At 42.4% G+C, this 115,343-nt stretch carries 110 protein-coding genes and 1 pseudogene (1 of these 111 running past the window's edge); 83 read left to right on the forward strand and 28 right to left on the reverse strand.

Going from position 1 to position 115,343, the window contains the following annotated elements:
• The first annotated feature begins 68 nt into the window (after positions 1-68).
• The 3 genes from parE to CA598_RS04130 all read left to right on the forward strand — a co-directional run bounded on the left by parE (position 69) and on the right by CA598_RS04130 (position 5,349).
• Entirely contained in the window at positions 69-2,051 is a 1,983-nt protein-coding gene (gene parE, locus CA598_RS04120; protein ID WP_042190046.1) for a DNA topoisomerase IV subunit B, read from the forward strand.
• A gap of 253 nt (positions 2,052-2,304) precedes the next feature.
• Positions 2,305-4,746 (forward strand): DNA gyrase subunit A, encoded by a 2,442-nt coding sequence (gene gyrA, locus CA598_RS04125; protein ID WP_094870246.1) that lies wholly within the window; start codon positions 2,305-2,307, stop codon positions 4,744-4,746.
• Between the two features lie 171 nt (positions 4,747-4,917).
• Complete coding sequence (locus CA598_RS04130) at positions 4,918-5,349, forward strand: MarR family winged helix-turn-helix transcriptional regulator (RefSeq protein ID WP_094870245.1); 432 nt, start codon at positions 4,918-4,920, stop codon at positions 5,347-5,349.
• 107 nt (positions 5,350-5,456) lie between these two features.
• Here the strand turns inward: CA598_RS04130 and CA598_RS04135 are convergent, their stop codons facing one another.
• Entirely contained in the window at positions 5,457-6,203 is a 747-nt protein-coding gene (locus tag CA598_RS04135) for an RluA family pseudouridine synthase (RefSeq protein WP_094875506.1), read from the reverse strand.
• A gap of 3 nt (positions 6,204-6,206) precedes the next feature.
• The gene (locus CA598_RS04140) at positions 6,207-7,070 is read right to left on the reverse strand and encodes a class I SAM-dependent methyltransferase (RefSeq protein WP_042190039.1); all 864 of its coding nucleotides are present in this window, start codon (positions 7,068-7,070) and stop codon (positions 6,207-6,209) included.
• Between the two features lie 228 nt (positions 7,071-7,298).
• On the opposite strand from CA598_RS04140, the gene CA598_RS04145 reads away from it, so the two are divergent.
• The 4 genes from CA598_RS04145 to CA598_RS04160 all read left to right on the forward strand — a co-directional run bounded on the left by CA598_RS04145 (position 7,299) and on the right by CA598_RS04160 (position 10,020).
• Complete coding sequence (locus CA598_RS04145; protein WP_094875507.1) at positions 7,299-8,159, forward strand: helix-turn-helix domain-containing protein; 861 nt, start codon at positions 7,299-7,301, stop codon at positions 8,157-8,159.
• A 92-nt stretch (positions 8,160-8,251) separates the two neighbouring features.
• Positions 8,252-8,617 (forward strand): VOC family protein, encoded by a 366-nt coding sequence (locus CA598_RS04150; protein ID WP_076299603.1) that lies wholly within the window; start codon positions 8,252-8,254, stop codon positions 8,615-8,617.
• Between the two features lie 169 nt (positions 8,618-8,786).
• Positions 8,787-9,239 (forward strand): flavodoxin, encoded by a 453-nt coding sequence (locus CA598_RS04155; protein ID WP_094870242.1) that lies wholly within the window; start codon positions 8,787-8,789, stop codon positions 9,237-9,239.
• Between the two features lie 25 nt (positions 9,240-9,264).
• Positions 9,265-10,020 carry a hypothetical protein gene (locus tag CA598_RS04160; RefSeq protein WP_143812133.1) on the forward strand — a complete coding sequence of 252 codons (756 nt, stop codon included), beginning with the start codon at positions 9,265-9,267 and terminating at the stop codon, positions 10,018-10,020.
• 78 nt (positions 10,021-10,098) lie between these two features.
• Here the strand turns inward: CA598_RS04160 and CA598_RS04165 are convergent, their stop codons facing one another.
• Both CA598_RS04165 and CA598_RS04170 read right to left on the reverse strand, forming a co-directional pair.
• The gene (locus CA598_RS04165) at positions 10,099-10,944 is read right to left on the reverse strand and encodes a GNAT family N-acetyltransferase (RefSeq protein WP_094875509.1); all 846 of its coding nucleotides are present in this window, start codon (positions 10,942-10,944) and stop codon (positions 10,099-10,101) included.
• Positions 10,945-11,027: 83 nt separating this feature from the next.
• Positions 11,028-11,318 carry a GNAT family N-acetyltransferase gene (locus CA598_RS04170; RefSeq protein ID WP_094875510.1) on the reverse strand — a complete coding sequence of 97 codons (291 nt, stop codon included), beginning with the start codon at positions 11,316-11,318 and terminating at the stop codon, positions 11,028-11,030.
• 793 nt (positions 11,319-12,111) lie between these two features.
• Here CA598_RS04170 and CA598_RS04175 point away from each other — a divergent pair.
• The 20 genes from CA598_RS04175 to CA598_RS04275 all read left to right on the forward strand — a co-directional run bounded on the left by CA598_RS04175 (position 12,112) and on the right by CA598_RS04275 (position 36,365).
• Entirely contained in the window at positions 12,112-13,014 is a 903-nt protein-coding gene (locus tag CA598_RS04175) for an ArsR/SmtB family transcription factor (protein ID WP_094870239.1), read from the forward strand.
• 232 nt (positions 13,015-13,246) lie between these two features.
• Positions 13,247-14,995, forward strand: a complete 1,749-nt coding sequence (locus CA598_RS04180) for an ABC transporter substrate-binding protein (RefSeq protein WP_094875512.1) — start codon at positions 13,247-13,249, stop codon at positions 14,993-14,995.
• 60 nt (positions 14,996-15,055) lie between these two features.
• Positions 15,056-16,009 (forward strand): ABC transporter permease, encoded by a 954-nt coding sequence (locus CA598_RS04185; RefSeq protein ID WP_094875513.1) that lies wholly within the window; start codon positions 15,056-15,058, stop codon positions 16,007-16,009.
• Between the two features lie 16 nt (positions 16,010-16,025).
• On the forward strand, positions 16,026-16,949 hold the full coding sequence (opp4C, locus tag CA598_RS04190; protein ID WP_094875515.1) for an oligopeptide ABC transporter permease: 924 nt from the start codon (positions 16,026-16,028) through the stop codon (positions 16,947-16,949).
• Between the two features lie 11 nt (positions 16,950-16,960).
• Positions 16,961-17,944, forward strand: coding sequence for an ABC transporter ATP-binding protein (locus CA598_RS04195; RefSeq protein WP_094875516.1), 984 nt, complete (start codon positions 16,961-16,963; stop codon positions 17,942-17,944).
• Complete coding sequence (locus CA598_RS04200) at positions 17,937-18,902, forward strand: ABC transporter ATP-binding protein (protein WP_094875518.1); 966 nt, start codon at positions 17,937-17,939, stop codon at positions 18,900-18,902. Before CA598_RS04195 ends, CA598_RS04200 begins: the two co-directional genes overlap by 8 nt.
• A gap of 211 nt (positions 18,903-19,113) precedes the next feature.
• Positions 19,114-19,722: a 50S ribosomal protein L25 gene (locus CA598_RS04205; protein ID WP_179281591.1), complete on the forward strand. Its 609-nt coding sequence runs from the start codon at positions 19,114-19,116 to the stop codon at positions 19,720-19,722.
• 323 nt (positions 19,723-20,045) lie between these two features.
• A complete protein-coding gene (locus tag CA598_RS04210; RefSeq protein ID WP_256990350.1) occupies positions 20,046-21,890 on the forward strand; it encodes a fibronectin type III domain-containing protein in 1,845 nt (614 codons plus the stop codon).
• A gap of 450 nt (positions 21,891-22,340) precedes the next feature.
• Positions 22,341-22,886 (forward strand): hypothetical protein, encoded by a 546-nt coding sequence (locus tag CA598_RS04220; protein ID WP_094875521.1) that lies wholly within the window; start codon positions 22,341-22,343, stop codon positions 22,884-22,886.
• Between the two features lie 189 nt (positions 22,887-23,075).
• Complete coding sequence (locus CA598_RS04225; RefSeq protein ID WP_094875621.1) at positions 23,076-23,507, forward strand: HIT family protein; 432 nt, start codon at positions 23,076-23,078, stop codon at positions 23,505-23,507.
• Between the two features lie 241 nt (positions 23,508-23,748).
• Positions 23,749-24,393, forward strand: a complete 645-nt coding sequence (locus tag CA598_RS04230; RefSeq protein ID WP_094870231.1) for a YhbD family protein — start codon at positions 23,749-23,751, stop codon at positions 24,391-24,393.
• 11 nt (positions 24,394-24,404) lie between these two features.
• On the forward strand, positions 24,405-25,091 hold the full coding sequence (locus tag CA598_RS04235) for a hypothetical protein (protein ID WP_094870230.1): 687 nt from the start codon (positions 24,405-24,407) through the stop codon (positions 25,089-25,091).
• Positions 25,084-25,740, forward strand: a complete 657-nt coding sequence (locus tag CA598_RS04240) for a hypothetical protein (protein ID WP_094875523.1) — start codon at positions 25,084-25,086, stop codon at positions 25,738-25,740. Before CA598_RS04235 ends, CA598_RS04240 begins: the two co-directional genes overlap by 8 nt.
• A gap of 45 nt (positions 25,741-25,785) precedes the next feature.
• A complete protein-coding gene (locus CA598_RS04245; RefSeq protein WP_094875525.1) occupies positions 25,786-27,324 on the forward strand; it encodes an MDR family MFS transporter in 1,539 nt (512 codons plus the stop codon).
• Positions 27,325-27,614: 290 nt separating this feature from the next.
• The gene (locus CA598_RS04250; protein WP_094870227.1) at positions 27,615-28,574 is read left to right on the forward strand and encodes an ABC transporter permease; all 960 of its coding nucleotides are present in this window, start codon (positions 27,615-27,617) and stop codon (positions 28,572-28,574) included.
• A gap of 17 nt (positions 28,575-28,591) precedes the next feature.
• Positions 28,592-29,488, forward strand: coding sequence for a carbohydrate ABC transporter permease (locus CA598_RS04255; RefSeq protein ID WP_094875526.1), 897 nt, complete (start codon positions 28,592-28,594; stop codon positions 29,486-29,488).
• A gap of 92 nt (positions 29,489-29,580) precedes the next feature.
• Entirely contained in the window at positions 29,581-31,416 is a 1,836-nt protein-coding gene (locus tag CA598_RS04260) for a type 2 periplasmic-binding domain-containing protein (RefSeq protein ID WP_094870226.1), read from the forward strand.
• Positions 31,417-31,556: 140 nt separating this feature from the next.
• A complete protein-coding gene (locus CA598_RS04265; RefSeq protein ID WP_179281590.1) occupies positions 31,557-33,302 on the forward strand; it encodes a sensor histidine kinase in 1,746 nt (581 codons plus the stop codon).
• The gene (locus tag CA598_RS04270; RefSeq protein ID WP_094875528.1) at positions 33,295-34,698 is read left to right on the forward strand and encodes a response regulator transcription factor; all 1,404 of its coding nucleotides are present in this window, start codon (positions 33,295-33,297) and stop codon (positions 34,696-34,698) included. Before CA598_RS04265 ends, CA598_RS04270 begins: the two co-directional genes overlap by 8 nt.
• Positions 34,695-36,365: an extracellular solute-binding protein gene (locus tag CA598_RS04275; protein ID WP_094870223.1), complete on the forward strand. Its 1,671-nt coding sequence runs from the start codon at positions 34,695-34,697 to the stop codon at positions 36,363-36,365. The genes CA598_RS04270 and CA598_RS04275 overlap by 4 nt, the downstream gene beginning before the upstream one ends.
• 356 nt (positions 36,366-36,721) lie before the next feature.
• Here the strand turns inward: CA598_RS04275 and CA598_RS04280 are convergent, their stop codons facing one another.
• On the reverse strand, positions 36,722-37,141 hold the full coding sequence (locus CA598_RS04280) for a MarR family winged helix-turn-helix transcriptional regulator (protein ID WP_094870222.1): 420 nt from the start codon (positions 37,139-37,141) through the stop codon (positions 36,722-36,724).
• A 164-nt stretch (positions 37,142-37,305) separates the two neighbouring features.
• On the opposite strand from CA598_RS04280, the gene CA598_RS04285 reads away from it, so the two are divergent.
• A complete protein-coding gene (locus CA598_RS04285; RefSeq protein WP_094870221.1) occupies positions 37,306-38,769 on the forward strand; it encodes an MFS transporter in 1,464 nt (487 codons plus the stop codon).
• Between the two features lie 28 nt (positions 38,770-38,797).
• Here the strand turns inward: CA598_RS04285 and CA598_RS04290 are convergent, their stop codons facing one another.
• Positions 38,798-39,871: a glycosyltransferase WbsX family protein gene (locus tag CA598_RS04290; protein ID WP_094870220.1), complete on the reverse strand. Its 1,074-nt coding sequence runs from the start codon at positions 39,869-39,871 to the stop codon at positions 38,798-38,800.
• 13 nt (positions 39,872-39,884) lie between these two features.
• Positions 39,885-40,922 (reverse strand): glycosyltransferase family protein, encoded by a 1,038-nt coding sequence (locus tag CA598_RS04295; RefSeq protein ID WP_179283582.1) that lies wholly within the window; start codon positions 40,920-40,922, stop codon positions 39,885-39,887.
• A 206-nt stretch (positions 40,923-41,128) separates the two neighbouring features.
• Between CA598_RS04295 and CA598_RS04300 the strand changes: the two genes are divergently transcribed.
• Complete coding sequence (locus tag CA598_RS04300) at positions 41,129-41,539, forward strand: hypothetical protein (RefSeq protein ID WP_256989811.1); 411 nt, start codon at positions 41,129-41,131, stop codon at positions 41,537-41,539.
• 90 nt (positions 41,540-41,629) lie between these two features.
• On the opposite strand, the gene CA598_RS04305 is transcribed toward CA598_RS04300, so the two are convergent.
• Together CA598_RS04305 and CA598_RS04310 are read right to left on the reverse strand one after the other, a co-directional pair.
• Positions 41,630-42,985 carry a PFL family protein gene (locus CA598_RS04305; protein ID WP_256989813.1) on the reverse strand — a complete coding sequence of 452 codons (1,356 nt, stop codon included), beginning with the start codon at positions 42,983-42,985 and terminating at the stop codon, positions 41,630-41,632.
• A gap of 13 nt (positions 42,986-42,998) precedes the next feature.
• Complete coding sequence (locus CA598_RS04310) at positions 42,999-43,268, reverse strand: ACT domain-containing protein (RefSeq protein ID WP_042189980.1); 270 nt, start codon at positions 43,266-43,268, stop codon at positions 42,999-43,001.
• Positions 43,269-43,485: 217 nt separating this feature from the next.
• On the opposite strand from CA598_RS04310, the gene CA598_RS04315 reads away from it, so the two are divergent.
• From CA598_RS04315 to map, 7 genes are all read left to right on the forward strand, one after another.
• Entirely contained in the window at positions 43,486-43,848 is a 363-nt protein-coding gene (locus tag CA598_RS04315; protein ID WP_094875532.1) for an Hpt domain-containing protein, read from the forward strand.
• Positions 43,849-43,853: 5 nt separating this feature from the next.
• Positions 43,854-45,116, forward strand: coding sequence for a GGDEF domain-containing response regulator (locus CA598_RS04320; RefSeq protein ID WP_094875534.1), 1,263 nt, complete (start codon positions 43,854-43,856; stop codon positions 45,114-45,116).
• A 21-nt stretch (positions 45,117-45,137) separates the two neighbouring features.
• On the forward strand, positions 45,138-45,512 hold the full coding sequence (locus CA598_RS04325; RefSeq protein WP_094870215.1) for a response regulator transcription factor: 375 nt from the start codon (positions 45,138-45,140) through the stop codon (positions 45,510-45,512).
• Positions 45,496-48,756, forward strand: a complete 3,261-nt coding sequence (locus CA598_RS04330) for an ATP-binding protein (protein ID WP_094875535.1) — start codon at positions 45,496-45,498, stop codon at positions 48,754-48,756. The genes CA598_RS04325 and CA598_RS04330 overlap by 17 nt, the downstream gene beginning before the upstream one ends.
• Before the next feature lie 258 nt (positions 48,757-49,014).
• On the forward strand, positions 49,015-50,877 hold the full coding sequence (locus tag CA598_RS04335) for an assimilatory sulfite reductase (NADPH) flavoprotein subunit (protein WP_094870247.1): 1,863 nt from the start codon (positions 49,015-49,017) through the stop codon (positions 50,875-50,877).
• Between the two features lie 45 nt (positions 50,878-50,922).
• Positions 50,923-52,647, forward strand: coding sequence for an assimilatory sulfite reductase (NADPH) hemoprotein subunit (gene cysI / locus CA598_RS04340; protein ID WP_094875536.1), 1,725 nt, complete (start codon positions 50,923-50,925; stop codon positions 52,645-52,647).
• A 342-nt stretch (positions 52,648-52,989) separates the two neighbouring features.
• Positions 52,990-53,736, forward strand: a complete 747-nt coding sequence (map, locus tag CA598_RS04345; RefSeq protein WP_094870212.1) for a type I methionyl aminopeptidase — start codon at positions 52,990-52,992, stop codon at positions 53,734-53,736.
• A gap of 81 nt (positions 53,737-53,817) precedes the next feature.
• On the opposite strand, the gene CA598_RS04350 is transcribed toward map, so the two are convergent.
• Positions 53,818-54,222, reverse strand: a complete 405-nt coding sequence (locus tag CA598_RS04350; RefSeq protein ID WP_042189973.1) for a CBS domain-containing protein — start codon at positions 54,220-54,222, stop codon at positions 53,818-53,820.
• Between the two features lie 181 nt (positions 54,223-54,403).
• Between CA598_RS04350 and CA598_RS04355 the strand changes: the two genes are divergently transcribed.
• The 5 genes from CA598_RS04355 (at position 54,404) to CA598_RS04375 (ending at position 59,204) form a co-directional block, all read left to right on the forward strand.
• The gene (locus CA598_RS04355) at positions 54,404-56,512 is read left to right on the forward strand and encodes a methyl-accepting chemotaxis protein (protein WP_094875538.1); all 2,109 of its coding nucleotides are present in this window, start codon (positions 54,404-54,406) and stop codon (positions 56,510-56,512) included.
• Between the two features lie 284 nt (positions 56,513-56,796).
• Positions 56,797-56,997 (forward strand): cold-shock protein, encoded by a 201-nt coding sequence (locus tag CA598_RS04360; RefSeq protein ID WP_036685790.1) that lies wholly within the window; start codon positions 56,797-56,799, stop codon positions 56,995-56,997.
• A gap of 121 nt (positions 56,998-57,118) precedes the next feature.
• Positions 57,119-57,346 carry a helix-turn-helix domain-containing protein gene (locus tag CA598_RS04365; protein ID WP_094870210.1) on the forward strand — a complete coding sequence of 76 codons (228 nt, stop codon included), beginning with the start codon at positions 57,119-57,121 and terminating at the stop codon, positions 57,344-57,346.
• 239 nt (positions 57,347-57,585) lie between these two features.
• Positions 57,586-58,680: an LCP family protein gene (locus tag CA598_RS04370; RefSeq protein ID WP_094875540.1), complete on the forward strand. Its 1,095-nt coding sequence runs from the start codon at positions 57,586-57,588 to the stop codon at positions 58,678-58,680.
• Between the two features lie 44 nt (positions 58,681-58,724).
• Positions 58,725-59,204 (forward strand): DinB family protein, encoded by a 480-nt coding sequence (locus CA598_RS04375; protein ID WP_094875542.1) that lies wholly within the window; start codon positions 58,725-58,727, stop codon positions 59,202-59,204.
• Positions 59,205-59,229: 25 nt separating this feature from the next.
• Here the strand turns inward: CA598_RS04375 and CA598_RS04380 are convergent, their stop codons facing one another.
• The 3 genes from CA598_RS04380 to CA598_RS04390 all read right to left on the reverse strand — a co-directional run bounded on the left by CA598_RS04380 (position 59,230) and on the right by CA598_RS04390 (position 61,770).
• On the reverse strand, positions 59,230-59,439 hold the full coding sequence (locus tag CA598_RS04380; RefSeq protein ID WP_094870207.1) for a hypothetical protein: 210 nt from the start codon (positions 59,437-59,439) through the stop codon (positions 59,230-59,232).
• Positions 59,440-59,732: 293 nt separating this feature from the next.
• Positions 59,733-61,040, reverse strand: a complete 1,308-nt coding sequence (locus CA598_RS04385) for an ATP-binding protein (RefSeq protein ID WP_094875543.1) — start codon at positions 61,038-61,040, stop codon at positions 59,733-59,735.
• Complete coding sequence (locus CA598_RS04390) at positions 61,033-61,770, reverse strand: LytR/AlgR family response regulator transcription factor (protein WP_094870205.1); 738 nt, start codon at positions 61,768-61,770, stop codon at positions 61,033-61,035. The genes CA598_RS04385 and CA598_RS04390 overlap by 8 nt, the downstream gene beginning before the upstream one ends.
• 194 nt (positions 61,771-61,964) lie before the next feature.
• On the opposite strand from CA598_RS04390, the gene CA598_RS04395 reads away from it, so the two are divergent.
• The 4 genes from CA598_RS04395 to CA598_RS04405 all read left to right on the forward strand — a co-directional run bounded on the left by CA598_RS04395 (position 61,965) and on the right by CA598_RS04405 (position 64,447).
• The gene (locus CA598_RS04395) at positions 61,965-62,876 is read left to right on the forward strand and encodes an ABC transporter ATP-binding protein (RefSeq protein WP_094875545.1); all 912 of its coding nucleotides are present in this window, start codon (positions 61,965-61,967) and stop codon (positions 62,874-62,876) included.
• A 3-nt stretch (positions 62,877-62,879) separates the two neighbouring features.
• On the forward strand, positions 62,880-63,677 hold the full coding sequence (locus CA598_RS04400; protein WP_094875547.1) for an ABC transporter permease: 798 nt from the start codon (positions 62,880-62,882) through the stop codon (positions 63,675-63,677).
• Between the two features lie 157 nt (positions 63,678-63,834).
• Positions 63,835-63,969: a hypothetical protein gene (locus CA598_RS32860; protein WP_256989810.1), complete on the forward strand. Its 135-nt coding sequence runs from the start codon at positions 63,835-63,837 to the stop codon at positions 63,967-63,969.
• Positions 63,970-64,087: 118 nt separating this feature from the next.
• The gene (locus CA598_RS04405) at positions 64,088-64,447 is read left to right on the forward strand and encodes a hypothetical protein (protein WP_094870202.1); all 360 of its coding nucleotides are present in this window, start codon (positions 64,088-64,090) and stop codon (positions 64,445-64,447) included.
• Between the two features lie 34 nt (positions 64,448-64,481).
• Here CA598_RS04405 and CA598_RS04410 read toward each other — a convergent pair whose 3' ends face one another.
• Entirely contained in the window at positions 64,482-65,744 is a 1,263-nt protein-coding gene (locus tag CA598_RS04410; protein ID WP_179283583.1) for a serine hydrolase domain-containing protein, read from the reverse strand.
• Between the two features lie 66 nt (positions 65,745-65,810).
• Here CA598_RS04410 and CA598_RS04415 point away from each other — a divergent pair, with 66 nt between their 5' ends.
• From CA598_RS04415 to CA598_RS04430, 4 genes are read left to right on the forward strand one after another with little or no spacing between them, the layout of a single operon-like run.
• Entirely contained in the window at positions 65,811-66,494 is a 684-nt protein-coding gene (locus CA598_RS04415; RefSeq protein ID WP_094870200.1) for a response regulator transcription factor, read from the forward strand.
• Between the two features lie 2 nt (positions 66,495-66,496).
• The gene (locus CA598_RS04420; RefSeq protein WP_094875550.1) at positions 66,497-67,771 is read left to right on the forward strand and encodes a HAMP domain-containing sensor histidine kinase; all 1,275 of its coding nucleotides are present in this window, start codon (positions 66,497-66,499) and stop codon (positions 67,769-67,771) included.
• Positions 67,772-67,797: 26 nt separating this feature from the next.
• A complete protein-coding gene (locus tag CA598_RS04425) occupies positions 67,798-68,703 on the forward strand; it encodes an ABC transporter ATP-binding protein (RefSeq protein ID WP_256990353.1) in 906 nt (301 codons plus the stop codon).
• A 2-nt stretch (positions 68,704-68,705) separates the two neighbouring features.
• Complete coding sequence (locus CA598_RS04430; protein WP_094875553.1) at positions 68,706-71,048, forward strand: ABC transporter permease; 2,343 nt, start codon at positions 68,706-68,708, stop codon at positions 71,046-71,048.
• An 87-nt stretch (positions 71,049-71,135) separates the two neighbouring features.
• Here the strand turns inward: CA598_RS04430 and CA598_RS04435 are convergent, their stop codons facing one another.
• Both CA598_RS04435 and CA598_RS04440 read right to left on the reverse strand, forming a co-directional pair.
• Positions 71,136-71,564 carry a VOC family protein gene (locus tag CA598_RS04435; RefSeq protein WP_042189935.1) on the reverse strand — a complete coding sequence of 143 codons (429 nt, stop codon included), beginning with the start codon at positions 71,562-71,564 and terminating at the stop codon, positions 71,136-71,138.
• Between the two features lie 188 nt (positions 71,565-71,752).
• Positions 71,753-72,151 carry a DUF2871 domain-containing protein gene (locus CA598_RS04440; protein ID WP_094875555.1) on the reverse strand — a complete coding sequence of 133 codons (399 nt, stop codon included), beginning with the start codon at positions 72,149-72,151 and terminating at the stop codon, positions 71,753-71,755.
• Between the two features lie 349 nt (positions 72,152-72,500).
• On the opposite strand from CA598_RS04440, the gene CA598_RS04445 reads away from it, so the two are divergent.
• Positions 72,501-72,716 carry a hypothetical protein gene (locus tag CA598_RS04445; protein WP_234532155.1) on the forward strand — a complete coding sequence of 72 codons (216 nt, stop codon included), beginning with the start codon at positions 72,501-72,503 and terminating at the stop codon, positions 72,714-72,716.
• Between the two features lie 117 nt (positions 72,717-72,833).
• On the opposite strand, the gene CA598_RS04450 is transcribed toward CA598_RS04445, so the two are convergent.
• Entirely contained in the window at positions 72,834-73,799 is a 966-nt protein-coding gene (locus CA598_RS04450) for an NAD(P)H-dependent flavin oxidoreductase (RefSeq protein WP_094875556.1), read from the reverse strand.
• Between the two features lie 208 nt (positions 73,800-74,007).
• Between CA598_RS04450 and CA598_RS04455 the strand changes: the two genes are divergently transcribed.
• The 12 genes from CA598_RS04455 to CA598_RS04510 all read left to right on the forward strand — a co-directional run bounded on the left by CA598_RS04455 (position 74,008) and on the right by CA598_RS04510 (position 87,599).
• The gene (locus CA598_RS04455) at positions 74,008-74,670 is read left to right on the forward strand and encodes an MgtC/SapB family protein (protein ID WP_042189928.1); all 663 of its coding nucleotides are present in this window, start codon (positions 74,008-74,010) and stop codon (positions 74,668-74,670) included.
• Between the two features lie 496 nt (positions 74,671-75,166).
• Positions 75,167-76,330, forward strand: coding sequence for an ROK family transcriptional regulator (locus CA598_RS04460; RefSeq protein ID WP_256990354.1), 1,164 nt, complete (start codon positions 75,167-75,169; stop codon positions 76,328-76,330).
• A gap of 30 nt (positions 76,331-76,360) precedes the next feature.
• A complete protein-coding gene (locus tag CA598_RS04465) occupies positions 76,361-77,365 on the forward strand; it encodes an asparaginase (protein WP_094875560.1) in 1,005 nt (334 codons plus the stop codon).
• 89 nt (positions 77,366-77,454) lie between these two features.
• A complete protein-coding gene (locus tag CA598_RS04470; RefSeq protein WP_094875561.1) occupies positions 77,455-79,059 on the forward strand; it encodes a glutathione ABC transporter substrate-binding protein in 1,605 nt (534 codons plus the stop codon).
• A 113-nt stretch (positions 79,060-79,172) separates the two neighbouring features.
• Complete coding sequence (locus CA598_RS04475) at positions 79,173-80,096, forward strand: ABC transporter permease subunit (RefSeq protein ID WP_094875563.1); 924 nt, start codon at positions 79,173-79,175, stop codon at positions 80,094-80,096.
• Positions 80,097-80,165: 69 nt separating this feature from the next.
• Positions 80,166-81,077: an ABC transporter permease gene (locus CA598_RS04480; RefSeq protein WP_094875565.1), complete on the forward strand. Its 912-nt coding sequence runs from the start codon at positions 80,166-80,168 to the stop codon at positions 81,075-81,077.
• Positions 81,078-81,090: 13 nt separating this feature from the next.
• Complete coding sequence (locus CA598_RS04485; protein ID WP_094870189.1) at positions 81,091-82,092, forward strand: ABC transporter ATP-binding protein; 1,002 nt, start codon at positions 81,091-81,093, stop codon at positions 82,090-82,092.
• Positions 82,089-83,081, forward strand: a complete 993-nt coding sequence (locus CA598_RS04490) for an ABC transporter ATP-binding protein (RefSeq protein ID WP_094875567.1) — start codon at positions 82,089-82,091, stop codon at positions 83,079-83,081. Before CA598_RS04485 ends, CA598_RS04490 begins: the two co-directional genes overlap by 4 nt.
• 41 nt (positions 83,082-83,122) lie before the next feature.
• Positions 83,123-84,577, forward strand: a complete 1,455-nt coding sequence (locus CA598_RS04495; RefSeq protein WP_094875569.1) for a leucyl aminopeptidase family protein — start codon at positions 83,123-83,125, stop codon at positions 84,575-84,577.
• A gap of 24 nt (positions 84,578-84,601) precedes the next feature.
• A complete protein-coding gene (locus CA598_RS04500) occupies positions 84,602-85,294 on the forward strand; it encodes a copper homeostasis protein CutC (protein WP_094875570.1) in 693 nt (230 codons plus the stop codon).
• A 27-nt stretch (positions 85,295-85,321) separates the two neighbouring features.
• Entirely contained in the window at positions 85,322-86,272 is a 951-nt protein-coding gene (locus CA598_RS04505) for an ROK family protein (protein ID WP_094875572.1), read from the forward strand.
• Between the two features lie 49 nt (positions 86,273-86,321).
• A complete protein-coding gene (locus tag CA598_RS04510) occupies positions 86,322-87,599 on the forward strand; it encodes an alpha-L-fucosidase (RefSeq protein WP_094875573.1) in 1,278 nt (425 codons plus the stop codon).
• A gap of 79 nt (positions 87,600-87,678) precedes the next feature.
• On the opposite strand, the gene CA598_RS04515 is transcribed toward CA598_RS04510, so the two are convergent.
• Entirely contained in the window at positions 87,679-88,674 is a 996-nt protein-coding gene (locus CA598_RS04515; RefSeq protein ID WP_094873466.1) for an HAAS signaling domain-containing protein, read from the reverse strand.
• Entirely contained in the window at positions 88,661-89,008 is a 348-nt protein-coding gene (locus CA598_RS04520) for a PadR family transcriptional regulator (protein ID WP_076129886.1), read from the reverse strand. Before CA598_RS04520 ends, CA598_RS04515 begins: the two co-directional genes overlap by 14 nt.
• 258 nt (positions 89,009-89,266) lie before the next feature.
• Here CA598_RS04520 and CA598_RS32865 point away from each other — a divergent pair.
• The 5 genes and pseudogenes from CA598_RS32865 to CA598_RS04540 form a co-directional block, all read left to right on the forward strand.
• Positions 89,267-89,480: pseudogene (locus tag CA598_RS32865) on the forward strand (phosphotransferase family protein); the annotation flags it as partial.
• A gap of 84 nt (positions 89,481-89,564) precedes the next feature.
• Complete coding sequence (locus CA598_RS04530) at positions 89,565-90,032, forward strand: MarR family winged helix-turn-helix transcriptional regulator (RefSeq protein ID WP_094875575.1); 468 nt, start codon at positions 89,565-89,567, stop codon at positions 90,030-90,032.
• 94 nt (positions 90,033-90,126) lie between these two features.
• On the forward strand, positions 90,127-91,098 hold the full coding sequence (locus CA598_RS04535) for a ring-cleaving dioxygenase (protein ID WP_094873463.1): 972 nt from the start codon (positions 90,127-90,129) through the stop codon (positions 91,096-91,098).
• A 35-nt stretch (positions 91,099-91,133) separates the two neighbouring features.
• Entirely contained in the window at positions 91,134-91,268 is a 135-nt protein-coding gene (locus CA598_RS32870; protein WP_256990356.1) for a hypothetical protein, read from the forward strand.
• A gap of 111 nt (positions 91,269-91,379) precedes the next feature.
• The gene (locus CA598_RS04540) at positions 91,380-92,474 is read left to right on the forward strand and encodes a winged helix DNA-binding domain-containing protein (RefSeq protein WP_094875577.1); all 1,095 of its coding nucleotides are present in this window, start codon (positions 91,380-91,382) and stop codon (positions 92,472-92,474) included.
• A gap of 185 nt (positions 92,475-92,659) precedes the next feature.
• Here the strand turns inward: CA598_RS04540 and baiCD are convergent, their stop codons facing one another.
• A complete protein-coding gene (gene baiCD, locus CA598_RS04545) occupies positions 92,660-94,585 on the reverse strand; it encodes a bile acid Fe-S flavoenzyme BaiCD (RefSeq protein ID WP_094875579.1) in 1,926 nt (641 codons plus the stop codon).
• Positions 94,586-94,761: 176 nt separating this feature from the next.
• Here baiCD and CA598_RS04550 point away from each other — a divergent pair, with 176 nt between their 5' ends.
• Together CA598_RS04550 and CA598_RS04555 are read left to right on the forward strand one after the other, a co-directional pair.
• Positions 94,762-95,295 carry a PadR family transcriptional regulator gene (locus CA598_RS04550; protein WP_179283584.1) on the forward strand — a complete coding sequence of 178 codons (534 nt, stop codon included), beginning with the start codon at positions 94,762-94,764 and terminating at the stop codon, positions 95,293-95,295.
• Positions 95,296-95,414: 119 nt separating this feature from the next.
• Positions 95,415-95,945 (forward strand): hypothetical protein, encoded by a 531-nt coding sequence (locus CA598_RS04555; RefSeq protein ID WP_094875581.1) that lies wholly within the window; start codon positions 95,415-95,417, stop codon positions 95,943-95,945.
• Positions 95,946-96,050: 105 nt separating this feature from the next.
• Here the strand turns inward: CA598_RS04555 and CA598_RS04560 are convergent, their stop codons facing one another.
• Positions 96,051-97,316, reverse strand: a complete 1,266-nt coding sequence (locus tag CA598_RS04560; RefSeq protein WP_094875583.1) for an alkaline phosphatase — start codon at positions 97,314-97,316, stop codon at positions 96,051-96,053.
• A gap of 128 nt (positions 97,317-97,444) precedes the next feature.
• A complete protein-coding gene (locus CA598_RS04565) occupies positions 97,445-98,053 on the reverse strand; it encodes a methyltransferase family protein (protein WP_094875584.1) in 609 nt (202 codons plus the stop codon).
• A 98-nt stretch (positions 98,054-98,151) separates the two neighbouring features.
• Here CA598_RS04565 and CA598_RS04570 point away from each other — a divergent pair, with 98 nt between their 5' ends.
• On the forward strand, positions 98,152-98,682 hold the full coding sequence (locus CA598_RS04570) for a hypothetical protein (RefSeq protein ID WP_094875586.1): 531 nt from the start codon (positions 98,152-98,154) through the stop codon (positions 98,680-98,682).
• Here CA598_RS04570 and CA598_RS04575 read toward each other — a convergent pair.
• A complete protein-coding gene (locus CA598_RS04575) occupies positions 98,652-99,200 on the reverse strand; it encodes a MepB family protein (RefSeq protein ID WP_094875588.1) in 549 nt (182 codons plus the stop codon). The two genes, CA598_RS04570 and CA598_RS04575, sit on opposite strands and share 31 nt — an antisense overlap.
• A 119-nt stretch (positions 99,201-99,319) precedes the next feature.
• Here CA598_RS04575 and CA598_RS04580 point away from each other — a divergent pair, with 119 nt between their 5' ends.
• From CA598_RS04580 to CA598_RS04625, 10 genes are all read left to right on the forward strand, one after another.
• On the forward strand, positions 99,320-100,222 hold the full coding sequence (locus CA598_RS04580) for a phosphotransferase family protein (protein WP_094875590.1): 903 nt from the start codon (positions 99,320-99,322) through the stop codon (positions 100,220-100,222).
• 145 nt (positions 100,223-100,367) lie between these two features.
• Positions 100,368-100,565 (forward strand): cysteine-rich CWC family protein, encoded by a 198-nt coding sequence (locus CA598_RS04585; protein ID WP_256989992.1) that lies wholly within the window; start codon positions 100,368-100,370, stop codon positions 100,563-100,565.
• Between the two features lie 87 nt (positions 100,566-100,652).
• Positions 100,653-101,219, forward strand: a complete 567-nt coding sequence (locus tag CA598_RS04590) for a 5' nucleotidase, NT5C type (RefSeq protein WP_094873450.1) — start codon at positions 100,653-100,655, stop codon at positions 101,217-101,219.
• A 155-nt stretch (positions 101,220-101,374) separates the two neighbouring features.
• The gene (locus CA598_RS04595) at positions 101,375-101,701 is read left to right on the forward strand and encodes a PadR family transcriptional regulator (RefSeq protein WP_094873448.1); all 327 of its coding nucleotides are present in this window, start codon (positions 101,375-101,377) and stop codon (positions 101,699-101,701) included.
• Positions 101,702-101,707: 6 nt separating this feature from the next.
• Positions 101,708-102,670: a permease prefix domain 1-containing protein gene (locus CA598_RS04600; protein WP_094875592.1), complete on the forward strand. Its 963-nt coding sequence runs from the start codon at positions 101,708-101,710 to the stop codon at positions 102,668-102,670.
• Between the two features lie 152 nt (positions 102,671-102,822).
• Positions 102,823-103,446 (forward strand): TetR/AcrR family transcriptional regulator, encoded by a 624-nt coding sequence (locus tag CA598_RS04605; RefSeq protein WP_094875594.1) that lies wholly within the window; start codon positions 102,823-102,825, stop codon positions 103,444-103,446.
• Between the two features lie 45 nt (positions 103,447-103,491).
• Complete coding sequence (locus tag CA598_RS04610; RefSeq protein ID WP_094875595.1) at positions 103,492-105,831, forward strand: FtsX-like permease family protein; 2,340 nt, start codon at positions 103,492-103,494, stop codon at positions 105,829-105,831.
• Between the two features lie 15 nt (positions 105,832-105,846).
• Positions 105,847-106,611 carry an ABC transporter ATP-binding protein gene (locus tag CA598_RS04615; protein ID WP_094875597.1) on the forward strand — a complete coding sequence of 255 codons (765 nt, stop codon included), beginning with the start codon at positions 105,847-105,849 and terminating at the stop codon, positions 106,609-106,611.
• 133 nt (positions 106,612-106,744) lie between these two features.
• Positions 106,745-107,233: a GNAT family N-acetyltransferase gene (locus tag CA598_RS04620; RefSeq protein ID WP_094875598.1), complete on the forward strand. Its 489-nt coding sequence runs from the start codon at positions 106,745-106,747 to the stop codon at positions 107,231-107,233.
• A complete protein-coding gene (locus tag CA598_RS04625; RefSeq protein WP_094875600.1) occupies positions 107,230-107,982 on the forward strand; it encodes a hypothetical protein in 753 nt (250 codons plus the stop codon). The genes CA598_RS04620 and CA598_RS04625 overlap by 4 nt, the downstream gene beginning before the upstream one ends.
• A 23-nt stretch (positions 107,983-108,005) precedes the next feature.
• On the opposite strand, the gene CA598_RS04630 is transcribed toward CA598_RS04625, so the two are convergent.
• Together CA598_RS04630 and CA598_RS04635 are read right to left on the reverse strand one after the other, a co-directional pair.
• Complete coding sequence (locus tag CA598_RS04630) at positions 108,006-109,271, reverse strand: MFS transporter (RefSeq protein WP_094875601.1); 1,266 nt, start codon at positions 109,269-109,271, stop codon at positions 108,006-108,008.
• A gap of 48 nt (positions 109,272-109,319) precedes the next feature.
• On the reverse strand, positions 109,320-110,231 hold the full coding sequence (locus tag CA598_RS04635) for a LacI family DNA-binding transcriptional regulator (protein ID WP_094875603.1): 912 nt from the start codon (positions 110,229-110,231) through the stop codon (positions 109,320-109,322).
• A gap of 311 nt (positions 110,232-110,542) precedes the next feature.
• Here CA598_RS04635 and CA598_RS04640 point away from each other — a divergent pair, with 311 nt between their 5' ends.
• Together CA598_RS04640 and CA598_RS04645 are read left to right on the forward strand one after the other, a co-directional pair.
• Positions 110,543-111,094, forward strand: a complete 552-nt coding sequence (locus tag CA598_RS04640; protein WP_094875604.1) for a polymer-forming cytoskeletal protein — start codon at positions 110,543-110,545, stop codon at positions 111,092-111,094.
• A 135-nt stretch (positions 111,095-111,229) separates the two neighbouring features.
• Positions 111,230-111,475, forward strand: a complete 246-nt coding sequence (locus CA598_RS04645) for a hypothetical protein (RefSeq protein WP_042189863.1) — start codon at positions 111,230-111,232, stop codon at positions 111,473-111,475.
• 64 nt (positions 111,476-111,539) lie between these two features.
• Here the strand turns inward: CA598_RS04645 and CA598_RS04650 are convergent, their stop codons facing one another.
• Positions 111,540-112,157 carry a histidine phosphatase family protein gene (locus CA598_RS04650; RefSeq protein ID WP_094875606.1) on the reverse strand — a complete coding sequence of 206 codons (618 nt, stop codon included), beginning with the start codon at positions 112,155-112,157 and terminating at the stop codon, positions 111,540-111,542.
• 155 nt (positions 112,158-112,312) lie between these two features.
• Here CA598_RS04650 and CA598_RS04655 point away from each other — a divergent pair, with 155 nt between their 5' ends.
• Positions 112,313-113,248: a LysR family transcriptional regulator gene (locus CA598_RS04655; protein WP_094875607.1), complete on the forward strand. Its 936-nt coding sequence runs from the start codon at positions 112,313-112,315 to the stop codon at positions 113,246-113,248.
• A 42-nt stretch (positions 113,249-113,290) separates the two neighbouring features.
• On the opposite strand, the gene CA598_RS04660 is transcribed toward CA598_RS04655, so the two are convergent.
• Positions 113,291-115,120, reverse strand: coding sequence for an ABC transporter ATP-binding protein (locus tag CA598_RS04660; RefSeq protein WP_094875609.1), 1,830 nt, complete (start codon positions 115,118-115,120; stop codon positions 113,291-113,293).
• Positions 115,117-115,343: the final stretch of an ABC transporter ATP-binding protein gene (locus tag CA598_RS04665; protein ID WP_094875610.1), read on the reverse strand. Its footprint extends 1,615 nt past the window's final position; 227 of the gene's 1,842 nt are visible here — the last part of the coding sequence; the start codon falls outside the window, past its right edge; its stop codon occupies positions 115,117-115,119. Before CA598_RS04665 ends, CA598_RS04660 begins: the two co-directional genes overlap by 4 nt.

Below are 115,343 nucleotides of genomic sequence, written 5' to 3' on the forward strand. Positions count from 1 at the left end.
CTTACCGTCCTTATAAGGACGCCAAAGGCGCTAATGCTTTAGTATAGAGAAAAGAAGGAGGAGCATGAATGCTCGAACAGATCGATATGTTTGCTGAAGTTTCTAATAACGGCGAGAATAGCCGTACTGGATACGATGCTGACGACATTCAAGTGCTCGAAGGTCTGGTTGCAGTGCGCAAACGACCTGGCATGTATATCGGCAGTACAAGTTCTTCGGGACTACATCATCTAGTATGGGAAATTGTAGATAATGCTGTGGATGAGCATTTAGCCAAGTATTGTACGAAGATTGACTTACTACTTCGCAAAGATGGCTCAGTAACAGTGACAGACAACGGCCGTGGAATTCCAACTGGAATGCATAAGACAGGAGTGCCAACGCCGCAGGTTGTATTTACAATTTTGCATGCAGGCGGTAAATTCGGTGGATCTGGTTACAAGAAATCAGGCGGTTTGCATGGCGTAGGGGCTTCAGTAACGAATGCTTTGTCTGAATGGCTTGAAGTAGAGATTTATCGTGAGGGCAAAATCCATCGTCAACGTTTTGAATATTGGGTGGACAAGAAGGGGAAAGAGCATGTTGGCGAGCCGGTAACGGGCCTTGAAATTTTAGGCAACACCAACAAAACCGGTTCGAAAATTACTTTTAAACCGGATATTCGTGTCTTTCCAAATGGAATTGCCCTGAATTATGACACGCTGGCAGAGCGGGTACAGGAGATTGCCTTTCTGAATTCCGGTCTGCGTATTACGCTGCATGATGAGCGGAGTAATCGTCAGGACGAGTTCTTTTACGAGGGTGGAGCAAGCCAATTTGTGCAATTCCTGAATGAGGGCAAGGATGTTCTGCATGACGTTATTCACTTCAGCGCAGAAAAAGACGATATCGAAGTGGAGGTAGCTCTTCAGTACAATGGGGGCTATACGGAAACCTTGGCTTCTTTCGTTAACTCCATTCCTACTCGTAGCGGGGGTACTCATGAGACGGGCTTTAAAACTGCGTATACTCGTGTGTTAAATGACTATGCCCGCCGTACACAGTTGCTTAAAGAAAAGGATAAGAATTTAGAAGGAAATGATTTGCGCGAAGGTATGATGGCTGTCATTAGTGTTAAAATGTCCGAGGTTGAGTTTGTTGGACAGACGAAGGATCAGCTCGGAAGTGCTTCTGCCCGTAGTGCAGTAGACTATATCGTATCTGAGAATATGGCTCGTTTCCTGGAAGAAAACCCACAGGTAGCGCAGAGTCTTTTGAAAAAATCAATTCAGGCTTCGAAGGCTCGGGAAGCGGCTCGCAAAGCCCGCGATGAGATTCGTACAGGTAAGAAACGTAGCGAGAGCTCGAATCTTGGTGGGAAATTGTCACCTGCGCAGTCCAAGGACGTTACACGTACTGAGCTGTTCATCGTAGAAGGTGATTCAGCCGGTGGCTCAGCGAAGCAAGGCCGTGATTCAAAGATTCAGGCGATCTTGCCGCTAAAAGGGAAACCTATGAATCCGGAAAAAGCCAAGCTGCTGGATATCCTGAAGAACGATGAATATAAAGCAATCATTTCCACGATTGGTGCAGGAATTGGCCCGGATTTTACCGTCGAAGACAGCAATTATTCCAAAATTATCATTATGACCGATGCGGATACAGATGGAGCGCATATTCAGGTGCTGCTGCTGACATTTTTCTATCGTTATATGAAGCCGTTAATAGATGCCGGAAAGGTTTTTATCGCCCAGCCTCCGCTTTATAAGCTGACCCGCAAAACGGGCAAGCTGGAGACTGTAAGGTATGCATGGAGTGACGAAGAATTGCAAAATTATTTAAAGGAATTCGGCAAAAACTTCGAGCTTCAGCGCTATAAAGGATTGGGTGAGATGAACCCTGATCAGCTGTGGGAAACAACGATGAATCCAGAATCGCGTACACTGCTTCAAGTGCAGATTGAGGATGCGGCTAAGGCTGAGCGCCGTGTTTCTACACTGATGGGTGATAAGGTCGATCCTCGTAAACGTTGGATTGTTGAAAATGTCGATTTCACTGAAATTGTAGAGTAGCTGCAGTTAGTAGTGCTGCAAGTGACGATAATCCCGATTTTCTAAAAGCTTGGCGATTCTTGGAACGTAGGGGAATTTTGGAACTGTAGGAGCGATAGCGTCCGCCTTTGTCTCCTGATTTTATCCGCATTAGCGGTATAATCAAAGAAATCTGGAGACAACAGCAGCTGGAAGTCCAAGAATCCCAGGAGTGTTCATTAGAAGCGCCATACTTTTATAAAACGGGCAGTTTGAGGAACAGAAGGTGAGCAAAGTGAGTAGTTTATCAGAACAATTTTTGCCGGCTTTTCTGGAAGAGGTCGTCGGTGACCGCTTTGGTCGGTATTCCAAATATATTATTCAGGACCGGGCGATTCCCGATGTCCGCGATGGACTTAAGCCTGTACAGCGCCGGATTCTTTATGCGATGTACGATTCTGGCAACACGCCTGACAAGCCGTACCGCAAGTCAGCCAAAACTGTCGGGGATGTAATGGGTAATTACCATCCACATGGTGACTCCTCGATTTACGATGGTATGGTTCGTATGGCACAGCCATGGAAGATGGGGCATGTTCTTGTTGACGGTCATGGCAACTGGGGCTCGATGGACGATGACCCAGCTGCGGCAATGCGTTATACAGAAGCACGCTTATCTCCGATTGCAATGGAGATGATGCGTGATATCGAGAAGCGGACGGTGCTGTTTAAGGACAACTTTGACAATACAGCCAAAGAGCCTGTAGTTGTTCCTTCCAGGTATCCGAATCTACTCGTAAATGGCACGAGTGGGATTTCCGCAGGCTTTGCCACTGAGATTCCGCCACATAATCTACGGGAGGTTATTGATGCTTGTATCGCAGTGATGCAGAAGCCGGATATTGAACTAGAAGATATCATGACCTTTATGAAAGGTCCGGATTTCCCTACAGGCGGCACTATTATGGGCGGAGATGGCATCATGGATGCTTACCGTACTGGTAAAGGCCGTATTTATTTACGCTCCAAGACTGAGATTGAAAATATGCGTGGCGGCAAGCAACAAATCGTGATTACGGAAGTTCCATTCCAGATTGTAAAATCACGACTAGTTACCTCCATGGAGAATATTCGATTAGAGAAGAAGATCGATGGCATTGCTGAAGTTCGTGATGAGAGTGGACGAGAAGGACTTCGGATTGTAGTGGAGCTCAAGAAAGAAGCGGATGCCCAAGGCGTTTTGGCATATCTGCTCAAAAAAACCGATCTTCAAATTACCTATAACTTCAATATGGTGGCGATCGTCAACAAGGCTCCGCAACAGCTTGGCCTTAAAGCCATCCTGGAGGCCTATATCGCGCATCAGCGTGAAGTAGTGACTCACCGCACCCAATTTGATCTGGAACGCGCAGAAGACCGTGCTCATGTCTTAGAGGGCTTGGTTAAGGCACTGAATATTCTTGATGAGGTCATCGCTGCCATCAAAGCATCGAAGAACCGTCAGGACGCTCAGAACAATCTCGTGTGGATGTTCGGGTTCAGTGAACGTCAAGCGGATTCTATTCTTACCTTACAATTGTATCGTCTGACGAATTTGGAGATTACTTCACTCCAAAAAGAATTGGATGAAATGATGGTCAAGATTACACATCTGCGTGGCATATTGGAAAGTGACAAGAAGCTCGTAGCTGTAATCCGTAAGGAATTGCTGGAGATCCGCGATAAATACGGGATCGATCGCCGTTCGCTGATCCAAGGCGAAGTTGAGGAGCTTAAGGTTAGCCTTGAAGCGCTGGTCAACGCAGAGGATGTGCTAGTAGCACTTTCCGCAGACGGTTATATTAAGCGTACAAGTATGCTTTCCTTTACCCGCTCTGGTGGGGAACGTCATACTTCAGGCGTTAAAGAAGGCGATCATATCGTTAAGCTGCTCGATGTGAATACCCGTGACAGTCTGCTGGTATTTACGCGCAAGGGGCAGTACTTCTTACTTCCGGTTCACCAGATTCCAGAGTTTAAATGGAAAGAACCTGGTACTGCGATTGTTAACGTTATCGGGTTGTCTAAAGGGGATGGAATCATTAGCGTGATTCCGGTCAATAATCTTGATGATCCGCAGCAAAGCCTTGTGTTTATCACCCGCAGAGGTCAGGTTAAGCGTACAGAGCTCAAGGAATACTCTACAAGCCGCTCTGGAGCCGTAGCAGCCTGTAAGGTAGCAGACGGTGATGAGATCATTACAGTCGTTACTAGTACGAATGACAAGGACATTGTACTAGTGACTCGTGAAGGAATGAGTATTAGATTCCATGAGAATGAAGTTAATCCTATGGGCCGTGTTGCATCCGGTGTAAGAGGCATTCAGCTTCGTGAGGGCGATGAGGTGATTTCTTGCTTCTGGGTCAGTGAAGATGAAGGTGAGATCCTTTCTATCTCCGATATCGGATATGCGAAACGTTCATTACTAGTGGATTATCCATCTCAAAGCCGCGGTGGCAAAGGGATGCCAACCTTTGAATTTAAGGAAGGCAAGCGAGTACGGCCAAATGGCAGTAAATTGGCAGGGGCTTTCTATTGCAGAGAACCGCTGGAACTTAATGCAATTACACGGGAGAATGCACATCACACGTTCTCTTCTGAATCTGCACCACTTGGAGAGCGTCGTTCTACAGGCAAACAGATTGTCCCTGTGGAGAAAAAGGATGAGATTGTTAATCTTTTCCCAGCAGTGAAGTAAACAAGCCAAGGCACGTAGTCAATTCTTCTTGAGAATTGACTACGTGCCTTTTTTTAATTTTCTCGCTTATCAGTTATGAAGATTTATTTTTCTTCTTTTGCAGGAAATGGAATTTGTTTCGCGAAAATGTAGTTATACCGGATAGAACCGCAAGGAAAGGAAGGAATCAGTGTGCACGCTTCTGAATTCAGTAAAATTTGGCATAAAATTTTAAAAGATTACAAACTACATATGGACAGTAATCTTGCCCCATCGCTAACGGATGCCCAACTCACAGTACTTGAACTGCTTCAGGAACGTGATGCCATGAAGCCTTCTGATCTGGCTCCACATCTGGCGACCAGTCCTGCAGCGGTTACTATGTTACTTGATCGGATGGAGAAAAATGGGCTTATCATTCGGGAGAGAGATGCTGCGGATCGCCGTATTGTATGGGTGAGTATAACGGAAATTGGAACGCAGGAGACTGCACGTGGTTTGAAGATCCGCAGTGATTTTTTTGCAGAAGCGCTTGATCCGATATCCTCTCATAACCAACAGCTACTACTCTATTTAATGGGCAAAATGGTTGTTACAACAACACCGGAAGGTTCTACACCATGAATAATCGGGGTGACAAGGGCCGGAGAAATAGATTGAGGTACAAGCTTGCGATGACAAGCTATTAAAAAAGTACAACAACACTTATTTTTACAAAAGAAGGCCATCCATTAACGGATAGCCTTCTTTTGTAATTCCTTGGACCATAAATCCCAAGGATGGGTTTGCGGGGGCAGGGAAATAAGTTCTACTTCTTCTTTAGTAACAGGGTGGGGAAAGCCTACAAGTGCAGACCACAGTGCAATTTGCTGTCCAGGTCTGTTCACCGAAGCCCCATACTTCTGATCACCGTATAATGGGCAGCCGATGGAGCTGAGCTGCACTCGAATTTGATGGGAACGACCGGTGAGTAAATCGATCTTGAGCAGGCTGTAACCCTCAGCGCTGCCAAGTACTGTGTAATCCAGCATGGCTTCCTTACCGCCGGGGGTTCCTTTACGGACGACAGTGACGGTATTGCTCTTGGCGTCTTTAAGCAGTGTATCGGTAAGACGGCCATGAGATGCTGGTGGTTTACCGTGCACGACCGTTAAGTACACCTTATGAAAGCTGTGAGTTCTGACACACTCGGATAGTCTTGATGCTGCTTTTGATGTCTTGGCAAAGATCATTGCACCCCCAACTGGACGATCCAGGCGGTGGACTAGCCCCATATAGACGTTGCCAGGCTTATTGAAGCGTTCCTTCACATCTTCTTTGAGCAGATTGAGCAGATCAGGATCTCCAGTAGCATCCTCCTGAACAGGAATATTCACGGGCTTCACTATGCCTAGAAGATGATTATCTTCGTATAACACTTCAAAGCGCTTCGATATTCCGTCCAGCGGCTCGTTGCTGCCAGATAAATGCAGTGTCATGGCTTACGCCTCCCAGCGTCCCAGAATACCGCATGGCAGGTTCATGCCGGAGGAAGTGATCGGAAGACCGATTTCACCGGAGGTGAGCTTCCCGCCATAACGTTTACCCATGGTCATCGACAACATATTACGTAGGACCGTTGGAGAAATCCCAGTGGTGTATGAATTGATTAGCATAAACAAAGGTTTGTCGCTCATGATTTGCATGCAGCTCTCAAGGAAAGGATATAAGCTGGATTCCAGCTTCCACATTTCTCCGCCAGGCCCTCTTCCATAGGAAGGCGGGTCCATGATAATCGCATCATACTTACTACCACGACGTTGTTCACGTTGTACGAATTTGAATACGTCATCCGTGATGTAGCGAACTGGACGCTCGCCTAGGCCGGACAGCTGGACATTTTCTTTTGCCCATTGCACCATTCCTTTGGCTGCATCCACGTGAACAACCGAAGCGCCGGCACTTGCTGCGGCTACAGTAGCTCCACCTGTGTAAGCAAATAGATTTAGTACTGAGATCGGACGGTTAGCAGCCGCAATCTTGTCCATCATCCAGCTCCAGTTGGCCGCTTGTTCAGGGAATAACCCTGTATGTTTAAAATTCGTAGGACGCAAATGGAATTTTAATTTTCCGTAACTAATTTTCCAATCATCCGGAATTGTTTTCTTCATTTCCCATTGTCCACCACCCGCTGAGGAACGGTGATAATGACCGTGTACATCACGCCATTTCGCGGTCTCATTGGAGAGTGGCCAAATAATTTGTGGATCCGGACGGCGCAGGATGATGTCACCCCAACGTTCAAGCTTCTCTCCACCGCCAGTGTCAATTACTTCATAGTCTTTCCAGTCGCTAGCTATATACATTTTTTAATCCATCCTTCAAAAATTCATTTAGCCTTTATTGTACATCATTTCACCATATAGCTACAAACAAAATAAGCACAAGCCCAACACTCTGCTTATTTTATCCAAAGAAGATAATGTGTATAATATTTCCATGCTCACAGCTATTATTCTGGCAGATCAAGCAATGATTGTGTATGATCAGATACCAGAGTCTTTACAATATTTATGATCGGAGAATAGCAGCTTATGTTCAATCTCACACCTCTATATTTCCCGATAACTGCAAATCCAGCACAAACTAGTGAATTTCTACCTAGTCGAGCTTTGCAGCCATATATTCGCTGTTTCTGGGGCTCTGTTACACCGCGTATTTCTACAGAGGCATCCGTTCACGTAGTGGACAAGGCATCTGGTTACAAAATTCGAATGGAAACCATTATTCCAGATACATGCATGGACATTATTTGGAATCTGAATGAATCGACAGGCTTAACAACTACCGTTTTTTCCGGCATCAATGATGCTCCTTTTGAAGTCCCTTCAGACAGGGGGAAGGGTATGATCTCAACCTTTGGTATCCGATTTCATTTCTGGGCCGTTCATTTTTTTGCAGATGACCATCTCCGGGATGTCCTGAATGCATTTGTAGATGTGGACCAGTACTTTTGTACTTTTAAAAAAGAGCTAGGACTTCTGCTGGAACAAGCAAATTCTATGAATGAAAGGATAGCAGCAGCTGAGGCATATCTTTTTCAGCGTCTTGAGCGTGGAGGACGGACTAATGATCGGATGATGAATGCAATTTATACCCTAATTAAACAAAAGGGTGTGGTAACAGCTGAGGATTTGGAAACCAGCTCTAATCTAAGCAGACGCCAACTCGAAAGACTTTTTCAAGAATACGTAGGTGTATCCCCTAAAAAAACAGCTGACCTTGTGCGATTTCAGAATGTATGGCGGGAAATGTATCAACTGCCTGTGCAGACGAAGAATATTCAGGATCTTATTTTTACTTATGGATTCAGCCATCAGCCTCATTTTATAAACAGTTTTAAGAAATATGCAGGAAGAACACCACTTGAGGCTTTAGTCTATGCGGGCAGATAAATGTCGCATTTTTGCAATACAAAGGATGCTAGCCTTGTTAAACTCAAGTAAGAAATGGATACTATGATGATGAGAATGAAAGGGGACAAATTATGATTTCGTCTTTTGAAGGTACTAACATCTACACTAAGGATACTGCTGCGTTGGCTGCATTTTATTCGGAGGTGCTAGGGATTCCAATTCCGTTCGAAGGCTACGGCAATTTTGATGGTGCAAAGATTGGATTCGACAAGAAGCAGCCTGGAATCATCATTTGGGATGAGACGAAATGGGAAAAGCTCACAACTGGCTTTGTTAATTTAGTATTCGGCTGCGATAATCTCGATGAGACGTACGAGCAGTTAAAGGCTAAGGGACTGGATTGTCAGCCACCGGTTACGATGGCGTATGGCGGGAAAGAAATGAATTTCCGCGATCCAGATGGTAATCACATTACCTTGCTCGAAGGAGCATACTAAAACATTTTGAACAAAAAAGGGATTGAACGCAAACATCAACCGTGTGATTAAACGGGAGTTTGCGTTTTTTTTATTTTATTCATTTGACAATGATAATCATTATCAAATAGAATGGGGGTGAAGCACACATCATTTAAATTTTATGTTTAGTAATGGGAGGAACAGAAAGATGACTAAAGTGCTAGTGGCATACGCCAGTCTAACTGGAAACACTGAGGAAATGGCTGAGTTGATTGTAGAGGGAATACGCCAAGCAGGTGGTGAAGCCGTTTTGAAATCGGTCACTGAATGTAATGCGGTTGAGATAAATTCATATGAAGGCGTTCTGTTAGGAGCATATACTTGGGGAGATGGAGAGATACCAGATGAAGCTCTTGATTTCTATGAGGAGATGGATGAGCTTGATTTGACTGCTATGAAGTCAGCAGTTTTTGGAAGCGGAGACACAGGCTACGCGATTTATTGTGGAGCCGTGGACTTATTCGTGGAGAAGTTAAAGGAACGTGGAGCTGTGATATTACAGGATAGTCTTAAGATTGAATATGGCCCGAACGCTGCTGAAAAAGAAGCCTGCCGTCAATTCGGTCGTCAATTTATCGAAGCTTGTATGGTGGCATCATAGGATGGGCGGGCCAGCAGGAAGTTGGATGAAGAAACAAGTGAATTTACATACGCCTCCATATAAACGACTGCATGATTATCGAGTGGAGCACATTATGCTTGGAGGGGCCGAGAATTTATCAAGCGGAGCTCCAGCGACAGGGCTCCCACGCTGGCGCCAGCAGGTTCAATATGCTGTAGGGCATACACTTAACGACTTTTATAGTTTGCTGCCTGAAGTTCGAAGGGAGATACCGATACAATTTCTGTTAGAGCGTCGTTGGCCGCCTAGAGGGGATGCTTTTCCTTCATTACTGCAATATTGGGATATCAAGACAAGTATAGCGGATGAACTAATGCGTATCGTTTCGACCAATCATTTACTGGAAATTCCGGTTATGCTATACGAGCAGTGGTATGTGCCAGTCCCGGAGCTGAACTTGGAGCTTTCGATGATTACTCAATTAGCTTGGAATTCTATTCAGAATGGTCGAAGCCTGAACATTCAGAAATTTATGGTGAATGGCAATGAGGATACAATTGCGGGCTTTTTGCATATGACTAACGTCTTTTGTTATGCGGCTTACGGTGAACCTGCGGAGACCGTGGAAATCTACTCCTTGCTAGAGGGTCGTAAATACTCTTACAACGGAAATGCAGTCCCGTATAAGGAGTCTTTGGATTATGTTCGATTGTTATCTGTATTTCTGGAGCAGGAAGTGCACGCGGATGGCTCATTAAACTGTAGTGACCGTAGAAATGATAGAGGCGAAGCTAATGTTGGAGGCTTTGGGCTCATGTGATTACTTCTTATAATAAAATAAGGCCTCCTGCTCTACAGGCGAAAACGCCCATTAGACAGGAGGCTTTATTTCTATGGATTAGCCGATATAACGGTAATAATCCTGTTTATTCTGAATGATAAAGCCACAGCTTTCATAAAGCTTAAGCGCATTGGGATTATCTAGAGCGACCTCGAGATTAATTCCATTATAGTTTTTACGTTCTCGTTCGATCGTTTGAAGAAGAGCACTTCGTCCAATGCCTAGCCCCCGTAGCTTCTTGCTGACAGTAAATCCATAAATCCAGGTTTCATTATCTTCGGTCCACAGCCGCATTTTACCAACAGGTTGTCCATCCATTTCGATCATAATATGTTCTTGCAGGCCTTCCTGTTTCTGCAGGTCATAGAGTTCGGCAGCATCTTCTGTCTTTATATCAAAGCCTCCACAATCCAGCTCAACAAGAATTGGGGCTTCGTCTTCACGAGCAGGGCGTAAGATCACAGTCCCTGTGGCTGAGCTTGCTTCAGAAGAAGCAACCGAATTTCCGCCCCATTTCATTTGGTATTCCGCATGATTAAACTGTAGTGGTAGTGTTCGAAGGAATGCTACACCAGATGACGAAGCAGCGGGAGCGTTTAGAAGTAGGGTAGCGACATTGCCCCGTTGGATAATAGTCTGCGCTCGGTTCCACAGTGAGGTGAAGATGCCCCGTCGGCGGTAGCCTGGCCGAACCATGCCGCAGACCTCCATATCGCTTCCGAATCCATAAAGTCCTAAGAAGCCGACGAGTAATTCATCTTCATAAGTAACGAGCCATTCCGTATCTCCTACGCTTGATGGCTGGCGAAGCATATCCCAATTCAATTTCAGTGAAATTCCGTCATATTGCTCACAGCGTTCTTGTAATTCTTCTATATTTCTCAAAGTATCGGTAGTAGTCAAACCCGTTTCCTCCTAATGTGTATTTGAACTAAGTGTATTAGTTCGAATAGGTTAATAAAGCTTCACGGAAACGGGAACGGAGATCAGTCTCGCTCGCCTGTGTTTCCGCGCACGTCCTTATACTCCGGATGCTTCTCGAATTGATGAGCTGCATAGGAGCACACAGGAACAATTTTCAAATTTTCATTTCGAGCCTTATCTACAACAGCCCGTACAAGTTCTTCACCGGTACCTTGACCGCGCAGTTCCTCAGAGACACGAGTGTGGTCAATGACCAATTCCCCAGCATCTTTATCCAAACTGTATGTGATCTCGGCAAGGTCCTTACCGTCATTCGCAACAAAAAAACGTCCTGTTCCAGTTTGAATTTGCATCTTATGGCTTCACTCCTAAAATGTTATTGCCTATATTTTACTACCACGATTTGCAAAAAGCGAGGAACGAAGCAGATTGATTGCTCGCCCTGGATGTTTGATGGCGTTCCATAGATGGATTTACCGAGGAAGTTAGGATTACTGGTGTGAATAATGTGCTCTTGTTACTCGAGGCAGTTGCTTGTAATGTTTGTTCTGACGCGATCGAGTGACTTTTGGCGAGCTGAGAAGGCGGGCCAGACATTCCCGGCACTCTGATGCAGGAACATCCAGGACTGCCGGAAACATGGGAATCCTTGAGACCTCAACATGTCCAAAACTCCTGTCATCATAATCATCCATTGGAGCTTTCGGACTCCATTGCAGCTATCCTTAGGAAAAGGCACAAATTAGGCGATTTGAATGCCGATAGTACCCCTGGAGCCCGATAAAACCCCAAAATGGGGGGAATACTGCTTATAAGGTCCACTGTGTCTGATAGCAACTTCGTTCGAGTATATTTTACCGATGGAATCGCTATGACTAGGTGGTTGATCGCATGGGTTAAGATCCCCGATGCAACCGTACTGAAATGTCCCTTAGCTGTATTTTACGAGTAGAAGTCCCCTTGCACGAACACCTCGCAAACAAACCTAAATTAAAGTTTGATACGCAGAAATTCTGCAGTCAATCAGCAGTCAATGAATTTTTATACACTCCCGTTTATAAAGTAGCTTGCGTATACTCAGGATAATACAATAAGATTAAGAGAATATCTCACTACTGAAAAGAACCGCTAGCAGGAGGAATCATTGTGGAATACAAGGTTGAGGTTGAATTTAGGTCCATTTATGAATTATTGAACAGCTTACATACTTATTTGTGCAAAAAATCCTATAAGAAGATTGATTTAGGAATGGCGTGGGTCACAGAAATTGAGAGCAGCCTCAGTCAAGAACTGCTATCACGCCTGAAAGAAACCGAACTAAATAATGAATGGAAAATGTTGAATCTGCTCATTTACTGTTGTCCATTTAAGGATGATGTAGACAGTGTGTTGAACTGGATTGAAGGGTTATCTGTTGGCGAGTTATATGAGACCTTATCAAAATATGTAAAGGTTTTTCCAAGCCATATGGAGGATTACCGTAATCGCGTAGTATTTTTACTCTCCGAATGGAACCGCCAGTACTTTAGTCAATGTAATCCTGCGATTCTAAGCAAATTACAGCAGCATGTAGATTTGAAGAACATGGAGCTTAATGAACTGGAAACGGCTGATTTTGTGAACAAGACGACCAACGGTTTTTACTTCATTCCTACGGATGGGCTCAAGAAGCTCGTTCTGATTCCACAGTACCATTTTCAGCCTGCTAATATCATCTATTGCTACGGTGAATTAACGATCTGTCATTATGCGGCCTGGATTTCGATAGAGAACGAAGAGATTTCACCATTTATGTACAGAACGATTCGTAGTCTAAGTGAAAAAAGCCGCCTGAAAATCCTCCAAGCCCTTAGCGGTGGCCGCAAAACGTTTACCGAAATTGTAAAGCATGCAGGAATCTCGAAGGGGATCGTTCACGATCATATTTTTAATCTTCGCTGTGCAGGTTTGCTTCATGCCTATATTGAAGGTGAGAATGTCACCGGATATAGTCTGCGTCTGGAAGGCATTCATCGGATGAATGAGCAGCTTTTTGATTATTTAAAATAAAGATTTCGAAAAAATTGTACGGTCTGAAGGTCAGAATTCTCTTATGCAGAGAGGGTTTTGGCTTTTTTTGTTTTTTTTAATATTTGCATAATTCTGTTTATGGAGAATTTTTTTAAAGTTCTCTCTTTACAGAACTAGAAAACCTTTCTATAATGAACATCAGAAGTTATTCATACTTTACGGGTAGGAATTATAGTTATTATTCTATTAGAGAGAAAAGGGAGATAGGTACATGAGAAAAAATGCGATTGTAATCACTTCATTACTGCTTACGGGTTCACTGTTACTTTCGGCTTGCGCTAACAACAGTACTAACGAATCCTCGTCCGCGAACAATGCGGCTAAAGGGTCCAATTCAACTAATGTGGAAGCAGCAACTACGCCAGAAATTGTTCCTGCTGGTGCGCTAAGCGAGCCTTTTACCGCAACCGATTTGTCCAAACTTCCAGCAGTTGCACAGAAACGCACAGACACCATTATCGTAGGGTTAACGGATCCAAGTGGAGCTTTCACTCCGTATTTTCAGCAAAGTGGTTATGATGGCAATGTATCCTCACTGCTATACGCTTCTCTCGTAACTGTAGACGATAAAGGCATTCCAACACCGGAGCTTGCGGAGAGCTGGGATGTTTCGGACGATCAGCTTACATACACGTTCCATTTGCAAAAAGATTTGAAATTCAGCGACGGTTCTCCATTAACGGCGGATGATGTAGCCTTTACTTGGACGATCCAATACGACAAATCGTATGACGGTAGCTCGCAGCTTCCATCCCTAAATATTAAAGGCGGCAAAGCCTATAAAGAAGGTACTTCTCCAAAGATAGAAGGGATTAAGGTGATTGATCCACAGACGATCTCAGCTACGCTTGAGCAGCCCAACGCAACAGCGCTGGTACAGCTCGGCTCGAATGTATTGTCTAAAGCTTACTATGGCAAGGACTATACATTTGGAAATCTCGAATACATCAAGAAGCTGCATGAGAAGCCACTGGGGGATGGACCTTACAAGCTGGAGAAATTTATTCCGGGGCAAGAGGTACGTTTTGTAGCGAATGAGAATTATTTCAAAGGTAAACCAAAGACAGAACATTTCATCTACAAAACTACGGAAGGCGATGTATGGCAGTTCGTAGAAACGGGTGAGGTAGACTACGCTTCTTTTAGTGCAACAGACGAGAATATCGAGAAGCTGAAAGCGCTCGGCTTTGTGAATATTATTCCTTACACTCCAAGCACGTACGGATACCTGCAAGTCAATTTGAAACATGAGCAGCTCAAGGATAAGCTAGTACGTCAAGCTATTGTGTACGGTTTGGATCGTCAGAGTATTTATGTGGATGCAGCACAAGGTGCAGGTTCTATTGCGAACATTCCGGCATCCCCAATCTCTTGGTCTTACACGGAGGAAGGCATTAATCCTTACAAATATGATCCGGAAAAAGCTAAACAATTGCTCGATGAAGCCGGCTGGACTGTAGGAGCGGGTGGTATCCGTGAAAAAGATGGCAAACCGCTCAGCATTCATTACCTCGGTTCGAAGAGTAAAAACACAGATATTTTCATCGCTGTAGCGAAAGAGAATTTTGAAGCACTGGGTATCGACTTCCAGCCTGAGGTGTTCGCAGACTTTAACTCACTGGTATCTAAGGTAGAAGGTGGGGATTACGACCTCGTATCCTTCTCCACAAGTATGTTGACTGATCCGTCTGACGGGTTCATGCAATTCTTTGATGGCGAGATCACGGATTATGACAATCCGAAATTCCTGGAGTTATACAATAAAGCTTTGGCAACTACCGATATTGAAGCCCGCAAAGCGGTATACAAAGAGCTGTACCAGCTCTTCAATGATGAACTGCCTATTATTTTCACAAGTTACAAAAAGACTGTATACGCCTATAACGGACGTATTGAGAATCTATCGGTCAGCCCGTTCATCGGTCTTGCTGGCAGTCTGCCAACTTGGAGCCTGAAATAAATAAAACAGTGTCCCCTGTTCTAGATTCTTGGGCAGGGGACAAATCATAAGGAGTCTGTCATGAGCGCTTATTTATCGAAAAGACTGTTGTACATGGTCATTATCTTATTTGCGGCATCATTATTGATCTTCTGTCTGTATGCTTCAACACCGGGAGATTTCATAACCGGAAATATTAAATTGACGGCAGAGCGCAAAGCAGAGCTGCGTGAGATCTACGGCTTAAACAAGCCGATGCTTGAGCGGTATGGAGTATGGATGAAAAATGCGCTGCATGGCGATTTCGGGTATTCCTTAGCCCAGCAAAAGCCTGTGCTTCAGCTTTTTAATGATTATATTTGGAATTCCTTTCTGCTGGCTGCCGTTTCCACGTTTCTGACGTGGGTGATTGCAGTTATTATTGGTGTGATTTCAGCTTATAAGCAATATTCATGGTTCGATACACTCGTGATGATCGCAATATTCGCAGCCATGTCGCTGCCGTCATTTTTTATAGGCTTATTCCTGATTAAAATCCTGGCTGTCGATCTCAAGTGGCTGCCTCCGGGTGGAATCATCACTACAGGCAGCAACGCTACGGGTCTGGCGTACTTTAAGGAGATTGTTATGCATATGACCCTTCCGGTTGTTGTTATGACCCTCCTTGGATTAGGCTCGCTCACACGTTATTTCCGCAGCAATATGATCGATGTCTTAAAGCAGGATTATATCCGTACTGCCCGCGCTAAAGGTCTAAGGGAGCGTAAGGTGCTTTTTACACATGCCTTGCGTAATGCCTTATTGCCTGCGATTACACTGGTTGGCTTCGAGCTTCCAGCGCTATTTGGCGGATCACTGATTATTGAGAAAATATTTAATTGGCCGGGGATTGGGCAGCTGTATATGCAGTCCTTCGGGCTTAGGGATTATCCTTTACTGATGGGCTTTACGATGTTTATTGCGATACTTACCGTCATAGGAACGTTGCTTTCGGATGTTTTGTACCGGATGGCCGATCCTAGAGTTCGGCTATAGAGAGGAGGAAGCTGACGTGGCAGTTCAAAGTAATGTAGCGGGGATTTCAAAACCCCAGACCACCAAAGGAAGATCCTCTTTATTCCGGCAATCCCTTCGAAGATTGTTAAAGAACAAGCTGGCGGTATCCGGGTTTGTGGTAGTAATTTTTATGTTTGCGCTTTGTTTTATAGGTCCTCTGTTCTCTCCCTATACCGATAACAAAATTAATATGGCACTGATGAACAAGGCACCTAACATGATGCATTGGCTGGGTACCGACGCGCTGGGCAGGGATATTCTGACCCGGGTGATGCAGGCAGGACGTATTTCACTGACAGTAGGACTGGCATCGATGGTTCTTTCAGTGTTTATCGGGGCTCTTTTGGGGGCTATAGCTGGATATTACCGTGGAATCGCTGATCAAATCATTATGCGGATTGCGGATCTGTTATTGACGGTTCCGAGTCTGCCTCTGCTTTTTATTTTTGGAGCGTTATTATCAGAGTGGAAGATTCCAACGGATTATCGCATGTATATCGTTATGCTTATGCTTAGCATTGTGAGCTGGCCGGGTATGGCGCGTATGGTGCGGGGGCAAATGCTTAGTCTGCGAGAACGTGAGTTTATGCAAGCAGCCGTAGTATTAGGCCTTCGGGATCGGCGTAAATTGTTTAATCACTTGCTGCCGAACATTGTCCCGCTGCTGATCGTTATGGCTACTCTCAACATCGGTGGTGCCATATTGAGTGAATCTGTTCTTAGCTTTTTTGGGCTAGGTGTTATGCCGCCAACGCCAACCTGGGGCAATATGATTGATGCAGCGAATAATATGATCGACTTTAAGGATCGGCCGTGGCTGTGGATTCCGCCTGGGCTATCCATCTTCGCGACAGTAATCGCGATCAATATCTTTGGTGACGGACTCCGGGACGTACTTGATCCTAAACAGAAGAGGTAGGTGACCCTCACATGAGTGATTTAATGAATATAGACGGTCTAAGTACATACTTCTTCACGGAAGAAGGGAAAGTGAAAGCCGTTGATGATGTAAGCTTCCGTGTTCGTGAAGGAGAGACGGTCTGTATCGTCGGAGAATCGGGTTGCGGCAAAAGTGTAACTGCGATGTCCATCATGGGTCTTGTTGAAGAGCCAGGGGGCAAGGTTGTCCATGGCAAAATTGATTTTCAGGGTGAAGATTTGTTACAAATGGACAAAAACACACTGCGAGCTATCCGTGGCAACGAGATCGCGATGATCTTCCAGGAGCCCATGTCCTCTCTTAATCCTGTAATTAAGATCGGTGAACAAATTATGGAGCCGTTGATCGTGCATTTGAAGATGAACAAGAAGCAGGCACGTATCCGGGCAATTGAACTGATAAAACAGGTAGGCATATCACGCCCTGAACAAATAGCAGATAGTTACCCACATGAACTGAGCGGAGGGATGCTGCAGCGGATAATGATCGCTATTGCCATCGCCTGCAGTCCAAAGCTATTGATTGCAGATGAACCGACAACGGCGCTGGATGTAACGATTCAAGCACAAATTCTGGATATGCTTCGTGAAATTAAAGACAGCTCCGGCATGTCTATTCTATTAATCACCCATGATCTGGGTGTAGTCGCGGAGATGGCTGATTACGTGATTGTTATGTACTCCGGAAAGATTGTGGAGGAGGGGGAAGTTGTTGAATTGTTCAACAATCCCAAACACCCGTATACGAAAGGGCTGCTCAAATCGAAGCCAGTTATTAATCAGCGACAGGATGAGCTGTATTCCATACCAGGCCAAGTGCCAAATCCGCTTGAGCTGGTACCTTCTTGCTATTTTCATGACCGCTGTGAGCATTGCATGCCTGTATGTGCCAGCCAGCAGCCCCAGCTTAAAGAAGTGGCCAGCAGACAAAAGGTAGCTTGCTGGTTGTATGAGGAGGCGGTTGTTCATGCCTGAGGCATTGCTTGAGGTCAATCATCTGAAGAAATATTTCCCTGTCACTAAGGGATTGCTAAACCGTACGGTCGGGCATGTAAAGGCTGTTGATGATATTAGCATTACGCTTCAGCCTGGTGAAACGTTTGGACTGGTTGGAGAATCCGGGAGCGGCAAGAGTACAGTAGGACGGACAATTCTACGGCTAACGGATAAAACGGCAGGTGAGATCAAATTCAAAGGGATAGACATTCATTCTTTGTCTCCCGCTGAATTGCGAAAGATCAGACCGCAAATGCAGCTAATCTTTCAAGACCCTTATAGCTCACTTAACCCTCGGGTCCGCATAGGTGATGCTATCGGAGAAGCTTTACTGGATCATGGGTTATGCTCAAAATCAGAGGTTCGTGATCGGGTGCTTGAGGCGCTTGAGGCATGTGGTTTATCCTCTTATCATATTGATCGCTTCCCGCATGAATTCTCGGGGGGGCAGCGGCAGCGGATCGGAATCGCGCGTGCGCTTGTGCTGAGTCCTGAGCTAATCATTGCAGACGAGCCAGTCTCGGCCTTGGATGTATCCATCCAAGCGCAGATTATTAATTTATTCAGTAAGCTGCAGCAGAGCCGTGGGCTAACCTATTTGTTCATCTCTCATGATTTGAGTGTAGTGGAGCATTTATGTTCAAGAATCGGTGTCATGTATCTGGGATCTATGATGGAGACGGCTTCTAGAGATGAATTATTTAAGAATCCGCTCCATCCGTATACCAAGGCATTGCTATCAGCTGTTCCAATACCTATTCCGAAGCTGAAAAGGGAAAGAATCGTTCTTAAGGGGGATATTCCGAGTCCTGTGAATCCCCCGGCTGGCTGTAAATTTCATACTCGTTGTCCCTATGCCCAAGAGGTTTGCAAATCGGAGATTCCTGTATTCCGCGATGCTGGTAATAATCATTTTGTAGCCTGTCATTTGGTCTGAGCTTTGTCACAGATATAATGATGATTCACTCCTAAGTCTTGAATAATTAATGTTGAATTGTATAATAATACAATTTGACCTTATTTTTGCCTGTGCTCAAAAAGTTTAAAAGGGTTTCAAAGCCAGGTTAATGGGGTAATTAGAGAGTGGTTAGGTTAGACGTACATATCTAATCGGTCTAGTATAAAATCCCTACTTAGGAGGAATCATCGTGAATACAACAGTACGTTTGACAGAAAGATCCGGCTCGACTTCTTCACAGCGCAGAAAAGGCTTTGTACCGGTCGTCGTGTACGGTGCAGGTTCAGATAGCCAGTCCTTTACAGCGGATGCTAAGACAATTACCGGGATTTTGGCTAATAACCCTCGGGCGGTATTAACCTTGGAATTGCCAGATTCAGGTAAAAAGAACGTTGTCATCCAAGAAATTCAGCGCCAGCCCGTATCCAAACAACTGCTGCATATTGATTTTCAGCAGATCGACATGAAAGCCAAATTGGATACGAAAGTAGCCTTTCACTTTACAGGAGATCCAGTAGGTGTGAAGAGTGGCGGTGTGCAGCAAATTGAATTGCATGAGCTGGATATTCGTACACTTCCAGATAAATTAACGGCATCCTTTGAGGTGGATATCAGCGGACTAGATATTGGTGACCAATTGCTGGTATCTGATCTGCCGAAGCATGAGGGCTGGGAAGTGTTGACGCCTGAGGACACTTTGATTGTCCGGGTTGCGCCTCCAGCAGCTCAAGAGCCAACAGATGAGGATGCTGCTGAACCAGCGGCAGACGAAGCTACTGGTGAAGATAAAGCAGAATAGAATAGGGATTGAATCAAAAGAGCAGATAGATCCTTCTCAAGGAGCTGTCTGCTCTTTTTGTTTTATCTTCGTGAACACGTATTAATAAAATAATTGCGGTCTTTCGTATGGTTTCTTAAATGGGATTTATGGTTATTTCGCCTCATTTAGTTAAAAATTTACATAAAATCGTTGACGAATAGGTTGCAAAGGCTGAAAATGAGGACAATTACCATGGTAAAGAATTCAAAAAGTTCTTGTTATCGTTGTTTGAAAACGCTTTATTTATTTTGCTTCAAAGATCTCTCATTACCCTGTTCATCATGATTATGAGGAGGAAAGTTATGAAGATGAGGAAGCTGTTTTCGATTTTAATGACAAGTCTGCTGGTTTTTGGAGTAGCTCTACCTATGGGTGGAAAAGTGAGTGCGGATGCTGCAAGTGATGCTTCAAATCGTGCTTTAGTCTGGTTAAAGACCCAGCAAGATGCTACAGCAGGGTATGCTTTTGAAGGCTTGGTAGATAGCTTTGAGGATTTCTGGGGACCTAACAATCCCAAACAGATTGTATACACGTATGATCAAGCTGTTGCAGCCATAGCCTTTATTGTAAAAGGTGAACGGACGCGGGCAGAGCAGGTTTTGAACAAAATGCGGGACATTCAGGACCCTTCCGGCTTCTGGCTGAACTCTTATTGGTATAACAATGGCTTCGGAGAAGAAATTCGTAAACATGTGGGGCCGGTTGTATGGATGGCAATGGCTGCTATGGCCTATGAAAAGCAATATAATGACACGCGATATCGCCCGATGGCGCTCAAAGCACTTGATTGGAGCTTGTCGTATAAAAAAGCCAACGGCAGTATTGCTGGAGGGTGGAGTGGTTGGAGCAATTCAGATGAGCCTTGGAGCTCAACCGAGCATAATATCGATATTTACCGGGTGCTGCAGTATTATGCTTCGGTAGATTCCTCAAAGGCTGCCTCATATAATAGCGCAGCTTCTGGAGTGAAGACCTTCCTGGATAATTATGTGTGGGATGACAGTGTCAAACGCTTCAAGGGAGGCTGGAAAAACGATACGAATCTGATTGATCCTAAAATTCCATTGGACGTGAATCCATGGGGAGTACTGGCTTTAGGAGTATCCGGAACCCATAACTACGGTGCAAGCTTAACTTATGTGGAAAATGCTTCCGGCACCCCGGGGACCCTTGCGAATCCGCGTTACAAGCAGACGCTTACTTACAATGATGCTGGGAATACGCTGACCGGCTATGATTTTGACTGGACGGATGAAGTTTTGCCTGCATATGACGATAACGGGAATCAAATCGGTAATACGGGTGCTGATGTATGGTTTGAAGGAAGCGCATTTATGTCGCTCGCCTACTATATGCAAGGCAATGTATCCAAAGCGGATGCCATTAACACTGAAATTATTAAAAAGCAAGGCACAAGCGGCGCTTCACTGGGGGGAATTCCGTACTCGCTTAAAGGGACCAGCAACAGCTATTGGGTTATGGCACAGCAAAACTGCGTGTCTAGCACGGGTTGGTTAATTCTATCACTACACCGGTTTAATCCTTTCACTGGTGAATACTTGACGGGTGGAGGTAATACTGGAGACACGACAGCACCTACTGCACCTGCTAATCTGACAGTAACCAGCAAGACGGATTCAGCAGTTAACCTGAGCTGGTCTCCTTCAACTGATAATGTTGGTGTTACGGGATATTTCGTTTATCGTGGAACACAGCAAGTAGCCTCTGTGGCAGATACTACAGCTACTGTTACTGGACTAACTCCAAGCACAGCTTATACGTTTACAGTAAAAGCTACGGACGCAGCAGGTAATTTGTCATCTGCTAGTAATACCGCAACAGTTACTACTAATCCCACTGGCGGCGGGGGTGGTGATCATGTGACGGCTGACTTTACGGCAGGGGTAACGAGACTTTCTTCAACAGAAGCGAGCATTTATATTACACCTGTGACCAGTGCTCTTTATGTAGATGTGCATTATAAGGTTAACGGGGGGCCACAGCTTAATTACCGGATGATCAATAGCTCAGGTACATGGAAGCAGACGGTGAGTGGTTTAAGTGCTGGCAGCAGCATTGAGTACTGGTTCACTTACGAGAAATCCGGCCCACAATATGATTCAGCGCATTATACCTATGTGCAGTGAGATTTATGAAAGACTTGACCGGTAAGATTTATAGATAGAGCAAGTAAAATAAAGAAGGCTGTCCCAGATGCCATAGTATTGGCTCGGGAGGGCTTTCTTTTCTTTGTATTAGGCTATGTTAAACCACATTGTTGATATTTGAGTTTTACGAACGTCGTTTTATGATTAAGATGACACTATGTAAGGAGGTGTGGCAAGCGAGAGCTCATTCACTTTTTTACTGTCCAGAACCAAGGGGATGTCAGCTCCTATTCGTGCGCTTGATGAAATCCAGGAGCAAAAGCATAATGGCTTGTCTGCCCCATTGCAACAAATTTACTTTTACAACGTATATATAATTATTCCATATTTTAGGTATATTAAAGGAGTTAAAAGGAATGTAACTGAAGTATATCTACAAACTACTAAGGTTTTCCATTAGTATTAATTCAAATCATAAGAGGTGATTTCATGAACAAATTTGGATTTGTATTTTTTATTGCTGCAATAATATTTTTAATATCAGGATGTCAAAAGGCTGGTTCCAACGATGAATTAGCTAAAGCGCAGGTGCAGGTTAGTGCATTAGGATCATCATTTAGTATCCCTGCACTGGATGGTTATGAAGTTAGTTATGTACAATATAAATTCCCTCCAAAGGATAAACAAGGCAACTTTATTGGAGATAATCAAGAAGTTTTAGTCACATATACGAAAAACAAAGGGAAGCTGGAGAAGTTAACAAAGGGGCAAAAAGAGTCCAGTGAAAGAGAAATCATCTACGGACCTTATCAAGGAGAAACACTCTTTGAAATAACCTATAGCAATACTCAAGTTGATTTGAACGATGCTGATATTATTGATATTAGCGGCAAACAGGTGCAAAAAATAAAAAATAGTGATTATACGTATTTAGCATTCAATGCTTCAAAAGGTTCAATCACTTTAAAGTTTAACAGTTTGGATGAGGATACAATTCTAAGCATTGCTCAACAAGTAGTAAATGAAAATAAATAAGGAATAGTTAGTTTTTGTGCTGAACGGATGGAGATGTTAGTTTAATAAACCGCCTTTTACTAAGTGAAGCCATTTGATTGATCGTTTTGGGAAACTTATATTCACTGTTCTTGGTTATGTTGTGAAGCAACGGCGATATCGTTGTAAGGAGTAACGTAAAATCCCATTTAGGATGGTGTAATGCTATACATGGAATGCTTAGGATGTAGAATCGCTAACGGAATTGAACCTGACTTAAATATTGTTTATGAAAATGAATTTATTACTTGTGTGCTTGATATTGCTCCTTTTAATGAAGGGCATACTCTAATCCTCCCCAAAAAGCATTACTGTGATGTCGAAGAGATGGAGTCAGAGACTGCTTATGCTATCATGGATGCTTCGAAAAAACTTTCAATTGCTTTGAAGAGCTTGTTTAAACCTGACGGTATAAGAATTTGTCAAGATGGAGGGAAGTTTAACGATCTTACTCATTACCATATGCATCTCATTCCGAGGTACGAAGGCGATGGATTTATCTGGGGTGAACCCTTACACCCACATGGTGCTGAAAAACGATTAAGCCAAACCAAAAAAAAGATTCTAAAGACATTAAGTGAAGAAAAGAGAAGGGGTCGATAAAGACTTCTTCTCTTTTCTTCATAAATTAACATTTTACCTTAACATAGCTTAAATCAAAGAATACATTTGGAGTAAAAGAGCGAAGATCCTCCTCTAGACGGAGGTTCACTCTTTTCTTGTGTCGTAAAATCTTGGAGGGAAACTTTAATGCAATGATTTGTTGCAGAGGAGATTCAAGGGGGATTGTTTTATTTACAACGTAACAGTGTTATGTTACGATGTTTTCAAGGAGTGATCGGATATGGAAGATGATTTGATTTCGAAGAAACAACTGCTGGATTTAACCGGTATTTCATATGGGCAATTGTACCGCTGGAAAAGGAAGCAGTTAATCCCTGAGGAATGGTTTATCCGTAAATCTACCTTTACTGGACAAGAGACTTTTTTTCCTAAAGAGATGATCCTGTCCCGGATTCACAACATTGTGAATATGAAAGATGGGCTTTCTCTGGATGAAATGGCTGATAAGCTATCGGATAAAGCATCCTTTGAGAAGGTGAGTGTAACTGTTAAGGATATTTTAGAACGTAACATTGTTTCGAGAACAACGCTGAGGAAATTTGGAGAAAGTCTCAGTGATGAAAGTAAATATACTTTTGGGGAGCTCGTTCATTTATTCGCTGTAGACCGCCTGCTTAGTGCTGGGGAAATGAGTATGGAGGAGGCGGAGCTTCTGTTTCGCACGTTGCAGGAGAAAGTTTCAAGGCTTGAGAGTGGAAGCTGGGAATTGTTTTTTATCCGGAAAATGGGGGTTTCATCCTTCATTCTGGCACAAGCGCCTGCGGAGTTATGGTTTGATGAAGGGGTTAGATTGGTCAGTAAAATGACCTATGCAGATTTGATCGAACAATTGAAAGGTAAGCTTGCCTACAAGCTTGTTGAATAGGAGGAAGAGTAATGGACAAACATCAGCTGCCTGATTTGATAATAAACGGGGTTAGTGGTGGGGCCGGTGGTACTTACAACAACGTAAACATGGATGGTGTAGGTAAAGTAGTCGGGCCGATTGTGGCGCGAATGTTTAAAGGAAATGGGCATATGAATTTGAATGATGATCTAGCAGCAGAAGAAGCAGAATGCAACGGGGTCATCAAAGTGATGGGTAATATGCGGTTTGGCACCCTAAAGGTGGATGGGGTTCTTAATGTAGGTAAGAGTTTTCGAGGTGAAAGCTGTACCCTTAACGGAATGGTGAGTATCAAAGGGGATTGTGAGCTTGAGGATTTGGTAGGTGAAGGTAGCTTTAATGTTGGTGGTTTACTAAGTGCCGGTCATGTGGATTTTAAACTGCAGAGTCAGGGGAAGGCCAATGAAATTGGTGTGGAGAGCCTCGTGATTCGGCAAGTGAATAATGGATTTTGGAGTAAGATGTTTAGCGGAATTATCCCTAAACTTCGGCCTGAGCTATGTGCTCGAACGATCGAGGGAGATTTTATAGATGTAGAATATACAACTGCGGATATCATCAGAGGAAATATTGTCATTATTGGCCCAGGCTGTACACTCGGACGGGTAGAGTATCGCGAACAAATTACAGTGCATCCAGAGGCTAAGGTTGGAAAGGTGGAGAAGGTCGGTGAATGATAATCTGAAAATAATTGGAACGACATCTTCAGCCGGTGGCTCTTTCAAAGATGTTAAGATCACTGGAGAATGCAAATTCGCTGGAGATGTGAATTGCGAAAAGATGAATCTGACTGGAAATGCCAATATAGCTGGAAATCTGCATATGAAGCAAATGAAAATCACTGGCGAAATTGCACTCGAGGGTAGTCTTGAAGGAGATTCCTTACGTGGACAGGGTGAAATAAAAGCAACCTCCGTAAAAATCGATAAGCTTCATCTCTACGGAAATTTGGATGTGAAGGGTGATTGTGAAGGAGAAAAATTGCAAATTTCCGGTGCCTTAAGCGTTGCGGGATTACTTAGTGCTGAGCATTTGGAGATTAAATTGTTTGGTCCAAGTAGTGCGAAGGAGGTTGGGGGCAGTATCTTAACCATTAAGAAGAGTAAAACGGGAAGACTGCTGCATATGATGAAGCCAACTTCGAAAATACTGTTTGAAGCGGGGCTAATCGAAGGCGATGCTATTGATCTGGTCAATACAAAGGCTAGTATGGTAAGGGGAGAACGTGTAATCATTGGTCCGGATTGTGAAATAGAAACGGTGGAATTCCGCGATATACTAGAAGTTCATAAGCACGCAACAGTGAAGCATCAAGTGAAGATCTAAAGACAATTTTATAGTTATTTTTTGAGGAAAAGAGGAGTGGAACATATGAGTGCTGCCAAATCGCCCAATCTGGGTATTGTTATCGCAGGTCTCTTATTAGGAATTCTTATGGCCTCCATGGACAGCACCATCGTTGCTACTGCAATGGGTAATATTGTTGGGGAGCTGGGCGGAATGGACAAATTTGTCTGGGTCACCTCAGCTTATCTCGTAGCCGAGATGGCGGGTATGCCCATTTTCGGCAAGCTGTCTGATATGTATGGTCGTAAGAAGTTTTTTATTTTTGGAATTATTGTATTCATGGCAGGTTCGGCTCTCTGTGGAACGGCTGATACAATAACTCAGTTAGCTGCATACCGGGCTATTCAGGGCATTGGTGGCGGGGCGCTGGTGCCAATCGCTTTTGCAATCATGTTCGATGCCGTACCGCTGCAGACCCGGGGAAAACTGGGCGGGGCATTCGGCGCTGTATTTGGCTTGTCGAGTATATTTGGTCCATTGCTCGGTGCGTATATTACCGATCATATTGCTTGGCAATGGATATTTTATATTAACTTACCCCTTGGTCTGTTGGCTTTTGCGATGGTCGTATTCTTTTATAAAGAATCGCATGAGCATTCAAAACAGCCTATTGACTGGTTGGGAGCGGGTACGCTGCTTGGTTCAGTCATTTCCTTAATGTTTGCGCTGGAGCTAGGCGGAAAAGAGTATGCTTGGGGATCGTCCATGATTCTTGGTTTGTTTGCAGCCTTTGCCATCCTTGCAGTTGTGTTTCTTTTTGTAGAGACCAAAGCGAAAGAACCGATTATTTCCTTTGCTTTGTTTAAAAAAAGATTATACGCGGTGAGCATTATTTGTGCTCTGTTTAGCGGTGCAGCTTTTATTGTGGCTTCCGTGTATATTCCGATCTTTATTCAAGGAGTATTGGGCGGATCAGCTACAAATTCAGGACTTGTATTGCTACCAATGATGGTCGGCTCAGTGGTTACGGCTACGATGGGCGGATTTCTAATGTCAAAAACCAGTTACCGCAGCCTGCTGATTCCTACATTCGCACTTTTGGTGATCGGTACTGGACTTGTAGCGACACTCACGCCGGATGCTTCACGACTGCTTGTTACGTTGTATATGATTTTGATTGGGCTAGGGATTGGTGCTTCATTCTCAGTGCTAAGTACGGCATCTATTCATGGATTGACCGCACAGCAACGTGGCTCTGCCAGCGCAACGCTGAATTTCATTCGTTCACTGGGCATGACGATAGGCATTACCACCTTCGGTATCATTCAAAGTCACTATTTCTCAGGCAGTCTTACCAAGCTACTCTCGGCTAATGGTGGTGGAGCGGCTCCTGCGGGAGCTATGGATTTTAAAGACCCACATGCTTTGCTCTCACCGGAGACTAGGGCGCTCATTCCACCTGAAATTCTGGGTAAAATTACCGCTGGGTTATCCTCATCCATTGTAAACACCTTTGCTTGGGCGCTGATTCCTGCAGCTTTAGCGTTATTGGCTTCGTTTTATATGGGACGTCAGAAGATGGATGCCTCTGCGGAGGGGAATGTTCAGGCGTCTGGACATTAGCATGTAGTCTAGATAATATTCGATTGATTATGATTCAGTGAAAATAGACATATAAAAAAACGACCACCACTTCGGGTACTTCCTAAGTGGTGGTCGTTTTTGTCTAAAGGCATATGTGTGCTCCAATACGCCCAAAGCGACTAGGTAGAAAATGGTCGATTGTACTGCGAATTTGGTTCACAAGTATCTGACGGTTTCCCTGAGAAGGCGTTCTGCTCTCTATCTCGCCAGAAGCTCAGATTCTGATACTCTGAAAACGTAATCAAAATCTGGGTATAGGAGATTCCGATATGGGGGTACCTGCTGGCAAACGGCTTCCCAGCGTTGATCCGGTTCATCGATCCCGCTGGAAGATGAAGAACAAACATAAATTGTTCTTCATGGCTTTTCCATTTCTTGTTGTCACCTTTATTTTCTATTATCTGCCGATCAGCGGATGGATTTATGCCTTTTATGATTTCATTCCCGGAATACCGTTGTCAGACACGCCTTACGTTGGATTGAAATGGTTCAAGACGATTGTATCTAATCCGACGCAGACCGCAGAGGTTCTGCGCGTGCTGAAGAACACGCTTGCTATGAGTTCACTCGGATTAATTACATCCATCTTTCCAGTGATCTTTGCCGTTATGTTGACTGAGGTGAAGTCAGGCTGGTATCGCAAGCTGGTGCAGACACTAACCACGATTCCAAACTTTATAAGCTGGATTCTAGTTTATGCCTTGGCATTCTCGTTGTTCTCTGTAGATAACGGTGTCATCACCCACATTCTGGTGCAGCTTGGAATAGTGGATGAAGGCTATAATTTCCTCGCTTCCAGCTCAAATATCTGGGTCACGATGATCGTTTGGTACTGGTGGAAGTCGTTAGGCTGGGGTGCCATTCTCTATCTTGCTGCAATTGCAGGCATTGATCAGGAATTGTACGAAGCTGTTGAGGTGGATGGAGCAAATCGGTTCCGGAAAATTTGGCATATCACCATTCCAGGTCTGATCCCGACCTTTTTTGTACTGCTGCTACTCTCTATAGGTAATCTGGTCAATAACGGGATGGAGCAGTACTTTGCCTTTCAAAATGCGATGAATAAGGACTCTATAGAAGTACTGGATCTTTATGTATATAACATTGCGTTCGCCAACAACTTTCCTTTTGCCACGGCTGTCAGCATGTTGAAGTCGGTTGTCAGTGTAATTCTACTGTTCGCAGCGAACACATTGTCTAAGATGGTGCGTGACGAATCTATCATTTAAGTCAGGGGTGATCCCATTTGAGAAAGAAAAAACTAACGGCTGGAGAACTTATCTTCCAGATTATGATCTATACGCTCTTTGGATTGTTCACCCTGTCATGCATCTACCCATTCTATTATTTGTTCATCAATACGATCAGCTCGAATGATCTTAGCGCAGCGGGTGATATCAAATTTTATCCAAGACAGATCCATTTTGATAACTATAGTAAGGTGCTAAGAATCAGTGGTCTAGGACATGCGGCGACAGTCTCTGTGTATAGAACGGTTGTCGGGACATTGCTTACCGTGGGGTCGTCAGCTTTTTTAGGATACTTGTTCACCAAAAATGAAATGTGGGGCCGGAGTATTTGGTATCGGAGTGTCGTGGTTACGATGTATTTTAGCGCAGGTCTGATCCCTTGGTATATCACCATGCACAATTTACATCTGACCAATAATTATCTGGCTTATATTTTGCCTACGATTATTACGCCATTCAACATCATTCTGGTTAAGACCTTCGTTGAGGCCATTCCTCCATCCCTTGAGGAGTCAGCGTCTATGGATGGTGCTGGTTACATGAGAGTGTTTTGGAGCATTATTGTACCGCTTACTACGCCCATTTTGGCTACAATTACGATTTTTTCCGCAGTGAATCAATGGAACTCATTTATTGATACGGCGTTTCTGATGACAGATACGAAATATTTTACGCTCCAATTCTTGTTATGGCGTTATTTGAACGAGTCCAGCTCGCTCGCGGCTTTAATTCGTAATTCACCAGATATGGCCGCTAGTGTAGCGAATATGCAGACTCCAACCTCTGTACGGATGACCGTAACGATGATCGTCGTATTGCCGATTCTAATCGTGTACCCATTCTTCCAGCGCTTTTTCGTCAAAGGGATTATGATCGGTGCGGTTAAGGGCTAATGAGCTACCGGATCGGTAATGAAATGGGGTTTTCCTCTGCTAGGAGCAGAGTTGGACTATAAGAAAAGATACGAAAGGGAGGGTATAAAGCAATGAGACTAAGAAGAGCATCGCTTGTCATGCTATCCGTAATCCTAGTTTTCGTTCTGGCAGCATGTGGCGGGGGAAATAATACGGCTAACTCGGGCAAAAACACGAGCACAGAGAAACCTACGTCCGCTGCCACGAATGCGCCGGCGGAAGAGACAGCAGCACCAGATGACGGAACACTAGATCATTCCAAGCCGCTGAAGCTGACCGTATTCTCTACAACGGCTAACTATGCGGGTCCACAAACCGGTTGGTTTGCCAAAATCATCAAAGATAAGTTCAATATTGAGATGGACATTGTAGCCTCAAACCTGACGGGTGGAGATACCAAAATCTCTGCAATGATGGCATCCGGCGATCTTGGCGATATTATCATTTTCGGTGATGATAAGAACCATTATCCAAACGCGATCAAAGGAAAACTTCTCTTAGACTGGACTCAAGACGGGCTCCTAGATAAATACGGAAAAGACATTGCCAGCACGTTTCCAAAAGCTATTGAGAAAGCAAAGATCGCTTTTGGTAGTGGATCATCCGTTTTTGGCATCGGAAACAGTGTAGCTTCTAATCCATCTGGACCTTCTGAAGGGAAAGATATGACTTGGGGGCCAGACCTGCGATGGGATCTTTATCAACAAATCGGAGCACCTGAAATTTCAAAGATAGAAGATTATCTTCCCGTGCTGAAAAAAATGCAAGAGCTTGAACCAAAAAATGAGCAAGGAAAGAAAACCTATGCCTTCTCGATGTGGTCTGACTGGGACGGCAACTATAAAATGACACTGGCTAAACAGTTCGCCAACATGATGGGTTATGACGAAATTCCTGACACTGCTGTGTATGTTAAAGCAGATGAAGAAAAGTATTATGACTTCCTATCCGAAGATAGCTGGTATATGAAGTCGCTCAAACTGTATTTTGAAGCTAACCAAATGGGGCTGGTTGATCCAGATTCCATGACGCAAAAATTCGACGATGTGGTAGCGAAATACAAAGATGGTCGTCTGTTGTTCTCCTGGTTCCCGTGGCTTGGAGCAGCTAACTACAATACACCGGAAAGAACAGCAGAAGGTAAAGGTTTTGCACTAGTTCCGTTCAAGGATGAGCTGATGTATTCCACTGGCTTCAATGTATACGGTGGTAACGGTATTATAGCAATCGGTGCAAAAGCTAAAGAACCTGCTAGAATTATGGAATTTATTAACTGGATGTACACTCCGGAAGGCGCAATGATCTCTGCAGGAAGCGGAACAGCGGTGCCGAACGGACCTAAAGGTCTGACTTGGGATATGGATGCAAGCGGTAAACCTGTCGTGACTGACTTTGGCTGGAAGGCTTATACCGATCAACAGAATACACAGGTGCCTGCAGAATATGGTGGTGGTGACTACTACTACGGCTCTAACCAAATGAACTTCTCTTTTGTAGTTCCGGCGATGGTGAATCCTGACAACAAAGAGCCATACGATCACAATCTATGGACGACAACCTTAGAGCGTAATCCGTCTAAGCTTGATAGTGACTGGAGAGCGAAGATGGGTGTTCTGACGCCTAAGGAGTATTTTGAGAAAAATAATCTATTGGCTGTCGCGCCACAAGGCTTCACAGGTAAAGAGCCATTGATGATGGACAAAACAGTGGAGCAAAAGAACAAACAAATCGGTACGGTCATTCAACAAATTTCTTGGAAAATGGTATTTGCTAAGAATCAAGCAGAATATGACAAATTGAATAAAGAAATGCATGATAAGGTGAATGGTCTCGGTTATGCCGAAGTGATGGATTTCTCGATTAAAAAGGCAGAGGAACTGTTTGAGGCTCGCAAAAGCGTGAAATAAGGTTTAATTAGAAAAAATACAAATAGGGCGGGGCGGCGTGAAGGCTGTTCTGCCCTATTCTATTCAATTAAGGATAAATGTGGTATTCTCACATTGATATATATAGAACGCTTACAAGAAGAAAGAAGAGGATCATTCAGATGGTGAGAGTATTCCGGCGTAATCATACCCCAGCTGTCAAATCCTTACGTAAGACTTTATTCATCTATCTAGTGATCGGAACGTTACTTCCGCTTCTTTTAGTAGGATTCGTAACCTACACCTCTATTTACTCTATCCTTTCAGGGAAAATTGGCAATGGTATAAGTGCAAGCTTGAAACAGGAAGCCTCTAGCTTGGAGAATGCCATCGACAATATGGATTTTGCCTCTAAACAGTTTGCGCTGGATGGTCAGATTGTGGAAGAAATGTCCTCTTTTATTCAGGAAAAACAAATTTATCGCAAATCACAAATGATGAACTCCATCAACCAGAAGATCAACCTCGTTAATTTCACGAATCCCTACATTGGACTTACAGCCTACATTATGCCAAGCAGTGATGATCCGGTTCTGTTCACAAATATGAGTGCGCGCAGAAATTTCGATATCAGTACATTACCTTCTTTTATGCGATATAACGGAGCTGATTATTATGGGCCGCATTCTACGATGTATGCCGTCGGCGATAATCTCGTGTTCTCTGAACAGCGCATTGTACGCGTACCAGGTGAACATAAGCTATATATTTATTTAGAGACGAATTATAGTCTGCTTCGCAAAATATTTAATCAGGAATCTTACGGGATGAAGGTTAACCACCTACTTGTGAATCAACAGGGCACTAGCACTTATGTCATTGATGGTAAATTACCTCAAGGAATTATCAAAGCTGCTGGAAGCAACTCTAATCTATCACATGAAACACTTACCGGATATCATCTGTTTCGATACGCTAGTCCACAGGGATGGAAGCTTATTGCAGTAGTTAAAAAGTCCGAATTCAACAGTGAAATTTATTCTTGGTTCTATAAAATGATCCTGCTCGCGTTCTCGACACTACTCTTTGCCGGAGTTCTGGCTTTGATGATTTGGAAAAAGATTTATGGCCCTTTGCGGAAGGTTAACCTTGAAATTAATCGAATGGCGGAAAATGTTACTTCTCCCGTTGCCTACACGAATGTGGAAGAGTTTGATTTTGTGCTTAGTAACTTTCAGCAGATGAAGAAACAGGTGAATGAGCTGATTGTTGCGGTAGCCTATAATGAGAAGCAGAAAAGCCAATTCGAGATTGAAAAGCTACTTAGCCAGATTAACCCTCACTTTTTGCATAATACATTGAATACGGTGCAGTGGATGGCAAGGCTTAACGGTCAGAAGGAGATCGACAAGCTGGTCACTCTTCTTGTAAAGGTGCTGCATTATAATCTGGGCAAGCAAAGCATCATCGTTACCCTTGGAGAGGAAATTGAAGCGATCCGAAATTATATGGAGCTGCAGCGTATTCGTTATGACTATGAATTCGAATTTAACGTGGAGGCTGATGAGGATGTTTTGTCTGTGGCTGTCCCTAGATTCTTACTTCAACCCCTTGTAGAGAACTCGATTTATCATGGTCTAAGCGATAATGGCAGGGTGGACGTCTTGATTACAAAGCATGGTGAAGGAGAAGTTCAGCTGTGTGTAAGAGACAACGGGGCTGGAATGGATGCAGATACGTTAGATCAGCTGCTGTCAGAGGATGGCGCTAAGAAGCGGGGGCTCGGAATCGGCTTCTCATACGTGAACCGGATGCTCAGAACCTACTATGGAGAACAAATGAAGCTAGAGATGTACAGCAAACTAGGGGAAGGTACGGTTGTATCTATCGTAATTCCGAGGAAAGGTAAGGAGGACTTCGATGATTAAAGCTGTAGTGGTTGATGATGAGAGACTTGTGCGGAAAGGTTTTATCTCTCTAATTGATTGGTCATCCTTAGGAGTTGTGATTGTCGGTGAGGCGGGAGATGGCAAATCCGCTTTGGAGCTACTTCAACAACAGGATGTAGATCTGATATTTGTAGATTTGACTATGCCCGGCATTTCTGGGTTTGAGCTAATTAAACTAGTAAGGCAGCGTTTCGCAGGTGTTCGCTGTGTTGTGCTTACTTGCCATCATGAGTTTGACTATGTGCAGGAGGCCATGCGTTTAGGAGCCGTTGATTATATTGTCAAAACTCTATTGGAGATGGAAAATGCGGACGAGACTATACGTCGCCTGGTCGATCGCATCAAATGGGAGGACAATACAAGGGATGCACTGGTTCATGGTGAAGGTAAAAGGATAGCTGCAGACAAGGCACTGCTCTATTTACCATTAAGCAGCCACTGTAATGAAGAAGAGTTATTTCACCTATCCTTCGTGAAGAATAATCCGCTGATTACCTTTCATGAGATGTGGATGTCGCCCTTGCTTCACCGGTTCTCGGAAGAGGAGGGGAAGCGTGAGCTTAAGAACCAGCTTTCTGGGAGATGGCAGACCGCGCTCATCAGTGGGTTAAGAGATCAGTCACTACAGGAATTGGAGGAGCAGCTCACCACGAAGCTTCGGCATATGCTATTTTATCATTCTAGTGCTGAAGAACTGACCTTTCTGAATTATGAGGAACTAAAGAAGGAAATAGCGATTCCCCATTTAAAACCGGATGAAGCTGATGTATTCGAGCAAGCTCATAGTCTCAAGTGGACGATTGATGGGAATGAATGGGAGAATTTTGTAAAGAACATTAGCTTGCAGAAGCCTCGATACGATAGATTTCCAGCTTTCGCACATTCTCTTTTACAAAGCTGGAGCGCTTTATTGTTAAAACCTGATGATGCTGTTCAACTGGAACGCGATATTTCGATGAACTTGAATTGGTGTCACTGGAAGACCTGGCTGCGCCGATTCTCTGATCATGTGGGACGGAGAATGCTCGAGCTAGGATTGACTAAAGAAGTGATGTCTTGTCTTATTCGCGCAGTTCGTTATATGCAGAGCCATGCAGGTGACAAAATCAATCAGAGCGACGTAGCGGCGGAAATTAATATGAGCCGTGGTTATTTCAGTCAATGTTTCGCTCGTTTTGCCGGGGAGACATTCGGTGAATGTTTACGGGGAATGCGACTTGAGTTGGCTAAATCATTATTGCGGGAGACTTCATTACCCGTCGGTGAGATTGCTTCAAGGTCTGGCTTTGAAGATGACCGCTATTTCAGTAGACTGTTCAGAGAACGTATTGGTCAACTGCCGAGTGAATATCGTGCGGAGGAGAAGGACCAATGATGAGATTGTGGAGATTCATCCTCTTATTTGTAATGATGATCGGACTTACATCATGCCGTGACCAGAACAAAACAGTAGATTCTACTCGAAGTCCTCAGGGTGAGGTCGAAGATGCTTCTGTAGCGTATAGCAAATACGAAGATCCGATCGTGATTCGTGTAGGATTTAAGGTTCCTGATTCCAGGCTAAATACAGGTGACAGCAACGACAACAATCCAATCACCCGTTATTTGGAGAGCATTACGAATATCAAGGTAGTTCACTCTTGGGAAGCGAAGGGTGAAGATGCCTTTAATCAAAAAGCACAACTTGCGATCGATAGCAATGATTTGCCGGATGCGATGGTTGTAGATCGAGATCAATTAAAGAAACTCATTGACAATGATATGATAGAGGACCTCACAGAGACCTACAATGTATATGGCTCTGATTTAATTAAGGATATGTACAATTCTACTCAGGGTGAGGCATTATCTGATGCTTCCCGATACGGTAAGTTATATGGATTACCTAACGTAGCAATTGATGCGGATTCGCCTGTTCTGCTCTGGGTGCGTCAGGATTGGCTGGATAAACTGGAGCTGCAGGCACCGCAAACCTTTGAAGATATTGAGAACATAGCGAAGGCTTTTATGGAGAAAGACCCCGATGGCAATGGTAAAAGAGATACCGTCGGACTTAGCGGCTATAAGAATATCGTCTATGGGACAAAGCCATTAGTAAATGGTCTGGATGCTGTGTTTAGTGCATTGCATGCTTTTCCTACCAATTGGATCAAGGATAACGCTGGGAATATTGTATATGGATCCATTACACCTGAGACCAAACAAGCGCTTGCCAAACTGGCAGATTGGTATAAAAGAGGGTTGCTGGACCCCAATTTTGCACTTTATAAAGAAACACAAGAGCCTATTATTACAGGGAAATCAGGCATGTTCTTTGGCCCATGGTGGATGCCATATTATCCTTTGTCAGAGGCGGTTGCCCTCGATACGAAGGCAGAATGGAGAGCATATGCAGCTCCACTTGATGAGTCTGGTAAGTTTGTTGCACATTTGGCTCCGGTAACAGACCGTTACCTTGTTGTGCGTAAAGGTTTCGAGCATCCAGAGGCGATTATGAAGCAGTTGAACGTGTTTACAAGACTTGAGAGAAGACAAGACCCTAATTCGGAGGAAGTTAAGACGCTTGATGATTTCTCAGCGCAAACAGGAATTCAGTTGCGTGCCTATTATCCGTTTGACCTTCTAATTGATTATTCGGATGCAATAGAGAAACATTATGCAGATATCCAGCAAGCTTTGCATGGCAAAATTGACCCGGATACATTAAATCCAGATACCCGTCTCATTTATGATCAATGGGTGGAGGACACGGAACAACCAAAGAAAGATCTGGAAGGCTGGAAAGCAGCGAATGCCTATAAATATGGAGTTGCTGTCTTAACCTCTACCGCTATTGAGGGAGTGCGAGGGGTCTTTTACGGAAACACCCAACGAATGAAGAGCAAATGGACGGAGCTGCAAAATCTGGAGAGCGAGACATTTTTGAATATCATCGTGGGCGATTCACCACTTAGTGACTTTGACGTTTTTGTAGAGAAGTGGAAGAGTCTAGGTGGGGAAGCGATTACGAAAGAAGTTGCTGAGACCGTAAAATTGAAGTGAACACGGGATGATATAGGTTTTTTCGCTAAAAGTAGCGGAGTGAATGGACTGATTGTAGAAAAGTGGAGTGTCCTCACCAAGGAAACGGGAGCACTGATCGATCATTAGGGAATTCCTCCCTGTAATTCTGAGATTTCTGCTCATCTGACTAATAATTAGGGAATTTCTCCCTATAATTTCGCTGATTCGTTGGTAAATACCGATATTACTCTGATTTTTAGGGAGGATTTCCCTCTTTCTATTCATTTAAAACATTTATCAGCTATTTTCAGGGAGATTTTCCCTAATAATTCTCAAAAAAAGAAGCTGTCCCTTAAGTAGCCATTACTACTTTTGAGACAGTTTCTTTTTTTGTCCTATTCTTCGTCAGTGCTGATTTTTTGAAGTAAGGTACGAAGCTGCTCTACTTCCGCGGTGGTTAATTTACCAACTAGGCTCTTGTTATAATCATCTAAAATAGACTGAAGAATTGGCGAAAAATCGATTGCTTTAGGCGTTGGATATAGTAGTTGAGAGCGTCGATCATTAGGATCTGGTTTACGTTCAATATAACCCGAATTCTCTAATTGCTTCACGGAGCGAGCGGTGGTGGCTTTATCAAATTTTAGTTCAGAAGTTAGTTGATCTTGTGTAATCCCTGGTCTGGAAGTAATCAGTTTTAGAAAACTATGTTGCCCACCACTACCTATTCCATAGGGCATGAACTTTTTTACCAATTGCTTCTGATTTTGACGATGAAAATAGGAAATCAACTTTCCTATAGGCTCTTTTTCCAAAATATAGACACCTCTTTGGGTATATAGTTCGCTTATTTGCTACTCTGAGACAAAGTGTACAATAAAGTCGTTGCGCGCGCAACTAAATTGATGTAGACTATGTAAGTGAGTTTTGTTGCGTGCGCAACTAAACGTTGATTATACATTCAATGAGGTGTTAGTTTATGAGTTCTATTAGCGCAACCTATCAGGAAGACAAGGAAATTCAGAAGAAACGCTGGATGATTTTAATTGTACTGAATATTTTCACCTTCATGTCCACACTGGATGGCAGTATCGTCAACATCGCTCTGCCAGAATTATCGAAACAATTGAAGCTGCCTATGGCACAAATCGAATGGGTAACCACAGGTTATTTGATGGCGATATGTGCTGCGATTCTTTTCTTCGGGAAGCTTGGAGATATTGTTGGGAAGATTCGAATCTTTAAGATAGGGACGATTGTTTTTGTTATTGGTTCGATGCTGTGTGGATTCAGTTTAAGTTTACCGGCATTACTTGCTTCACGCGTCATTCAGGCTATTGGAGCTTCGATGACCATGGCGAATAGCCAGGGAATCGTTACGGATATCTTTCCTGCCAATGAGCGGGGTAAAGCACTTGGTTTCATAGGTACATTCGTGTCTCTGGGAAGTATAGCTGGCCCTAGCTTAGGTGGGATTATGGTTTCGACATTAGGCTGGGAGTATATCTTTTGGGTGAACATTCCTATTGGAGTGATCGCTATTCTGTTAGGCTGGAAGGTACTGCCTAAGGATTTAACTAGGACGAAATCTACAATAGACGTTCCAGGTAGTTTACTCTTCGCTATTTTTATCATAAGTTTGTTCGCAGGGCTTTTATTGGGACAGCAGCTCGGTTATGGCGATAGCTTAATTGTGACGGCTTTAATCGTAGCTATAGTCAGCTTCATTGCTTTCTTATGGACGGAGCTTCGCCGGAAAGAACCGTTACTACAATTGTCATTATTTAAGAATCCGTTGTTTTCATTAAGTATTTTATGTGGGTTTCTCGTGTTTACAGCGAACTTCTGCTTTAATATCATCGCGCCATTTTATGCACAGAATATGCTGAATCTATCGCCCTTTGAAGCGGGATTCCTGTTGATGCTGTTACCGATATGTATGGTTGTCGTAGCACCAATAAGCGGAGCTTTATCGGATAAAATCGGGTCTGAATTCCTAACTTTTGCAGGGCTGGTAGTCATGGTTATTGCTCAGTTTGGATTAGCAGAGCTTCATGAAGGAAGCTCTGTTGTGCTGGTAGGCGTGTGGATTGCTATGTTAGGAATCGGTAGTGGTCTATTTCAATCGCCGAACAATTCACTTGTGATGTCTAAGGTGCCTAGGACTCAGCTTGGTTCTGCGGGCAGCGTCAATTCGTTAGTTCGTAATGTGGGGATGGTCGTCGGTATTACGATAGCTACTACGATTCTCTTTCATGTGATGAGCAGTGAAGCTGGTTATCGGGTAACAGGTTTAGTTCCAGGTAGACCAGAGTTATTTATCAGTGGGATGCATGTAGTGTTCATGACTTCGGCATCCATATGCTTTGTGGCTGCACTGCTAACGGGTTGGAGAATGATAAGTGCAAGGAGCGCCAGAGTGCAGACTTCGGAAAGATCATAAGGAATAAAAGAAGAAGATCCTTCTGACGCTACGGCGTGGAAGGATCTTCTTTGTGAGGAGATTGAAGGGCTTTCTTAACGGCTTGCAAGTATTGATACCGATACTGATCATCCGGTTCTAAATAGGCACCCTCAGCCCACTCGTTCCAAGCGTTAATATAAATAAAATCACTTTTGAACATCTTCTTGGTCCTCTCAATTTGTCGAGACAGATATTGACCGAATTTGTGAGGATTTGCACCTAAAGTACTTTGTCCGGCAGCACCTTTACGTGGTGTATTATCCCAGTTGACAAATGCTCCCGGATATATAATTTCCCCATCTCTATGAGGTGTCCGTTCTAACATAGATTCCCATAATTCATCATAATCAATGACAATATGCTTTTGATCCTCTACCTGCTTGGAACTCCATAAGTGCTTTACACCGCCATGTGCGAATGTGTAGTGAGGCTCGAATTCTAGACTGGCGTCGAACCCGTGCTCTGTCATTAGGGGGAATCCGCCCAGTGTCCGGACAAGATGAAGGCCCTTAAGTCCGTTTTGCTGAGCTAAATCACGCCAACATTGAAGCATTTCATCACACCGAGGGATGCTGGAGGATCTATAGATAATAAATACTGGTTTGCCGTCTACGCAAATATATCGTTCATCTTGGAAAGCCTCGAGTAAAGTATAAAAATGCATTCGCCAATCCCGTTCTTCTCCATATTCCTGTGGCATCAAGACATCTTCTTCAGTGCCATCCCAGCTTCGTGTCCAAGGTTCATTAGCCCAAGACAGACAAAAGGGGAAGTCAGGCTCTTTGCTGGCAAGAATCTGCTGAACCGGTTGTTCCAGAAGTCGCCTGCCATTGAACCAATAGTGATAATAACAAAACCCGTAAATGCCATGAGCTTTTGCAGTTTCAGCCTGCCATTGTTTCACTTTAGGGTCCGTTAAATCGTAGTAGTTATTATTTAATGGTTTTTTCGGTTGATCATGTTCAGGATAAAGGGCTGTAGCCTTCCTGACATTTGTCCATTCTGTAAATCCCTCTCCCCACCAGGAATCGTTCTCTGTTATCTGATGAAACTGAGGCAATACAAAAGCGATGCATTTCAAGTCAGATCACCCCCTATGGCTCCGTGAATATTTTTTTGAGCAGCAGCTTTCCCTGCTGAAGATAGGAATAATTGTACTTTACTTCCTTTAGAGCACGAGAGGCCGAACTTCTCCTTTCATCACTATGAGCAATATAGTACCTGAAGCTCTCAGAGAGCTCTTTAAAGTTCTGGAAACGAATAAGACTTTCTTCTGCAATGGGGTAACTTTGAAGATGGGGATGGTCTTCCACGAACTGAAATACGCCGCAAGCAGAGACCTCCATAATTTGCTGCACAGAACCTGTGCAATTGATGACGATCCTTGCTCCGTTATAATAGTTAGACATTTCTGCTTTATCGTAGGTGATGTCTATGAAATTTTTGGTGGGCTCCCACCCGCTACCAATGGTCATTATCTTGAGGCCATGAAGTAGTTCTGAATGAGCTAGGGTGTCCAGAACATTATTCATTTGAAAATGGCCGAGAATGAGTACGTCACTGTGGTAACATTTCTCTACACGTCTTGGGTAATAGAGGTCTGTATCTGGAGCATAGGGGAGGTAGCTAGAATGTTTCTCCCGTAAACCTTGATAATAGATTAGATTAGCTATGTTCTGTGTGAAAATATAATCGAATAATAGCGCTAGATTACGTTCTGTTCGGGTAAGGCAGGTCGTGTCTGCCATCCATACGGCCTTAGGAGCGTTATAAGCTTTGAGGGCAGGAATATTCTCCTCAGGGAACAGGGTCTCTGATCCCAAGGCCAATATCAGATCAGGCTGATACTGGGCTAAATATTCTTCCAGATTATGATGTAGCTTAATGGCAAGCACTTCTTTGACCAGATGCCTTAGCTGATCTTTAAAAAGTCGTACATTAGGCATTTTTTCACTTATCTCTGAGGGGATCAGAAGCAATACTCTTAATTGTTTTAGTTCCCGTGTTATGGATTCCGTTCTATAAGAGTTCTCGAGAATGAGATTATGGTGTTGCGGTTGATGAACTTGGCTGATGGAGACTTCGTGAGTTGAAGGCAATTGAGGAGTGAGCCTAGTAGCTGTCTTCTTCATAATTCCTCCTGTATTCATTGGAGCCAGTCGTTCGCTCTAGCACCTAGTCTTGCTAATCATTATATGTGTAGGGGGTTCATTTGACTTTAGGTATAAGACCATTAATCTGAATCTTGAAGGAAAAAGCGGATTTAGTAAAAGATGTATATCTATCTATGACCGGATTGTCTTGTCTAACATAAGATATACTATAAAACCTGAAAGGGATGATCGTCTTGCCAACCTTCGATAATATTCTTGTTACAGGAAGTCAGACCATTCAAAATGATCTGCATGTCAACGGGAATGAGACTATCGATTTAGACTTGCAATTAAATGGTAGTCAGACCATTATGGGAAGCCTTCAGGTGAACGGCAGTCAGTCCCTGCTCGGTCATTTGGGGGTTACCGGTGAAATTAGCGGTGCAGGCACCATCAAAACTGCGACCCGTTTGATCGCGGTGAATCAGGCTTTGTCACCAGTTTCAGCCCCTACGAGCCTTCAAGAAGTCAGATATTTCGCTATGGGAGTTGCAAGTCAGACAGGACTCGTGCTGAAGGGCACGGATGGAAATGACTATGTATTATTTATCGATTTGACCGGGGGAACACCTAATATTGGGATCCAGCGGGCTTAAATCTGATAACATTAACATCTTCAGGCTATGAACAATAAAAAACAGCAAGTCGCCTAGGTACAAATAGGGACTTGCTGTTTGAGGTTTCTATTAATTCTTAAAGCTGTGAATTGGAGCAGGAATTCGTCCACCTCGGTTAACGAAATTGGCGCAATTAAAGCCGTTAACAGCCATGACAGGCGCATATCCAAGGAGGCCGCCAAATTCTACAATTTCGCCTACATCCTTGCCAATAACAGGAATGACGCGAACAGCGGTTGTTTTGTTATTGACCATTCCGATAGCAGCTTCATCGGCGATGATGCCAGAGATCGTCTCTTTGGTGGTACTTCCCGGAATAGCAATCATGTCCAGTCCTACAGAACATACACAGGTCATGGCTTCTAGCTTTTCGAGCGTAAGAGCACCACGCTGTACGGCTTGAATCATTCCGTGATCTTCACTAACCGGAATAAAGGCTCCACTGAGTCCGCCAACATAGGAGGAGGCCATAACGCCACCTTTTTTAACATTGTCATTTAGAATCGCCAGAGCGGCTGTTGTTCCTGGTGCGCCAGCTTCTTCCAGACCCATGACTTGAAAGATCTCTGCAATGGAATCCCCAATTTCTGGTGTTGGAGCCAGAGATAAATCGATAATCCCAAAAGGCACGTTCATCCGTTTCGATGCTTCCTGCGCAACTAGTTGTCCCACACGCGTAACTTTAAACGCAGTCCGTTTGATCGTTTCACATAAGGTTTCGAAGTCCTGCCCCTTTACTTCCTCTAATGCACGCTTGATTACACCTGGGCCACTGACACCAACGTTGATGACACATTCCCGTTCACCAACCCCATGAAAGGCTCCAGCCATAAAAGGATTGTCCTCGACAGCATTACAGAAGACAACCAGCTTAGCACAGCCGATGGAATCCCGATCCTTGGTGCGTTCCGCAGTTTGAATAATGATATCACCCATTAATTTCACAGCATCCATATTGATTCCACTTCTGGAAGAGCCGACATTGACGGATGAACAGACTCTTTCAGTAACTGCTAGTGCTTCTGGGATGCTGTCGATTAGAATACGGTCACCTTTGGTGCACCCTTTTTGCACAAGCGCAGAGAAGCCACCAATAAAGTTAACGCCAACTTCTTTGGCAGCCTTGTCCAAAATTTCCGCTACAGGCACATACGTATCCGTCTTCACGGCGCCAGCAGCAATAGCAATAGGGGTCACAGAAATCCGTTTATTAACAATGGGGACACCGAATTGCCTTTCCAGATCTTCACCTGTTTTGACGAGCTTCTCAGCGGATCTAGTGATTTTGTCGTATACGTTTTGGTTAAAAGTTCTCATATCTGTATGCGCACAATCCATGAGGCTGATTCCCATCGTTATGGTACGTACATCCAGATTCATTTCACGGATCATTTTATTCGTTTCTTGTACTTCCACCAGTGATATCATGGTCATCCTCCTAAATGCGGTGCATAATATTAAAAATATCCTCATGCTGAAGCTTGATTTCCACGCCGATCGCTTCTCCGATTAAATGCAAATCCTCAACAATATCCTCAAATGCTTTAGTCGCGCCAGAAATGTCTACAATCATCATCATATTGAAATAATCTTGTACAATCGTCTGAGAAATATCCAGAATGTTCAAATTGTGCTCGGCCAGATATGTACATACCTTGGCGATAATCCCTACTTTGTCTTTTCCTAATACAGTAATAATCCCCTTCATAAATACAGCCTCCCTTTGTATATGGTGATTACGCCGTGTAAACGGAATGAACCATTCCAATCATTATTACAAATGCTGAAGCAAGCTTCAACCAAAGGTTTTTTGTCAGTTTGATCATTTTTATATAAAGTCCTGTGAATTTAAAGAAAATTCGATTGACAGTATATGAAAAATATGATGAAGTGAGAGATTGATACGATACTCTGAAGGAGTAAATATGACTACACAAAAATATAAAGATATGGTTGAAGAGCGGACCAAACAAACCCTCCAGGAATGGTCGGAACTGTCGGAAGTTAACGAGAAGGACATTTATCGTTTTTTGCATAATTTGAAAGGTACGGCAGGAACAGTGGGGTTACAAGAAGTTGAACAGTTTGCCGATGCAACGTTGCCCTATTTCATGGAAAGTAGCCTTAAGAGCTGGTCTTTTGAAGAGTGGGGCGATTATTTGTATCCGCTTATTCCACTGTTTAACCAAGATTCATCGGTTTCTCTAGGTTCAGTTAAGACGTTAGACAAAAAGGAACTGATGATGCGCTCCCACATAATGATATTTTACTTATTGATGATGATGTAGAATTAGTGGCTTATTTAAAAGAATCATTGGAGAAGCAGAACTATTATGTAAGCATTGCCTTATCCGCTGAACGAGGTCTCAAGATTTTTTATGAAAGTAAACCGGATCTAATTCTTCTGGATATTCTTTTGCCGGATATCAGCGGGATTGAGGTCTTGAATCAAATTATCGGCAAAGCCAAAAAAGAACGTATTCCAATCATCATTATAACTGGGGAGTCCTCCAAAGCGACGCAATTGCATGCGTATAGGCTGGGGGTGATGGATTTTTTATCGAAGCCTGTAGATATTGATTTATTTCTGGCATTAATTAAAAACCGCTTTGAGTTAAAGCGGGAGTGGCAGGAATCCATCATTGTGGATGAATTGACGGGTGCGTTCAATCGAAAACACTTTAATCAAGTGATGAAACAGCTGATTTGCGATTTTAAGCGTACGGAACGGGTGTTTTCTTTAGCGCTGATTGATCTGGACTATTTCAAAAAGATTAATGATACATACGGTCATCTAATCGGAGATGAGGTATTACAGTCCTTGTCTGAGCTTGTAAAGGGTTCGATTCGTATGGAAGATACCTTTTGCCGCTTCGGTGGAGAAGAGTTTGCTGTGTTCCTGCCAAATACGGATGCGAGTTCTGCATTGACAGTAATAAACCGTATTCAGGAGCGATTTGCGGCCACCGACTTTTTTGCGAAGAATGAAGTCTTTCATGTGACCTTCTCGAGTGGGATATCAGAGGTAACAGAAGCTGAGAATATTGCCGATAAAATTGTAGAGGAAGCAGACCAGGCTCTCTATGCCAGCAAAGATGCCGGAAGGAATCAGACTACACTCTACACGGACCATTTATCGTCGACTAAAAAGCATTCGGTTCTAAATGTAATTGTTGTGGATGATGATGCGTTAATTCGAAAAATAGTGACTCATCAGATTGATACTTGGGAGCCGGAGGATATTGCTGAGGTGAATATCAGCAGTTTTGCGAATGGGCTGGATTTCTTGCAATCGGATTGGTATTCCATAGATGAGAAATATATTATTCTACTTGATGGTGTGATGCCGGATCTTGATGGTGTTGAAGTTCTGGAAAGAATTCGCAAGACATATCCGGAAGTGAATATATTAGTGATCATGCTGACAGGGAGAAATAATCAGGCGGATATTGTACATGCCCTGCAGATGGGTGCCGATGATTATGTAGTAAAACCTGTTCATATGCCTGAGCTGTTGTCCCGAATGGAACGGTTGGCTCATAGATTCTTGTTCTAACACGAAGGGAATTGTGCGAATATGCAAAAAATAATGGTAGTGGATGATGAAGAAGTATTACGGATGTTAATCGAGGATACATTGGAAGATTTGGAGAATGTTGAGATTCACACAGCGGAGAATGGGTTGGAGGCGCTATCTAAGCTGTCAACGGATCCTTATGATCTGGTGATTCTGGATTATATGATGCCGGAAATGACAGGGATTGAAGTGCTTCAGCAGCTGGATGAGGAGAAGAAGAAAACTACAGCTATATTAATGTTGACGGCCAAGGCTCAAGATGTGGATCGACTTCGCGCTGTTGAAGCAGGAGCACGTTATTTTATGCCCAAGCCCTTTAGTCCGATGGAACTCTTGCAGATTGTGGAGGGGATCCTAAGTGACGAAGAGAAGTAACGTTAATCACAGTATCAGAAATAGGTATTTTCGTATCATTGCGCTTGTTTTCGCTTTAATCATCCTTATGGGCTCGGTATTTTTCTTTTTCATTAACGATGAACAGAACAAATTAAGTAGAGACCGAGAAATTCTGCAAAATAAGGCGGATACGATTACCGATTTGGCGAGTGCTTTAAATGAGGTGTTTTTCCGTGCCAGGGGATTCAGCGCTCTTAAAAGTGATAACGAATTAAAGCTCCTGAATGTAGGACTAATTAACTTTGATAAGATTCTGGATACCTATTCCAATCTCAATCTATCTCCCGAAGAAGCTTTGTTCAGAGATGGTCTAAAGGCCTTTTATGTCCAGTATAAAAATAAAACGTTACCTGAAGCGATTCGGCTAGTTGAGGCAGATGACTATGTGGCTTTGCGTGCTCTGTCCGCAGATGGTACCACTAAATCAGTGAATGATTTTCTTGGCTATACGGAAGAGTACAAAAAACGCTCGGATGAAGCCTTAAATTCTATGGCTATGGATTATATTAAACAGGCAAATGAATTTACCTTTATCGCATTTTTTATAAGCGCGATTATTCTGTTGTTCTTTACCTTTATGATCTGGCGGATTCTAAAGAACCTCATTGACCCTATTCTGAAGCTGGAAGGGGCAACGCATTCACTGGCTGCCGGTGAGGAAATTCTTCTGGGCAAGCTTAAGCATCAAGATGAAATTGGCCGACTTTATAATGCTTTTCTAAATATGGCCAGAAGTATTCAGGATAAAGAAGAAGAGTTGATGATGCAGAATGAAGAGCTGCACGCTCAGCAGGATGAGCTTCAGGATCAGCAGTATAGGCTGCAACGTTCACTCAGTGAAATTGAGAGCATGATGAAAGCGCTCGATCAGTCATCTGCCGTCGGTATCCTTACCGCTAAAGGTGTGTTTACTTACGCCAATGAGAACTTAAGTGAATATACCCGCTATAAGAAATCGGAGATTATCGGCTATACATATAGACTTTTTGAACTTTATAATGTGTCTCCTGAAGAATTCCAAAAAATCAGCAATAAATTAAGTACGGGCGGAGTATGGAGCAATGAGCTTCAGATTGTAGCCAAAGACGGATTGCCGATCTGGCTGCATCTGACGATTGTGCCATACTTGAATGAAGAGGGTGTAATTTATCAGTACATCCTTATTGCGAACGATATTAACTCTATGAAGAGCGTGCAGCAAGAGCTTGCTGAGACGCTGAAAAATACAGAACAGACTAAAAAGATGCTTGAGCTAAACAACCAGCTGAATCATGATATTACCTACACGTTAGATAAACATGAATTTGCAGATAAGTTTATTGAATTTATGCATCATCTGTATTCCTTTGATTCAAGCTTCTTCTTGCTAGTAAAAGATAAGATTGCAGCTGTTAAAGGGATACCTCAGGAAAATGTAGAGCGTTATCTCGATAGTGAGAACAATGAAATGTTATATCGTTTAAAGACTGAAAAGACCTATCTGATTAAGCGTTTAGCTACGCAATCGGAACAGGGAATCTCTTCGGATGAGGTCTACTGTTATGACTTCTACACGACTGTTGTGAATGCAGAAGATGAGATTCTAGCTGTATTTTGCGGAACCCGGATTGGACATTCCTTCAGCAAAGAAGAGATTAATGAGGTTCAAGGGATGATGAACCGCGTAGCTCTGGCGATTGAACGTTTGTTCATGTATGAAGAGATTGAACATGGACGGAAGCTGAATCGAGATATCGTCAATAACGTAAATGAAGGCATTCAGTTCGTGAATACTGATGGCATGATGCTGCAGATGAATAAGGCGCTCTGCAGCATAGTGAATTATGAATGGAACGAAGGTACCTTGATCCCTAGACAAGAATGGATGGATTATTTCATCGAACGCTCGAATGAGAACCAAGAACTTAGGTCGTTTTTTGAACAAGCAATTTCTGAGGATGCTCTGGAGTCAAGCAGTATGCAATACTCCATTGGAACGGAATCCAAGAAGCATATTGATGTTTATGCGATTCCTGTATTCCGACGTGAGCTCCGGATTGGTACATTGTTCGTATACAGAGATATCACTAGGGAGTACGAGCTGGATCTTATGAAATCCGATCTTGTTAGTACAGTAAGCCATGAGCTGAGAACGCCATTGTCGAGTGTACTAGGATTCACGGAATTGCTATTGTCCAAAACCATGAAGCCGGAGAAGCAGCTGAAGTATCTGGAGACGATTCATAAAGAAGCGAAGCGGTTGACTGAGCTCATTAATGATTTTCTGGATCTGCAGAGAATGGAGTCAGGAAAACAGCAGTATATTACGGAGCATGTGAATCTCAGTGAAATTGTACTAGGGGTTATCGATCAATATAAGCTTAGCAGCACACATCATGTGCTTCTGGTGGATGAGGCTCTAAATGCGGAAGTAGATGTGGACAAGGATAAGATTGTTCAAGTTCTAACGAATCTGTTAAGTAATGCGATCAAGTTCTCGCCTACTAACAATGAAGTGAAAGTGCTGTTGCATAATGAGCCAGACCAGATTATTGTGCGTATTCAAGATAACGGTCTCGGGATTCCTAAGGATCAAATAGGCCAGCTATTTCAAAAATTCAGAAGAGTGGATAATAGTGCCTCCAAAAGAATTGGCGGAACAGGTCTTGGTCTTGCCATCTGTAAAGAAATTATTGAGAAACAAAAGGGAACCATCGGTATTGATTCCGTAGAGGGAGAGGGGACAACGGTTTGGTTTAGCCTCCCCATCCTCCATGGGGACACAAGCCGACAGCAAGATGAGCTAAATAAATGGAATGCAGATAAAGAGCTTAAGCCTAATGTAATGATCGTTGAAGATGATTACAGCCTTTCTTTGCTTTTATCCGAGGAGCTGAAAGGAAAGGGCTTCAGGGTAACTCATCATTATCATCCGAAGGAAGCTTTTGACCATGCCTTGAAAACACCATTTGTTGCGATCGTGGTTGATTTGATGCTGGGAGAAGAATTGGACGGATGGGATCTGATCCGAATGCTAAAAGAGGATTCGAGAACAGAGAATATTCCGATTGTAATCTCTTCCGCTCTGGATCAATCGGATAAGAACCAATTGAATGATGTGATACAGAAGTATTTAACCAAGCCTTATCCGCCTGGTGAGTTATCGAATACGCTTGAAGAGATTGTGAAGATAAAGACAGGGGCAGGCGAGGTATTATTTCCCGAAAGTAAGAAGGATTTATAGTTTTTATTTATCACAATATTTTATAAATAGTATCATTTTTTATAATGAAACCGATCAAAACAGCTTAAATCATACTGTTTTGATCGGTTTTTATGTACTTTATAGATACTTTTTCAATAAATACCATCAATTAGGTAAAAACGACTGGATTGATCGTTTACAATTATTGTGATAGCCTGATTTTATGAGGTTCTAAAAAAGGCTCAGATAGAGGTACGGATATTAACCAGATTTCATGTTTAGGAGAGGTGGATATTGTTGCAACTACAGGTAACGAACAGTCCCTTTAACGAGAACCAAGTCGAGCTTCTCAATCGTCTTCTACCAACCTTAACGGAGACACAGCAAATATGGCTTAGCGGATATTTATCTGCAATTGGGCGTACTGCGGCAGCAGCGCCAGTGGGTGCTGAACTTCAAGCGCCATCAAACACGGTCGGGACCGCAGAGGTCGGCGCTGCCGCTACGAGTCAACCTGCTGCATCACGTGAAGTAACCATTTTATTTGGTTCACAAACAGGGAATTGCCAGCGACTGGCGGGGAGCTTGTCCCGCAAGCTGGAAGAGCAAGGATTTCAGGTGACGCTCACCGCGATGAACAGCTTTAAGCCTAATGCGCTTAAGAAGGTAGAGAACCTGCTGCTGCTGGTCAGTACGCATGGCGAGGGTGATCCACCAGATAATGCACGGATGTTCCATGAGTTCCTCTACAGCAAAAGAGCACCTCAATTAGAGAACCTGAGGTTTTCAGTTCTGGCTCTGGGAGACACCTCTTATGAATTTTTCTGTCAGACGGGTAAAGAGTTCGATCAGAGGTTAGAAGAACTTGGTGGTAAGCGCCTAAGTCCACGTGTAGATTGTGATCTCGATTATGACGATTCCGTTGCCGAATGGTTTGAAGGTGTGATTGGTGCATTAAATGTAAATTTAAATGCTCCAGCCATTGCTGCAAAAGCAGTTCAAGCCGCAGAGGACGCAGAGTCACAAGAACCTCTATATACTCGGAATAATCCTTTTAAAGCAGAGGTACTGGAGAATCTGGATTTGAACGGACGCGGCTCGGACCGGGAGACTCGCCATTTGGAACTATCGCTTGAAGGCTCTAATATACAGTTTGAACCAGGGGATGCACTGGGAGTATATCCAGAGAATCATCCCGAACTGGTGGACGCTATTATTCATACTATGGGCTGGAATCCTAATGATAAGGTTCCGTTTAATAAGAAAGGTGATGAAGGAGCCTTACGTGAGGCACTTCTGCATCATTATGAAATCACTGTATTGACCAAACCTTTGCTGGAGCAAGCGGCAAAGCTGTCTGCTTCAAACAAGCTGAGTGAGTTATTAGCTCCAGATCGTGCTTCGGAGCTTAAAGCGTATATTCAAGGACGCGATCTACTCGATTTGATCCAGGACTTCTCACCGTGGGAAGGTCCAGCCAGCAGTTTTGTGACGATTTTGCGGAAGCTTCCTGCACGCCTATATTCTATCGCTAGCAGTTATAAAGCAAACCCGGATGAGGTTCATCTAACCGTCAGAGCTGTACGTTATGAGGCTCACGGTAGAGCACGTTACGGTGTCTGCTCAGTGCATTGCGCAGAAAGAGTAGAACCGGGGGATACACTACCTATTTACATTCAGCATAATCCTAACTTTAAGCTGCCTACTAATCCGGATGCACCGATCATCATGATTGGACCGGGCACAGGTGTTGCGCCATTCCGCTCTTTCTTAGAGGAACGTGGAGAGCTGGGAGCGGAAGGGAAATCTTGGCTGTTCTATGGGGATCGGCATTTTGTAACAGATTTCCTCTATCAGACTGATTGGCAGAGAATGCTAAAGGATGGCGTTCTAAGTAAGCTGGATGTAGCCTTCTCACGTGATACCGAAGAGAAAGTATATGTACAACATCGTATTTTGCAAAAGAGTCGTGAGGTTTATGAATGGCTGCAAGAAGGTGCTCATATCTACGTTTGCGGTGACGAGAAGTACATGGCGCATGATGTTCATTCTGCCCTGCTTACAGTGATTCAGAGTGAGGGTGGACTGAGCCCTGAAGCGGCAGCGGCTTATCTGGAAGATATGCAACAGACGCAGCGTTACCAGCGTGATGTCTATTAATGGTTAGATGGAGTTATCGAATGACTTCGGGGGGAGATAACAACAATGGCAAACAATGAGAAGGTTAAGCCGATCGGCGGGCCTCCAAGTGATGTTGAGCATATTAAGTCGGAGAGTAACTATCTGCGGGGTGCATTGGTTGAGACACTAAGCAATCCGATTACGGGTGGTCTACCTGAAGATGATAATCGGCTGCTAAAATTTCACGGAAGCTATATGCAGGATGACAGAGATTTACGCAATGAACGGGAACGTCAGAAGCTGGAGCCGGCATTCCAGTTTATGCTTCGCGTAGTTGCCCCTGGTGGTGTAGCTACACCGGAACAATGGCTGGTGATGGATGATCTGGCACAGAAGTATGGTAACGGAACCTTACGTCTGACTACAAGACAGGCATTTCAAATGCATGGTGTGCTTAAATGGAACTTAAAGAAGACCATTCGGAGCATCAATGATACGCTAATGACGACCCTTGCAGCTTGTGGGGATGTTAACCGTAACGTAATGAGCAATCCGAATCCTTATCAATCTGAGGTGCATGCAGAAGTCTATGAATGGGCGCGCAAAGTTAGTGACCATCTATCCCCACGAACTCCCGCTTACCATGAAATTTGGCTAGACGGTGAAAAGGTTGTGGATAGCTTAGGAGATCGGGCAGAAGTTGAACCGATTTATGGTCCGGTATATTTACCGCGTAAATTCAAGATTGGTCTTGCGGTACCCCCTTCAAATGACGTAGATGTGTTCTCGCAGGATCTAGGCTTCATCGCTATTCTTGAGAATGATAAGCTGGTAGGGTTCAACGTTTCTGTAGGCGGCGGTATGGGAATGACGCATGGCGATACCAGCACGTATCCTCAGCTTGGCCGTATCATTGGTTTTTGCCGTCCTGATCAATTGATCGATGTAGCGGAGAAGACAGTAACGATTCAGCGGGACTATGGAAATCGTTCTGTCCGCAAAAATGCACGGTTCAAGTATACGATTGACCGCCACGGTTTGGAATGGTTTGTCGGTGAGCTGCATGAAAGACTCGGATGGCAGCTTGAGGCGGCACGTGATTACCATTTCGATCACAATGGAGACCGCTATGGCTGGGTGAAGGGTACCAATGGAAAATGGAATTTGACGCTTTATATCCAAAGCGGACGGATTCATGACCAAGAAGGGTACACATTGATGACTGGACTGCGGGAAATTGCCAAGATTCATACCGGGGATTTCCGGCTTACGCCGAATCAGAATTTAACGATTGCTAACGTAACCACTGCCAAAAAGCGAAAAGTGGCTGAGCTGGCTAAACAACATGGACTTACAGATGGAGCTCATCTATCTGCGCTACGACGCAGTTCAATGTCTTGTGTGGCACTACCAACCTGCGGACTTGCAATGGCTGAAGCGGAACGTTATTTGCCTTCGTTGATTGATAAGCTAGAGCTTGTCCTTGATGAAGCTGGTCTCCGTGATGAGGAAATCGTGATCCGGATGACAGGTTGTCCTAATGGGTGTGCAAGACCGGCACTAGGCGAAATCTCGTTTATTGGTAAAGGTCCAGGCAGATATAATATGTACTTGGGAGCAGGTTTTACGGGAGATCGCTTGAACAAAATGTATAAAGAAAACATAGATGAAAAAGAAATTCTGGAGACGCTGGAGCCGATTCTTCATCATTATTCGAAAGAACGTTTGCATAGTGAGCATTTTGGAGATTTCGTAATCCGTACAGGTTATGTAAAGGCGGTTACCTCAGGTCTTAATTTTCATGACTAATCTAATATAGATTGAAGGGGTGTCCCGGAGCCTACATAATGGCTGCTGGGGCACCTCTTTGTTAGTTGATTTTTTGGTTTTAAACTTTAACGGTTGCTCGTTGTCGAGTGGATTGGAGCTAAGTTAGATTGAGTGGGACGGATGAGATGCTATCGGACTCAGATGATCTAATATTTTCATTAGAAAAAGGGATTCCTTTTAGAATGTGTATGAAAAATATATTTTTTTTGCATAATGATTTGGATTTCTCGTGTTTTTCTTTCATAATATAAAGGGGAAACTAAATACAAAAGAAGAGCCATTGCCCAAGAGTGATGTGTTCTGTACAGAAGAGGCGATATTATGATTATCATGAAAACGATGGAAGAGATCGAAAAAATGCGTGCGGCGGGAAAAATTCTCGCTGAATGTCATCGTCAAATTGCGCAAATTCTACAGCCGGGAATTACCACCTGGGAGATTGATGAATTTGCAGAAAAATTTATACTGTCTCAAGGAGCGACTCCTGAGCAAAAGGGATATAACGGATATCCGTACGCAACCTGTGCATCTGTAAATGATGTAATCTGCCACGGCTTTCCGAAGAAGGAACCACTTAAAGATGGAGATATAGTAACCATAGACATGGTAGTTAACTTAGAGGGCTGGTTGGCAGATTCCGCTTGGTCATATGGGATTGGCAACATTAGTGAGCAGGCGACCAAATTACTAGACACCACAAAAGAATCTTTATTCCGAGGTATCGAGCAGGCAGTTGCAGGCAACCGTATCGGGGATGTTGCTCATGCTATTCAAGTTTACGCAGAGTCTAATGGTTTTTCTGTTGTGCGTGATTTTATTGGCCATGGGATTGGTTCAGAAATGCATGAAGCACCAGAGGTACCTCACTATGGTCCGGCTGGCAGAGGACCCCGTCTTAAAGAGGGGATGGTATTTACCATTGAGCCGATGCTGAACACAGGCAGCTATAGAACAAAGATTGATGCCGATGGTTGGACTGCACGTACCATTGACGGCGGTCTGTCAGCACAGTATGAACATACATTAGCTATCACCCCTCAAGGAACGATTATCCTGACTGAACTATAATTTAGGGTAGAAAATAGACCTGATTAGCTTCATCTTCTAATGATGTTGCTGATCAGGTCTATTTGTTGTTCAACTAATCAATTAATCAGTAATGTTGCGAGTATAGTATTCAATGATATCTTTTCGACGAATAATTCCGACAAACACGCCTTCTTTATCAATCACAGGAACAAAATTCTGATCTGCGGCGAGCGTCAACATATCCTCCATTTCGGCATTTATGAGAACGCTCTCGTTATGGACATGCTTCTGGATATCGCTTACTGGAACTTCTCCTATATTGTCAAAAGTTAGACCTGCTGTGTTTTTCAGCTTCCACAATAGATCACCTTCCGAAAGTGTTCCTACATATTTTCCTTCATTATCAATAATAGGGATAGCCGTATAATGGTGCTGCTCTAATTGTTCTAAGGCTTCCAGCATGGATAGTGAGTTAGTGATATAGGCAACTTGATCTTTAGGCAACAAAAAAGAGGATATTTCCATCGGCATGAACTCCTTTGTATTGAGATTTTTTTAGTTAGGCTACTTTTATTTAAACATACTTTTTGAAGAGATAGGTGTTTTAAATTTTATTATTTAATTATAGGTAAAAAGACCTATTAAATGACAGTCGCATTTTGTCGATTAAAGATAAGGTATATTATCCTAGAGTGGAGTTGTTCAGATGGCGTTGTATCGTAGGCTTTCTTTAACGGTTAAATTTGTTCTGGTAGTAAGTTTAGTTATCATTGTTATCTTTTTCTTTAGTTTAGTTGCAAATCTGCAAAATCTGCGTAATGTGAGTATTTCGAATGGTGAACTTCAAGCGGAGGTTGCCGGACGAAGTTATGCGGAATCCATCCAGAATACTATGATAGACATGGAGTCAACAACTAAGGTATTCGCAGAAGTGTTGCTGGAATCAAGAGAACATCAGACCTTAAGTCGTGAGGATGTTATCTCTACAATGAAGGCTATGCTTGAGAACAGACCTGAAATTTTGGGTATTAGCACATTATGGGAGCCGAATGCCTTCGATCAAAAGGATCAGGCTAATATAAATAAAATGCCGTACGACGACAACACAGGGCGTTTTGTTCCTTATGTTGTTAAAAATGAGGGTTCAATTACGATTGAAGCTTCGAAAAATTACGAAGTAGAAGGCACCGGAGATTACTACCTTATACCTAAAAAAAATAAGAAACCGATCTATCTTGAACCGTATTCTTATGAGACAACTGTTGGGTCTATGCAGATGATTTCGATTATACAGCCCATTGTAACCAATTCGGGTACTTTTCTTGGGACTGTGGGATTTGATATCTCGCTAGCAGAGCTTCAGGCAAAAGCGGTTAATTATAGACCTATGGGAGGTTATGTTGCTCTTATTTCAAATGATGGGAAATATGTAGCGAATCCTAATGATCCACAGAGTGTACTTAAAGATTTTGGGGATACGGAAGAGAAAGCTGCATTGTGGAGACAAGTGAAGAACGGGAAGAGTGTACAGGGGTATACCAATAATTCCAAAGGAGAAACTGTGCTCCGAATTTTTGTTCCAATCCAAATGCCAAAAAGTGAACAGGTATGGTATACCCAGACAGCCATTCCTAAATCTACAATTATGGCGGACTTCGAAAAAGCCAAAACAGAATCTTTTATTATCATGTTAGTTGGGATGACGATTTTAGGACTAGTTGTAGGCTTTCAACTATGGTTGATGGTGATCAAACCGCTTCGAATGTTATCTGAGAAATTGCAGCTTATGTCTCAAGGGGATTTAACCCAAACCTTGCAGGTTCGAAATAATGATGAATTCGGCAAGATGGCTACGCATTTTAATCAGATGACACATAAGCTTCGAGAAATGTTTGGACTTGTAGCTGACTTGTCGATGTCAGTGGGTGCTACTTCTGAAGAGTTGACAGCGAACGCTGAACAGACAGGGAAAGCTGCTGAACAGATTGCTGTGGCTATTGGACGAGTCGCCGAGGGAGCGCAACTGCAGAATGGTTATGCAGGAGAATCTTCTCTGGCCATGAGCGATCTTAGCGTTGGAGTGCAACGTATCGCTGACTCTTCATCAGCGGTGTCTGCATCTGCCGATGAAGTAACCGATCAAACGAAGAGAGGCAGTGCACAGCTTCAAATGGCGGTGAACCAGATGACAGAGCTTAAGCAATCCGTGGACGAGACGAGTCTGGCGATTGAACGACTAGGTGAAAGATCTGTACAGATTAGTGGTATTATTGGTCTGATCTCGAGTATCAGTAAACAGACTAATCTATTGGCATTAAACGCAGCGATTGAAGCATCCAGAGTGGGTGAACAAGGTCGTGGATTTGCTGTAGTAGCTTCGGAAATACGGATGTTGGCGGATCAAACGAAACAAGCTGCCGAACAAGTTACTGAATTAGTCGAACATGTTGTCCAAGATACTAATCAAGCCTCACAGGCTATGGCCGTTGGTAATGAACAAGTACGTATCGGTGTGCAGGGTGTATCTGACAGTGATCTTTTGTTTACATCGATTCTTGCTGAAATGACACAGGTTACAGATCAGATTCAGGAGGTATCTGCAGCCGCACAGCAGATGACCGCTGGTACAGAGGAGATTTCAGCTAGTGTCAAAGTATTAGCCGATCTTGCATCGGAAGCGTCCGCAGATTCACAAAGTGTAGCAGCAGCGTCAGAGGAGCAGCTTGCTTCTATGGAAGAGATAACTGCCTCGACGGAATCCCTCAGCTCAATGGTGCAAGATTTGCTGGATAAATTGTCTTATTTTAAGATTTAAAATAATTGAGATGTTGTAATTGTAAGTGGGAAACCCGGTTCTTTTCTAAAGGATCAGGGTTTTTCCATTTCTTACATAATCTAAAAGGTATCTAGATGGCATCGGATGTGCTATAATCAATATATCGAAAGTAGTTACCTGCTAATTCACATAGCGTAGAGGGTTATTCTTAAGATGACAATAACCTTGTACCATATGTGAATTTTTATTTTTTTAGAGATTTTGTAAGAGATTTTTTTGGGATAAGAATAACATGTAAATTAAAAAAAGGTGGTAATTATATTATGCAAACAGGAACAGTGAAATGGTTTAACGCGGACAAAGGCTTTGGTTTTATCGAGGTTGAAGGTGGAGAAGACGTATTCGTACATTTCAGCGCAATCACTGGTGACGGATTCAAGTCTTTGGATGAAGGACAACGTGTAGAATTTAACGTAGTTCAAGGCAATCGTGGTCAACAAGCTGAGAATGTTGTAAAACTCTAAAGTTGTGAAAAAAATCCCCAAACTTATAGTTTGGGGATTTTTTTAAATATAAGAAATTATAAGTTTCACACAATACTATATGTCTTATATTTCTCGCTTAGTTGAAAGGTGGCGGATGTAAGTGCAGGTGTTTGAAGACTGGAATTTAAAAGTGAAGAAAACCTTTAACGCTACAAGCAACAAGGAAGTATTGACTGTGTCTGAAGCCGGTAGTTTACTTGGTCTGTCTAAAGATCAAATGAAAAGCTATGTAGACCAGCATAAGTTAACCAAAGTCCCAATTATGAGAAGTGTTGTCAGGTATCTTATACTGAAAAGTGAAATCGATACGATCCTGAACAAAACCTAATGTATTCTCAATAAACTTTGCAGACCCATCCTTCATAGGATGTGGTCTTTTTTTTTTTTGCCTCAAAAATTTCTTATAAAAAGAAACTTATCGATCCAATGATCGTCTATAATTATGGGATATTTAGGTAATGGGGTAGGCATAAACAGTAATAGAAGTTTAAACGTAATTGTGTGGAATAAAAGGTGATGTTCATTAATGGTGAGAAGTCGCATAAACAGAAAGGGTAATTCATCCAAATGAAAAATAAACAGGGCACTCATCCATCTGCTTCATTTACTTTAAGCAGAATCGAGAAAAAGAAAGTGAAAAAAAATAAAATCAGTAAAAAAATGAAAATTTGGTACTTTTCGATGGCTATCGTACTTATTATTGGACTGGGATCTTTTATTTTCCGTAAAGAATTAATGATTTTTGGGTTTAATAATGTTGTAGCCCCAACGATTGAACACACCCTTAAGGACTCCTATGTGCCATTAGAAGACAGCGGAGAACCAGGATTACAACCAACGATAGAAAATAAAGACCGTCCTTTTTCTCTCCTTCTACTAGGCACCGATCAGCGTGGCAAAGAAAACGGGCTTTCTGATTCCATTATTTATACAGTTATTCGACCTGAAGACCATAAAGCACTGCTCGTCTCCATTCCCCGTGATTCCTATACAGAAATTATTGGAGCAGAAAATATCAAAGGAGCAAGAAAAGAAACCAAGATTAATGCGGCACATTCCTACGGAGGTCCTCAAATGAGTGTGGATACCGTTAAGAATCTTTTGAATGCGCCAATTGATTACTATGCTACGATTAATTTTAATGGGCTTGTGGGTGTTACAGATGCTCTTGGAGGAGTGGTGCTTCCAATCACCAAGGTGATAGAGAATAAGAGTCCCGATCATGAGAAACTAAGAATTGAGCCGAACAAACCGATCTATTCCGGTAAGGAAGCTTTAATGTATGTAAGATATCGGGAAGATTCTGATTTTAAGAGAACAGAGAGACAGCGGATTTTCTTGAAAGCAGCGCTTGATCGGATGAAAAGAATAGATAATATTCTTAATATACAGAACATTATCGAAATTGCTGGCAGTAACTTTAAAACGAATATGAAGTCAGATTTTATTTTGGATTTGGCTAAGAAGGTAATTCTTGAAGGTGGAACCCCTGAAATAACGAGTCATATGCTCCAAGGGGAAGGAAAACATACGGATCAATGGTATTATATACTCGATGAAAATGATGTAAAGCGTACTCATGATATGATCGAGATTTGGCTGAACCCAGACTCTACTGAGGCTGATTTAATCACTGCTTCTAAGGATGATGCTGCTGCATAATATTTTTACTATACTATTTTATATTCACACGGAGGTTAGCTTCTATGGCATTAAAATCAAAGGAGCAAATGATACTCGAATTTAAGTCTCTTATTCCATTCGTGAAATCATTAGAAGAGGTGCCAGATAAACATTGGGATAAGCCCATAGCTACTGGTAAATGGACCGTGAAGGATATTCTCTGTCACCTCATGCTATGGGATAAATATTTCTATGAAGGTGCTATTAAGCAGATTATTTTGAAAGAACCATTAACAACGAAACATTTGGATTTTAACGAATTTAATGCTAACGCGAGGGAGTATGCCAAATTGTTATCCAAGCAGACCTTGATTGAACAATTTGTGCTCTACAGATCTAGAATTTTAGATGCAGTCTCTGGATTAACGGATGAAGAATGCGAATTGGAATATAAGGATGGAGACCACAAGAAGTTCAGTGTTCGCAAGTATTTGAGAAGTTTTATCCCACATGATAAGCATCATAAAAAACAGATTGAACAATTTCTAAACTGCATCGATTAGAGATGAATTGTTGTCTCCTTATGGCTTAAGCTTTAGCGCGATTCTGAACCATTTTCATGGATTGGCGAATAAGTATTGGACCGAACATGCTGCCAGCATAGGCGGCTATAAAAGAATGTAAGGGAAACTTTATAGCGAAATAAATGACCGATCCAGCTACAAAATCAATAAGAATGAATTTCTTGATCTCGGATAGTGGGATTGTGACGAATACAAATGATTCTTTATTTTTCAAACCGTTGGCCTCCTATTTGAAAATGTTCAAAATAAATCCACTATTCATTCTATTTTGAGAACAAGATGTCCCATTCGAAATATTTAGACTAACGGCATACGATCATTACCATCGGGCTTATAAGACCATAATATCTGGGGCACGAATTTCCCTATGTGGTACGGTGAAGATGCAGTATTTCGTTTTCGTCTAAATATACAATCGAACCGTAAGTAAAATAATAGAAATATACTTGTAACTGAAATGCACCCCTTAGAATAAACATTGGAAAACCTTCTGGGTCCGATGTCTTTCTATGAGGTGCATTTTTGCTCAGTTTCTGCAACTGATAAGATCTCAATGTTAAAAAGACAAATTTCCACTTGGAAAATTTGGTTTTCATAGGTGATATCCCATATTCCGCCGATTTCTTCTACCGCATTCTTTACGCTTTTTAGACCGATACCATGAAAATGCTTGTCTCGTTTTGTTGTGGCTAATTCTCCGAAATGATTCGTACGTATGGAATGCTGATATGGATTCTGTATTCTGATAAATAAAGTACCCTTATGATAATGAAGTTGGAACTTAATATAAGGCTGAGTCACACCTGGATGCTTGCATGCTTCTATAGCATTATCAAGGGTGTTCCCTAGAATAATGCTAAATGCATAAGCATCTAGGTCAAGCTGAGGTGGAATCTTAATATCCGTTTGAAAGGAGATACCCAGCTTTTTGGCAAATTGCGACTTGTAATTAATGATAGAGTCGATTAGGATGGAGCCGGTATTACTTTCACCTGAAGAGAGTTCTATTACTCCAAGAAGCTTATCTACATCATTCAGTCCGGCTTCTTTTTCCCCAGCTTGTAATTGAGACCTCAGGCCGAGCAAGATATTCCTGAAATCATGTTGAAACGTAAAGACTTCTTGCTGCCTTTCTTTCGTGAGCAGATACTGGTTCATATAGTAGGTGTTCTGCTGTTCCAACAAGTAGTTTTTATTCTGTGCCGATTGTATGGTTAATACACGATCACACAAAAGAATGATCAGGAAGTTGATCAACAGCATTCCTCCGGACAAGGCCGGATACAACGCCGGATATTCCCGCAATGACAGCTCGCCCGATAATTTTGCAATACTGAGAATACTGATAAACGGAAAGCAGAACAACCCGATCCAATACCAACTGCTTAGACTGCCCTCGCCAAAAGCTTTGGTAAAACGAAGCGTGATCTGTACCAGTATAAACATCAGAATCTTAGACAAAAACAAGGTAAAGATGTATCCGCTTGTCGTATACACAGGTGCAGTTGCTGCATCTGAAAGAATAATCAGTGCGACTATAAATAAAGCAGCACCAATACGCCATTGTATTTTTCCTTTATACAAAAAGGACAATAGAACGATCCCCACTATATTAAGCCCTAGCATCCATAAGCCTGGAAGTGGGCTGTTATGAAGGAGGACTACGAAAATATAATAAGCAGTGTATACGGAATAAAGGATTACTTTGGATTCCCAAAGCCGTGGGAAACAATGATCATAGAAATAATGAATGATAAATGGGAGAGCTGCCAGTGTGAGGGCATAGAACAGCTCATCCAGTAGAATATTATTCAAGCAGACTCCCCCTGAATTGCAAATAACTCTTTTTCACTACGGTGCTTTGCTTATCGCTAATCGGAAGTTCTTCCCCACTCGTTAATACAATTTTTTTGCCCTGAATTTGTTTTATGTAATCGAAATTCACAAGATACGATTGATGAATCCGCACAAACTGCTTCGAAGGTAGCTTTCCTTCTTCTATAGATAAAGTACTGTAATATTCCGTTTGATCTTCCGTTGTTTGCAAAATGATTTTTCGGCGATCACTTGCCAAGTACATAATATTACGGATTGGAATCAGTAGTTTAGTTCCACTTTGGTGTACAGGCAGTAATTTTGGTTGATTTTGCTGACGCTTGACCTTTATTTGCTGAATCATAGAGAGTAGTTTTTTTTCAAAAGACTCGTTATGTATAGGCTTCTTTATAAAACCGGAAGGTTGAACGTCAAATAGTTGAACATGATACTCTTCGTGGCTCGATACGTAAATCAACCGAACCCTATCATTATCACAATCTCTCCGTAAGATATGACCCGCTGTTATTCCGCTTATTCCCTTCATTTCTATATCCATAAAAATAAGATCAAATGGACAACCATGTTGTATGGCTTTCGTGAAACTTTCACCAGAATAGAATATGGATACCTCTATCTTTACGGTCTGCTGAATGGGATGGTTAAGGATCAATCTCTCCATATATTCTGTTGCCTTGAAATCATCATCACAAATAGCAATATGTATCATGTGAAATTCCCCTCCTGTGTTATAAATAATAATACATTATATGGGAGTATAATCAACCTTTATCCTTTTAGGGATCACTTGGAAGTGGCGAAAGTTACATTTATTCCCGTGTTTTTTACCATAACGATTAGTAATTCTAGTAAACATGCTAATTTAATATCAATTAGTAGCAGACGGTATGGAGGAGTTGAAAAATGAATACAACAATCTTTGAAGCTGAGGGATTAACTAAACAGTACGGCAGTGAAAATGCGCTTCAAAATATAAATATGAAGATTAAACAGGGTGATATCTATGGCTTTGTAGGTGAGAATGGAGCAGGTAAAACCACACTCATGAAAATAATTAGTGGATTAGTTTATCCTACAAAAGGGACTATCCAATTGATGGGTAAAAGTAATGAGAAGGACCTCGCACGAGTCAGAAAAAAAATGGGGGTTTTAATAGAGCTACCTGCCCTCTACCCCCATATGAATGCTGAAGAGAATTTAAGCTTTTATTGCAAGATTCATGGTATTTCGGATTTCAAGAGAATTAAAGATGTGCTGAATTTAGTGGGACTAACGGATGTTGAAAACAAAAATACTACGGAATATTCTCTGGGCATGCGTCAACGATTAGGGCTGGCAATCTCCCTTCTCAACGAACCGGAATTTTTAGTTTTGGATGAACCGATTAATGGGCTTGATCCTACAGGGATTGTAGAGATGAGAAAATTATTGGCTAAGCTGGCACATGAAAAAGGGGTTACCCTCTTGATTTCCAGCCATATTTTGAGCGAGCTCCAATTGTTAGCTACCAAATTCGGTTTTATTCATAAAGGGCAGTTCATTAAGGAAGTCTCTGTGGAAGAACTCTTGCAATCAGCCGAAGCGCAAATTTGTATTAAGACCGTTGAAATAGCTGCAGCAATAAACGTGCTTAAGAACGATCTTAATATTCATTCGATCACATTGTCAGAGGCCGGAGAAATATTGGTTCCCAAGGATTTGACAGATCTTGAACAGTTAATGTCAACGTTAATTAGAAATGGAATTCCACTTGAAGGAATCAACCTGTCCACAGCGAATCTTGAGCATTATTATATGGATCTGATAGGAGAATGAGCAATGATGGATTTTCTGAAAGCTGAGTCTTACTTTATAAGAAGGGATATCATGTTTAAGGGAATTTCTCTTCTGTTCCTTATAGCAAGTCTGGTATTAGCAATCTGGATTGGGGGTAAAGCCGGTTTTGAAATCGGTAATCTCGCGGAACCCTTAACGATTGTGACACCTTTATCTTTATTTTTTTATTTTATTATTCCAGTTTACGTATGTTTTTTTGCAACCGAAGGATTTGAATATGGATCTATCAAAGTTATTCTGGCTTCCGGACAAAGTAGGTTTATCTATATCACGGGGAAATACCTTTCTGTTTTTAAAATTATTATATGGTGGATTTTACAATTTACAGTAGTGTTTTATCTCGCTTATATGATAGCTGCTTTGATAATCGGGACTGACATCGGTAATCGTAATTTTTCTGCTGACTTGATTCAGGTTTCCCGTGTACTGGGATTAAATGTCCTTTATTTATCAGCTTATGCTGCTCTAATCATTATGGTTGGTATTCTTATTAAAAGAACGGCTTCAGCGGTGGTTGTAACTTTTCTAATTATATTCGGCGACTTCATGATATCCGGTTATTTCCGTGATGCTTCCTCCGCATGGTTAAGGGGGATTTCAGACCATGCTTTAACGACCCAAGTTATGAAGTTTTCCGGAATTTACGTCGTTAATTCACAAAATATAGTCCTAACAGGAGCAAAGAGCTTTATGGAAGTGGTGCTAATTCCTGTGATTATTATAGCTATTAGTTTGTCTGTCACCTATATTTCGTTTGGAAAAAGAGATATACACGCGTAGATAAAAGGAGGAATTGAAATGGACAGGGGTAATAGATCACCAAAAACGATCGTTATTGTAGGTGCTTTGCTAGCTATTGTAGTTTTTGTTGTTCTTTTTGTTGGTATTGAGATGGGATGAGGCTAGTCTCAGTATATGTCGCGGGGAGTTATGTGAAATGAAATACAATGTAGTATGGATCAGTATTAAAGAGTTATTTCATCCTTACCGTAAAAACATTTGGATAATCAGTATTGTTATGTTGGTGACTTCTATAGGGAGCTTTTTGACGCCATGGTTTACCAAGCACTGAGAAATTTCTGTCCTTAAAAAATTTCGTGCGTATGGTCACAGAGGATTATTTTAATTATCGATATAATGAAAGCGTTATCTTTTTATTGCGGTTTACTTAAATTAAAAGGAGATAAGCTATGAGAGTGAGCAAAGTTTCTTTTAACCAGCTTGTGTTTATTTGTTTAGGGATTCAATACATGTTAATGCATTTGTTCTCTGCAGGCGAGGCGATTGTCATCACATCCATAGAGCTTGTTATATACATGGTTTTTACCGTTGTTGGCCTTGTAGGATTATTTATGCGGAGCAGAAAAGTGGATAGTGAGGCGATTTCTGGATTGGTCGCGCTATTCTTCAGTGTATTATGGATGGTATCTTTATTCTCCCAATTTCGGAAAGAAAGCTACCCGGATGCTTTAACAGTAATTAATTCGCTTGGTGTAACTACTGCCTTACTTGTACTTCTCGTTGAGTTTATCATTATAGCCAAGGCCTAGGGCAGACACGAATCAAAAAACAAGACAGGTCTATTTAAGACTTGTCTTGTTTTTTGTGCATCCCCAGAAATGAAAGCTCACCCTGAGCATTCCGCTTAAATTCATATTCCGAATCATGCTTCGTATGATGGAATCTTGTTTCCGAGATGGGATAAAAGGGAGTGACTTCTACATCATTCCAGACAAAATAGTAATCTTGCCCACTACGCTCCACGCTCGCTTTGCAGCCATATCCCTCATAGGTTCCCATATATGAAGCATAAATGCTGTCATCAAGAGGGAAGGCTTGTGGAGAGACAGGCACCCTTTCAGGTTCACCAAATATTAATCCAGCTAGAGATTCCGTTAATTTGGTGACGGGTACGCAATCGTAATTGGTCAACATGATGACGCTTGTTTGATCTTCAGGATATCTATGTAGTTCACTTCGGAAGCCGCGGTAGGCACCGCCGTGATACATTCTTTTTCGATCAAAACGTTCGTCCAAGAACCAACCAAATCGATATTTGAGATTACTGGAATGAAAAGCCATCTCAAGGGTGTTATGAGACACTAATTGATCGGAGTACAAGGCTTGATCCCACAGGAAAAGATCGGCAGCCGTCGAATACATCCCGCCAGCGGATAAGATAGAGCTCATATCTATGTATTCCCCCTGAGTATACTCTCCCCAAGAAGAATGATAAGGCGAGGCTAATTTTGGAATAATCTGCTGATTGTTATAAACTCCTGTATTTACCATGCCCAGAGGCTGTAATATAAAAGTAGTGATATAATCTTCAAATGTCATCCCTGTAATCTTCTCAATAATCATCCCCAGCAAATAATAACCTGAGTTGTTATAGGCAAATGAAGTGCCAGGCATAAATGCAGGGGGTTGACTCACAAATAGCTGTAACATCTCTTGTGGAGTCAGCTTTAGCTTATTTAATTTTTGATTATATTCGGGTATGGAAGTGTAGTTGGCTATACCAGAGGTATGTCCCAGCAGGTGAAGGATGGTAATCCCCTCTAGTGCATGCTGCTGAGGGAGATATTTTAGGATTGGATCTTCCAGTCTGAGACGTTTTTGTTCTTTTAGCATCAGGATAGCCATGCCAGTGAATGATTTGGTAAGTGACCAGATCCGGAATTTGGTATCTAAAGTGTTCGGGACCTGATGTTCAAGATTCGCATATCCGTACGCTTTATGTAACTTGATTTCTCCACGCTGAGCTAGTAAGACTGTGCCACTTAATGGCCAGCTTTGTTCGTATTTATCTAAATAGTGCTCCAGATGCTGGAATTGTGTATCCACAGGTAACCCCTCCTTAAAGGCATATTCTAACATATTAATAAATTCTGTTGAAGCGGAGAGAAATCGATGAGATATGATTGTTTGATTATTGATGATGAAATTGAGCTTGCGGAGACCACCTGCGAATATTTTAATTTGTTTGATGTTCAAACCGCATTTGTTACGAGCGCCGATGCCTGCCGGAACTTTTTGTGTGAGCATCAGGTGTCGATGTTACTCCTTGATATTAATTTAGGCGGTGAATCCGGCTTTCAGTTATGCAAAGAGCTGCGTCAGACGACCGGGATTCCCATCCTGTTTATTAGTGCCCGCTCCAGTGAGGATGATGTATTGATTGCACTTGATATCGGGGGAGATGATTATATTCATAAGCCGTATACCCTGAGAGTGTTGCTGGCAAAAGTAAAAGCGGTGCTTAAACGGTACAACAACGAAGTTGTAGCCGAGTCCTCTTTTCTTGAATCCGGCCCCATCCAGATTGATCCCGAACTCAGAAGGGCAAGTCTTAACGGCGTACCCCTCAAGCTGAAAACAATGGAATATAAATTGCTTAAGTTTTTGATCCAGCATAAAAATCGGGTAATCGCTAAAGAGGAGCTATTTACAGAGGTATGGGGGGATGTTTTTGCGGGAGATGGCACCTTAAATGTACATATCCGTCATCTTCGTGAGAAGATTGAGCAGAATCCTAACGATCCACAGTACATCCGTACCGTATGGGGTATCGGTTATGCTTTTGAGGATAAATAGCGATGACTAAAAAATTGCTACTGGCCCTAATGCTCACAATACTCGCTGCAAGTATAACTCTCTTATTCCTGATATTCAATTTGAAGGTGGAGACCTCCACAGACCGAGTGGCGATCAATACCATCGTTAAGCTTACAGAGAAGCATTGGGATAAAATTGATCCGAAACTGTACATGGAAAGTCCTTATGATTTCGCCATTATCGATACGTCTGGTAAATTGAAATATCAGACTGAAAATGCGATTTCCATTAGCATTAACGAAGCTATCAATAATCGGGATACCTTAGTCGACGTTGTTGTTCAGGATCAGCTGGTGGGTAAAGTAATTATTAATAATGATTACCGTACGATTTTTATACATATGAAACAACAATTTATACAAGTTTCTGTTGCGATGCTGCTTTTGCTTACAATTCTCGGCATCCTCTATATTTGGTTCCTGAATAGATCCATTCTTCGTCCATTTCGCAAAATGCAGCTATTTGCGAACCATATCGCAAGAGGTGATCTTGAAGTGCCACTTGCGATGGATCGTAATCATCTATTTGGTGCCTTTACCGAAAGCTTCGATATGATGCGGGAAGAGCTTGCGGCGGCTAGGCATAGTGAATATTTAGCGAACAAGAGTAAGAAGGAGCTGGTTGCCAGTCTTAGTCATGATATTAAGACCCCCGTCGCTTCGATGAAGGCGATTACGGAACTGATGTTATTAAGCGCAAGAGATGAGAAGACAAGCAGACAGCTAAACACCTTATATTCCAAAGCGGATCAGATTGATCGCTTGGTCACAGACATGTTCCATTCCACCTTGGAGGAGCTGAATGAACTAAAAGTCAGCTTAACGGAGGAGCATAGTCATCTGCTCACCCAAATTATAAACAATGTGAACTTCTACGAACGAATTTCAGCTGCATCTGTGCCAGACTGCATCATTATGGCGGATCCATTACGGCTGCAGCAGGTCATCGATAATGTAGTGAACAATTCCTATAAATATGCCTTCTCCGGTACACACATCGATATTAAATTCGAGATTAGGGATCATTATCTGGAGGTTGATATTCTGGATTACGGTCCTGGTGTTCCAGAGGAGGAATTACCTTTAATATTCAATAAATTTTTTCGGGGCAGTTTAGCCGTGAGCCAGAACGGTGCAGGCTTAGGTCTGTATATTTCTCGTTATATGATGCAAAAAATGCAGGGCGATATTGTATGCTCCAATCGGGAGGATGGATTTACTGTAAAGCTGCTGATTCCTTTAGCAGGAAAGAATTAAGAATTCGCTAAGGATTGCACAAAGACATGTTAAGAACATTTAACGTACGATTAGGTTGCAATTACGAATCAGCCAGTGATTGCAGCCATTATATTGTGCGAGAGCAAGGGTTACTGTTAACGCAATTAATGAGCATGAACGTAAATGGAGTGTTCAACATGAACGAAGTGAATAATAAAGTATTGATGCAGACCCATAAGCTTGGAAAAACCTTCTCCCATGGAGGAACTCAGCAGCATGTATTAAAAAATCTAGATCTGACCTTATATCATGGTGATTTCACGATTATCATGGGCAGCTCTGGTTCTGGTAAATCAACACTGCTGTATGCCATTTCGGGAATGGATAAGCCAACGCTTGGAGAGGTTTTGTTTGAAGGTAAAGATATTACGGCGATGAGTAATGATCAGCTGGCGATATTCCGGCGGAAGAACTGTGGATTTGTGTTTCAGCAGATCCATCTACTCGATTCAATGAGTGTCCTCGACAATGTATTATCAAGTGCTTTTCTTGTACAAAAGGATAGGGCCGGGGCTGTGGAAAAAGCCAAAAAGCTGCTCTTAGATGTAGGCTTGGATGACTCCATCTGGGGGAAGTTTCCGGCGCAAATCTCTGGAGGTGAAGCTCAGCGTGCCGGAATTATCCGGGCCCTGATCAACAGTCCAAAAGCGGTATTTGCTGATGAGCCAACTGGAGCGCTAAATAGCTCAGCTGGAATAGGGGTACTGCGTGTCCTAACCGAGGTGAATAAGCAGGGGCAAAGCATAATTATGGTAACACATGATCTCAAAACTGCGCTGCGTGGTAATCGGATCTTGTATCTGCAGGATGGAGTAGTCATTGGAGATTTGCGCCTTTCCCCTTATAGCGAAAATAGTGGACCTGAACGGCAACAGCAATTACAGTCCTTTCTGACCGAATTGGGGTGGTAGGGATGAGAAGCTTAATAGGGAAACTTGCTTGGTCCAATATTCGCAAAAGAAAAAGTGCAACGATTACGCTCTTCGTATTGATCATGATAGCTGCGCTGCTGTTGAACATTGGTCTCACGGTCAGCTTGAAGCTTAATTCTTTTCAGCAAGAAAAAATGACTGAATTAAAGACTCCAGAATTAAGTGCATATTTTGCAAAAGATGATCATCTAAAAGAGTACGAGGGGCTTGTGGATAGTTATCCATATACCGAATCTTGGGAGAATGAAGCAGCGATTCTATTAGCAGACGCAAAAATGAAGTATGGAGAAACGGATACTACTGTAGCTTTTATAATTCTCAATGCGGATACACCGCGGACAATGGGACTATTCAAGACTATTACCCCGCTCGAATCTAGGGATCCGAACTTGATCTATCTGCCTTATTTATTCCATGTAGGATCGGGGTATGAGCTAGGTGATAACTTTTCTTTTGTATACAATAATAACCAATTCTCTTATACCATCGGCGGATTTATTGAGGAGCCGCTACTAGGGACGTTAACGAATGGAGCTTTAAAAGTATTTCTAAATGATGAAGGCTATAAGCAATTGGAGGAACGTCTTGGAACTGAAGCTCAGTATAGCTTTCTATCAGCAGATGTTACCGATCCTTCAAAGGATGTAAAGCTGGAACAAATGATAAGTGAGCGGATTTTTGCCTCAGGAATTAAGAGTCCATTTCAAGTAATGCGGGCGGAAGTCGGACTCGAAGGGAACCGTGTTTTTGTTAATCTTTTAGCAGCTATTTTGATCGTATTTGCACTTATTATGGTTCTGATTTCGCTTATTGTAATCCGGTTTCAAATATTAGGACATATTGAAGATAATTTGACTAACATCGGTGTTTTAAAGGCGAATGGTTATACCTCATGGCAGATCAAAAACTCGCTTCTCCTTCAGTTCACCGCGGTTTCCATCATCGCAGCTATTCCGGGAGGAGGGGTAGCTGGGTTAGTTATGCCTTTGGTAGGGAATATGATTTCGTCTTCGATCGGGCTGCTGTGGCCTGTATCATTTGAAGTGGGCAGTGCAGCGCTTAGTTTGGTTGTCGTCTCTGGACTGGTTGCTATTGTTACTTATTTGTCGAGCCGGCGAATTCGGAATATTACTCCGATTGCTGCTTTGCAGAGCGGAATCCATGCTCACAATTTCAAGCGGAACCCTATTCCACTCGAAACATCCCGAATGAATCTGCAATTCAGCTTAAGCCTTAAAGCTTTATTAAGACAGATGAAACAGAATATGATGATCATATTGATTGTTGCCGGATTAACCTTTTCTAGTATTTTTTGCTCTATACTGAATTTCAACTTTAAAGGAGATACCTCCGCCGTTATAAAGTTGGTAGGCATAGAACGAAGCGATTTCATGTTGTTGCCAAAGAACGGAGATCTGCAGCAGGGGATGTTTAGTGAATTAGAAGCTATGCCAATAGTTAAAAAGTTGACTGTATTGGATAGCCTGGCCGCTTCGATCAAAGATACTAACTTTATGCTTCGAGTGTCAGACGATTTTAGCCAGCTGGAGACACAAACAACATACAAAGGCAGGCAACCCATTTATGATAACGAAATTTCGATTTCCGGTGTTATTGCAAAATTGGAGAATATAAATGTAGGGGACGAGGTTCCGGTCACTTTTAATGGTGTAACGGTGAATTTTTTAGTCACTGGTCTAAGCCAGCAGATTAATCAACTGGGGATGGTAGCGAGCATGACTGGTGATGGAATGAAAAGACTGCAACCGGAGTACACCCCTCAGTCCATCAATGTGTATCTGAAAGACGGGGGAGATTCCAATGCTTTTGCGAAGGATCTGGAAGCGCGTTTCCCCGGACAATGGAGCATTACTAACGTTCGAGAAGCGATGGATAGTACACTTAATACATTTACTTCAGCAGTATCTTCTATGACAGCGGTGATTACTGTGGTTACGATTTTTGTAGTCAGTCTAATTTTGTATTTAGTAATTAAGACGTTGATTATGAAACGTAAGCGGGAATTCGGCATTCTTAAAGGTATCGGATATACCACCTTTAATCTAATGACACAGATTACGTTCAGTCTTTTTCCGGTGATTGTATTTGGAGTAGTGCTGGGGAGTTTAGTGGGGTATATTTTCTCGGATTCGGCGTTTGTATTATTGCTTTCAAGTCTAGGCATCTATAACGTTCAGCTGGCGGTTAGTTTGCCTCAAGTGCTTCTACTGTGTGCGGTCATTCTAGTAGTTGCTTATGTGGTATCCATGCTAGTTGCAAGACGGATTCGGAAGGTTAGTGTATATGATTTGATTATGGACTAAGCGCTTGAACAAGAAACAACGAGTTGGAGGTAGGCCGCACCTGTATTAATAGGTTTCGCAGCCACTCCATACTCGTTGTTATTTTTATTACATATTCATTCGTCCGTCATCATAATTGAATTGCCAATCGATGCCGAATTTATCTTTTAGACTGCCATAACACGAGCTCCAGAAGGTTTCTTGTAATTCCATGCCTACTTTGCCGCCTTCTTTAAGCTTATGGAAATATTTTTTTATGCCATCCAAATCCTTACTTACTACCGAAAGACTTATGTTGTTTCCTTCCACGAAAGGCATGCCTGGAAAAACATCAGAGAACATTACATTACTGCCTTCGATATTCAAGCGAGTGTGCATAACTAAATCTTTGGCTTCTTCAGGAAGAGTGAAATTGGGATCGGGTGGTGTTTCGCCAAAGGTCATGATTTGTGGACGTTCAACACCAAACACCTCCGCGTAAAATTCTGCAGCTTGACGACAATTCCCGTTGAAATTCAGATAAACATCGATAGACATTACTTCACTCCTTAAAAGTTTTGGTGGCATCGAAAGCATAGTTTAAAGTTAAAATTTAAGATATCTCGCGACTTCCATATTGTATCATTTACCAGTGTATAAACAAATATACTTATAGTCTCATTTGGTATGAACTTAAATATGACTAATCAAAAAAGCCGCTGGAATAAGATCCAGCAGCTCTTTCCCTATGATTTAATTCGTCTACCGAGCAGAATTAGTAGCCAGATGATACCAGCACCTACTATGGCATGGCCGAGACCTGCAATATGCGGTAAGAAGCTGATATCAGTCCCGTTAATTTGCAGCATCCCGCGAGTGGCCATAGTACCGATCGTGATCAGGAGACCAATGTTATATACAATGTACCATGCACCAAAGGATTTAGCCTCATGGATGTTAAATAACTTGGCCAGGATCAATGCGATTATAAAGAAGAAGAAGCCCAGTACAAGGATATGAGTATGAAGTGCAACTAAGATGGTGTTTCCTTCAAAATCATTCATTTTGGTAATTTCACGATAAGCAACACCCGCTATCAAACCAAGAATGGCATAGAAAAAAGAAGTGTAATACAATTTTTTCATGATCATGACTCCTTTATGTTTATTGTTATATTGAAATCATATCTTGCAAATAAGAACGCAGTATGAACAAATGAATATGTAGTGATTAATTTCACGAAATTGACAAAAATTAAACTCTTAAGCATGTCCCACATAGTTTCCACACAATATTTATCTATAATCATTAATATTATTGAACCCCACTATTCATTGGATTCAGGATGTTCGATGGCACGGGAGGATGAATATGAAAAAAGCGGATTGGATTATAGCCATTCTAGTTATGGGAATGGGTCTGATGTGCATGTTGGTTTCAGCAAATTTTTTTCGTATTGATTTTTTCCGTATTATAAAGTAGGAGATGGTTTTTTTGAAAAGAGGAGTATTTGCAGTAATCTGTGTAGTTATTTTGTCATTTGGAATTGGAACAGCAGCTTATGCTGCCGGGTTTGCTCCAAGCACTTTTAAAGAGATGTTGCCTTTTATGAAAGAAAGACATCCTAACTTAGGTGATTCCGAGCTAGAACAAATGTATAAGAGCTGTCATCAACAAGAGGGCATTTCTAATACTCGTGGAATGATGTAAGGCGATGTTGATGTAGAATCAACTTATATTTAACGCCTTTTAAAAAGAGCTCTTTGTTGCATACAACAAAGGGCTCTTATTTTATCTGTATTATCGCATAAGCATCGTATTATAATCTTAAGTTGCGGGGTTCAATGCTCCTTGATACTCATGCATTAAATTGTCGATTATCTGCTGTACGGACAATATCTCTTTAATCTCATGAACTCTGGACCCGGCAAACACTAACCCGTTCTTAACATCTCCCCTAAGGGAAGTTAGCAGAGATTCCATGGTACAAAAGCGATGAGAACAAACCTTTAGACAATTAGAGCATTTGGCTATTTTTAATTTGGCATCATCACTAATGCGTTCTGTGAATTCATTACGAATTGCTCTGCCATCTAGCCCCACTGTAGACTTAATTAGAATAGTATCACCTTGCTGGGCATCTACATATTTTTGCTTAAAGGCCAGTGGAGCATCACATTCATGGCTCGCCACGAAACGAGTCCCCATCTGAACACCAGAAGCTCCAATCCGAAGGGCTTTTGCGATATCTTCTCCTGTCAGAATTCCACCAGCAGCAATTACTGGAATCGAAACGGCTTCTACAACCTCAGGAAGAATTTCGAACATGGATCTCTCTGTACCCAAATGGCCCCCAGCTTCAAATCCTTCCACTACGACTGCAGAGGCACCAAGTCTTTCGGATATTCTGGCTAATTTGGCGGAGGAAACAATAGACACCACAGGAGTACCATACTCTTTACCCCAAGCATAAATATCTCTGGAAATCCCGGCTCCAGAAATAATAAAGTCCACTTTTTCTTCCAAAGCGACCTTCATTTTTTCGGCAAAATCCTTCATCGCGAATAGAACGTTCACCCCGATATATCCAGTCCCTTTTGAGAGCTCTCTTGTTTTGCGAATATGCATTCTCAGTTCATCAGTGGTGATTCCTGTACCAGAAATGGTGCCGATCCCACCTGCATTGGCTACAGCAGCAGCTAAGCCACTTAAGGATATGCCTACGCCCATACCCCCTTGAATTACAGGAACCTTGGATTTAATATGCCCAAATTGGATTGTTGGCAGTTTCATATACGCACCTCTTTCACGAGTTGTAGACCGTTATACAATGTCTACTGGAGTAACAGCTATAAAGGTATCACAGTTAAATCTTTGCAGATGTGACTGTGCGCATGCTCAAACTATGTTAAATATCATGTCCATCATATAGGAGGGGGAAATATAGAAATCCGTTTATGATACAATAAATAGCAATATTAAAAGGAGAGAAGGACTATGTATGGAGTTTGAATATTTACTTCGTGTAGTTGGAGCTGGAATTTGTGGTGTTTTAGTTGGCTTTGAACGAAAAAGCCGGATGAAAGAAGCGGGAGTTAGAACGCATTTTATTGTTGCTTTAGGTGCTGCACTTATGATGATCATTTCAAAATATGGATTTCAGGATCAAGCGGATTGGTCCTATGTTAAACTCGATCCCGCACGTATAGCTGCCCAGGTAGTAAGTGGAGTGGGATTTCTTGGTGCAGGAATGATTTTCATGCATAGACACACTGTGAAGGGCCTGACAACTGCAGCGGGGATCTGGGCAACGGCGGGACTAGGGCTGGCGATTGGATCGGGCCTATATATTCTGGGTGGAGGAGCAACAATTATTATCTTACTCGGGCAAAAGATTTTGCATGGACGATACAGTTGGCTGGCCTCACCGAAAACGCAACAGATTGTGATCTGTCTGACTAATTCAGAAGGAGCCGTGAGTAGAATTCAACAGCTCCTTGAAGAAAAAAATATTACCATTTTAAGCTTTCATGCTGAAAATAATAGTCTTGCCTCCGAATTGAATTTAGAAATAATCGTAAAATTTCCTGAATCGTTTAATGCTGTGAAATTGTTGTCACTGATACAAGAGGACGCGTCTGTTAAGGCAGTAGAGTTTCAATAATTTTTTAACACTCGCATCAAAAGTTGGTTTCTATATGAAGAACTTGCTTTTGATGCGGGTGCAATCTCCATTTCACTAAATCCGCGCACAATTCTACCCTTTTTCCAATATTCAGATTCACAAAACTTCTGCATCGATCCCAAACCTCTTTTTGTTTTTAAGATATTTCCACCACTTCTAAATTAAGTTTTTCCTATTTATAGTTTCCACTCGTCTATTATGAGAGCGTTTTGGTCTTTAGTGTTATGTTTATGTCATGTATTTGAGGAGATTGTTATAAAAATCACATATTAAACGCTTTCATTTATTTCGAATAAAAAAATATGTCATTTATATTGACATACAATCAATGAGCCTTTATTATTAATCCCATCACTGGAGAAACTAAACTGAAATTTAATCAAATATTACATTAGCGTAGCTTAATTGGCAAATTTTTTCTTGTTTTTATAGTTTTATTAGTTTGATTAATGCACTGAAGAAAATAATTAGGAGAATGTCTGTGAAAAAGCACGATCAGGATTTTATGAAGCGGCAAAATCGTTTGACGGTCTTCGAAATCATAAAAAATCAACAACCAATTTCTCGCGCTTCCATCGCCAAACAAACGGGTATGAGTCCTACAACTGTAAGTCGGATTGTTGGGGAATTAACTGAACAAGGGTATCTACTGGATTCGGATCAGGTATCTTCAGGATTAGGTCGGAAATCAACGTTGCTTGCTATGGTTGACGCTTCTGTGTTGTCGATTGGGGTTGAACTGGATCGTAGTCTTATGATTGTAGGTATCGTAGATTTGCAAGGTAAGCTTCTTTGCAGCAGGCAATATCCGCGTACTCCGGACGAGAGTCCAGACAAGACACTGGAACGAATCAAAGAAGCAATTGAACAACTGACACAGCAGCATGTGATTGATAGAACTCGAATCGTCGGTATTGGCGTTGGACTTCCTGGCATTGTGAATAACGAAGAAGGGATTGTCGTCTTCTCGGTTCAGCTTGGATGGAAGAATGTACCCTTAGCTAAACGCCTAAAGGAACTAACCGGTTTTGAAATTGCTGTGGATAATGAGCTGAAGGTTAGAGCTCTTGCTGAACATCTCAAAGGTGCTGCTGTTGGATCTGTCCGTACCGCACTATTGGGCTTCGGGCAAGGCGTTGGCTCGTCGATGATCCTTGAGGGAGAGATCTATCGCGGGGTGATGAACAGTGCTGGTGAAATAGGGCATACGACAGTGGATCCTAACGGAATGATGTGTGAGTGCGGTAAGGCGGGTTGCTTACAGACCTATATTAATATCAGCTCATTGTTGTCAGAAGCCAATCGGATTCGTCCGATTCGCTCAATCGAGGAGTTGTTTGAAGCAAAAGATGCAGGAGAGCATTGGGCGGTTCATTTGATTGAGCGAGCACTCATGTATATGGCGATTACCATCAACAATGTCGTATGCATGTATAACCCCGATAGTGTGATCCTGAGTGGAGAACTCGTTGACAAATTTCCAGATGTTTATGAAGCAGTCGAGAAGCTATATCTTTCACGCTTCACATGGGAACCCCTTCGTGGGTCTTTCACCATTCATCGTTCGATGTTGAACGAGAATGGTGTAATTATCGGATCTGGACTACTATCGCAAAATCGTTTTTTCGCATTGGATTAAAAATAAATACATCGAAGGAGGCCTGTACAGATGGGATTTACAACATTAGTAGAAGAATATCGCGGTGGCTTACTAGAGAATGTACATTACGGTGCAGTTAGTGTGGTCGATGAGAAAGGTAATATTTTGTATAAAGCAGGTAATCCGGAGCATATAACCTATCTTCGTTCAGCAGCTAAACCATTCCAAGCTTTACCGGTTATGAAGCGTCGGATCGATGAAGTTTATGGTTTGACAAGTAAGGAAGCCTCACTCTTTACTGCTTCGCACCGGGGAGAGGCCTTTCATATTGAAGCACTTGAATCTCTTTTTCAGAAAATGGGCTTAAAAGAAGAGGGACTTCATTGTTGTTCTACATACCCGCTGAATGAGGAAGCCAAGGCAGAGCGCCATCGGGCGAATGAGCCGACTCGTAAAATCTTTCATAATTGCTCAGGTAAACATGCAGGGTTAATGGGCCTTAGCAAATATATGGGTTGGGATATAGATACTTATTATGATCCTAACCATCCCGTGCAACAGGAAATCATTGATATTATGGCTTATATCGCAGAAGTATCGAAGGAATCCATTCCTCAAGGGATTGATGGCTGTGGTCTTCCTATCTTCGCACTCCCTCTTCATAAAATCGCTTATTCCTATTTAAAGCTAGCCTGTCCTGATTTGATTGAGAATACGGAAATACGTAACGCAGCTGCTGCGACTGCAAAGCTTATGAACGATAATCCAGTGATGATTGCAGATACGAAATTCGTCTGCTCGGAGCTTCTAAAGGATGATAATCTTACGGCAAAGGGCGGCGCTAAAGGTGTATATGGAATTGGTCTCCGAAAGGAGCGAATCGGTATCTCGCTAAAAGTATCCGATGGTTCTGAGCAAGTCTGGCCTTGTATCATCGCATCGATTCTGGAACGTTTAGGCTATAGCAATCAAGATACGATTGATCGTTTATACGCACTCGTGCCGAACACTATTGTTAATGATGGCGGCACAGTTGTAGGCGAACGCCGTGCTGTATTCCAATGGGAAGTCTGATTATAAGGATCGAGAATAATCTTCAAGTCTCATGAATAATTGGACTGGGAGCTTTTCTAATACATCGTTTCTAAAGGGGAGTGTATAACATGAAAGTCAAAGGAAAAGTATGGTCAATGTTCATGCTGCTGCTTATTACAGTAGTAGTGACTGCAGGGTGCGGCAACAAAGCAAACAACGAGGGACAAGGCGGCAATACCGCTGGTGGAACTGAAACTAGCACCCCAACTACAAAAAATGATAAAGACATTGTAATTGCCATCAATTCTAACTTTATTACGCTGGACCCTCATAACGCAAGCGATACACATTCAATCAGCGCTGCCAGAACGATGTACGAAGGTCTAATGGGTTTTGATGAGAATATGAACGTTGTTCCTGTTCTTGCTTCAAGCCACACTATTAGTGAAGACGGATTGGTATATACATTTACTTTGCAAGAAAACGTTAAATTCCAAGACGGCACTGATTTTAATGCCGAAGCAGTGAAGGTGAATATTGCCCGTATTCAGGATGAGAAGAATAATCTGAGACTGCGCAAAAGCTTCGCCAAGGTGGCCAAAGTGGAGACTCCTGATGCCAAAACCGTGGTTATTACACTCAGCGAGCCATACAACGCATTTTTAAACAAGGTTGCAATGGCGCCTATCATTAGCCCTAAAGCTATAACAGAGAATGGGGCCGATATTTCAAAAAAACCTGTAGGTACTGGCCCATTTAAGTTCAAAGAGTGGGTGCAAGGTGATCGTCTAGTTGTTGAGAAGAATGCGGATTACTGGCAAAAAGACTTGCCGAAAGTGGACAGTATCACCTTTAGACCTGTACCAGAGAATGGATCACGGATTGCGATGCTAAAAACTGGTGAGGCTGATTTCATTTATCCAATGCCAACCGAGCAAGTATCCGAGGTTGAAGGTCTTGAAGGAATTACTGTAGATACCATCGATTCTACCATTGTTCGTTATGTAACGTTAAATACGATGAAAAAGCCTTTCGATGATGTAAAGGTACGTCAAGCCATTAACTATGCTATCAACAAAGAAGCATATATCAAGGTTGTGAAATCGGGTCTTGGCGCTAAGCTTGATTCCACGATGTCTTCCAAAACACAATATTACTCCCAACAAGCAGGTTATGACTATGACATTGAAAAAGCTAAGCAACTGCTTGCTGAAGCGGGGTATCCAGACGGATTCGAAACCGAAATTTGGGGAGAAAACGAATCTGAAACCATGAAGGGTATGCAATTTATTCAACAACAGCTAGCACTTGTAGGCATCAAGGTAGAAGTGAAGTCTATGGAAGGCGGTACATTGTCTGACCAAATTAATGCTGCTAAAACACCTGAAGAAGCAAAAATTCAAATGTGGTATGTCAGCTGGTCTCCATCCTCCGGTGATGCAGATGGTGCTACTAGAGGTTTGTTCAGTAGTGAAATGTTCCCACCAGCTGGCTCGAATACAGCTTATTATAAAAATGAAAATGTAGATAAATGGATTGCGGAAGCAAACAAATCTGTTGATCCAGAAGCGGCTAAATCTATTTATGCAAATATTCAAAAAACAGTATGGGAAGATGCTCCTTGGGCATTCATGGGCGTTGACCAAATCATCTCAGGCAAAAGATCTAATCTGGAAGGTGTTAAAGTCTTCCCGGATGGTTCCATTAATGTCCTAAATGCAGAAGTGAAATAATTCAAGTCAAACGCAAGATTTAATTTCCCAAGAATTGAACGAGGCCGCTTCTTAAGAATGGTAGGAGGCGGCCTCAGTTAAATTATTTGTCGATACTGAAGGGGGCTTATGAGTTGGGTAGATATGCTTTACAAAGACTCCTCGGGGTTATTCCGTTGCTATTCATTGTATCGGTATTAGTCTTTCTGTTTATTCACTTAATTCCGGGCGATCCGGCCCGGCTTATTGCGGGTAAAGACGCCACACTTGAAGAGATTCATGGCATTCAAGAGCAACTAGGTCTCAATCTGCCGCTGTGGAATCAATACATAAACTACATGAGCGATCTACTGAGTGGTAATCTGGGCAATTCGATTCGATCAGGGATTCCAGTAACCGATATGCTAGAAAGTAGAGTAATGCCTACCTTGTGGTTAACGTTTCTCAGTATGGCTTGGGCGCTTGTCATTGGTCTTCTAATTGGTGTTATTTCAGCGGTTTATCGCAATAGATGGCCTGATCACTTAGGCACATTGACAGCCATGTCAGGGATGTCGATCCCTGGATTCTGGTTAGGTTTGGTACTCATTCAGATTTTCTCGGTAGAGCTTGGCTGGTTTCCGACCGGTGGTGTGGATTCCTGGAAGTCTTATATTCTTCCTTCCATTACACTTGGAATGGGGATTATGTCGATGCTGGCTCGTTACTCTCGGTCATCGATGCTAGAAACGTTACGGGAGGATTATATCCGAACAGGACGTGCGAAAGGCTTACGCGAGTATGTTGTTATTAGCAGGCATGCGCTGCGTAATTCTCTTATTCAGGTCGTTACTGTAGCTGGACTTCAATTTGGGTTCTTGCTTGGTGGATCGGTAATGGTTGAGACAGTTTTCAGTATTCCTGGTCTTGGAAGACTGCTGGTGGATTCCATTTTGTTCCGGGATTATACAGTTATTCAAGCTTTGCTGCTGCTGTTTTCAACACAATTTATCCTTATCAATTTAATTGTAGATTTATTGTATGGCGTACTTAATCCGAAAATCAGGTTTTCTCAGTAAGCTAGAGTAACTGAGAAACAGAATTACGATAGTTTTCTGGAGGGTGAATATAGGATTAGGAGGGATATCATGAGCGACAATTCGGCGGTAATGGGAACTAATTCCCCTATACCCGGAGAGGTAATAGCCCCGGAGAAAACAAAAGGCCGCGCGGGTGTTTTTATTCGCAAGTTCAGCAAACAAAAGATGCCCCTTGTGGCTGCATTTTTTATCATATTGCTTTTTTTAATTGCCATTTTCGGGCCATTTCTGACCCCTTATAATCCAGATGAACCGAACTATGATGCGCTAATGCAGGGCCCGTCTGCCAAGCATTGGGCGGGAACGGATGAATACGGCCGTGATATTCTAAGTCGCTTAATTGATGGTACAAGGTTGACTTTGGCGGTCAGCCTGAGTTCCGTATTGATTGCGGGTGTACTTGGAACCATCCTTGGCCTTATCAGTGGATATTATGGCGGTTGGTTGGATCGGATTATTATGCGTGGCAGTGACGTATTGTTCTCATTCCCTGATTTACTGCTTGCCATTGGGATCGTCGCTATACTTGGGCCTGGTTTATCCAACGTTGTGATTGCAGTTGCAGTCTTCGGTACACCCTCGTTCGCCCGCATTATCCGGAGCGTAACATTGTCTGCGAAGGAAACGTTGTTTGTTGAAGCAGCCCGTTCAATGGGTGCGAAGAATCGCCGAATCATTTGGCGACATATTTTTCCTGAAACGGTCCCTAGTATTATCGTTAATCTATCCATGAAAATTGGCGGGGCAATCTTAGCCGCTGCGTCATTAAGCTTTCTTGGAATGGGTGCGAAGCCAACGGAGCCCGATTGGGGGGCAATGTTAAGCATGGGGCGCGATTATTTAAGTATTGCTCCACATATCGTTTATTTTCCGGGTTTAGCTATATTTTTGACAGTACTTGCATTTAACCTGGTCGGGGACGGACTGCGCGATGCTCTTGATCCCAAAATGAAAAACTAAGGAGGGACAAGACATGACTCAAAATTTGCTGGAAGTACAAGGGCTGAAAACGGAGTTTAAACGCGGCGATGGAAGTATAACGGCAGTTGCAGGTGTTGACTTTGTGATTAAGAAAGGTGAAGTGCTGGGTCTAGTTGGAGAATCCGGTTGTGGCAAAAGTGTTACCTCACTGTCGATTATGCGGCTTCTTAAGGATACGCCAGGCAGAATTTCTGGCGGTTCTGTTCGTTTCGAGGGAACGGATCTAACAAAGGTTACGGACAAAGAGATGCGCCAGATACGGGGAAATGAAATGGCGATGATTTTCCAGGAGCCGATGACTTCACTTAATCCTGTGCTGAAGATTGGCTTGCAATTGATGGAGCCGATCATGTTGCATCTTGGTTATGGTCGGAAGAAGGCCCGTGAACATGCCATTCATATGTTGCGGTTAGTTGGTATACCACGTGCGGAAGATTTGGTGGATGAATATCCGCATCAGCTCTCTGGCGGTATGAGGCAGCGTGTAATGATTGCGATGGCGATGTCTTGCCACCCGAAACTGCTGATTGCAGATGAACCAACAACGGCGCTTGATGTGACGATTCAAGCTCAAATCCTTGATCTAATGAAGCACCTGAAAGAAGAACAGGATATGGGGATGCTGCTCATTACCCATGACCTTGGGGTTGTAGCTGAACTATGTGATCGTGTAGTTGTAATGTATGCTGGCCGTGTAGTGGAGGAAGCTTCCGTTCATGAACTATTTGCAAGACCGCAGCATCCGTATACGAAGGGTTTAATACAATCCGTTCCAAAGCTGCGTCAAAACGTACGTCGCTTGGATTCCATTAAAGGGAATGTACCTGACCTTTCACAAATGCCAACGGGCTGTAAGTTTGCACCTCGCTGCGATTATGTCACAGAGCGCTGTCTCTCGCAGGAGCCAGAGTTACTTCCGATTGAGGGACTAGAGCGAAAGAGTCGTTGTTGGCTTACACAGCAGGAGAACACGGAAGGAGGGGAAGGTTTGTGAAGGAGACTCCACTCATTGAAGTTAAAAGTCTGAAGAAGTTTTTTTCGGTGAAGAAGGGCTTTTTCGGAACTACTAGATATTTGCACGCAGTTGATGGGATCTCATTCGCTATACGTAAAGGAGAAACGTTCAGTCTTGTAGGTGAAAGTGGCTGTGGTAAATCTACTACAGGAAGATTGGTGACTCGCTTGCTGGAGCCGAATGACGGTGAAGTGTGGTTTAAGGGTCAAAATATTAGCCATATCTCAGACAATCAAATGCGTCCTATTCGTAAAGATATACAGATGGTGTTCCAAGACCCTTATGCTTCGCTTAATCCACGAATGAAGGTGAAGGATCTTGTGGCTGAACCTCTGCTTATTCATACAAAGCTCTCGTCCAAAGAACGGGATAAACTAGCATGCGAGTTACTAGAGACCGTGGGATTAAATAGTATTCACGCCGAGCGCTACGCTTTTGAGTTCAGCGGTGGACAGCGACAACGGATTGGAATCGCCCGGGCATTGTCTGTACGCCCAAGCTTAATCGTGGCAGATGAACCTGTGTCAGCACTGGATGTTTCGATTCAGTCACAAGTGCTAAATCTGTTGCAGGATCTGCAGGAAGAGTATGGCCTGACGTATTTATTCATTTCACATGATCTAAGTGTTGTTGAGCATATTAGTGATCGAATCGGAGTTATGTATCTGGGTTCCCTCGTAGAGACGGCGGATAAAGATACCTTGTATGATCGTCCAATGCATCCATACACACAAGCACTGCTATCTTCTGTACCTGTACCCGATCCTGCCTTAAAGAAGGAGCGCATTATTCTGAAGGGAGATCTTCCAAGTCCGGTTGATCCACCGTCGGGATGCCGTTTTCACACAAGATGTCCTTCCTGTATGGAAATCTGTAAGCAGCATGTTCCGATATTTCGAGAAGTCGAACCAGGTCATGAGGTTGCATGTCATTTATTTGATGAAGAAATGTTGAAATTAGAGCGGTAACTGAAATTGTGAGATCACTTTACGGAAAAGAAGGGACAGCGATGAATATCTTATTCGATTCCGCTAATGTGGCGGATACTAGTGTCTATTTAGCTTATGAAGAGGAGTCTTTTCCTTTTAGGCTGGGAGCGTCCCACAAACAGTGCAGCAGTGTGACTTGGTTACATGCTCGCACTGAGGAAGAGTCTGATGTGTTAGCGGTAGGAATGGGAAAGCGCAAGGATTTTACGCTTGAGAGGATTCGCCGAGCGGGTGGATCTGCTGCTCGTGCAATTCTGAAGGAAGGACGAAGTAGTGCTTCACTTGTTCGCTTAGCATCCGAGGCAATAAATAGGAATAGGGATATTTCTGCTGCTGATGAATTACAAGCTTGGATAGAAGGTTGGATTCTCGGCTTATACCGTTTTCAAACTTATCGGGGAACTACCAAGGTGGAAGGCTCTGTTGATTTACAGCTTCAATCGATTGATTGGCCTGACCTATCATCAATTGAAATGGAAGCTGTACGGGTTTCTGCACAGATACGCGCAGAAGGTGCCGTAGTTGCTCGTGATCTTGTGAATGAGGTACCTGGTACACTGAATCCTGACCGTTTTGCGGAATGGATGGCAGAATTTTTCGACCGTGATGATGCTGCTTTGAAAGTCCATATCTATCGAGGACAGGAGCTTGTGGAACTTCAGATGAATGGGTTGCTCGCAGTTGGAGCAGGAAGTAAGCACGCTCCAGCCCTTGTTGAAATTCGTTACAAGAGTAACCCTGACTTACCGATGTTAGCACTGGTAGGAAAAGGTGTAACCTTTGACTTAGGTGGCATGAATGTGAAGACGGCTAGCGATATCAGCGATGCACGCATGGATATGGGTGGTGCGGCTGCTGTAATTGGGGCTATGGATATTTTGATAAGGAAGCATGCCAATGTAAATGTGACCGCACTTATTCCAGTCGTTGATAATGTGCCAGATGCTAAGGCGATGTTACCTTCTTCTGTTATCCGCTACCCTAACGGGCTAACCGTTCAGGTTGCGAATACGGATGGCGAGGGTCGACTTATCATAGCGGATGCGCTTATTCATGCCGCAAATATCGGAGCAAAGCAAGCTATTGATATTGCTACCCTAACTGGAAATGTCGGTGCGGCGCTCGGATTAGGCATCGCGGGCATATGGGGTGATGTTGATATAACGCAGAGCCTAGTGGAGATCGGTGAGCGCAATGGAGAACGACTGTGGCCCATGCCGTTAATGGATGAATATGAAGCAGATCTCCAGAGTAATTACGCTGATCTCCGCAATGTAAGTACTTCCCCCTTTGCAGGTGCGATTACAGCAGCCTTATTTATTCGGCGCTTTGTAGCAGAATCGATGAGCTGGGTTCATATTGATATGGCTGGGACGGTACAGTACAAACAGGATGTGGGATACTCAGAAGCTGGAGCGACGGGATATGGTGCACGCCTGCTCGCCGATTATGTTATGAAGCAAGTGCATCATTAACAACTGGAAGAGTGGGTGAAAGTTATGAGATTGGAAATTATCGCTACTTGTATGGATGATGCTCTAACGGCTGAGGCGAATGGCGCAGATCGTCTTGAGCTCATTACTGCCATTACGGAAGGTGGATTAACACCAGGAATAGGGTTGGTGGAGCAGGTAGTCAAATCGGTTAGCATTCCTGTCTTTGTTATGGTCCGTCCGCACAGTCGATCATTCATCTATTCCACGAATGATATTTTGACTATGGCTGCAGAGATCAGGCAGATTGCAGCCAGTGGTGCTTCGGGAGTTGTTCTAGGCGCATTAACACCGGGAAAAAAGATTGATGAGCATGCGCTTGAAATATTATTGCCGTTGACAGATGGCTTACAAGTAACCTTCCATCGTGCTTTTGACGAGCTGGAGGACCAAATTGCAGGTTATCGGACGCTTTGTAATTACCCGCAAATCACTCGTATACTTACCTCTGCTGGACCAGGTCCGGCACCTGATGCCATTCCCGCTATGCGTAGGCTAGTAGAGGAATCAAGAGGTAGTTCGATAAGTATATTGGCTGGAAGTGGTTTGAAGCCAGAAGGTATTACATCTTTTATTCAACAGACTGGAGTCACAGAAGTACATTTTGGATCGGCTGTTCGTCATGGCAAAGACGCTTTGTCGCCAATCGATCCAGCAGCCCTGCGGGCGTTAGCTAAGAATATTCATTCGAACGGCTAATAATAGATAGTGAAAAGGTGAATGGTTATGCATAAGGCTGAGAGCTATGTAGTAGGAATTGATTTAGGTGGAACAAAAATTGCCGCAGCATTATTCGATTCAAAGGGTACTGTGTTGAATCGGGAATTAATGGAGACAGCTGGCGCGCGCACCGCTGAAGAGGTGGTGCAGCGAATGATCGGAATGATCCGCTCTGTATCCGAAGGCCGACCGCTGATTGGGGTCGGACTGGCTTCTCCTGGAGCTGTGAACAGCCAGGATGGAATCGTAATTCACGGTACCAATCTTCCTGAATGGGATAATGTTCCACTGAAACATTGGATGGAGTCAGAACTTGGCATAGAAGTGAAAGTAGTAAACGATGCGAACGCTGCGGCATGGGGCGAGTATGTAAGAGGAGCTGGCAAAGGCTCGAACAACATGGTGTATGTTACCTTCAGCACAGGAATTGGAGCTGGAATTGTCATGGATGGTGAGCTACTGCTCGGAACGAACTCATTTGCAGGAGAACTCGGCCATAATATTATTGACCCGAACGGAACGGAATGCAGCTGTGGAAGATATGGATGCTGGGAAGTATTTGCTTCGGGTACAGCGATTCGGGACATGGCACTGCGGAGTATGGAGAGCAGAACGTCGATGATTACAGAGCTGGCTAGTAGAAGTGGTGAAAAGATTAATTCTCGACATGTCTTTGAAGCGATGGCACTAAAAGATCCGCTGGCTGTCGAGGTGATTGAGCGAACGATTCATTATATGGCGATTGGATTAGCTAACGCGGTACATACGTTTAATCCTGATCGCATTGTAATCGGTGGAGGCGTAAGCAAAGCTGGTGCACTACTGTTTCCGGCGCTGAGAGAGAAAACAGAGGAACTTGTCATGAAGCCGTATAAAGGAACTTATACTATTGAATCAGCAGGTCTGAGGGATGATGTAGGTCTTATAGGCGCTGCGGCATTATTTCATACCGTCTAGACTATCTGAACCATTTATCAAAGCTAGCAAAAACGGAGGGGCTGAAGAGATGGGTACAAGAGAAGAAAGAACGAGATGGTTCTTGCAGGATAGATTCGGTATGTTCATTCATTGGGGATTATATTCCATTCCAGCACGAGGTGAGTGGATACGTGGAAACGAGCGAATGAGTAGAGAACATTATATGACGTATTTCAATGAATTTGACGCATCTCGATATGACCCGAAGAAGTGGGCCAGCGCAGCAAAAGCAGCGGGGCAGAAGTATGCGGTCCTTACGACCAAGCATCACGACGGATTCTGCTTGTTTGATAGCAAGCTGACAGATTTTAAAGCGACTAACACGCCTGCTGGACGTGATCTCGTTCGAGAATATGTAGACGCTTTCCGGGCTGAAGGTATTGCTGTAGGTCTGTATTACTCTATTATTGATTGGCATCATGATGATTACCCTGGATATGGCGATAAAGCTCATCCGGATCGGGACAATGAAGCGGCTAAAGACAAGCCGATTGATTTTGATCAATACTTGGAGTATATGCATGGGCAAGTGAAGGAACTGTTGATGAATTATGGAAAAATCGACATCATGTGGTTTGACTTCTCCTACGACAATATGACCGGAGAGAAATGGAAAGCAACGGAGTTAATCCGTATGATTCGCTCTATCCAGCCGGATATTATTATCGACAATCGTTTAGGTGGGAATATCCGCGCGGCCGAGCCAGAAGAATATGCTGGAGATTTCTTTTCTCCAGAGCAGATCATTCCTCCCGGTGGGATTGTTGACGTGAATGGCCAATCCGTTCCATGGGAAGCATGCATTACGCTTAATGATAACTGGGGCTATCATTCCGAAGATAAAAATTATAAATCCACCCAGCAGATCATTCGCTCAATGGTCGAATGTATCAGTAAGAATGGTAATCTCCTCCTTAATGTTGGACCTGATGCTAAAGGTGAAATGACACGGGAATCACTTGTCATCCTTGATGAAGTGGGCGAGTGGATGCGCCTGAATGGTGACAGTATTTATGGCTGCGGCAGCTCATTGCTTGCTAAGCCAGAGTGGGGTCGTTATACGCAAAAGGGCAACAAGTTGTATGCGCACGTCTACGACCGTGGAATTGGCCCGATCTATTTCCAAGGCTTGAAAGGGAAGATTAAAAAGGCTAGATTACTACGTGATGGTACCGAACTAAAGGTGGAGGTGCCGTGGATGGCTGAGGAATATTCGGATGTTGACGGCGGAGCGTTTATTACATTAAAAGGGGCTAAGCTTCCCGACGAGATGGATACGGTTGTTGAGCTTGAACTTTTTGTATAGTTGTTATTCACTATTATATCTCTTATGAGAACAGATCCTAGGGATTCACCTTAGGATCTGTTTCATTTTGTTGGAAATATCAGAGGCGGGCCTTGCGGAAGCCTTCATATATATTGAGGACCGCAATTAAAATCAAGACTGCTATTCCTCCACCTACTAGCCCCGTTTCAAACTGGTTAGCTGTAGTAGTTAATAAATTAGACATGTAGTTAATGAATTCTTGGTTAAATACATTCGGATTAATAAGGATAATAGCGAATACAATAAGTACTAAAAGCTCGAGGGCCGTATTACATAATGCTAATTCTCTAGTCCATTGTCTCTTGATTAATTTATATATAGTTAATGCGACTTCTAATCCGATCACAATAAGAATAATAGGCCAATAATCAAGTAACACATGCTGATTAAAAGCTGGGGCTACGAAGTTAAGTGCGCCTTCACCGCCTCTATAGACTCTGATCAGGTGTTCAGCATTAAAATAAACAGTAGCCCAAATGGCAGTCCACAGTAAACTTCCGAACACTTCGAAGCTTGTAATTGCTTTTTTCTTATGGACAAGCGCGATATCCTTCAAATCATCAGGAGTCCATTTCCTTAATTTTGTAGTAAGTGGATGACCTTCCTTTCCTTTATCCGCCCGTTCGATAATAGCGAACACAACAGTTATCCAAAAAAAGACTTGGATTCCTACTTCAAGGAAGGTTCCAATTCCTGTACTTATAACTGCAGTAACAATATCCGAAACTGTTTTATCGCCGTTATAGCCAATCAAGTAATCAGCAACCAGAGCGATTAAAGAAACAACTACAGCGATGGGTATAATCATTTTTAATAACGTAACATATAAATCGAAATAGCGTGGGCCGATGAGATACATGGGCTGATCGCGGTACTCACTAGCTAAAATAGCTGGATTGCCCAATTTTGCAAGGACGGCTTTTACCTCTTTTTCGTCATAATCATCCGGTAACATATCCTCGATGGTTGATCGTAATTCTAATGCGATGTCTTCCCGATTTTGTTCTGGTAACCTCCGAGTAACTTCATGAATGTAAATCTCAATCAGCTTCATGGTCATCCTCCCCTTGTAATAGGCCGTAAAGTTCTTTCGAATTCTTAAGCCATTCTTCCTTTAGCTGTAAAAAAATTTCTACGCCATAGTCACTTAGAACATAATACTTACGGGGTCTGCTCTCGGATGTGTCCCAGCTGCTCGTCACTAATTCCTGTTTCTCTAATCGGCGAAGTAATGGATATAGGGTGCTTTGATCGATGATGATGCTGGATTCCTCCAACAATTGAACGAGCGAATATCCATACTGGGGTGTTCGTAATTGACTTAAAACGGCTAGCGTTAACGTACCTCTCCTAAGCTCTGTGATTAAAGAATTTAATAAAGTACTCATTCACCCACCTCATTATATTTCTCGTTTAAACGCTATTCGTCCTTGAAAGGAGGCCGAAGACGTTTATATTTACTGTGTATCATACAGTATGTGTTTTATACTATGTATCATACACTATTGTTGTTCCAACATCAATTGAATAAAATAATCTCCTAAGAAATAAATAAGAAAAAATTATATTTGAGTGAAATACTCTAATTAAAAAAGGAGGTTGTGAAATAATTTCATTCTATAGTGATATCCCGAATGCTTCTACATGGGAGGTGGGGTGGGTATTTTAATAACAATGTCCCGGACTTGTTCTTCAGAATGATGGCTCTATCTATTGCTAGCAACCAGCTGTCAAGCATCCATTGGGCGATTCCATTTGGGAAAGAAGAAGTTGCTAATATGCTGAGCCGAGCGGAGAGTTCTGGAGTGGTATGATGATGATCAAACCTATATTCCGAAGTGGTATTTGGCAAGCGTGTAGGATTTCTACTGAGCTTGACTCCTCATCAGTTTACTAGTATACTCATATTAACAAATCAAATAAACAAACGATGGACGTGACCAAATGAGAAGCAATGGATTCACTGAAGATAACAAACTAAGCTTATTGATCTGGTTGCGGCTGGTTAGGGTATATGAGAATAGTAACGATCTTTCCAATGAATTCTTGAAGCAATTTAACTTAACCGTTAATCAATTTGATACCTTGGTACAAATATTATTACACCAGCCTGTAACACAGATGGAAATTGCCGAGCATCTAACCATTACTAAAGGTGGGGTATCCCATATGCTTGGCAGATTAGAGAAGGAAGGATGGATTGAACGCAAACAGGATTGGAAAGTGAAGTACATTACTTTAACGGAAAAGGGCCAAACACTTATTGAGAAGGTACTGCCCTTACAATCGGATTTCCAAGCCTCGTTATTCGATCCACTGACAGATGATGAGAAGAAAGTGTTTTACAGCATGCTTAAAAAGATTCATCGCCATAGCCAAGATGAGAATCGACTCCCGCGAGGTGTTCAGTAGTGACGCAAAAGCTTTATTGATAATAAAGCTTACTTTTTTCTTCGTCAGTATACTAGTAAACTAAAATACAATATTTATTTAGGAGGCTATTATAATGAAACAACAACTAATAAACGGACAACATCATGTATCGATGATTACTAAAAACGCTAAACAAAACTTGTGGTTTTACACAGAGGTACTGGGATTGAGACTTGTAAAGAAAACGGTCAATCAAGATGATCCATCCATGTACCATCTATTTTATGGAAATCGTAATGGCGCCCCTGGCACTGAGGTATCTTTCTTTGAAATGCCAAATGCAGGTCAGACCCGCAAAGGGACGAACAGTATTAGCTCTTTCTCCCTTCTTGTCCCTAGCGATGAAGCCTTGTCGTATTGGGCTAGTCGATTAGATTCTTTTGAAGTTCTTCATGAAGCGATTGTAAGTATCGGGGAACATAAGTCGCTTACTTTTTATGATAGAGATGAATTGACGATCCATTTAGTATCGGCTGAAAAAGATAACGGTATCGAGTTAGTTGAGCCGTGGATTACAGAAGACATCCCTCCAAAGTATGCCATCGTTGGGTTAGGTCCTGTTGTATTGACTGTACGTGAGACTAGCCGCACAAAGGCGGTTTTGGAAGATATCTTGGGCTATACAAAAGTTCGGACAGTACCCTCCATGGGGGATTCGAAAGTGATGGTAGATATATATGAAACAGGGAAGGGTGGTTTATACACCGAGATCCACGTCAAAGAAGTAAATGATAAAGATCGGGAGAGACCAGGGAAAGGCAGCATCCATCATGTGGCTATAAGAGTGAAGGATGTCGAAGAACTAACCGAATGGGCCTCCAAGATCACTGCTGCAGGCTTTAAAAATACAGGGGTCATTAATCGTTATTACTTCCATTCCTTGTATTTTCGGGATCCGAACCATATTCTTTTTGAGCTTGCTACAGATGGCCCAGGATTTGAGATTGATGAAACTTTTGACGCGCTAGGAGAGAATTTGACCTTACCTTCCTTTCTGGAAGAACGTCGTGAAGAGATTGAATCGAAGCTTCCTCCTATCCAATGAACCTAATATAACCATGAAAAGAGGACATAATCAGGATGGAACAATATAGAGTCGATGAGAATAAAGGGTTGGAGCTAGGTTTATACACATTAGGTGATCACACCACAGATGCCTTAACTGGAAGCAGCGGTGTTCTTTTAAAAAGAAGGGCACTGTTAGCCTGTATATGACTATCTATTGCACTATGCAATATCGACATAGACATGGGCAAGAACTTATCCATTTTGTTAATCACTGGAAGTATATTATTTAAGGGTTCATTTCTGAAGAGGGGGAGTAGTGTGACGAATAGCCTTATTTCAATTAGCAGGTTGTATAGTCAAATGATTGCAGGCTCTTTACATCACACACCAGAGCAGGTCGTGAAGAAAATGGGGGCTATGCAAGCGCAAGACTACATGCAGGCGGTTTGGGCCATCGGACTACGTTCTCCTGCTACGAAATTAGCTGATATAGAGCGTGCAATCGCTGACCGTAAGATTATTCTTACTTGGACGCTGCGGGGTACGCTTCATTTCATCCCAGCAGAAGATGTAAAGTGGATGCTACAGCTCACTGCACCGCGTTTAGCATCACAAACGAAGCGGCGAATGGCTGAGCTTGGACTTGATGATCAAACACTGGAGCGCTGTAGAAAAATTATAGTGGAAGCTTTAAAGGGCGGGAAGCAAATGGATCGTTCGGCCCTACTTCAGTTAATAGAAGAAGAAGGCATCCATACAGGGAATCAGCGGGGTTATCATATACTCTGGAATAGTGCCTATCAAGGACTGATTTGTTTTGGTCCTATGAATGGTAAACAGCAAACGATTGTATTGTTAGAGGAATGGGTGCCAGATTGCCGAGAGCTATCTTATGAGAAATCGTTGCAAGAACTCGCCTTGCGGTATTTTACAGCCCGTGGATGGGCGACCGTTCAGGACTTTGCTTGGTGGGCAGGCATAACCCTTACAGATGCTAGACGAGGATTAGAAACTGTAAAAAATGACCTTCAATCGGCGGATATAAATGGCAGTGAGTATTGGATGTCTACCGATCAACTAGCTCGTGCGGATGAAGACTCCTCGGGTGTCTATTTACTTCCGGGTTATGATGAGTACATTCTTGGTTATAAAGACCGGAGTGCTGTACTTGAGCCTGAGAAGGCTCCTTTAATTGTCCCTGGAAACAATGGTGTTTTCCTGCCGATGATTGTTGTAGGTGGCCAAGTTATGGGTACATGGAAACGTACGATTAAGAAAAAAGGAATAGAAATGGTCATTCATCCTTTTGGAGAGCTCAGGAAGGCTGAAGAAGCAGTGTTTAAAGCTGCTGAAAAATATGCTGCATTTATCGGTCTGCCGATCCTCAATCTTAGCGTGAAACGGACAACATAATCATTATTTGCCCATAAAAGCTCATTTTTTAGGTTATCGGACTCCAATGCACTTAATTCGTTGCAAGAGCCTCATTTTGTAATCCTTGGATAGGGGGTTCAAATAGCGCTGTATAAGAAACGAAACCCGCCAAGCGTCACCTGCCGGGTTTGCTATTTCCATAAGTCGGTCAGAGCCTTTCTTAACTAGATTCGTCTAGCTAATTCTGCCCCCTCCCAAATTGCATTAAGTGCTCTGCGAGCTTGCACAGCATCCCCAATTACATGATAAGGAATGGAGCTTTCCTCCAAAAATTCCTGAAGGACTTGCTTGTTTAGAGCATGTGATCCAACTGCGATTACTACATAATCGGCTGGCAGTTTATGAAGCTCTCCATCTTTTTCAACGATTACGCTATTCTTTTGGATTGCCTTGCATTTGCTGTTGGTCATTAATGTTACGCCGTGGCCATATAGGCTTTCCATTACACAGATTTTACGAAGGATACCCAGATCATTTGCTACATCGGCTTGCATTTCTACAACAGTGATTTGATTTCCGCGTTCGACCAATAGCTCAGCAACCTCAAGACCAACCAATCCCCCTCCAATAATAACGACTCGACCTTCAGGATGGCATGTTCCCCATAATACATCATGTGAATTCACTACATGACTACTTAGAACGCCTTCGATCGGAGGAATCGTAGGGGCTGATCCGATCGCAAGAATGACTTCATCCGGACTAATTTCTTGGATAAGTTCTGGAGTGACCTCCGTATTCATTCGGATTTCCACCCCTTCACGTTTAGCAGCTTCCCCCATATTCAGAGCAGCGGCGGCCATTTCTTCTTTACGTGGCGCGGCACCAGCGATATAAAGCTGTCCACTAAGAATGTCGTTCTTCTCGCATAAAATGGGAGAATGTCCACGCCGTTTCAGTGTAACCGCCGCCTCTAATCCGGCTGGCCCACCACCGGCAATAAGTACTTTCTTGGGTGTGCCCGCTGGCTTCAATTCATATTCCCGTTCACGTCCTGTTGCAGGGTTAAATACACAGCTGATGAAAGGCACCTTCGGATTCACGAAGCCATCAAAGCAGCCTTGATCACAACCTACACATTTAACGATCGTGTCTGCACGTCCGGCTAATGCTTTGTTACAGAATTCAGGATCTGCCAGCTGAGCGCGCCCTATAGCTACGAAATCAGCCAGTCCTTCAGCAATAATTCGATCCGCAATAGCTGGATCATTAATACGTCCTACGGCGATAACTGGGATATTAACCACAGATTTAATTTGTGCTGCGTTATCTACATTGAAACCTACGGGCAGATCGATTGGAGGGACTTCATATTTAATAGCTGCGCCTGCTGGAACTCCGCGCGATACATTTATCGCATCAATACCTGCTTTTTCAGCCAGCTTTGAGAAGAGCTTCATCTCATCCAGTGTAAGTCCGCCGGGAAGATCCTCGATAGCAGAAATTCTCATCAAGATAGGGAACCCAGGCCCAACAGCTTCTCGAATGGCACGAATACAAGCGAGCGGAAAGCGGCAGCGATTCTCCCAGGAACCACCGTACTCATCCTGACGGAAGTTCATCGCTGGGCTTAGAAATTGTTGCGGCAAGTAACCATGACCGGCATGGAATTCCACACTGTCAAAGCCAGCTATTTTTGCACGTAAAGCAGCATCGGCGTAAGCTTGGACCATCTCGCTGACTTCGTGATGCTCCAGCTCCCGGGGGATTTGTGTTACACCCTCGAAAGGAACAGGGGAGGAGGAGACTTGAATCAGGTTGGGCGTTACTTTCCCTCCATGCCATAACTGAAGACAGCTTTTGCCGCCTGCATCATGAATAGCTTGAGCTAACCGGGTCATACCAGGAATGAATTTATCATCATAAATAGCTGGAGCATCCTCAGAAGCAGCCGTTGGGTGAATGGTGGTTACTTCAACTGTATTTAAGCCGTTACCGCCTTTTGCGCGTGCTACATGGTAATCAATCAAGCGCTCGCCGACATAACCACCAGGAGCGTTCATTTTTGTGCCCATGGCAGGCAAAATGACCCGGTTCTTGAGCTCCATATTTCCTATCATACCTTTGCTGAACAAATGTGCGAATTCCATGCTATAACACCCTCTCAATATATAGGTTAAAATAATATAGGTTATTTTAACCTATATTATCGAATGAAACGATAAAAGTATGTGCATAAAATCACTAAGTATTTGGCATAGAGGCAGTCCTTGAGGTAAGATAAGAAAATAGCCGGAAATGCAGTCCGGTAGTTCGGAGGATGAACATGGATATTGAAGTCTTGATTCTGGCTCAATTAATGAAAGGGTCAAAACATGGTTATGAGATTAAAAAAAATATCATTTTCGTAATGAGTAACGATAAAATCGTTAATAATAATTCGCTGTATCCGAAGCTGAAATTGTTTGAAAAGCGAGGTTGGGTGATTAAAAAAACGGAAATGCAGGAAAACCGCCCCAAACGGTATGTATATTCGATCACAGCAGAGGGTGAGGAGAGGTTTCATATCTGCTTGAACGAATTTTCACTGGAGACTATTCGTATTGATAATGAATGGTCTATTCGCCTTGCTTATTATGAGCTGCTGGATCTGGAGGCCCGCCGAAGATTACTTGATTTCAGAGAGACTTACATGAAAGAAAAGCTGGAACATTTACAACAGTTATCCTTAGTGGTTGGGAACGGTGAAGATTTGGACTACTCTGAAGAGCTATATTTTTATACCCGTAGTATGGTATTACATGAGATAGAGTTAATCCGTGAGCTTTCCCATAAGCTGGACTCCCTCGATAGGCATTGATCCGTATTACAGATATCTTCTATACTCATCTCGCCGAGAAGTCTATCTTTAGGTTTTCCACTAATTGTTGGGATCATTATTTTTATTGTGGTTTTAATTAATCAAGAAGGGGGTTTTCCTTGAGAAAAGTATACTTATTAACCGTTGGTCTTATGCTCCTGTTTATTTTTTCAGCCTGCGATCAAGAACAGGCAAGTGATTCTGTAATTAAGGAAGTAACGGTTACATCCAACGGGAGATTCATTCAATCTGACTTAAAGCCACTTGAAAGGAACACTAATTCAGAAAAAGTTAATGCATCCTTTCAAAGCCTTATAGCTGAACCGGGTGTTTCAATTCCTTATGTGAAGCTTGGAGAAATCATAGAAATCGAATTTAGCAATACAGCCCCAAACAGCTACAAATTGACAGATTATATTTTGAAAGATGATGGTACTTTTAAGTATAAAAAAGAAACAGCAGAGCCGGTAAATGTTGAATGGGCGGATAAGACAGCTACTTTTAAGCTTGATTCGAATATGGCGGCTTTTCTTAGTTCAGATAGTAAGGATTATGAATCAGGGGAAACTTTAAGGGGATTTCGATTAACAGGCGAGTGGCTAGACCAGACTAAGGAAATCACGTTTGTTATTCGAACAGATGCTAAGTAATTATGGAGATCATCATAGTGTATAAGGGAGAACCCGGGATTGCGATTCATCAATCAAAAAGACTAACCAGAAAATCTGGCTAGTCTTTTATGTTGTTCGATCTTTTTATTTCACTTTTATGCCCATGGCTTGCGCAACCTTAGTGAATACTTCAGTGTTTTCGTATACTCCTGTAAACAACTGAGCGTTTTTGCCCATGGCCGTAATTGGAATATCCACTGCTGTATGACCTGAAGTCGTCCAGTCTACAACGAAATTCTGTTTGGAGTTAGCGATGGCAAACGGACCATCTTCTTTGGAAATGCCATCACCTGATTCATCTTCAGCGTCTACGGCTTCAATAGAGAATCCACCTGTTTCATGGTCGGCGAGAACAAGGACAAGGGTATCCGGATTCTTTTTAGCAAAATCTTTGGCAACCTGCACGGACTTATCTAACTCTTGCCCCGCTTTAATCGTCATCTTGGCATTGTTTTGGTGTGCAAATTCGTCGGTACCCTCTTCTTCAACCATCAGGAAAAATCCGTTTTTATTTGCTGCAAGCGTGTCTATCGCTTTTTTTGTCATTTCAGGCAGGGATACAACCGGGTTGTAGATATCTCCTTCACCCTCTGGCTTCTGCTGGAACATTTCCTCATTTGCAAATAATCCGAGAAGCTTGCCGTTTTTCGCCTTTTGCATATCTGTTTTATTCGTTACGTAGGAGTATCCAAGCTGCTTAGCTTTGTCTACAAGGTTACCTTGCGTACCTTTGCTTTTCTCTGAAGGATCTTCAGCTGGCTCATCTGCGAACTTACCTGGATTCCCAGCAGGATACCAGAAGTCTTCGCCTCCACCGAGAAGAACGTCAACTTTGCTCTTGGTCAGAAGCTGCAGAGCGATGTCACTTTGTTTGGAGCGATCTTCGACATGTGCACCGAAGGCAGCGCCTGTAGCATCAGTAATTTGGCTGGTAGTTACAACGCCTGTAGATTTCCCTGCTGATTTTGCATATTCCATAATGGTTTGGACGGACTTTTTATCTGCATCCATCCCGATGGCTCCGTTATAAGTCTTGACTCCGCTGGCATAGGCTGTGGCTGAAGCAGCTGAATCTGTAACAGGGACAGTGGAGCTTGTATGAATTAGTCCAGCATATGGCATAGAATCCATCGCTAGATTACCTTTTTCACCTACTGTAGCTAGGCGGATGGCATTGCGCTGGGCAGTACCCATTCCGTCACCGACAAACAGAATCACATTTCTTGTGTTAGATGAAGCTGCAGTGGCCTGATTTGGTGCTTGTGTAGTGATTACGTTGGAAACGAAGAGTGCAGTTGCTGCAGTGGCTACAATTGCCGTCTTCACGCCGTACTTTTTCGGTGATTTCATAATTTCCCTCCTAATGTATGTCTACAACCTCATACTATAGTAATTACATTAAGAGAATGTTTTCGGATATTGTAAAAAATGTAAATTGTAGCGTGCTTGAACGCATAGGATTTACAGTAGGTAAGATTTCAAAATAAAATATATCTAGGTGTATTATTACAATATTGAATATATTCATCTCCGAATACAGATTTTAAATGCTGCTCTTCCTGAAGAATAAGTAAATGGATGGCTATAATGTTAAGAAAGAATATAATTAGTGTTAATGAATTTGGATACATAAGATACAATCCAAGAAACATGAGATCAAAACCGAGAAATGCGGCATTTCTACTAAATTTATATATACCGTGCGTGATGAGCTTTGTTACAGTAGACTTATCAATCCCAACTCTCCACGAAGTACGCATGGCAATCATTGCTTGTATGAAAATGGAACATCCGAGCGTTACTACACCAACACCGATAAAGTGAATCACCGGATGATTAAAATGTTCTCCTACTAGTGTAACTATGTATGACTCCGCTAAGGAAAACGTAAACCACGCTGCTCCCCACACAAAAGTAGTAGTCTTAACGAACAGCTCGGTATAATGGATTATAGATCGTTTTTTTCCTTTAGCTAATACGTTTCCTTTAATATGATTCTTCTTGTAAAGTATAACGAGCTTCAAAAGGTAAGATATAAGGAATATGGAGAAAAGAATTAGGGATAGGATATTTTTTAGATTACTCATTGGAATTACCCCCTCACTAATACATATGAATGATTGCTCATATGTTTACTTATATCTTATTTCCTGATGCTGTGCATGTCAACTAATAGGAGGATAATGTGAAAACGTCAACGTATAAAAGATGGTGGCTAGGGGTCCTGTTTATAGCGCTTGTTGCATTAGTAAGTACTGGAATCGGAATGCTGGTCAAGCCATCGGGGGTGTCAACATATATTTCAAAAGAGTATAAGGTCACTTTGAAGTATCCCTCCGAGTGGGTAGTGAATCCAGAATATGATGAGAGGTATCAGGGGCACGACGGATTTTTTCAATTATCCGCTATTTCTGGAGAGGGGGTATCCATCGATGAAGTAGCAAACATGGATGCATTTCATCAACTGAAGCCTTATGGCTCCGATCCACAAATTATTGAACTGACACTAGAGGGGCTAAAAGTGGAAGAGAAAGCACGATTGATTGTGCCTTCTGCTGATCAGCAAGAGGAATGGAATCATCAGGCTGCTATTATTTTGAAATATCCAGAAGCGGTAAAAATAGGAGATTCCTTCTACAATTATTTTATTTTATGGGCGGATATAAAACATGTGGAGGACATAGGTCAGACTGTTCGATTTACTGAAAAACCGTAAAGTGTTTGCGCACGAAGAAAGTCTGCTGGCTGAATTACCGGTATTTCTAGGAAATATTCCAACTGCCATTTTTGTGTTTTTTGAGCTTGACGACTCGTGGGATGATCCCATGGCGGGTACACTCGTAGTGCTCTTTTGCCACCGTCACCTTTATTGGATAATATATCTTGTTTACCTAGCACAGCTTTTGGAAATACAAATTGACCAAAGTGATTCTCATTGCGCGTACTTATAACGAAGAGATCAGCAGTATCTGATATATCATAGGGCTGGATGGGGCCATCTCCAATTCTCTCCCATAACGTGACAAACTGCCCGATCTTTGTAGGTGTGATTTTTGCAACACGAAATCTAATGGATAGTGCGTTTAAATTAAATATATACGCCCCATAATCAGCATTGTGTGGTTCATGAATGAGGTCAGAGCAATCAAGATTGCACGGGTTATATACAAGCTCTTGGGTAGCGAGCAGATCACTATGAATGATACCTGAACCGCTTTGATTCTTAAATTTCATCTGTTCAAATCTCCCGGTTGAGTTCCTTAGAAACTCCTAATGTTCACTATCTTAATGCAAGAATAGGGAGTTCACAACCGTGAACAGAGCAGCTTTCCCTTGAGACTGGAGGTAGTCGTATGGAATCCATACATAAATTAATTGAAATTTTTAAGCTGAGTGTTCTGAATATAGAGTCTGTTCCTGATTCGTTCAGTTCTGAAGTGTATAAACTTACTCTTTTTAACCTAGACAACGTATACGTGAAAATTCCATACAACAGGGATAAACTAGTTCGTGAATTTGAGATGCTTGAAAGACTAAAGGGTGTTATACCCGTTCCAAAAGTATTGGATTTCTGGGACGGTGATGATAGGAGTGTCGGTGCATTGCTTCTCTCCGCTATAGATGGGGGGCCTTGTACGAGTAACCTTGATCAGAGTCTGGCGTTTCAAATCGGTAATTATCATGCCATGCTTCATGAAGTTTCCATGCCAGCGTATGGATGTTATGGATCCGATGGTTTTCAGACAGTAGAGAACAATAGCTGGAGATTATACCTGAAAAATAATTTTGAAAAGTGGAAAGAACCTTGTAAGGAGGTCCTTCATCCTGATTTATTTGAGAAATGTATTACTCACTTTGATAGCGTATATTCGGCGTTACCTGAACCGGATGGGCCTAGGGTTGTTCATATGGATTTTCGACCAGGCAATATATTAATAAAAGATAATCGGGTCGTTGGTATAATTGATTACGAGAGCGCTCGTGGTGGTTCCACTGGAATTGATTTCACAAAAATAAACCGATACGTCTGGGAAGTGAACCCGCTAACACGGCTCCCTTATGTGCAAGGCTACGAATCGGTTCGTCCTTTACTTGATCTGGAAGCTATAATACCGTTTTATAGTTTTTATGATGCTTTTAGTGCGGTAGTTTGGTGTAAAACCAGAGGGATCGAGAACAATAAGGCCTTTCTTCAGGAAAGTATAGAGGTATTGCAAAGATCTATAGAAGGAATAAATGGATGGGGAAAAATATGAAATTACTTTATTGAATAATACTAACCATAGTTAGGCTAGACTTGGTATGTTCAGAAGTGGTTATGACGAAAGTGTTTGAATTTCAAGGAAAAGAAAAGTAAATAAATAGAAGTAAAATGTTTAATCGTATGGGGGAGTATAATCTTTGGAAATAAAGAATAAACAAGTCGAACAACGGTATTGCCCTTTATGTAAAGAATTAAATCATTGTGGTGCTAATAATGGTGATTGTTGGTGTTTTCATACGGAAATTCCTGCAGAACTACTAGAAAGGGTACCTTTGGAACTGAGTGGTAAAGCCTGTATCTGTCAAAGCTGTGTAGAGGCGTTTAAAAAACATTAGACAGAAATTTAACTAACTCAAGACGAAAACAGTAATTATATTGTGTATACTTAAATAGTAATATAAAAAAACATATGGGGGACACAGATGAGAAAGCCTATAATTGCAGTTGATATGGATGACACGATATGCCATCTAGTCAAACGAGCTATATACCATAACAACAATGATTTCCCCACTCATGTACTGAAGTACGAGGAGATGCTTGATTGGAATACGGATCATTTACGTCATCCAGATTGTACACAAGATGTATTCTATGGGCGGCCTGGTTTATATGAGGAGCTTGAATTATTCGACGAGCATGTTGTAGGTGAAATGGAGAAGCTACACAATGCATATGATGTTATTATTGTTACCGCGGCCCAGCCCAATGCAGTTGTTGAAAAATGGAACTGGCTTCAGAAGCATATGCCGTTTATTCCCATTGAAAATTTCTTCCCTTGCAAACGAAAGAATCTTATTAATTATGATCTTCTGATCGATGACGGGGTTCACAACTTGGTTCCTGCTTTACAGGACGGAAAGAAAGTACTCTGTATTCCGCATCCATGGAATTTGAGAGCCCGTGAACAATATGGATTTCCATTATTGACCTCCTGGGAAGGTGCGAAAGAGAAGATTGATCAGATGTTTGAAAATTCAAGAGACTAACTGATTTGAGGAGAGTTGCTCACATAGAGCAATTCTCTTTTTTTATGCTTTTTAGATTTTTTTACCTATTTTTACGTAACTACTTCATCTGTCGTAGTAATTATGGTATACTGCAACTACTACGACAGATGAAGTAATCATAGGGGGTACCATTTTTGATCAGCAGTGATGTTATACGTGGTTACAACGATACGATGATCCTCTACATGCTGCTCGATGGGGAATCCTACGGGTACGAGATTTCCAAGAATATCAGGCAGCTGACTCAGGAGAAGTATGTCATGAAGGAGACAACGCTGTATTCCGCCTTTACCCGGCTGGAGAAGAACGGATACATTGAATCCTTTTATCTGGATGAGAGTCTTGGCAAGCGGCGCACATATTACCGGATTACCCCGCTGGGTCTCGCCTATTACCGAGAAAAATGTGAGGAATGGAAGATTACGCAGGAAGTTGTAAACCAATTTATCAAGGAGTGGTGATAGTGCATGGAGACGATCATAGTATATCTGGATAATATGTTTGCTAGTCTGCCAAAGACTTCGGAACTGGAGCATTTGAAGCAGGAGCTGCTGTCCGGGATGGAAGATAAGTACCTGGAGCTGAAGCGGGAGGGCAAGTCTGAGAATGAGGCGATCGGTATCGTTATTTCGGAATTCGGAAATATTGAGGAGCTGACTGCTGAGCTAGGCATCCATCCAGCCGGACAGGAAAAGACTGTGCCCATACTTAGTGAAGAAGAGGTTTATGCTTATGCGGCTGCCAAACGTAGCTCTGGATTATGGACCGGTCTCGGTGTTTTTCTCTGCGCATGCGGGGTGGCGCTATTGATTACTCTTAGTACATTGTTTGAAAATAATGCTGATATGGCTGATAAAGGTTCGATGCTGGGGATGGTCGGAATGTTCGTGCTGGTCGCTGTGGCCGTTGGGATGTTCATTCATAGCGGCATGAAACTCGAGCGCTTCGAAAGTCTAGAACAAGGCTTTCAGCTACCTTATGCGCTCAAAACGGCGCTTCAGCGCAGTCAAGCCCTTTATGCTCCGACTTATCGCCTGGCTTTGATTGTGGGTGTCTGTCTTTGTGTGCTGTCACCTACCTTTATCTTCGCAACTTCGTATGTCAACGATGACTATGCTCCATATGGAGTTGCTGCTTTTCTGTTTATTGCGGCTGTGGCGGTGTTTCTGTTCATTTATTACGGGAATATTCAGGGAACTTATACGAAATTGCTGGAGGAGCCGAACATCACTGCAGAGAAGCAGGAAGAGAACCGATTTGTTGGAGTTGTTGGGGCTGTTTTGTGGCCGTTGGCGACGGCAATTTTCCTGTTTACGGGCTTTGTCTATGGGCGCTGGGACGTTAACTGGGCTGTATTCCCAATTGCTGGAATCCTGTCCGGCATGTTCAGCAATGTGTATCATATTCTAAAGCGCAAAAATGTCTCCTGATTATGCTGACTGCACATTAAGGTAACCTCATCCTTTGGAGGTTACCTTTTTTCTTTCGTCCAATTTGCTGGAACATCATTGACATGATGTATTAAATGTATATAATTGGGATAGACCGACGGTCGGTCTATAAAAAGGGGGACTCAGAATAAATGAGAATTTCCAAAGAAGCGGAAGAACGCAGAAATGAAATATTAGATAAGGCAGAAATGCTTTTTTTTACTAAGGGTTATGCGAGAACTACAGTGAATGACATCTTGCAGGAGATTGGGATTGCCAAAGGTACATTCTATTATTATTTCAAGTCGAAGGAGGAAGTTATGGATGCGGTGGTCACGCGATTCATTGATGCTGGGGTGGACGCTGCCAAGATCATTGCTGCAGATGCAAAACTCTCCGTGCATGAAAAGCTACTACAAATCATAATGGCGCAGAAACCTGATTCGGAGAGAAAAGGTCAGATGATTGAACAGTTTCATCAAGCTGAGAATGCACTAATTCATCAGAAAAGCTTGGTTGAAACGATTTTGAAGCTGACCCCTGTGTTGACAGAGGTGATTGAGCAGGGAATCGAGGAGAGCTTGTTCCACTGTCCTTATCCTAAAGAAACGATGGAATTTCTGTTGGTAGCCTCACAATTTTTATTGGATGAAGGGATTTTCAAGTGGCAACCGGAAGAGATTATTCTCAAAATTCAGAGCTTTATTTATATTATGGAGACTATGTTAGGAGCTGAAAAGGGAAGCTTTTCCTACGTAGCGCAAATGTTTGAGTAAGGTCCGAGCAGGGAGGATGAATGAGACGCAGGGGAGAGATTGGCAATGCTGCTACAAATTGTGAAAAAAGATTTTCAAAGAAATAAAATCATAACGATTGTTTTATTTATTTTTATGATGTTATCGGCGTTGCTTGCTGCTTGTGCTTCTCAAGTCATTATGGAATTATACGGTTCTTTAAGTCATCTGCTGGATAAATCAAAAGCTCCCCATTTTGTTCAAATGCATGCTGGTCCAATAGATCACGCAGCTATTCAAAAATTCGCCGCTACAAATCCACTTGTTAAGAATCAACAGACCGTAGAAATGCTAAGGATAGATGGCTCGAAGATTGTCTTGGGGAACAGCAATAAGTCGGAAGAGAACAGCGTAATGGATATAGGTTTTGTTAAGCAGAACCCCTCATTTGATTTGCTGCTGAATTTAGAGAATCAAGTGATTAAGGTATCTGAAGGAGAAATCGCAGTTCCTATTTATTATATGAAGCAGAATGATCTGAACATAGGTGATCAGGTTACCCTTTCTAATGGACAGTTAGATCAAAAATTTATTGTTACGGATTTTGTTCGAGACATCCAAATGAATCCAGCTATTGTTAGCTCTAAGCGCTTTGTCGTAAATGACACGGATTATAATGTACTTAAGAAGAACCATGGAGAAGTTGAGTACCTAATTGAATTTCAAATCACCGATTTAAGTAGACTTAGCGAGTTCCGGAATGCCTATCAATCCTCAGATATGCCCGGTAAAGGACCCATGATAGACTATCCTTTGTTTAAGACGCTGAATGCGCTGACAGATGGGATTATTGCAGTTGTCATTATTTTAGTAAGTATCCTTCTTATGATTATTGCCACCTTATCTTTAAGGTTTACGATGATCGCGACCTTAGAAGAGGATTATAGAAAGATTGGCGTCATGAAAGCCATTGGGATCTCGCAGCGAGATATTAGAAGGATCTATTTGGCAAAATATATGGTGATGGCAGCATGCGCTTCACTGCTAGGATATTTATTATCTTTGGGTGTGGTGCGATTGTTTACAGCGAATATCACATTGTACTTGGGGACTGCTCCGAAAACGATCCTTCAGCCTATTGTTCCAGTCTTAGCGGTCGGTCTAATTTTCTGGATGATTGTGTTCTTTTGCAGCGTTATTCTTAGAAGGTTTAATCGTTTAACCGTAGTAGAGGCTTTAAGGTCAGGGACTGTGGGAGAGTTGAAAGGCAATAAAAGAAGAATAGTGCTGAGTAAGCGCAGGCATATAAATGTGAATGTTTTTCTTGGCCTAAAGGATGTTTATGGACGCTTCACCATGTTCGGATTGTTATTCTTCGTATTTGTGATCTGTCTGTTTATCATTCTTGTGCCAGTGAATATATTGAATACCCTTCAGTCCCCTCGGTTTATTTCTTATATGGGTGTAGGTCAGAGTGATATGAGAATAGATCTACAGCAATCTGATCAAATAGACAAGCGATTTAATGAACTGATAACAACGCTAAACAAGGACTCCGATATAGCTAAGTTCTCACCATTAATTACTTCTCGATTTAAAGTGCTAAGCAGCGATGGCGTATGGGAGAATATCAATGTTGAAACAGGAGATTTCTCTATTTTTCCGCTCACCTATGTAAACGGAGGAACCCCTGAAAGTAGGGAAGAGATTGCCCTTTCTGATTTGAATGCCAAGGAATGGAATAAAAGGGTAGGGGATAGCGTTCTTTTGGAGGTTGACGGCACTTCGAAAAAATTGAAGGTTAGCGGGATCTACCAAGATATAACGAATGGAGGCCGAACTGCAAAAGCCCGATTACCTTATGACCCGAAGTCCGTGCTATGGTATATCGTAGCTTTAGATGTGAATCCGAATGTTTCAGTTCAGGAGAAAATGGATCAATATGCAAAGTTATTTTATCCAGCCAAAGTTACTCCTCTAGAAAGCTATTTATCTCAGACGCTCGGGAATACGATTCGCCAATTAAAGCTGGTCACTGGCTTATCCATTGCCATCTCGATATCAATTTCAGTATTGATTACAGCTTTATTTCTAAAAATGCTGCTAGCGAAGGACGTCTCGCAAATTGCAATTTTGAGAAGCATTGGCTTTACGTTAGAAGATATTCGAAAGCAATATCAGGTAAGGCTACTACTGGTTTCGGGCTTCGGAATCATTCTAGGAACCTTTGCAGCTAATACCATCGGTCAAAAATTCACTCAATTACTCGGATCTTTTATGGGAGCATCCAAAATACAGTTTGTAGTTAATCCGGTGGTAGCTTATCTTGTTCTCCCTCTTTTTTTCATGCTCATTGTAGCACTCACAACCGTAGTAAGCACGATATCGATGAAGAAATCCAATTTATCTAAACTGATTGTCGAATGAGGGTGAGGTGGTAGTATGTTCATATTAGAGACGAAGGGGTTAAATAAAACGTTTGTAACCGGGCAAGGAACCCTACAGACGGTATTAAAAGATGTTCATCTACAGGTATCAAAGGGTGAATTCGTAGCTTTAATGGGACCTTCTGGCTCAGGGAAATCAACATTGCTCTATACGATCAGCGGTATGGACCGGATGACTTCAGGAAGTGTTGTTTTTAAAGGGCAGGACATCAGTGGTCTTTCTGAGAGTGAATTAGCTGAACTGCGTCTACATCAAATGGGGTTTATTTTTCAGCAGATGCATCTTTTAAAAAATCTGACGATTCGGGACAATATCATCTTATCCGCTTATCGAGCTAAAATCGTTAGTCGTAGAATCATCAATAACAGAGCCGCTGATCTAATGAAAAAAACCGGAATCTCCGCGCTAGCTGAACGGGATATTACACAAGTGTCGGGTGGACAACTGCAAAGAGCAGCAATCTGCAGGTCTATCATCAATGAGCCTGATATTCTCTTTGGTGATGAGCCAACAGGTGCACTGAACTCTAAAGCTGCTAGTGAAATTATGGAGATCTTAATAGATATTAATCAGGCGGGTACAACGATTGTGCTGGCTACGCATGATGCGAAAGTCGCTGCTCAGGCAGAACGGGTTCTGTATATGCTGGATGGCAGCATAGCTGCTGAGCACTGGCTTGGAAAATTCAATCACATAAATGGGGACTTAAAAGAGCGGGAAGAGAAGTTGTCGACGTGGTTGTTTAAATTGGGATTCTGATTGTATAGGAAAGGGATATTGGTCAGGCTTTGAATCGGGAAGTGTAAGCAAAGATGCTTTTTGTACGCTTATTAAGGCATACCGCGATCATGACGGCGGGGTGTAACTAAGTATATTAAAGGAGAACTTATATATGGTTGTAGTAAACGCTACTATGGAGGATATAAGAGGATGGCTGGACCTGGCGGCAGAGGTGGAGACCCTTTTTGGACCGATGGTAGAAGATCCGGATTTCACTCTAGCGTTAGAAAAAAATATCACTCGACAAAGCGCTTTTTGTGTACGAGAAAACAATGGTTCGCCAGGTTCAAGATTACTAGGAGCTGTGTTACTCTCTTCATCCAAAGCCCCTAATTACAAGATTGGGTGGTTATCTGTTTCAGCCATAGAGAGAAATAAAGGAGTCGCGACAGCCCTTCTTAACTATATTCTCGAAAGTATCGAAACCCCAGCAGAGATATTCGTTACTACATTTGGTGAGGATCATCCAGAGGGGCAACCTGCTAGAAGATTTTATCAGAAGTTTGGTTTTGTTCCTCTGCAGGATAAGGAACCGGAGGGTCCTGAAGGTGGCTCAAGGCAAAATTTTAAGCTGGCGATTACTCCCAAGGGTTCGTTATGAACAAAAAGATTGTTTTATCGACAATTTCATTGTTCTTCTTAGCGATTTCTTTCAGCCCATTGTTCAACTATATCCGTGAGTATATGATTTCAGATCAAATCAATCAGCGTTATGAGATCAACCATGCTGAAAAAGGATATAACACGTTAAACGTTCAAGAACTAACGGTTGATGATAAGCATATTAAGATTGAGGAAGAAAATACAGGCAGGAAAGCAGAATTGACACTTTGGGATGAAGAGGAGAATGTCCCGCCTGGAGATATTGTGAAAGTTCAGTTTTTATTAAATGGTCAAAAAATCTCAACCGCTGATGAAATATGGCTATCTAATCGAGAAAGAGGAAGCAGATATTTTTCATGGATAGATATCCTTACTGTAAAGGATCGAAAGACTGATGAGAAAGAAATAAGTATAGTCCAAAGACTTACAGATGATAGTCAGCCGATGGAAAAGAGAAAATGGAAAATAATAACGATCTCACATGATGGCAGTATAGAAGAAAAGGTGCTGAGTTATGCTCAAAGAAGTAACAATCATCTAGGAGTGAAGCTGATCGAGTTCTCGGGTACATCACTTATGGGTATGGGCTACTATTCGGATATTACTAAAAGTTATCCAAGTGTATTTTTCCCTCTAATTTATCCATTTTTAACAGGTGTCGTGGGAATCTTCTTATTGATCATTATAGTTGTTCAATTACTGATCGAGCTTCATAATAGACGCGTTATTAGGGAAAACGGGCGATAACGGTCATAAGATATGTTCTAAAATTACTTATAATTACGAATCACCTTTAACTTGGTCAAGGTTAATAAAGCAAACAGTAGTAGCAGGACTCCGATGGAACCCATGACAGGGGCTGGGCTGAAGTGATCGGACAGGAATGAAACAGCTGTAAGACCAAGTGAGGGTGCTACACTCATAATGGAGCCAAGTACACCGAAGACTCTACCTTGTATATCCTCCGAAACTTCCAGTCTGAGGATGGTATTTATCAGCAATGTACAGAATGAGAACATAAAGCCAATTAGAAGAATGATGGGAATGGCTAAGGTAGCAGTAGTGACGAATGATAATAGGAGGTACAGGGGACCCAGACACAGCAGTCCAGTCATGATAAAGAAGCCGCGATTCTTTAATTTGGAGCCGAGAAACAAGATCATGCTGGAACCAATCATATAACCTAGAGGAATGCAGGCTTCCATGAGTCCAAACTGAAAGGGACTAGAATTCCATACTTTGACGGCCATAACTTGCGTTAGCATCAGTGAAGGCATAAAGAACAAAGTGAGCGTAGGAAGCATTATGATTATTGCCCGGGCGAAGGGGTATCTCCAAATATAACGAACGCCATCCGCAAGATCCTGTGTAAATTTTCTTTCTTCTTTAGGTCCGGTATTCACTCGGTTTGGGAGTGGAAGGGAGCGGACAGTAAGAACTAGTAGAAAGGAAACGAAAAATGTAGCTCCATCAAATAATATGGCATCTGCCGCTCCAAAACTCGCTACAAAAATACCTCCAGCGGAATACCCAATCGTCCGAAAGACATTCTCTGACAGGTTCAGAATCCCGACTGCTTTTTGTACATGTTCTTTTCCAACTACAGTGGTAATTGAAGCTTGATACGCAGGGGATTGGAATAATGCTGAGACTGTCGTAAGTCCCGTTAATATGGCCACGATAATGAATGATGTAGAAGACATGGAAATGGCCAAAGCAAGCGTAACTGCTAGACCGCAGCTTATCAAATCAGTGATTAACATAATGGTTCTGCGATTGATCCGATCTGCGAGTGTGCCTCCTATCGATCCGAGGAAAGAACTGAGCAATAAATTGATTATCGTAATAATGGCAATCATTTTAGCGCTTCCGGTGGTCTGAAGTACCCATAAACTTAAAGCAATGCTGTGAAAGGTATTTCCAAACAAGGAAATGGAATACGAGCTGAGTAGCAGCATAAATCTCCGGTTTCCCCAAAGAGTTGGATAGGATTGAGCAGTGGTGGATGCATGTTTTCCTAATAGAGGATCTGTCATGGTAACTCTCCTCTCTACTTAAACGCTTAAGTGAATATCGAAAAAAAATTAATTAACAAAATAACGATTATTCTCTTGTTTGGAGTAGTCAGGACGATGTAATAACTCCTGCATTAGTTCAAAAGCAGTGGCTGATTTATCCCCAGTGAATATGAATTTCTGAACGTCTTCTCCAAGCATTTCTGGGCAATTACAGGTACATAGAATCGAAAGACGTGTGAATACCCCGGATTTTTCAACACAACTTCCGATAAACTCATTAATAACTATGGCCTCTTTGTAAATCCCCTCCGATAAAATTGTATTCAATTCCTCCATATTTTGAACTTTGAATATTGCTTTCTCAGGTAAAGGAAGACTGTCTTGGATAAAGTGAGTGAGCAGGGTGTTATTGAAGCTCTCCATAATTAAACAAACCTGTGAAAGATCCTCCGGCATTATCTTTTGTAGAGCTGAACGATAATTGTAAAGAACTTGCTTAAACAGCTTATCTTCAATCATGCTGTCGATCAAAATTAAGGGAATCCCTTCTACAAAATGCTTGGAAATCGAATAGAAGGATTCCTCGCGGACATCAATCAGAAAGACGGCTTCGAGTTTTCTTTCGACGATGATATCCAGTGAAGGATGGTCGGTACCAAGAGAGTATAACATCGTATGATATCCGGCATCCGTTAAACGCTGTTCCAAAGTACGGATAAATGTGAACTGGGCATAGAGTTTCCAAGGAGGCATATAAGCAGAATTATTGATAAGTATTCCTATTAATCCCGTTTTTTTATTAGCTAGCGAACGAGCTGCTAGGTTTGGAATGTATTGAAGCTCTTCAGCCAGTAACAGAATTTGATTGCGGGTCTTCTCAGGAATGGTTTGGTTATTGACGCGGTTCAGAACATAGCTCACAGTTGCAACGGAGACATTTGCTCGTAGCGCGATGTCCTTCATTGTAGTCTTTTTCACCAGTAAACTTCTCCCTTGCTGAGATATTTATTTCCAAATATTATCACTAAAACTTGAGAAGAGTCAACGAGTGACTTTATACCAAGAAGAAAATGATTTATGTGTTCATTTTTATAATTTGGGTAAATAGATTTAAGAACCTAAATCAGTCAGCGAGAAGAGGTGTGACTCATGGGAACGAATTTTAAACGGGAAGCGGGAGAGTTGTGAAACCGCTTTAGATACTGACACAAATTTGTGAAATCATTCACTTAATTATTAATAATTTTAATATATAATTAATTTATAATCAAAATTAGGGGGAAACGAAAATGAGACTATTTAAAATGATTTTAGTGGCTGGGGTTTCGGTAGCAGTATTGGCAGGTTGTGGAGCAAATGAGGATAATGCAACCAATTCGGCGGCAACTACGGCTCCGGCTGCTGAGCAGACAGATGCTGTCACTACAGCATCGATTGTCAATCAAGCAGATGCATTTACTAAGGCTGTTAGCAAAGATGGAAACTGGATTGTTGCGATTCTAAATGATGTAACGATTCCAGAAGAGGTTGTTGTAGCTGGAGAATTCCATGATAAAGGCGCGGCTGATGGCGACATCTACCGTAAGATTGCCCTTTATTCGCAAGATGCTGATCACAAGATCACTGCTACTTATACACTAACCGTACCAAAGTTTACAGTACAAAGTGAGAATTTGAAAGTTGAAGGCGGAACGATTAAAGGCGATGTTTATGTAGAAGCGAAAGGTTTTACTCTACCTGAAACCGCAACGATTGATGGTAATCTTTACTTCACAAGTGAGGATCTGAAAGCATCTGCAAAGATTGATGGAAAAGTGACTGGAACAACAGAAGTTAAATAAATTCGTAATTACTTATACAGTAGAAGCCAATCCATAGACTATGGGTTGGCTTTTTTCTTTTCGTTTATATGAACTTTAGTTGATTTTCTTAATATTGAACTTATAATATTACTACCACTACTAGGAGGAACACATATGTCTAAGGAGTATTCACGCACATATATCGAAAGTGTAAAGCTTGAAATGTTAAATAGATTGGGACTTAAGCAAGTGTTCTTTAAGGAGCAAATAGGTGACGGCCTGATTTTTGAAGCGGTTGGTTTTGATAAAGGGAGCAAGCATCGTTTTTGTGTTAGACCGAAGACGAAAACAATTGACGAATTTATTTCAGGGAAATGGATGAAGGTTCGCAGCTTTACAATCAAAAGTGTGGAAATTTAAAATTGAATTCTAAAAAGGGAACCCCATTTAAATCGGAGTTTCCTTTTTTATTTTTGAGAAGGCTTCATTGATAATGTGAAGTATCGCCGTACAGATCGATGGTTGTATTGTTGTCAGTTAAGGTTACTTTACACAATGCTGTAGAGAGAATATCCGGTAGTTCCCCTAATTCCTGCAGTGATTTATTGAGAAAATGAGCCATAATGACTTTCAGGGTCATCCGATGCGTGACAATAAGTACCTCATGTCCTTCATTATCGTTAATGATACGCTCAATAGTCGGCGTTACTCTTTGTTCAAGCTGACTATAAGTCTCCCCTGGGGCTAGTGGAATAAAAAGATCAGGTCTGGTGAAAAAATGGGTGTACTGTAATGGATATTCTTGTTCAATCTGTTCTGTGTTCATTCCTTCCCAAATGCCCATGTTAATTTCCATTAATGAAGCTTGCTGTTGAATCGATAAACTACGATTTCCTCGCAAAATCTGCGCAGTATGCAACGCCCTTAGACTAGTACTAGAATAAATGGCTCCTAAATTCTCACCTTCCAAACGTTCTCTCAACCATTCCGCTTGCTGTTCACCCAAGGTTGTTAACGCTGAATTTTGATGTCCTTGCATTCTTTTCTGCAAATTCCATTCAGTCTGCCCGTGCCGGGTTAGAAATAATACTGTCTTTTTCATTAACGAAACCTCCCTTTTGAATAGTTGTAAGTATAAGATAAATAATTATAAATAAACAATATATAATAGTTAATATCCATAATGTATAGTTATAGTAAGAAGGCCGAACATTCGTTAAATATGATTTTATTTTATATAGTTAGGAAGAAATCAGGATGAACTATCATGTATTAAAATTGTTTTATTATGTTGCGATAACAGGGAGTGTGACCAAAGCCTCCGAACGTTTGCACATAAGTCAACCCGCTATATCCGCGCAGATCCGCAAATTTGAACGGGAGAATAATATCGTATTACTAGAGGTCATAGGAAAGAGAATGGTGTTAACACCGATTGGGGAAAAACTGATCGAACCACTTGAAAAGTTATTTGCTATGGGTGAACAGGTACAGCAGATAATTGAGGATTATCATAAATTTCCTGCAGGCCATATTCGGATTGCAGGTAATTATCTGGCTACAAGTATACTCATCCCCCGGTGGGCATCATTATTCAAGCAATCTTTTCCGGAGGTTAAAATTCAGATTTCTACTGCTAATTCTCATGAAGTCATGGAACAATTAAATAACTTTGAAGCGGACGTGGCGATTTATAGTGATATGGCGTTTCCTTCTCATCATACAGGGGTGTTCGAACATCGGGAGTTGTACAAGGACGAGTATGTGTTCGTAGTTTCTTCAAATCATTCTTTAGCCAAGCAGGAGGTTAGTTTTGAGGAAGTGATGGCTGAGGCATTTATTATGAGGGAGGAAGGTAGTGCAGCCAGAGAGAGAATTGTACAATTATGTGAAGAAAGAAAGGTACAACAACCGAAGATCGAACTTCAATTTAATGGAGTAAATGAGGTTATTCAAGCCGTCATTGCCGGTTATGGGATTAGTTTTGTATCGGCGTTGTTAGCAAAGCCTTATCTTGATCAGGGTATGTTAGCCAAGGTCGAAGTGGAAAATGTAGTCTCTAAGCATTCGATATGGATGAGCCACAGAAAGAAAGAGCTTCAAGAAAGCTATATCCAGTCATTTATTAAGCTCGTCATGAAACGATTAAAAGAAGAGGATAATTTATACTCGATTCCAACGCATACACCTTAATTAAAATAACGTATGAATTACGATGTATGCATTGAACTGAGATCAAAGATTGGAATGTAATTGAAGCAACTCAGGTGCACTAATGTCTTCTGCTTCAGAAGATTTAAATTGAATGTTATATAATTGTGAGTATAGCCCATTCATTTCTAATAAAGACTCATGTGTTCCTTCCTCAACAATCGAACCCTCATTTAACACGATAATTCTAGACGCTTCACGTATGGTGGATAGTCTGTGTGCAATAACTAATGTGGTTCGATTCTTCATTAATAAATCAAGAGATTGCTGAATCATTCGCTCAGATTCGTTATCGAGTGCGGAAGTTGCTTCATCTAGAAGTAGGAGTGGAGCATCCCGAAGAAAAGCCCTGGCAATGGCTATGCGTTGTCTTTGTCCACCAGATAAAGTCGATCCATGTTCACCTAGGATAGTGTCATAACCATCCTGCATCTTCGTAATAAACTCTTCTGCACCTGCGAGCCGAGCGGCTTCTCGAATACCCTCTTCGCTAGCTGTACTAGAACTGAAGGCGATATTATCTCGTATAGTTCCTGAGAACAAATATGGGGTTTGGGGAACATAGGTAATCATTGCTCGTGCTTCTTCAAGCTGATCATGTACAGACTTTCCATAAACTGTGATGCTTCCTGCAGTAGGCTCATAAAGTCCATTACATAATCGAACGAGCGTCGTCTTCCCTGACCCGCTGGGCCCGACAACCGCGATAGTTTCTCCATGTTGTACATGAATATTTAGCCCTGTAAATAGGGAGGCTTCATTATCCGTTGTCCCCGAGTAGTTGTAGTGGACATCCTCTATTTGTAATGCAGCCACCTCTACAGAAGCAAATGTTGATGAGCTGGATTCTGGCAAAGGATGAGTAGCTCCTTCATCAGGTGCATCAAGTATAGCGAATACGCGGTCAGCTGCACCTAAAGCCTCCTGCACACCTCCCCATGTTTGAGACATATGGACAAAAGGCCATTGAACCCTACCCATCAAAATAATAAAAGCGAGTACTTCACCTGCTGATGTTCCGCCACTTAGAGCTGATAACGCAATTAAAGCGGCACATGTCACCATTACGAGATTATTGATAAAGGCGGAAGATTGCCATAAGAGACCATTTAGAAGCGATTTTCGCAGCTGCATTCTTCTTAACTTCTCACGTTCTAGCGCATATTTATTTAAGAGAGTTTCTTCAAGCGAAAAGGCTCTGACGACCTTCATTCCTTGAAGTGTTTCTTGTAAGATACCTCGTAATTCTGCCTCCTTTGCATATATTTGAGTAGATAATTTTCGTAATCTGCGATCAAAGAAACGTCCGGAAAGAAAAACAAGGGGGCCCGATCCAAGAGCTAACAGGGCGATCCAAACATCCATTCTGGCCAAATATAGAAAGGAAATGAAACAGAGAAGTAGATTATAGCCTAGATCGTATACGATGCTGTTTATCATCCCCATGGCCATCCCTGCATCCTTAGTGTTACGCGAAGTCAAATCACCTGAATGCATGGACTGAAGGTAACGGAATGGAATTCGGTGACTTTTGTCAAAGAGCTTCGCACGAATATCCCAAGCCATCCGACTCTGCATAACGAAGCGGAAGTAATGCTGCACCATAAGACAGCAGATAATGATGACACAAGCAATGGCACAGATTACAGTTATACGTGTTAATGCATCCATATTGGCATTGTTGATCGTATCAATAAATACTTGCTGAATGGCTGCAAGTCCTATGTCCATTACGAGTTTAGCAGAGAGCAGGAGTATAGCCACAATAAATCCAATTCGATAAGGGCTTGCGTAAGAGAATAATCTACGTAGAGCATACCCTAGTTTTAGATTCTTGGATTCCAGCTCATTCATACCTCTACCTCCCTGACCAGAGTAGAAATATCAGCCTTCTTCATTGAGGTCTCAACCATATTGTAATACTGTCCTTGTAAAGTCATTAACTCGAGATGAGTCCCAGCTTCAACAATAGAACCCGCCTCCATATAATAAATGTGATCCGCATCTCTGATGGTAGATAGTCTATGCGCGATAACAACCGTTGTACGATCATGCATGAGTTCTTGCAGGGCCTGGC

Origin of the sequence: Paenibacillus sp. VTT E-133291 (assembly GCF_002264395.1) — a bacterium.
Lineage (GTDB): Bacteria > Bacillota > Bacilli > Paenibacillales > Paenibacillaceae > Paenibacillus_AQ > Paenibacillus_AQ nitricinens.

What these genes read in the sequence shown, in the direction of transcription:
- CA598_RS04485 (WP_094870189.1), top strand. Translation starts at nt 81,091, where the DNA reads ATGACTCAAAATTTGCTGGAAGTACAAGGGCTGAAAACGGAGTTTAAA.
- CA598_RS04200 (WP_094875518.1), top strand. Translation starts at nt 17,937, where the DNA reads ATGCCTGAGGCATTGCTTGAGGTCAATCATCTGAAGAAATATTTCCCT.
- CA598_RS04225 (WP_094875621.1), top strand. Translation starts at nt 23,076, where the DNA reads ATGGAATGCTTAGGATGTAGAATCGCTAACGGAATTGAACCTGACTTA.
- CA598_RS04565 (WP_094875584.1), bottom strand. Translation starts at nt 98,053, where the DNA reads ATGAGTAATCTAAAAAATATCCTATCCCTAATTCTTTTCTCCATATTC.
- CA598_RS04495 (WP_094875569.1), top strand. Translation starts at nt 83,123, where the DNA reads ATGAATATCTTATTCGATTCCGCTAATGTGGCGGATACTAGTGTCTAT.
- CA598_RS04155 (WP_094870242.1), top strand. Translation starts at nt 8,787, where the DNA reads ATGACTAAAGTGCTAGTGGCATACGCCAGTCTAACTGGAAACACTGAG.
- CA598_RS04605 (WP_094875594.1), top strand. Translation starts at nt 102,823, where the DNA reads ATGAGAATTTCCAAAGAAGCGGAAGAACGCAGAAATGAAATATTAGAT.
- CA598_RS04535 (WP_094873463.1), top strand. Translation starts at nt 90,127, where the DNA reads ATGAAACAACAACTAATAAACGGACAACATCATGTATCGATGATTACT.
- CA598_RS04295 (WP_179283582.1), bottom strand. Translation starts at nt 40,922, where the DNA reads ATGAAGAAGACAGCTACTAGGCTCACTCCTCAATTGCCTTCAACTCAC.
- CA598_RS04645 (WP_042189863.1), top strand. Translation starts at nt 111,230, where the DNA reads ATGTCTAAGGAGTATTCACGCACATATATCGAAAGTGTAAAGCTTGAA.
- CA598_RS32860 (WP_256989810.1), top strand. Translation starts at nt 63,835, where the DNA reads ATGAAATACAATGTAGTATGGATCAGTATTAAAGAGTTATTTCATCCT.
- CA598_RS04265 (WP_179281590.1), top strand. Translation starts at nt 31,557, where the DNA reads ATGGTGAGAGTATTCCGGCGTAATCATACCCCAGCTGTCAAATCCTTA.
- CA598_RS04450 (WP_094875556.1), bottom strand. Translation starts at nt 73,799, where the DNA reads ATGAAACTGCCAACAATCCAATTTGGGCATATTAAATCCAAGGTTCCT.
- CA598_RS04415 (WP_094870200.1), top strand. Translation starts at nt 65,811, where the DNA reads ATGAGATATGATTGTTTGATTATTGATGATGAAATTGAGCTTGCGGAG.
- CA598_RS04370 (WP_094875540.1), top strand. Translation starts at nt 57,586, where the DNA reads ATGAAAAATAAACAGGGCACTCATCCATCTGCTTCATTTACTTTAAGC.
- CA598_RS32870 (WP_256990356.1), top strand. Translation starts at nt 91,134, where the DNA reads ATGGAACAATATAGAGTCGATGAGAATAAAGGGTTGGAGCTAGGTTTA.
- CA598_RS04505 (WP_094875572.1), top strand. Translation starts at nt 85,322, where the DNA reads ATGCATAAGGCTGAGAGCTATGTAGTAGGAATTGATTTAGGTGGAACA.
- CA598_RS04435 (WP_042189935.1), bottom strand. Translation starts at nt 71,564, where the DNA reads ATGTCTATCGATGTTTATCTGAATTTCAACGGGAATTGTCGTCAAGCT.
- CA598_RS04590 (WP_094873450.1), top strand. Translation starts at nt 100,653, where the DNA reads ATGAGAAAGCCTATAATTGCAGTTGATATGGATGACACGATATGCCAT.
- CA598_RS04400 (WP_094875547.1), top strand. Translation starts at nt 62,880, where the DNA reads ATGATGGATTTTCTGAAAGCTGAGTCTTACTTTATAAGAAGGGATATC.
- CA598_RS04145 (WP_094875507.1), top strand. Translation starts at nt 7,299, where the DNA reads ATGTTCAATCTCACACCTCTATATTTCCCGATAACTGCAAATCCAGCA.
- CA598_RS04650 (WP_094875606.1), bottom strand. Translation starts at nt 112,157, where the DNA reads ATGAAAAAGACAGTATTATTTCTAACCCGGCACGGGCAGACTGAATGG.
- CA598_RS04615 (WP_094875597.1), top strand. Translation starts at nt 105,847, where the DNA reads ATGTTCATATTAGAGACGAAGGGGTTAAATAAAACGTTTGTAACCGGG.
- CA598_RS04250 (WP_094870227.1), top strand. Translation starts at nt 27,615, where the DNA reads ATGGGGGTACCTGCTGGCAAACGGCTTCCCAGCGTTGATCCGGTTCAT.
- CA598_RS04440 (WP_094875555.1), bottom strand. Translation starts at nt 72,151, where the DNA reads ATGAAAAAATTGTATTACACTTCTTTTTTCTATGCCATTCTTGGTTTG.
- CA598_RS04185 (WP_094875513.1), top strand. Translation starts at nt 15,056, where the DNA reads ATGAGCGCTTATTTATCGAAAAGACTGTTGTACATGGTCATTATCTTA.
- CA598_RS04360 (WP_036685790.1), top strand. Translation starts at nt 56,797, where the DNA reads ATGCAAACAGGAACAGTGAAATGGTTTAACGCGGACAAAGGCTTTGGT.
- cysI (WP_094875536.1), top strand. Translation starts at nt 50,923, where the DNA reads ATGGCAAACAATGAGAAGGTTAAGCCGATCGGCGGGCCTCCAAGTGAT.
- CA598_RS04520 (WP_076129886.1), bottom strand. Translation starts at nt 89,008, where the DNA reads ATGAGTACTTTATTAAATTCTTTAATCACAGAGCTTAGGAGAGGTACG.
- CA598_RS04325 (WP_094870215.1), top strand. Translation starts at nt 45,138, where the DNA reads ATGCAAAAAATAATGGTAGTGGATGATGAAGAAGTATTACGGATGTTA.
- CA598_RS04235 (WP_094870230.1), top strand. Translation starts at nt 24,405, where the DNA reads ATGGACAAACATCAGCTGCCTGATTTGATAATAAACGGGGTTAGTGGT.
- CA598_RS04625 (WP_094875600.1), top strand. Translation starts at nt 107,230, where the DNA reads ATGAACAAAAAGATTGTTTTATCGACAATTTCATTGTTCTTCTTAGCG.
- CA598_RS04160 (WP_143812133.1), top strand. Translation starts at nt 9,265, where the DNA reads ATGAAGAAACAAGTGAATTTACATACGCCTCCATATAAACGACTGCAT.
- CA598_RS04210 (WP_256990350.1), top strand. Translation starts at nt 20,046, where the DNA reads ATGAAGATGAGGAAGCTGTTTTCGATTTTAATGACAAGTCTGCTGGTT.
- CA598_RS04470 (WP_094875561.1), top strand. Translation starts at nt 77,455, where the DNA reads ATGAAAGTCAAAGGAAAAGTATGGTCAATGTTCATGCTGCTGCTTATT.
- map (WP_094870212.1), top strand. Translation starts at nt 52,990, where the DNA reads ATGATTATCATGAAAACGATGGAAGAGATCGAAAAAATGCGTGCGGCG.
- CA598_RS04355 (WP_094875538.1), top strand. Translation starts at nt 54,404, where the DNA reads ATGGCGTTGTATCGTAGGCTTTCTTTAACGGTTAAATTTGTTCTGGTA.
- CA598_RS04245 (WP_094875525.1), top strand. Translation starts at nt 25,786, where the DNA reads ATGAGTGCTGCCAAATCGCCCAATCTGGGTATTGTTATCGCAGGTCTC.
- CA598_RS04610 (WP_094875595.1), top strand. Translation starts at nt 103,492, where the DNA reads ATGCTGCTACAAATTGTGAAAAAAGATTTTCAAAGAAATAAAATCATA.
- CA598_RS04655 (WP_094875607.1), top strand. Translation starts at nt 112,313, where the DNA reads ATGAACTATCATGTATTAAAATTGTTTTATTATGTTGCGATAACAGGG.
- CA598_RS04600 (WP_094875592.1), top strand. Translation starts at nt 101,708, where the DNA reads ATGGAGACGATCATAGTATATCTGGATAATATGTTTGCTAGTCTGCCA.
- CA598_RS04405 (WP_094870202.1), top strand. Translation starts at nt 64,088, where the DNA reads ATGAGAGTGAGCAAAGTTTCTTTTAACCAGCTTGTGTTTATTTGTTTA.
- CA598_RS04560 (WP_094875583.1), bottom strand. Translation starts at nt 97,316, where the DNA reads ATGAAATCACCGAAAAAGTACGGCGTGAAGACGGCAATTGTAGCCACT.
- CA598_RS04350 (WP_042189973.1), bottom strand. Translation starts at nt 54,222, where the DNA reads ATGGAAATATCCTCTTTTTTGTTGCCTAAAGATCAAGTTGCCTATATC.
- CA598_RS04270 (WP_094875528.1), top strand. Translation starts at nt 33,295, where the DNA reads ATGATTAAAGCTGTAGTGGTTGATGATGAGAGACTTGTGCGGAAAGGT.
- CA598_RS04575 (WP_094875588.1), bottom strand. Translation starts at nt 99,200, where the DNA reads ATGAAATTTAAGAATCAAAGCGGTTCAGGTATCATTCATAGTGATCTG.
- CA598_RS04395 (WP_094875545.1), top strand. Translation starts at nt 61,965, where the DNA reads ATGAATACAACAATCTTTGAAGCTGAGGGATTAACTAAACAGTACGGC.
- CA598_RS04310 (WP_042189980.1), bottom strand. Translation starts at nt 43,268, where the DNA reads ATGAAGGGGATTATTACTGTATTAGGAAAAGACAAAGTAGGGATTATC.
- CA598_RS04660 (WP_094875609.1), bottom strand. Translation starts at nt 115,120, where the DNA reads ATGAATGAGCTGGAATCCAAGAATCTAAAACTAGGGTATGCTCTACGT.
- parE (WP_042190046.1), top strand. Translation starts at nt 69, where the DNA reads ATGCTCGAACAGATCGATATGTTTGCTGAAGTTTCTAATAACGGCGAG.
- CA598_RS04425 (WP_256990353.1), top strand. Translation starts at nt 67,798, where the DNA reads ATGTTAAGAACATTTAACGTACGATTAGGTTGCAATTACGAATCAGCC.
- CA598_RS04580 (WP_094875590.1), top strand. Translation starts at nt 99,320, where the DNA reads ATGGAATCCATACATAAATTAATTGAAATTTTTAAGCTGAGTGTTCTG.
- CA598_RS04300 (WP_256989811.1), top strand. Translation starts at nt 41,129, where the DNA reads ATGATCGTCTTGCCAACCTTCGATAATATTCTTGTTACAGGAAGTCAG.
- CA598_RS04515 (WP_094873466.1), bottom strand. Translation starts at nt 88,674, where the DNA reads ATGAAGCTGATTGAGATTTACATTCATGAAGTTACTCGGAGGTTACCA.
- CA598_RS04510 (WP_094875573.1), top strand. Translation starts at nt 86,322, where the DNA reads ATGGGTACAAGAGAAGAAAGAACGAGATGGTTCTTGCAGGATAGATTC.
- CA598_RS04420 (WP_094875550.1), top strand. Translation starts at nt 66,497, where the DNA reads ATGACTAAAAAATTGCTACTGGCCCTAATGCTCACAATACTCGCTGCA.
- CA598_RS04500 (WP_094875570.1), top strand. Translation starts at nt 84,602, where the DNA reads ATGAGATTGGAAATTATCGCTACTTGTATGGATGATGCTCTAACGGCT.
- CA598_RS04550 (WP_179283584.1), top strand. Translation starts at nt 94,762, where the DNA reads ATGGATATTGAAGTCTTGATTCTGGCTCAATTAATGAAAGGGTCAAAA.
- CA598_RS04140 (WP_042190039.1), bottom strand. Translation starts at nt 7,070, where the DNA reads ATGTATATAGCTAGCGACTGGAAAGACTATGAAGTAATTGACACTGGC.
- CA598_RS04640 (WP_094875604.1), top strand. Translation starts at nt 110,543, where the DNA reads ATGAGACTATTTAAAATGATTTTAGTGGCTGGGGTTTCGGTAGCAGTA.
- CA598_RS04375 (WP_094875542.1), top strand. Translation starts at nt 58,725, where the DNA reads ATGGCATTAAAATCAAAGGAGCAAATGATACTCGAATTTAAGTCTCTT.
- CA598_RS04285 (WP_094870221.1), top strand. Translation starts at nt 37,306, where the DNA reads ATGAGTTCTATTAGCGCAACCTATCAGGAAGACAAGGAAATTCAGAAG.
- CA598_RS04150 (WP_076299603.1), top strand. Translation starts at nt 8,252, where the DNA reads ATGATTTCGTCTTTTGAAGGTACTAACATCTACACTAAGGATACTGCT.
- CA598_RS04260 (WP_094870226.1), top strand. Translation starts at nt 29,581, where the DNA reads ATGAGACTAAGAAGAGCATCGCTTGTCATGCTATCCGTAATCCTAGTT.
- CA598_RS04275 (WP_094870223.1), top strand. Translation starts at nt 34,695, where the DNA reads ATGATGAGATTGTGGAGATTCATCCTCTTATTTGTAATGATGATCGGA.
- CA598_RS04180 (WP_094875512.1), top strand. Translation starts at nt 13,247, where the DNA reads ATGAGAAAAAATGCGATTGTAATCACTTCATTACTGCTTACGGGTTCA.
- CA598_RS04465 (WP_094875560.1), top strand. Translation starts at nt 76,361, where the DNA reads ATGGGATTTACAACATTAGTAGAAGAATATCGCGGTGGCTTACTAGAG.
- CA598_RS04230 (WP_094870231.1), top strand. Translation starts at nt 23,749, where the DNA reads ATGGAAGATGATTTGATTTCGAAGAAACAACTGCTGGATTTAACCGGT.
- CA598_RS04455 (WP_042189928.1), top strand. Translation starts at nt 74,008, where the DNA reads ATGGAGTTTGAATATTTACTTCGTGTAGTTGGAGCTGGAATTTGTGGT.
- CA598_RS04220 (WP_094875521.1), top strand. Translation starts at nt 22,341, where the DNA reads ATGAACAAATTTGGATTTGTATTTTTTATTGCTGCAATAATATTTTTA.
- CA598_RS04170 (WP_094875510.1), bottom strand. Translation starts at nt 11,318, where the DNA reads ATGCAAATTCAAACTGGAACAGGACGTTTTTTTGTTGCGAATGACGGT.
- CA598_RS04430 (WP_094875553.1), top strand. Translation starts at nt 68,706, where the DNA reads ATGAGAAGCTTAATAGGGAAACTTGCTTGGTCCAATATTCGCAAAAGA.
- CA598_RS04530 (WP_094875575.1), top strand. Translation starts at nt 89,565, where the DNA reads ATGAGAAGCAATGGATTCACTGAAGATAACAAACTAAGCTTATTGATC.
- baiCD (WP_094875579.1), bottom strand. Translation starts at nt 94,585, where the DNA reads ATGGAATTCGCACATTTGTTCAGCAAAGGTATGATAGGAAATATGGAG.
- CA598_RS04135 (WP_094875506.1), bottom strand. Translation starts at nt 6,203, where the DNA reads ATGACACTGCATTTATCTGGCAGCAACGAGCCGCTGGACGGAATATCG.
- CA598_RS04460 (WP_256990354.1), top strand. Translation starts at nt 75,167, where the DNA reads ATGTCTGTGAAAAAGCACGATCAGGATTTTATGAAGCGGCAAAATCGT.
- CA598_RS04620 (WP_094875598.1), top strand. Translation starts at nt 106,745, where the DNA reads ATGGTTGTAGTAAACGCTACTATGGAGGATATAAGAGGATGGCTGGAC.
- CA598_RS04480 (WP_094875565.1), top strand. Translation starts at nt 80,166, where the DNA reads ATGAGCGACAATTCGGCGGTAATGGGAACTAATTCCCCTATACCCGGA.
- CA598_RS04195 (WP_094875516.1), top strand. Translation starts at nt 16,961, where the DNA reads ATGAGTGATTTAATGAATATAGACGGTCTAAGTACATACTTCTTCACG.
- CA598_RS04315 (WP_094875532.1), top strand. Translation starts at nt 43,486, where the DNA reads ATGACTACACAAAAATATAAAGATATGGTTGAAGAGCGGACCAAACAA.
- CA598_RS04390 (WP_094870205.1), bottom strand. Translation starts at nt 61,770, where the DNA reads ATGATACATATTGCTATTTGTGATGATGATTTCAAGGCAACAGAATAT.
- CA598_RS04630 (WP_094875601.1), bottom strand. Translation starts at nt 109,271, where the DNA reads ATGACAGATCCTCTATTAGGAAAACATGCATCCACCACTGCTCAATCC.